The 115343-nt window shown below is 56.7% G+C and carries 106 protein-coding genes (2 of these 106 only partly in view); 60 read left to right on the top strand and 46 right to left on the bottom strand.

What is annotated here, in order from left to right; genetic code table 11:
• The 4 genes from FEM41_RS15350 to FEM41_RS15365 all read left to right on the top strand — a co-directional run.
• Positions 1 to 134 carry the 3' end of a beta-ketoacyl-ACP synthase gene (locus FEM41_RS15350; RefSeq protein ID WP_138096987.1) on the top strand. Its footprint begins 1096 nt before the window's first position, so the window shows 134 of its 1230 coding nt (coding positions 1097-1230); its start codon lies off the left edge, out of view; its stop codon occupies positions 132 to 134.
• Between the two features lie 195 nt (positions 135 to 329).
• Positions 330 to 2516, top strand: a complete 2187-nt coding sequence (locus FEM41_RS15355) for a TonB-dependent receptor (RefSeq protein WP_138096989.1) — start codon at positions 330 to 332, stop codon at positions 2514 to 2516.
• Between the two features lie 65 nt (positions 2517 to 2581).
• A complete protein-coding gene (ymdB, locus tag FEM41_RS15360) occupies positions 2582 to 3115 on the top strand; it encodes an O-acetyl-ADP-ribose deacetylase (protein ID WP_138096991.1) in 534 nt (177 codons plus the stop codon).
• The gene (locus FEM41_RS15365) at positions 3057 to 4547 is read left to right on the top strand and encodes a phospholipase D family protein (RefSeq protein WP_138096993.1); all 1491 of its coding nucleotides are present in this window, start codon (positions 3057 to 3059) and stop codon (positions 4545 to 4547) included. Before ymdB ends, FEM41_RS15365 begins: the two co-directional genes overlap by 59 nt.
• A gap of 37 nt (positions 4548 to 4584) precedes the next feature.
• On the opposite strand, the gene mdoC is transcribed toward FEM41_RS15365, so the two are convergent.
• Positions 4585 to 5733, bottom strand: a complete 1149-nt coding sequence (mdoC, locus tag FEM41_RS15370; RefSeq protein WP_138096995.1) for a glucans biosynthesis protein MdoC — start codon at positions 5731 to 5733, stop codon at positions 4585 to 4587.
• A 274-nt stretch (positions 5734 to 6007) separates the two neighbouring features.
• Here mdoC and mdoG point away from each other — a divergent pair, with 274 nt between their 5' ends.
• From mdoG to FEM41_RS24930, 4 genes are all read left to right on the top strand, one after another.
• Entirely contained in the window at positions 6008 to 7543 is a 1536-nt protein-coding gene (mdoG, locus tag FEM41_RS15375; RefSeq protein ID WP_138099222.1) for a glucans biosynthesis protein MdoG, read from the top strand.
• Positions 7536 to 10067 (top strand): glucans biosynthesis glucosyltransferase MdoH, encoded by a 2532-nt coding sequence (mdoH, locus tag FEM41_RS15380; RefSeq protein ID WP_138096997.1) that lies wholly within the window; start codon positions 7536 to 7538, stop codon positions 10065 to 10067. Before mdoG ends, mdoH begins: the two co-directional genes overlap by 8 nt.
• Before the next feature lie 73 nt (positions 10068 to 10140).
• Positions 10141 to 10368 carry a YceK/YidQ family lipoprotein gene (locus FEM41_RS15385; protein WP_138096999.1) on the top strand — a complete coding sequence of 76 codons (228 nt, stop codon included), beginning with the start codon at positions 10141 to 10143 and terminating at the stop codon, positions 10366 to 10368.
• 819 nt (positions 10369 to 11187) lie between these two features.
• The gene (locus FEM41_RS24930; protein WP_241666646.1) at positions 11188 to 11289 is read left to right on the top strand and encodes a SymE family type I addiction module toxin; all 102 of its coding nucleotides are present in this window, start codon (positions 11188 to 11190) and stop codon (positions 11287 to 11289) included.
• 17 nt (positions 11290 to 11306) lie between these two features.
• On the opposite strand, the gene FEM41_RS15395 is transcribed toward FEM41_RS24930, so the two are convergent.
• The gene (locus FEM41_RS15395) at positions 11307 to 11669 is read right to left on the bottom strand and encodes a MysB family protein (RefSeq protein ID WP_138097001.1); all 363 of its coding nucleotides are present in this window, start codon (positions 11667 to 11669) and stop codon (positions 11307 to 11309) included.
• A 140-nt stretch (positions 11670 to 11809) separates the two neighbouring features.
• Positions 11810 to 12730, bottom strand: coding sequence for a Kdo(2)-lipid IV(A) acyltransferase (locus FEM41_RS15400; protein WP_138097003.1), 921 nt, complete (start codon positions 12728 to 12730; stop codon positions 11810 to 11812).
• A 229-nt stretch (positions 12731 to 12959) separates the two neighbouring features.
• Between FEM41_RS15400 and trhO the strand changes: the two genes are divergently transcribed.
• Positions 12960 to 14009, top strand: coding sequence for an oxygen-dependent tRNA uridine(34) hydroxylase TrhO (trhO, locus tag FEM41_RS15405; protein ID WP_138097005.1), 1050 nt, complete (start codon positions 12960 to 12962; stop codon positions 14007 to 14009).
• Positions 14010 to 14043: 34 nt separating this feature from the next.
• On the opposite strand, the gene FEM41_RS15410 is transcribed toward trhO, so the two are convergent.
• Both FEM41_RS15410 and FEM41_RS15415 read right to left on the bottom strand, forming a co-directional pair.
• The gene (locus tag FEM41_RS15410; RefSeq protein WP_138099223.1) at positions 14044 to 14616 is read right to left on the bottom strand and encodes a YceI family protein; all 573 of its coding nucleotides are present in this window, start codon (positions 14614 to 14616) and stop codon (positions 14044 to 14046) included.
• A gap of 15 nt (positions 14617 to 14631) precedes the next feature.
• The gene (locus tag FEM41_RS15415; RefSeq protein ID WP_138097007.1) at positions 14632 to 15186 is read right to left on the bottom strand and encodes a cytochrome b; all 555 of its coding nucleotides are present in this window, start codon (positions 15184 to 15186) and stop codon (positions 14632 to 14634) included.
• Positions 15187 to 15866: 680 nt separating this feature from the next.
• On the opposite strand from FEM41_RS15415, the gene proP reads away from it, so the two are divergent.
• The gene (gene proP, locus FEM41_RS15420) at positions 15867 to 17333 is read left to right on the top strand and encodes a glycine betaine/L-proline transporter ProP (RefSeq protein WP_138097009.1); all 1467 of its coding nucleotides are present in this window, start codon (positions 15867 to 15869) and stop codon (positions 17331 to 17333) included.
• A 13-nt stretch (positions 17334 to 17346) separates the two neighbouring features.
• Here proP and solA read toward each other — a convergent pair whose 3' ends face one another.
• The 5 genes from solA to FEM41_RS15445 form a co-directional block, all read right to left on the bottom strand.
• Positions 17347 to 18462, bottom strand: a complete 1116-nt coding sequence (solA, locus tag FEM41_RS15425) for an N-methyl-L-tryptophan oxidase (protein ID WP_138097011.1) — start codon at positions 18460 to 18462, stop codon at positions 17347 to 17349.
• Positions 18463 to 18577: 115 nt separating this feature from the next.
• Positions 18578 to 18832 (bottom strand): biofilm formation regulator BssS, encoded by a 255-nt coding sequence (gene bssS, locus FEM41_RS15430; RefSeq protein ID WP_138097013.1) that lies wholly within the window; start codon positions 18830 to 18832, stop codon positions 18578 to 18580.
• A gap of 276 nt (positions 18833 to 19108) precedes the next feature.
• Complete coding sequence (dinI, locus tag FEM41_RS15435; protein WP_138097015.1) at positions 19109 to 19354, bottom strand: DNA damage-inducible protein I; 246 nt, start codon at positions 19352 to 19354, stop codon at positions 19109 to 19111.
• Positions 19355 to 19440: 86 nt separating this feature from the next.
• Positions 19441 to 20487: a dihydroorotase gene (gene pyrC / locus FEM41_RS15440; protein ID WP_138097017.1), complete on the bottom strand. Its 1047-nt coding sequence runs from the start codon at positions 20485 to 20487 to the stop codon at positions 19441 to 19443.
• Between the two features lie 123 nt (positions 20488 to 20610).
• Positions 20611 to 21171: a lipoprotein gene (locus FEM41_RS15445; protein ID WP_138097019.1), complete on the bottom strand. Its 561-nt coding sequence runs from the start codon at positions 21169 to 21171 to the stop codon at positions 20611 to 20613.
• 196 nt (positions 21172 to 21367) lie between these two features.
• On the opposite strand from FEM41_RS15445, the gene FEM41_RS15450 reads away from it, so the two are divergent.
• The 5 genes from FEM41_RS15450 to murJ all read left to right on the top strand — a co-directional run bounded on the left by FEM41_RS15450 (position 21368) and on the right by murJ (position 26195).
• Positions 21368 to 22228: a VOC family protein gene (locus FEM41_RS15450; protein ID WP_168198805.1), complete on the top strand. Its 861-nt coding sequence runs from the start codon at positions 21368 to 21370 to the stop codon at positions 22226 to 22228.
• Between the two features lie 135 nt (positions 22229 to 22363).
• Positions 22364 to 22948 (top strand): ribosomal protein S5-alanine N-acetyltransferase, encoded by a 585-nt coding sequence (rimJ, locus tag FEM41_RS15455; protein ID WP_138097023.1) that lies wholly within the window; start codon positions 22364 to 22366, stop codon positions 22946 to 22948.
• 21 nt (positions 22949 to 22969) lie between these two features.
• Positions 22970 to 23617 carry a YceH family protein gene (locus FEM41_RS15460; RefSeq protein WP_138097025.1) on the top strand — a complete coding sequence of 216 codons (648 nt, stop codon included), beginning with the start codon at positions 22970 to 22972 and terminating at the stop codon, positions 23615 to 23617.
• 3 nt (positions 23618 to 23620) lie between these two features.
• The gene (locus FEM41_RS15465; RefSeq protein ID WP_138097027.1) at positions 23621 to 24544 is read left to right on the top strand and encodes a Gfo/Idh/MocA family protein; all 924 of its coding nucleotides are present in this window, start codon (positions 23621 to 23623) and stop codon (positions 24542 to 24544) included.
• A 115-nt stretch (positions 24545 to 24659) separates the two neighbouring features.
• On the top strand, positions 24660 to 26195 hold the full coding sequence (murJ, locus tag FEM41_RS15470; RefSeq protein WP_138097029.1) for a murein biosynthesis integral membrane protein MurJ: 1536 nt from the start codon (positions 24660 to 24662) through the stop codon (positions 26193 to 26195).
• Between the two features lie 446 nt (positions 26196 to 26641).
• Here the strand turns inward: murJ and rne are convergent, their stop codons facing one another.
• A complete protein-coding gene (gene rne, locus FEM41_RS15475; protein WP_138097031.1) occupies positions 26642 to 29965 on the bottom strand; it encodes a ribonuclease E in 3324 nt (1107 codons plus the stop codon).
• A gap of 575 nt (positions 29966 to 30540) precedes the next feature.
• Between rne and rluC the strand changes: the two genes are divergently transcribed.
• Positions 30541 to 31494: a 23S rRNA pseudouridine(955/2504/2580) synthase RluC gene (rluC, locus tag FEM41_RS15480; protein ID WP_138097033.1), complete on the top strand. Its 954-nt coding sequence runs from the start codon at positions 30541 to 30543 to the stop codon at positions 31492 to 31494.
• 12 nt (positions 31495 to 31506) lie between these two features.
• Here rluC and FEM41_RS15485 read toward each other — a convergent pair whose 3' ends face one another.
• The gene (locus FEM41_RS15485; RefSeq protein WP_138097035.1) at positions 31507 to 32088 is read right to left on the bottom strand and encodes a Maf family protein; all 582 of its coding nucleotides are present in this window, start codon (positions 32086 to 32088) and stop codon (positions 31507 to 31509) included.
• Positions 32089 to 32231: 143 nt separating this feature from the next.
• Between FEM41_RS15485 and yceD the strand changes: the two genes are divergently transcribed.
• The 22 genes from yceD (at position 32232) to FEM41_RS15595 (ending at position 50795) form a co-directional block, all read left to right on the top strand.
• Positions 32232 to 32753 carry a 23S rRNA accumulation protein YceD gene (yceD, locus tag FEM41_RS15490; RefSeq protein WP_138097037.1) on the top strand — a complete coding sequence of 174 codons (522 nt, stop codon included), beginning with the start codon at positions 32232 to 32234 and terminating at the stop codon, positions 32751 to 32753.
• 16 nt (positions 32754 to 32769) lie between these two features.
• Entirely contained in the window at positions 32770 to 32940 is a 171-nt protein-coding gene (gene rpmF / locus FEM41_RS15495) for a 50S ribosomal protein L32 (RefSeq protein ID WP_138097039.1), read from the top strand.
• Positions 32941 to 32952: 12 nt separating this feature from the next.
• Positions 32953 to 33987 carry a phosphate acyltransferase PlsX gene (plsX, locus tag FEM41_RS15500; RefSeq protein WP_138097041.1) on the top strand — a complete coding sequence of 345 codons (1035 nt, stop codon included), beginning with the start codon at positions 32953 to 32955 and terminating at the stop codon, positions 33985 to 33987.
• A 6-nt stretch (positions 33988 to 33993) separates the two neighbouring features.
• Complete coding sequence (locus tag FEM41_RS15505) at positions 33994 to 34947, top strand: beta-ketoacyl-ACP synthase III (RefSeq protein WP_138097043.1); 954 nt, start codon at positions 33994 to 33996, stop codon at positions 34945 to 34947.
• 18 nt (positions 34948 to 34965) lie between these two features.
• On the top strand, positions 34966 to 35895 hold the full coding sequence (fabD, locus tag FEM41_RS15510) for an ACP S-malonyltransferase (protein ID WP_138097045.1): 930 nt from the start codon (positions 34966 to 34968) through the stop codon (positions 35893 to 35895).
• Positions 35896 to 35908: 13 nt separating this feature from the next.
• The gene (gene fabG, locus FEM41_RS15515) at positions 35909 to 36643 is read left to right on the top strand and encodes a 3-oxoacyl-ACP reductase FabG (protein WP_138097047.1); all 735 of its coding nucleotides are present in this window, start codon (positions 35909 to 35911) and stop codon (positions 36641 to 36643) included.
• Positions 36644 to 36797: 154 nt separating this feature from the next.
• A complete protein-coding gene (gene acpP, locus FEM41_RS15520; protein WP_000103754.1) occupies positions 36798 to 37034 on the top strand; it encodes an acyl carrier protein in 237 nt (78 codons plus the stop codon).
• A gap of 90 nt (positions 37035 to 37124) precedes the next feature.
• The gene (gene fabF, locus FEM41_RS15525; RefSeq protein ID WP_138097049.1) at positions 37125 to 38366 is read left to right on the top strand and encodes a beta-ketoacyl-ACP synthase II; all 1242 of its coding nucleotides are present in this window, start codon (positions 37125 to 37127) and stop codon (positions 38364 to 38366) included.
• 134 nt (positions 38367 to 38500) lie between these two features.
• A complete protein-coding gene (gene pabC / locus FEM41_RS15530) occupies positions 38501 to 39301 on the top strand; it encodes an aminodeoxychorismate lyase (RefSeq protein WP_138097051.1) in 801 nt (266 codons plus the stop codon).
• 10 nt (positions 39302 to 39311) lie between these two features.
• A complete protein-coding gene (gene yceG, locus FEM41_RS15535; protein WP_138097053.1) occupies positions 39312 to 40334 on the top strand; it encodes a cell division protein YceG in 1023 nt (340 codons plus the stop codon).
• Positions 40324 to 40962, top strand: coding sequence for a dTMP kinase (gene tmk, locus FEM41_RS15540; RefSeq protein ID WP_138097055.1), 639 nt, complete (start codon positions 40324 to 40326; stop codon positions 40960 to 40962). Before yceG ends, tmk begins: the two co-directional genes overlap by 11 nt.
• Complete coding sequence (gene holB, locus FEM41_RS15545; RefSeq protein ID WP_138097056.1) at positions 40962 to 41969, top strand: DNA polymerase III subunit delta'; 1008 nt, start codon at positions 40962 to 40964, stop codon at positions 41967 to 41969. Before tmk ends, holB begins: the two co-directional genes overlap by 1 nt.
• 10 nt (positions 41970 to 41979) lie before the next feature.
• Positions 41980 to 42774 (top strand): metal-dependent hydrolase, encoded by a 795-nt coding sequence (locus FEM41_RS15550; RefSeq protein ID WP_138097058.1) that lies wholly within the window; start codon positions 41980 to 41982, stop codon positions 42772 to 42774.
• A 294-nt stretch (positions 42775 to 43068) separates the two neighbouring features.
• A complete protein-coding gene (gene ptsG, locus FEM41_RS15555; protein WP_138097060.1) occupies positions 43069 to 44502 on the top strand; it encodes a PTS glucose transporter subunit IIBC in 1434 nt (477 codons plus the stop codon).
• A 148-nt stretch (positions 44503 to 44650) separates the two neighbouring features.
• Complete coding sequence (hinT, locus tag FEM41_RS15560; protein ID WP_138097062.1) at positions 44651 to 45007, top strand: purine nucleoside phosphoramidase; 357 nt, start codon at positions 44651 to 44653, stop codon at positions 45005 to 45007.
• Position 45008: 1 nt separating this feature from the next.
• Positions 45009 to 45383 carry a YcfL family putative periplasmic lipoprotein gene (locus tag FEM41_RS15565; protein WP_138097064.1) on the top strand — a complete coding sequence of 125 codons (375 nt, stop codon included), beginning with the start codon at positions 45009 to 45011 and terminating at the stop codon, positions 45381 to 45383.
• Positions 45384 to 45396: 13 nt separating this feature from the next.
• On the top strand, positions 45397 to 46029 hold the full coding sequence (gene lpoB, locus FEM41_RS15570; RefSeq protein ID WP_421805460.1) for a penicillin-binding protein activator LpoB: 633 nt from the start codon (positions 45397 to 45399) through the stop codon (positions 46027 to 46029).
• Position 46030: 1 nt separating this feature from the next.
• On the top strand, positions 46031 to 46849 hold the full coding sequence (thiK, locus tag FEM41_RS15575) for a thiamine kinase (RefSeq protein WP_138099224.1): 819 nt from the start codon (positions 46031 to 46033) through the stop codon (positions 46847 to 46849).
• Positions 46850 to 46851: 2 nt separating this feature from the next.
• Entirely contained in the window at positions 46852 to 47877 is a 1026-nt protein-coding gene (gene nagZ, locus FEM41_RS15580) for a beta-N-acetylhexosaminidase (protein WP_138099225.1), read from the top strand.
• Positions 47878 to 47953: 76 nt separating this feature from the next.
• On the top strand, positions 47954 to 48496 hold the full coding sequence (gene ycfP, locus FEM41_RS15585) for an alpha/beta hydrolase YcfP (RefSeq protein WP_138097069.1): 543 nt from the start codon (positions 47954 to 47956) through the stop codon (positions 48494 to 48496).
• A gap of 264 nt (positions 48497 to 48760) precedes the next feature.
• Positions 48761 to 50059: an NAD(P)/FAD-dependent oxidoreductase gene (locus FEM41_RS15590; protein ID WP_421804433.1), complete on the top strand. Its 1299-nt coding sequence runs from the start codon at positions 48761 to 48763 to the stop codon at positions 50057 to 50059.
• A gap of 196 nt (positions 50060 to 50255) precedes the next feature.
• Positions 50256 to 50795 (top strand): glycine zipper 2TM domain-containing protein, encoded by a 540-nt coding sequence (locus FEM41_RS15595; RefSeq protein WP_138097073.1) that lies wholly within the window; start codon positions 50256 to 50258, stop codon positions 50793 to 50795.
• Between the two features lie 10 nt (positions 50796 to 50805).
• On the opposite strand, the gene FEM41_RS24565 is transcribed toward FEM41_RS15595, so the two are convergent.
• The 5 genes from FEM41_RS24565 to FEM41_RS15620 all read right to left on the bottom strand — a co-directional run bounded on the left by FEM41_RS24565 (position 50806) and on the right by FEM41_RS15620 (position 58295).
• The gene (locus tag FEM41_RS24565) at positions 50806 to 50955 is read right to left on the bottom strand and encodes a hypothetical protein (protein ID WP_168198806.1); all 150 of its coding nucleotides are present in this window, start codon (positions 50953 to 50955) and stop codon (positions 50806 to 50808) included.
• Between the two features lie 294 nt (positions 50956 to 51249).
• Complete coding sequence (locus FEM41_RS15600; protein WP_138097075.1) at positions 51250 to 51882, bottom strand: TetR/AcrR family transcriptional regulator; 633 nt, start codon at positions 51880 to 51882, stop codon at positions 51250 to 51252.
• A gap of 474 nt (positions 51883 to 52356) precedes the next feature.
• On the bottom strand, positions 52357 to 53328 hold the full coding sequence (ldtC, locus tag FEM41_RS15605; RefSeq protein ID WP_138097077.1) for a L,D-transpeptidase LdtC: 972 nt from the start codon (positions 53326 to 53328) through the stop codon (positions 52357 to 52359).
• A 279-nt stretch (positions 53329 to 53607) separates the two neighbouring features.
• Positions 53608 to 57054: a transcription-repair coupling factor gene (mfd, locus tag FEM41_RS15615; protein WP_138097081.1), complete on the bottom strand. Its 3447-nt coding sequence runs from the start codon at positions 57052 to 57054 to the stop codon at positions 53608 to 53610.
• A 179-nt stretch (positions 57055 to 57233) separates the two neighbouring features.
• Positions 57234 to 58295: an acyltransferase family protein gene (locus FEM41_RS15620; protein WP_138097083.1), complete on the bottom strand. Its 1062-nt coding sequence runs from the start codon at positions 58293 to 58295 to the stop codon at positions 57234 to 57236.
• Positions 58296 to 58602: 307 nt separating this feature from the next.
• Here FEM41_RS15620 and lolC point away from each other — a divergent pair, with 307 nt between their 5' ends.
• The 5 genes from lolC to cobB are packed head-to-tail and all read left to right on the top strand — an operon-like array spanning position 58603 to position 63512.
• Positions 58603 to 59802 (top strand): lipoprotein-releasing ABC transporter permease subunit LolC, encoded by a 1200-nt coding sequence (lolC, locus tag FEM41_RS15625; protein ID WP_168198807.1) that lies wholly within the window; start codon positions 58603 to 58605, stop codon positions 59800 to 59802.
• The gene (gene lolD, locus FEM41_RS15630; RefSeq protein WP_138097087.1) at positions 59795 to 60499 is read left to right on the top strand and encodes a lipoprotein-releasing ABC transporter ATP-binding protein LolD; all 705 of its coding nucleotides are present in this window, start codon (positions 59795 to 59797) and stop codon (positions 60497 to 60499) included. Before lolC ends, lolD begins: the two co-directional genes overlap by 8 nt.
• Before the next feature lies 1 nt (position 60500).
• Complete coding sequence (lolE, locus tag FEM41_RS15635; RefSeq protein ID WP_138097089.1) at positions 60501 to 61748, top strand: lipoprotein-releasing ABC transporter permease subunit LolE; 1248 nt, start codon at positions 60501 to 60503, stop codon at positions 61746 to 61748.
• 15 nt (positions 61749 to 61763) lie between these two features.
• Entirely contained in the window at positions 61764 to 62675 is a 912-nt protein-coding gene (gene nagK / locus FEM41_RS15640; protein WP_138097091.1) for an N-acetylglucosamine kinase, read from the top strand.
• A 15-nt stretch (positions 62676 to 62690) separates the two neighbouring features.
• Positions 62691 to 63512 carry a Sir2 family NAD+-dependent deacetylase gene (gene cobB, locus FEM41_RS15645; RefSeq protein WP_138099226.1) on the top strand — a complete coding sequence of 274 codons (822 nt, stop codon included), beginning with the start codon at positions 62691 to 62693 and terminating at the stop codon, positions 63510 to 63512.
• Positions 63513 to 63568: 56 nt separating this feature from the next.
• Here the strand turns inward: cobB and FEM41_RS25065 are convergent, their stop codons facing one another.
• From FEM41_RS25065 to potA, 5 genes are all read right to left on the bottom strand, one after another.
• The gene (locus tag FEM41_RS25065) at positions 63569 to 65221 is read right to left on the bottom strand and encodes a methyl-accepting chemotaxis protein (protein WP_138097093.1); all 1653 of its coding nucleotides are present in this window, start codon (positions 65219 to 65221) and stop codon (positions 63569 to 63571) included.
• Between the two features lie 257 nt (positions 65222 to 65478).
• Positions 65479 to 66525 (bottom strand): spermidine/putrescine ABC transporter substrate-binding protein PotD, encoded by a 1047-nt coding sequence (gene potD / locus FEM41_RS15655; protein WP_138097095.1) that lies wholly within the window; start codon positions 66523 to 66525, stop codon positions 65479 to 65481.
• A gap of 1 nt (position 66526) precedes the next feature.
• Entirely contained in the window at positions 66527 to 67306 is a 780-nt protein-coding gene (gene potC / locus FEM41_RS15660; RefSeq protein WP_138097097.1) for a spermidine/putrescine ABC transporter permease PotC, read from the bottom strand.
• Complete coding sequence (gene potB / locus FEM41_RS15665) at positions 67303 to 68160, bottom strand: spermidine/putrescine ABC transporter permease PotB (RefSeq protein ID WP_138097099.1); 858 nt, start codon at positions 68158 to 68160, stop codon at positions 67303 to 67305. The genes potC and potB overlap by 4 nt, the downstream gene beginning before the upstream one ends.
• A complete protein-coding gene (gene potA, locus FEM41_RS15670; protein ID WP_138097101.1) occupies positions 68144 to 69280 on the bottom strand; it encodes a spermidine/putrescine ABC transporter ATP-binding protein PotA in 1137 nt (378 codons plus the stop codon). The genes potB and potA overlap by 17 nt, the downstream gene beginning before the upstream one ends.
• Positions 69281 to 69663: 383 nt before the next feature.
• Between potA and pepT the strand changes: the two genes are divergently transcribed.
• Together pepT and FEM41_RS15680 are read left to right on the top strand one after the other, a co-directional pair.
• Positions 69664 to 70893 (top strand): peptidase T, encoded by a 1230-nt coding sequence (pepT, locus tag FEM41_RS15675; RefSeq protein WP_138097103.1) that lies wholly within the window; start codon positions 69664 to 69666, stop codon positions 70891 to 70893.
• 588 nt (positions 70894 to 71481) lie between these two features.
• Positions 71482 to 71715 carry a SymE family type I addiction module toxin gene (locus tag FEM41_RS15680; protein ID WP_138097105.1) on the top strand — a complete coding sequence of 78 codons (234 nt, stop codon included), beginning with the start codon at positions 71482 to 71484 and terminating at the stop codon, positions 71713 to 71715.
• A gap of 67 nt (positions 71716 to 71782) precedes the next feature.
• On the opposite strand, the gene FEM41_RS15685 is transcribed toward FEM41_RS15680, so the two are convergent.
• From FEM41_RS15685 to rluE, 10 genes are all read right to left on the bottom strand, one after another.
• Positions 71783 to 72904 carry a ribosomal protein uL16 3-hydroxylase gene (locus tag FEM41_RS15685; protein WP_138097107.1) on the bottom strand — a complete coding sequence of 374 codons (1122 nt, stop codon included), beginning with the start codon at positions 72902 to 72904 and terminating at the stop codon, positions 71783 to 71785.
• A gap of 65 nt (positions 72905 to 72969) precedes the next feature.
• Positions 72970 to 74430 carry a two-component system sensor histidine kinase PhoQ gene (gene phoQ / locus FEM41_RS15690; protein WP_138097109.1) on the bottom strand — a complete coding sequence of 487 codons (1461 nt, stop codon included), beginning with the start codon at positions 74428 to 74430 and terminating at the stop codon, positions 72970 to 72972.
• A complete protein-coding gene (phoP, locus tag FEM41_RS15695; RefSeq protein WP_138097111.1) occupies positions 74431 to 75102 on the bottom strand; it encodes a two-component system response regulator PhoP in 672 nt (223 codons plus the stop codon).
• Positions 75103 to 75180: 78 nt separating this feature from the next.
• Complete coding sequence (locus FEM41_RS15700) at positions 75181 to 76104, bottom strand: DUF7916 family protein (RefSeq protein ID WP_138097113.1); 924 nt, start codon at positions 76102 to 76104, stop codon at positions 75181 to 75183.
• A gap of 95 nt (positions 76105 to 76199) precedes the next feature.
• Positions 76200 to 77576: an adenylosuccinate lyase gene (gene purB, locus FEM41_RS15705; RefSeq protein ID WP_138097115.1), complete on the bottom strand. Its 1377-nt coding sequence runs from the start codon at positions 77574 to 77576 to the stop codon at positions 76200 to 76202.
• A 17-nt stretch (positions 77577 to 77593) separates the two neighbouring features.
• A complete protein-coding gene (gene hflD / locus FEM41_RS15710) occupies positions 77594 to 78223 on the bottom strand; it encodes a high frequency lysogenization protein HflD (RefSeq protein ID WP_138097117.1) in 630 nt (209 codons plus the stop codon).
• A 26-nt stretch (positions 78224 to 78249) separates the two neighbouring features.
• Entirely contained in the window at positions 78250 to 79350 is a 1101-nt protein-coding gene (mnmA, locus tag FEM41_RS15715; RefSeq protein ID WP_138097119.1) for a tRNA 2-thiouridine(34) synthase MnmA, read from the bottom strand.
• A 56-nt stretch (positions 79351 to 79406) separates the two neighbouring features.
• Positions 79407 to 79865, bottom strand: a complete 459-nt coding sequence (locus tag FEM41_RS15720) for an NUDIX hydrolase (protein ID WP_138097121.1) — start codon at positions 79863 to 79865, stop codon at positions 79407 to 79409.
• 15 nt (positions 79866 to 79880) lie between these two features.
• On the bottom strand, positions 79881 to 80210 hold the full coding sequence (locus FEM41_RS15725; protein WP_138097123.1) for a lysozyme inhibitor LprI family protein: 330 nt from the start codon (positions 80208 to 80210) through the stop codon (positions 79881 to 79883).
• Positions 80207 to 80875, bottom strand: coding sequence for a 23S rRNA pseudouridine(2457) synthase RluE (gene rluE / locus FEM41_RS15730; RefSeq protein WP_138097125.1), 669 nt, complete (start codon positions 80873 to 80875; stop codon positions 80207 to 80209). Before rluE ends, FEM41_RS15725 begins: the two co-directional genes overlap by 4 nt.
• Positions 80876 to 80990: 115 nt before the next feature.
• On the opposite strand from rluE, the gene icd reads away from it, so the two are divergent.
• A complete protein-coding gene (gene icd / locus FEM41_RS15735) occupies positions 80991 to 82241 on the top strand; it encodes an NADP-dependent isocitrate dehydrogenase (protein WP_138097127.1) in 1251 nt (416 codons plus the stop codon).
• 77 nt (positions 82242 to 82318) lie between these two features.
• On the opposite strand, the gene FEM41_RS15740 is transcribed toward icd, so the two are convergent.
• The 5 genes from FEM41_RS15740 to FEM41_RS15760 are packed head-to-tail and all read right to left on the bottom strand — an operon-like array spanning position 82319 to position 88339.
• A complete protein-coding gene (locus FEM41_RS15740) occupies positions 82319 to 82744 on the bottom strand; it encodes a DUF1090 domain-containing protein (RefSeq protein ID WP_138097129.1) in 426 nt (141 codons plus the stop codon).
• An 18-nt stretch (positions 82745 to 82762) separates the two neighbouring features.
• Entirely contained in the window at positions 82763 to 83473 is a 711-nt protein-coding gene (locus tag FEM41_RS15745; protein WP_138097131.1) for a response regulator, read from the bottom strand.
• Between the two features lie 35 nt (positions 83474 to 83508).
• Complete coding sequence (locus FEM41_RS15750) at positions 83509 to 84813, bottom strand: TolC family protein (RefSeq protein ID WP_138097133.1); 1305 nt, start codon at positions 84811 to 84813, stop codon at positions 83509 to 83511.
• A 17-nt stretch (positions 84814 to 84830) separates the two neighbouring features.
• A complete protein-coding gene (locus FEM41_RS15755; protein ID WP_138097135.1) occupies positions 84831 to 86066 on the bottom strand; it encodes an HlyD family type I secretion periplasmic adaptor subunit in 1236 nt (411 codons plus the stop codon).
• On the bottom strand, positions 86066 to 88339 hold the full coding sequence (locus FEM41_RS15760; RefSeq protein WP_138097138.1) for a type I secretion system permease/ATPase: 2274 nt from the start codon (positions 88337 to 88339) through the stop codon (positions 86066 to 86068). The genes FEM41_RS15755 and FEM41_RS15760 overlap by 1 nt, the downstream gene beginning before the upstream one ends.
• A gap of 306 nt (positions 88340 to 88645) precedes the next feature.
• Between FEM41_RS15760 and FEM41_RS15765 the strand changes: the two genes are divergently transcribed.
• The 5 genes from FEM41_RS15765 to FEM41_RS15785 all read left to right on the top strand — a co-directional run bounded on the left by FEM41_RS15765 (position 88646) and on the right by FEM41_RS15785 (position 97786).
• A complete protein-coding gene (locus FEM41_RS15765; protein ID WP_138097140.1) occupies positions 88646 to 92155 on the top strand; it encodes an Ig-like domain-containing protein in 3510 nt (1169 codons plus the stop codon).
• Between the two features lie 177 nt (positions 92156 to 92332).
• Positions 92333 to 93319, top strand: a complete 987-nt coding sequence (locus tag FEM41_RS15770; RefSeq protein WP_138097142.1) for a hypothetical protein — start codon at positions 92333 to 92335, stop codon at positions 93317 to 93319.
• Between the two features lie 113 nt (positions 93320 to 93432).
• Positions 93433 to 93960, top strand: a complete 528-nt coding sequence (locus FEM41_RS15775) for a cytochrome b (RefSeq protein WP_138097144.1) — start codon at positions 93433 to 93435, stop codon at positions 93958 to 93960.
• A gap of 220 nt (positions 93961 to 94180) precedes the next feature.
• Entirely contained in the window at positions 94181 to 97069 is a 2889-nt protein-coding gene (locus FEM41_RS15780) for a response regulator (protein WP_168198808.1), read from the top strand.
• Positions 97070 to 97174: 105 nt separating this feature from the next.
• Complete coding sequence (locus FEM41_RS15785) at positions 97175 to 97786, top strand: response regulator transcription factor (protein WP_138097148.1); 612 nt, start codon at positions 97175 to 97177, stop codon at positions 97784 to 97786.
• On the opposite strand, the gene FEM41_RS15790 is transcribed toward FEM41_RS15785, so the two are convergent.
• Positions 97783 to 101388, bottom strand: a complete 3606-nt coding sequence (locus FEM41_RS15790) for a transporter substrate-binding domain-containing protein (protein WP_241666507.1) — start codon at positions 101386 to 101388, stop codon at positions 97783 to 97785. The two genes, FEM41_RS15785 and FEM41_RS15790, sit on opposite strands and share 4 nt — an antisense overlap.
• Positions 101389 to 101392: 4 nt before the next feature.
• The gene (locus tag FEM41_RS15795; protein ID WP_138097150.1) at positions 101393 to 102022 is read right to left on the bottom strand and encodes a response regulator transcription factor; all 630 of its coding nucleotides are present in this window, start codon (positions 102020 to 102022) and stop codon (positions 101393 to 101395) included.
• A gap of 451 nt (positions 102023 to 102473) precedes the next feature.
• Here FEM41_RS15795 and FEM41_RS15800 point away from each other — a divergent pair, with 451 nt between their 5' ends.
• Positions 102474 to 103268, top strand: a complete 795-nt coding sequence (locus tag FEM41_RS15800; protein WP_138097152.1) for a LecA/PA-IL family lectin — start codon at positions 102474 to 102476, stop codon at positions 103266 to 103268.
• 134 nt (positions 103269 to 103402) lie between these two features.
• Here FEM41_RS15800 and FEM41_RS15805 read toward each other — a convergent pair whose 3' ends face one another.
• Positions 103403 to 104365 (bottom strand): GlxA family transcriptional regulator, encoded by a 963-nt coding sequence (locus FEM41_RS15805; protein ID WP_138097154.1) that lies wholly within the window; start codon positions 104363 to 104365, stop codon positions 103403 to 103405.
• A 154-nt stretch (positions 104366 to 104519) separates the two neighbouring features.
• Here FEM41_RS15805 and FEM41_RS15810 point away from each other — a divergent pair, with 154 nt between their 5' ends.
• Positions 104520 to 105215 (top strand): cysteine hydrolase family protein, encoded by a 696-nt coding sequence (locus FEM41_RS15810; RefSeq protein ID WP_138097156.1) that lies wholly within the window; start codon positions 104520 to 104522, stop codon positions 105213 to 105215.
• Positions 105216 to 105394: 179 nt separating this feature from the next.
• Here FEM41_RS15810 and FEM41_RS24570 read toward each other — a convergent pair whose 3' ends face one another.
• Positions 105395 to 105532: a hypothetical protein gene (locus FEM41_RS24570; protein ID WP_168198809.1), complete on the bottom strand. Its 138-nt coding sequence runs from the start codon at positions 105530 to 105532 to the stop codon at positions 105395 to 105397.
• A 396-nt stretch (positions 105533 to 105928) separates the two neighbouring features.
• Between FEM41_RS24570 and FEM41_RS15815 the strand changes: the two genes are divergently transcribed.
• The 4 genes from FEM41_RS15815 (at position 105929) to FEM41_RS15830 (ending at position 110164) form a co-directional block, all read left to right on the top strand.
• Positions 105929 to 107200 carry an OprD family outer membrane porin gene (locus FEM41_RS15815; RefSeq protein WP_138097158.1) on the top strand — a complete coding sequence of 424 codons (1272 nt, stop codon included), beginning with the start codon at positions 105929 to 105931 and terminating at the stop codon, positions 107198 to 107200.
• A gap of 530 nt (positions 107201 to 107730) precedes the next feature.
• Positions 107731 to 109074, top strand: coding sequence for an MFS transporter (locus FEM41_RS15820; protein WP_168198810.1), 1344 nt, complete (start codon positions 107731 to 107733; stop codon positions 109072 to 109074).
• A 1-nt stretch (position 109075) separates the two neighbouring features.
• Positions 109076 to 109861, top strand: coding sequence for an alpha/beta fold hydrolase (locus tag FEM41_RS15825; RefSeq protein ID WP_138097162.1), 786 nt, complete (start codon positions 109076 to 109078; stop codon positions 109859 to 109861).
• Between the two features lie 60 nt (positions 109862 to 109921).
• Entirely contained in the window at positions 109922 to 110164 is a 243-nt protein-coding gene (locus FEM41_RS15830; RefSeq protein WP_138097164.1) for a putative hemolysin, read from the top strand.
• A 6-nt stretch (positions 110165 to 110170) separates the two neighbouring features.
• Here the strand turns inward: FEM41_RS15830 and FEM41_RS15835 are convergent, their stop codons facing one another.
• Positions 110171 to 110578, bottom strand: coding sequence for a VOC family protein (locus tag FEM41_RS15835; protein WP_138097166.1), 408 nt, complete (start codon positions 110576 to 110578; stop codon positions 110171 to 110173).
• 151 nt (positions 110579 to 110729) lie between these two features.
• Here FEM41_RS15835 and FEM41_RS15840 point away from each other — a divergent pair, with 151 nt between their 5' ends.
• The gene (locus tag FEM41_RS15840; RefSeq protein WP_138097168.1) at positions 110730 to 111032 is read left to right on the top strand and encodes a hypothetical protein; all 303 of its coding nucleotides are present in this window, start codon (positions 110730 to 110732) and stop codon (positions 111030 to 111032) included.
• Here FEM41_RS15840 and FEM41_RS15845 read toward each other — a convergent pair.
• Entirely contained in the window at positions 111029 to 111379 is a 351-nt protein-coding gene (locus FEM41_RS15845) for a DUF488 domain-containing protein (protein ID WP_138097170.1), read from the bottom strand. The genes FEM41_RS15840 and FEM41_RS15845 overlap by 4 nt on opposite strands.
• A 130-nt stretch (positions 111380 to 111509) precedes the next feature.
• Between FEM41_RS15845 and FEM41_RS15850 the strand changes: the two genes are divergently transcribed.
• Positions 111510 to 112205 (top strand): CTP synthase C-terminal region-related (seleno)protein, encoded by a 696-nt coding sequence (locus tag FEM41_RS15850; RefSeq protein ID WP_138097172.1) that lies wholly within the window; start codon positions 111510 to 111512, stop codon positions 112203 to 112205.
• Here FEM41_RS15850 and FEM41_RS15855 read toward each other — a convergent pair.
• Positions 112175 to 113383, bottom strand: coding sequence for an MFS transporter (locus FEM41_RS15855; protein ID WP_277752964.1), 1209 nt, complete (start codon positions 113381 to 113383; stop codon positions 112175 to 112177). The genes FEM41_RS15850 and FEM41_RS15855 overlap by 31 nt on opposite strands.
• 102 nt (positions 113384 to 113485) lie before the next feature.
• Here FEM41_RS15855 and FEM41_RS15860 point away from each other — a divergent pair, with 102 nt between their 5' ends.
• Entirely contained in the window at positions 113486 to 114274 is a 789-nt protein-coding gene (locus FEM41_RS15860; RefSeq protein ID WP_138099229.1) for an AraC family transcriptional regulator, read from the top strand.
• 20 nt (positions 114275 to 114294) lie between these two features.
• Here the strand turns inward: FEM41_RS15860 and FEM41_RS15865 are convergent, their stop codons facing one another.
• Complete coding sequence (locus FEM41_RS15865; RefSeq protein ID WP_138097174.1) at positions 114295 to 114786, bottom strand: Hcp family type VI secretion system effector; 492 nt, start codon at positions 114784 to 114786, stop codon at positions 114295 to 114297.
• A gap of 262 nt (positions 114787 to 115048) precedes the next feature.
• Positions 115049 to 115343, bottom strand: partial view of a DUF2778 domain-containing protein gene (locus tag FEM41_RS15875; RefSeq protein WP_138097175.1) — the 3' portion only. It continues 224 nt past the right edge of the window; 295 of the gene's 519 nt are visible here — the last part of the coding sequence; the start codon falls outside the window, past its right edge; its stop codon occupies positions 115049 to 115051.

Raw genomic sequence — 115343 nt, forward strand, 5'->3', positions numbered from 1 at the left:
AGCCGGACGAAGCCTGCGGCGATCTCGACTACATCATGGGAGCGGGGCGTGCTATCGATACGGAATTTATTCAGTCCAACAACTTCGCTTTCGGCGGTATTAATACCTCGCTCGTTTTCCGCCGCTGGGCGTAACCGGTTCTTTTCCCTGTGTCGCCGTCTCTGCGGCACAGGCTCTTCAGATAATACCCCACATTTTCATCAGGTTATTTAGTCGTCGGTCAGGCACCTGATATGAAAAACCGCTTGCAATGCGTGTCAGCACATCGATAATCGCAGCTATAAATGATAAGCATTATTATTTGATTTCTTGTTCAGGGATATTTCGTTATGCGTCTTGATACTTCGCAGGCTCCGGGCCTGCGCCCCCGCTTGCTGGCGGTGCTGATGAGTGCCGCCCTCTGCCCGGCCATGGCTGCTGAAACCGCACCGGCAAAAACCGACGACACCATTACCGTGACCGCCACGCCGGAAAGCGACTTTACCCCGGGTGGCGACCAGCTGGTACCGGCGTATCTGGATGGTCAGGTGGCCAACGGCGGGCGTCTGGGGATCCTCGGCGAGCAGGATGCGCGTAACGTTCCCTTTAACGTCATTAGCTACACCTCGAAGATGCTGCGCGATAAGCAGGCCCAGACCCTGAGCGATGTGATGGCTAACGATGCCAGCGTTCAGAACGTGGCGGGCTACGGTAACTTCGGCGAATCCTTCCGCATTCGCGGTTTTGATCTCAACAGCGACGATATCGCCTACGGTGGTCTGTACGGCGTACTGCCGCGCCAGGTGATCAGTATGGAGCTGGCGGAGCGGGTCGAGGTTATCAAAGGTTCTACCGCCTTTCTTAACGGCGTGCCGCCGGGCGGCAGCGGGGTGGGGGGCTCCATTAACCTGGAGCCGAAACATGCTGACAGCGAGCCGCTGAACCGGCTGAGCGTGGATTACAGTAGCGACTCCCGGGTGGGCGGCGCAATCGATGCCGGGCGTCGCTTCGGCGATAACGATCAGTACGGCGTGCGGGTTAATGTACTGCACCGGGAAGGGGAGACCGCGGTCGACGACGAAAAATCGCGTATGACCCTGGCCACCGTCGGTCTGGACTATAAAGGCGATCGCTTTCGCAGCTCGCTGGATGCCGGCTGGGAAAAGTCGACCATGCACAATGGTCGCATCGGTGTTGGTATCGGCCAGGCGACCGAAGCGCCCAACGTACCGGATAACCGCACCAACTACAGCCAGCCGTGGGTTTATAGCGATATGGCCTCGCGTTTCGCCATGTGGCGCGGTGAATACGATCTGACGCCGGACTGGACGGTCTATAGCGCCTTTGGCGGCAGCCATACCGACGAACGCGGCGCCTACAGTTCCCCTAAGCTGGTGGATAACGCGGGCAATGCCACCATGTCGCGCCTGAGCACCCGCTATAAGGCGGATACTTTCTCAGGCATGATGGGGGTGCGCGGCAAATTTGAAACCGGCTTTGTAAAGCATAATGTCAACCTGGGCTATTCCGGGGTTTACCGCAAGGCCCGCTCAGCCTGGACCATGTCCGGCGCTTATGACACTAATATTTATGACCCGGTCTCTATCCCGAACCCGGAAACGCTGTATACCGGCGGCGATATGAATCACCCGGCAGTCACCGCCCGCACCCGCAGTACCGGGTTATCTGTCTCCGATACCCTGTCGGTGCTCGACGATCGGCTGCTGCTGACCCTGGGGGCGCGCCGTCAGGATGTGATGGTGCGTAACTATTCGGCGACCGGGGTGGAAGAGAGCGGTGCCGCCTTCGATGCCATGAAGGTGACTCCGGTTTACGGGCTGGTGGTGAAGCCCTGGGAAGCGGTCTCCTTCTATGCCAACCATATCGAGTCGCTACAGCCGGGATCGACGGCGCCGACGACCGCCATCAATTCCGGGCAGGTGTCGGGTATCGTGACCTCAAAGCAGAACGAGGTGGGGGTGAAGCTGGACTATGGCCGTATCGGCGGCAGCCTGGCGCTGTTTGAAATTAAGCAGCCGGTGGGGATGGTCGACAACGACGACTATTACAGCCTGTACGGCGAACAGCGTAACCGCGGGGTGGAGCTGAATGTCTTCGGCGAGCCGGTCTACGGCCTGCGGGTGATGGGCAGCGCGGTGTTTATCGACCCCGAACTGACCAAAACTAAAGATGGCGCTAACAACGGCAACGACGCGGTCGGCACGCCGCGCTGGCAGTGGCGTCTGGGCGGCGAGTGGGACATTCCAGGCGTGGAAAACCTGATCGCTACCGGCACCCTGTATCGCACCGGCGGCCAGTATGCTAATGCCGATAACAGCGTGAAACTTAATGGCTGGACCCGACTCGACCTTGGTATGCGCTACAGTATGAAGGTGAACGAGCAGCGGGTCGTCTGGCGTGCCGGAATGGAAAACGTGACCAACGAAAAATACTGGGCATCGGTGGATAATTCCGGTACCTATATTGTTCAGGGCGAGCCACGAACGGTGAAAGTGTCGATGTCCGTCGACTTCTGATCCCCACACCCCGGCCTGGCCGGGGTTTTTCGTTGTTGGGCATCGCCGAATAAAAGGAGGTCGCAATGCAGCACCGAATTGAAATTATCCAGGGAGATATCACACAGGTTAACGCAGAGGCCATTGTTAATGCGGCTAATTCATCGCTGATGGGCGGTGGCGGCGTGGATGGCGCCATTCACCGAGCAGCCGGACCGGAATTGTTATCCGAGTGTCGCGAGGTGCGTCAGCGTCATGGCGAATGCCCCACCGGGCAGGCGGTGATTACCGGCGCCGGGAAACTGCCAGCCAGCGCCGTGGTCCATGCCGTGGGGCCCGTCTGGCATGGCGGTGAAGCGGGAGAGGCGGAACTGCTGGCCAGCGCTTATCGCAACAGCCTGCAACTGGTGAGTGATAACAGCCTGCGCAGCGTGGCCTTCCCCAATATCAGCACCGGCGTATACGGTTATCCGAAGACCCTGGCGGCAGAGGTGGCATGGCGTGCCGTGAGCGATTTTCTCAGAACACATCCGCTACCGGAGCAGGTATACTTCGTCTGCTATGACGAAGAAAACACCCGACTTTACCAACGTCTGCTGGCAGAAACCGCCAGCGAGTGACGATCACGCCACCCGTCTTGGACGCGCAGTCGCGCCCGAGGCGGCCCGCCATGAAGGGCTGAGCGGTATCCATCCGCTGGATAACAGCCTGGACGCCTTTGCCGCGCGCTACACCCTGGCTGGGGTGGCGGAGCGGACCCTGGATGTCCAGTACTATATCTGGGAGGACGATATGTCCGGGCGCCTGCTGTTCGGGGCGCTGCTGGCGGCGGCGAGCCGCGGCGTGCGGGTGCGTATCCTGCTGGATGACAATAATACCCCAGGGATGGACGGCATTCTGATGCTGCTGGATGCCCACCCGAATATTGACGTCCGGCTGTTTAATCCCTTCTCGTTTCGCAGGCTGCGCTTTTTGGGCTATCTCACCGATTTTGCCCGCCTGAACCGGCGGATGCATAACAAGAGTTTTACGGTGGATGGCGAAGTGAGCATCGTCGGCGGACGCAATATAGGCGACGCCTATTTTGGCGCTGGCGACCAGCCGCTGTTTACCGATCTCGACGTGATGGCCACCGGGCCGGTGGTGGCTGATGTGTGCGACGATTTCCAGCGCTACTGGGAATCGGCCGCGGTAGCGCCGCTTTCCCGGGTGCTGGAGGTGAACGAAGGCGAAATTTCACGCCGCGTGCAACTGCCTCCGGACTGGCTGGAAAACCCGATGGCGCAGCGCTATCTGGAACGGCTGCGCACCAGCCGTTTTGTGGCGCAGCTGGAGTCCGGCGAGTTGAATATGCTGTGGGCGAAGACCCGGCTGCTCAGCGACGATCCGCGTAAAGGCGAAGGGAAAGTACGGCTGCGCGGCCTGCTGGGCGTACGCCTGATGCGGGTGGTGGGAGAACCGCGCGAGCAGTTCGATATTATCTCTCCCTATTTTGTGCCCACCCGCTCCGGGGTGGCGCATCTGCTGACCCTGGTTCGCAAGGGGGTCAGAATCGCTATTCTGACCAATTCGCTGGCGGCCAACGATGTGGCCATGGTGCATGCGGGCTATGCACGCTGGCGCAAAAAGCTGCTGCGCCACGGCGTGGCGCTGTATGAGCTAAAGCCTCAGCAGCATTCCGGGCGCGCCACGCCCCACGACCGGGGGCTGACCGGGAACTCGGGATCCAGCCTGCACGCCAAAACCTTTAGCGTGGATGGCGAAAAGGTGTTTATCGGCTCCTTTAACTTTGATCCGCGCTCGGCGCTGCTCAATACCGAAATGGGATTTGTCATTGAGTGCGAAACCCTGGCGAAACTGGGCCATGAGCGTTTTATCCGCAGCCGCCGCCACAGCGCCTGGGAGCTACGTCTGGACAGGCGCGGGCGTATCAACTGGGTGGAGCAGGAGGGCGAGCGGGAAGTGGTCTGGCGTAAAGAGCCGCAGACCAGCTTCTGGAAGCGTTTGGTGGTGCGGATCACCGCCCGGCTGCCGGTGGAATGGCTGCTGTAATCAAAAACGCCCGGCGCTGAACCGGGCGTTTTGGGTTTTAGCGGGCGCCACTGGTGGCGGGCTCCGCTTTCTTTTTCTGCGGTTTTCCTGAAAACAGGAAGCGCAGCAGCGGCACTCTCAGGTGCAGCTCGTAGAGCAGGGTCGCAATTACCATCACAAAGGCCAGACCCACCACAAACCCCAGAGTATTGGAGCGGATATGCGGCATGATATAAGCGCCGAAAAACAGCGTTAGCGGATGATGCACCAGGTAAATAAACAGCGAGGCGTTAACAAAGTAGGTGACCCGCGGCGAGTGGAAGTTCAGCAGCCGGTGTCCCAGTGAGAACACCACATTGGTCATCCACAGCCCCATCAGCATGGTGATTACCGCTTCTCTTTCATACATCCAGCCTTCGCCGCTGCCGTAGTGCTGGTTAGCCACATAGGCGATAAAGGCCAGCAGTGAACCGACATAGCAGGCCGGGGAGGGGGTGATAAAGCGGGCTTTCAGCGTCGGATACTTAAAGGCGACGGCGCCCAGGATAAAGAACGGCAGATACATCAGCGTCTGCATCACCGCGAAGTTAAACAGCCCGTCGCTGAGGACAGGCGGCCAGAGGATTAGTAGCAAACGGCGTAGCGCCGCCCAGCCGATCCCTAATCCCAGGAAAATAACGCTCAGCGACAGTAGCGAGAAGTTTCTCTCTCTGACTGGCGCCTGTTTCATTTTTTGAAACAGAATAAGACCAATCGTGGTTAATATCGTCAGCACCAGCAAAAACCAAAGGTGCGAAATCAATTCCCAGACCAGCGTATTATATTTTTGGTAACCGCTAAGCTGTGACCAGTTTGGCTCTCTGGCGCCGACAAATTGCAACATCAAAAATTGCGGCAGGGTTAGCAGCGGAATGGCGGTTAACATCGGAATGCCCACACGTTCGACCCGCACTTTCCACCAGTGACCAGGGCTGTAGCGCAGATAGAGCATCCAGGAAAAATAACCCGAGATAACAAAGAAAACTTGCATGCGGAAGGCATGGATAAAATCGTTAAACAGGGTGAGCCAGTCAGAGGCCTCTGCGCTGTTAACATGCCACTGGTGGCTTGAATAGAGGAGGGAGACATGAAACGGAATCCCCAGTAACATCAGCCAGGCCCTGATCGAATCAAGGAAAAATTCGCGTTGTGCCGGTGGGTTGCTCATAACACTCCTGAGTAATATAAGACTTTTCGCCTTATCCTTAAGACGACTACGGATTACATTTGGCTGCTAACCCTACACTAACGCAGCCTGACTGTCTCCAGGAGAAGCACGGAAAGCGTAATCACTTGACTTATATTCGCTTAAACCCTGAACCGCCAGTATGAACCTGATGGGGATATGGTTGTCGGAAAGTTGAAGTATCCATTAGAATGGATTGGATTGACATTAGCACACAAAGGGGGATGTGCTGACTTTTATGAAAAATAAACCAGAAATGAAGAAACTGCGCTGGTTGGGTGCTGCTGTAATGTTGTCCCTGTATGCCAATTCGGTATGGGCTTTTTCTATTGATGACGTTGCGAAACAGGCTAAGTCTCTGGCAGGTAAAAGCTACGAGGCGCCAAAAAGCAACCTGCCTTCCGCGTTCCGCGACATGAAGTATGCGGACTACCAGCAGATCCAGTTCAATCACGATAAAGCGTATTGGAATAAGCTTAAGACCCCATTCAAGCTCGAATTCTATCATCAGGGGATGTACTTCGACACGCCGGTGACGATCAACGAAGTGACCGCCACGGCCGTGAACAAGATCAAGTACAGCCCGGATTACTTCACGTTCGGTAACGTGAAGCACGACAAAGACACCGTTAAGGATCTTGGCTTCGCGGGCTTTAAAGTGCTCTACCCGATCAACAGCAAAGATAAGAACGACGAAATTGTCAGCATGCTCGGGGCCAGCTACTTCCGCGTTATCGGCAAAGGCCAGGTGTATGGTCTTTCCGCCCGCGGCCTGGCCATCGATACCGCTCTGCCTTCCGGCGAAGAGTTCCCGCGTTTCCGCGAATTCTGGATCGAGCGGCCGCAGCCGAAAGCCAACTGGCTGGTGGTCTACGCGCTGCTGGATTCTCCGCGCGCCACCGGCGCCTATCGCTTTATTATTCGTCCGGGCGAAGAGAGTAAAATCGATGTGCAGGCCAAGATCTACCTGCGCGACAAGGTCGGCAAACTGGGCGTAGCGCCGCTGACCAGTATGTTCCTGTTCGGGGCTAACCAGCCATCGCCGACCACCAACTATCGCCCGGAAATGCATGATTCCGACGGTCTGTCGATCCATGCCGGTAATGATGAGTGGATCTGGCGTCCGCTGAACAACCCGAAACGCCTGGCGGTCAGTACCTACAGCACCGAAAACCCGAAAGGCTTCGGCTTGCTGCAGCGCACCCGCGACTTCTCCCGCTATGAGGATCTGGACGATCGTTACGATCTGCGTCCCAGCGCCTGGGTTCAGCCGGAAGGCAACTGGGGTAAAGGTCGGATAGAGCTGGTCGAAATTCCGACCAACGACGAAACCAACGATAACGTTGTCGCCTTCTGGACGCCGGAGCAACTGCCGGAGCCGGGTAAGGAGATGAACTACAAGTACTCCATTCTGATGACCCGCGATGAAGGCAAACTGCACGATCCGAAGATTGCCTGGGTGCAGCAGACCCGCCGCTCTACCGGTGATGTGAAGCAGGCTAATCTGATTCGCCAGCCTGACGGTACCGTGGCCTTCGTGGTGGACTTCACCGGCGAAGAGATGAAGAAAATGGCGGCGGATACCCCGATTACCGCTCAGGCCAGCATTGGCGACAATGGTGAAATCGTCGAAAACAACGTGCGCTACAACCCGGTCACTAAAGGCTGGCGTTTGACGCTGCGCGTGAAGGTAAAAGACGAGAAGAAGACCACCGATATGCGCGCTGCGCTGGTTAACGGTGATAAGACCCTGAGTGAAACCTGGAGCTACCAGCTACCCGCCAATGAATAAACTGACGACACAAGATTATGTGGAGGCGCTTGGTCTGCCTGCGGAGCAGCAGGCCCGGTTGCCCACAACGGACGTGCGTGAGGTGCACCAGGCGCTGGACGCCGAAGCGCATCGCTATCCGCGTGAGGATGATTCTCCCCTGGGCTCGGTCAGAGCCCGTCTGGAGCATCAGTGGCCGGATTCCGTCGGCAACGGACAGCTCGTTGATGATACCGAAGGGCGCGCCGAGCTACAGGCTATGCCGAAGATTCAGCGTTCATCCATGGTGCCCGAACCCTGGCGTACCAACCCGATCGGCCGCTTCTGGGATCGCCTGCTTGGACGTAATCTGTCGCCGCGCCATCATGCAATGTCCAAAGAGGAGCAGGCCAATGAGCAGAAGTGGCGTACCGTCGGCACCATCCGTCGTTACATCCTGCTGCTGCTGACGCTGTCCCAGACCGCCGTTGCCACCTGGTACATGAAGACTATCCTTCCTTATCAGGGCTGGGCGCTGATCAACCCCGCCGATATGGTGGGGCAGGATCTGTGGATCTCCTTTATGCAACTGCTGCCTTACGTCCTGCAGAGCGGCATCCTGATTCTGTTCGCCATTCTGTTCTGTTGGGTTTCGGCCGGGTTCTGGACCGCGCTGATGGGCTTCCTGCAGTTGCTGATTGGCAAGGATAAATACAGTATTTCAGCCTCGACGGTGGGGGACGAAGCGCTTAATCCCGAACACCGCACTGCGCTGGTCATGCCTATCTGTAATGAGGACGTCAGCCGCGTCTTTGCCGGGCTGCGTGCCACCTGGGAGTCGGTTAAGGCGACCGGGCAGCATAAGCATTTCGATATCTACATTCTGAGCGATAGCTACGACCCCGACATCTGCGTGGCCGAACAGAAGGCCTGGATGGAGCTGATTGCCGAAGTGCAGGGTGAAGGGCAGATTTTCTATCGTCGCCGCCGTCGCCGTATGAAGCGCAAGAGCGGCAACATCGACGATTTCTGTCGCCGCTGGGGCAGCCAGTACAGCTATATGGTGGTGCTGGACGCCGACTCGGTGATGACCGGCGAGTGTCTGACGCAGCTGGTGCGTCTGATGGAAGCCAACCCCAACGCCGGGATTATTCAGTCCGCCCCGCGCGCATCCGGGATGGATACTCTCTACGCGCGCTGCCAACAGTTCGCCACCCGGGTTTATGGTCCGCTGTTTACCGCCGGTCTGCACTTCTGGCAGCTCGGTGAGTCCCACTACTGGGGCCATAACGCCATTATCCGCGTCAAACCCTTTATCGAGCACTGCGCGCTGGCGCCGCTGCCGGGCGAGGGTTCTTTTGCAGGATCGATTCTGTCGCACGACTTTGTGGAAGCCGCGCTGATGCGCCGTGCAGGCTGGGGCGTGTGGATAGCCTACGATCTGCCGGGCTCCTATGAGGAGCTACCGCCGAACCTGCTGGACGAACTGAAACGCGATCGCCGCTGGTGTCACGGCAACCTGATGAACTTCCGCCTGTTCCTGGTGAAGGGGATGCACCCGGTGCATCGTGCGGTGTTCCTGACGGGGGTGATGTCCTATCTGTCGGCGCCGCTGTGGTTTATGTTCCTGGCGCTCTCCACCGCGCTTCAGGTGGTGCACGCCCTGACTGAGCCGCAATACTTCCTGCAACCGCGACAGTTGTTCCCGGTCTGGCCCCAGTGGCGTCCGGAACTGGCGATTGCGCTGTTTGCCTCGACTATGGTGTTGCTGTTCCTGCCGAAGCTGCTGAGCGTCATCCTGATCTGGTGCAAGGGCTCGAAGGAGTTTGGCGGCTTTATTCGCGTAACGCTGTCGCTGTTGCTTGAAGTGCTGTTCTCCGTGCTGCTGGCGCCAGTGCGTATGCTGTTCCACACCGTATTCGTGGTCAGCGCCTTCCTGGGCTGGGAAGTGGTCTGGAATTCGCCGCAGCGTGACGACGACTCCACCCCCTGGGGCGAAGCCTTTATGCGTCACGGCTCTCAGTTGCTGCTGGGTCTGGTATGGGCTGCCGGCATGGCGTGGCTCGACCTGCGTTTCCTGTTCTGGTTGGCGCCAATTGTCTTCTCGCTGATTCTGTCGCCGTTTGTATCGGTGCTCTCCAGCCGGGCGACCATCGGACTGCGCACCAAGCGCTGGAAGCTGTTCCTGATCCCGGAAGAGTATTCCCCGCCGCAGGTGTTGGTGGATACCGAAAAGTATCTGGCGCTCAATCGCTCGCGGGTGCTGGATGACGGCTTTATCCACGCGGTGTTTAACCCGGCCCTGAATGCACTCTCCTGCGCCATGGCGACGGCCCGTCACCGTGCCAGCCAGGTACTGGAAATTGCCCGGGATCGCCACGTAGAGCAGGCGCTTAATGAAACGCCTGACAAGCTGAACCGCGACCGTCGCCTGGTGCTGCTGAGCGACCCGGTGACCATGACGCGGATGCACTATCGCGTCTGGGCGAACCCGGATCGCTACTCTTCATGGGTTCAGCAATATCAGTCGGTAACGTTAAATCCTGAGACGCTTAAGGCTCAGTGATAAGGAATATGCCGGCGGTAACGTCGGCTTTTTTTTGCCCGGGACGGGCGCGGACGTCTAAAGAGGATAGCCGTTGAGAATTATCTTTGTCATTATTGCCGCTCTGCTTTTGAGCGGCTGCGGCAGTATTATCAGCCGTACGATACCGGGGCAGGGCAACGGTAATCAGTACTACCCCGGTGTACAGTGGGATTTGCGCGACTCGCCGTGGCGCTATGTGACGGTGCTTGACCTGCCGTTTTCGCTGGTCTTCGATACCCTGTTGCTGCCGATAGATAGCCATCATGGGCCTTACGAGTAATTTCTTTCTCCCTTACGGTGAACGGGTCAGGGGAATACGCCCTCTCCCTTTCAGGGAGAGGGCGGGGTGAGGGTGACAGGCAGCTCCGGCGCCTGGTAGTCAATATCATTGAGGCTCTGTTTCAGAATAAAAGCGGCGGAATATGGGGCGGTAGTGGACTGTTCCGTTCACTTTTCGCGACTGCTTCTCTGTTGATTCACAGCAGGTAGAACGGGTCAGGGGAATACTCCCTCTCCCTTTCAGGGAGAGGGCCGGGGTGAGGGTGACAGGCAGCTCCGGCGCCTGGTAGTCAATATCATTCCTGAGGCTCTGTTTCAGAATAAAAGCGGTGGAATATGGGGCGGTAGTGGACTGGTCCGTTCACCGGTTCCGAAACCGACATATAAAAAATAACCTTAAAGTGAACGGAACCTTCATCAGCGTGACATATTCCGCCTGAAAACAGCACCGCAGTAATAATATTCCCCGTCAATGAAATAACACTGAAAACACACAGGAATATTGCAAGCCAGATTCAGGAAACAGAAATTCAGCCCACCACTGTGATTTATTACAGGTTAAAATACCAATAGCGATTTTTTATTCAAAGGAGGAAGAGAGAAGCAAGACCCACTGATTAATACAGACGCGACCCGCCAGTGCACGAACACTGACAGGCCGCTAACCACAACCAACTAACAAGGAGTTGATTATGGCTGATACCCATCATAAGCCACGCCCCGCTATTTCCAAAACGCAACGCAACCTGACCGTCGGATATATCAGCGTCACGAAAATAGCCTGACCTGCAAAACAACTTGCTACGACCGCCGCCCCAGCCTGCATCTGAAAGGCCGCCGGCTGAGTGAAGCCGGGTTTGAAATCGGCTGTCCGGTTAAGATGACCATTGAGTCGGGCAGAATCATTATCTGCCCCGGCTAAACGCGATAAACCGTCACTCAGCGCTCGTCCCACTCGTCCGCCGCGGCTTCCCCCTCTTCGGTATCCAGCGGCGGTTCGAGCTGGAACTCGCCCTCGTCCCATTCATGCAGGGTGTTCTCTTCCTGCCACTCCTCTTCGATTTCAATATCTTCATAGTCACCATCGAAGACCTCCTGGGCCGCCTCTGCGCTAAACAGCGGCAGGCATTCTCCCTCTTCCTCTTCGGTAGCGAAGAATTCGGCCAGCCACATAACGTCGCCATCCTGCAGAATATATTTCTGCAGGGCCAGTTGCTGGACGGGGGTATCTTCGCCGTTGGTGGCAATAAACTCTTCGCGTGCGGCGTCGATGGCTTCTTCAAGCGTGGTGTACATTGACATAGCGTGCTCCCTGAGTTGACCTGATTTCTGGAAAGAATAGACGAACTGTGGCGCAGCAGAAAATATCGTGGAAAAAAATTAGCAGGTTTAGATCGACGTGGGATTCAGGCGCCCGGGAGTGCCCCGGGCGCAGGATATGACTAATAGCGGGAAGGAACCCCTTCCGGGCGGGTCTTAAAGCGGCGGTGTAACCACATATATTGGTCGGGAGCCATCATAATGCAGCGCTCGACCACCTTGTTCATCCAGGCTGCGGTGGCTTCCGCGCTTTCCAGCGGCGGATCGTTTTCCGGCTCCAGCATAATCAGCTCATAGCCTTTGCCGTTCGGCTTGCGGCGCGGCACAAAGGGGACGATACAGGCCTTAGAGGTGCGGGCCAGCATCCAGGTGCCAGAAGTCGTGGCGGCCTGATCCACCGCGAAGAAAGGCACGAAGACGCTGGTACGCGGGCCGTAGTCATGATCCGGGGCATACCAGACCACCTCACCGCCTTTCAGCGCCCTGATCATCCCTTTCAGGTCTTTTCGGTCGATCATGTCTTTGTTGGAGCGCATTCGCCCCCAGGTCTGTAACCAGTCGAGCACCGGGTTATCGTTGGGACGATAGACGCCAATGCCCGGCTCCTGCATGCCAAACATCCGGGCTCCTAACTCCAGGGTCAGAAAGTGAACCCCGATCAGCAAAATGCCTTTTTTCCGGGCGTGTAGCTCTTTTACTGGCCCCATGCCTGAAACCTCTGACCAGCGGGCGATACGCCAGTCAGGCCAGAACCAGGCCATACCCGTTTCCAGAACCCCCATACCCACGGATTCGAAATTCTGCCGTACCAGGCGCTGGCGCTCTGCTTCCGACATCTCGGGGAAGCACAGCTCAAGGTTACGATGGGCAATCTGCGCCCGACGTTTAATCAACTTCATCGACAGCCAGCCGAGCAGACGGCCGATACGCCAGATAACCGGGTAGGGAAGCAGTACCACCAGCCAGAGTACGCCGATACCCAACCAGGTGAGCCAGTATCGGGGGTGCAGCAGGGCGCGGGAAAATTGTGGTAAATGAGTCATGAAAATTCCATCAACTAATGGCAACGCCACGAAGAGCTATATTGTGACATTTATTTGTGTCACCGCCAAAACCGCGAGCACCGGGTGGCTGAACTCTCGCCATATTTGGCGCAGGCGGCATCATATTGTGTGCAGAATGTAGCGTAAAATGTGTGGATGTAAATTGGCCGCTGTTGCTATATGATGCCGCGCCACAGATAAGCGTTTACCGATTGCAGGAAAAAACACCATGCCAGTGTTACATAACCGAATCAGTAACGAGGAGTTGAAAGCGCGCATGCTGGCTGAAAGCGAACCGCGCATCACCATCTCGTTCTATAAATATTTTACTATCGACGATCCCAAAGCGACCCGTGATGCGCTGTATCAGGCGCTGACGGCCCTTAAGGTCTTTGGTCGGGTCTATCTGGCCCATGAGGGTATCAACGCGCAAATCAGCGTGCCCCAGAGCCGGGTGGAGTCCTTGCGCCAGACGCTGTACGGTTTTCACCCGGCGCTGGACGGCCTGCGTCTGAATATCGCGCTGGACGATGACGGAAAATCGTTCTGGGTGCTGCGCATGAAGGTGCGCGAGCGCATCGTGGCGGATGGTATTGAGGATCCCAACTTCGATCCTTCGAACGTGGGTGAGTACCTGACCGCCGACGGCGTTAACGCCATGCTGGACGATCCCGACGCGCTGTTTATCGATATGCGTAATCACTATGAGTACGAAGTCGGTCACTTTGAGCGGGCGCTGGAGATCCCGGCCGATACTTTCCGCGAACAGCTACCGAAAGCGGTAGAGATGATGGAGCCTCACCGCGAGAAAAAGATTGTGATGTACTGCACCGGCGGTATTCGCTGTGAAAAGGCCAGCGCCTGGATGCGGCATAACGGCTTTAAGCAGGTGTATCATATTGAGGGCGGCATTATTGAATATGCGCGTCGGGCCAGGGAACAGGGGTTGCCGGTGCGTTTTGTGGGTAAGAACTTTGTGTTCGATGAACGTCTTGGTGAGCGGATTACTGAAGATGTTATCGCCCATTGCCACCAGTGTGGTACCCCCTGTGACAGCCACACCAACTGTAAAAACGACGGCTGTCACCTGCTGTTTATTCAGTGTCCTCGCTGTGCGGAGCAGTATCAGGGCTGCTGCAGCGAACTCTGTCGTGATGAACTGCAACTGTCGCCGGAAGAGCAACGCCAGCGTCGGGCAAAGCGTGAAAATGGAATGAAGATCTTTAACAAGTCGCGCGGACGGCTGAATACCCTGACCGGTATTCCCGATCCCGACTAAGGAAATCGCCCCGCCGCCCGGCGGGGCTGGGGAATTATTGACGAACCCCTTCCACGGAGATAATCAGATCCACTTCCTGAGAGGCCGGACCCAGATCTTTGGTGATATTGAAGTCTTTCAGGCGAATTTTCCCTTCCGCTTCAAAGCCTGCGCGATAGCCGCCCCAGGGATCGTCTCCCTGGCCCAGCAGTTTTGCTTCCAGGGTTACCGGCTTAGTGACGCCGTTCAGCGTCAGATTACCGGTGATGTCCAGTTCGTCGCCATCTTTCTTCACTTCCGTTGAGGTGAAAGTGGCCTGCGGGAATTTTCCTGTGTTCAGGAAATCGGCGCTGCGCAGATGCTTATCGCGCTCGGCGTGGTTGGTGTCCAGGCTATTGGTATTGATGGTGACATTCACTTTATCGGCGGCAGGGTTCTTTTCATCGAAGGTAAAGCCGCCGTCGAAGTCTTTAAAGGTTCCGTACAGCCAGCTGTAGCCAAGGTGCTGGATTCGGAAGTTGATAAAGGCGTGCTGCCCCTCTTTATCGATCTTGTACTCCGCGGCCAGCGCCGGGGCGCTGGTGAACATCATGGCGCCAAGGGTCAGTCCCAGCAGGCATTTTTTCATCATTTCACTCCATAGTTAACGTGACGTTTTGCCCAGCATGCGCCAGAGCGTAACGTCTTTATCAATTAAGTGGTGCTTTAATGCGGCCAGCCCATGAGCGAGGGAGAGTAATACCACGCCCCAGGCGAGCCACAGGTGAATATCTCCTGCCAGATCGGCCTGCTCGCCCGCGCCGCTCAGCGTGGCGGGAACCTCAAACCAGCCGAAAACGTTAATGGGTTTACCATCGGCGGTAGAGATCAGATAGCCGGTAAAGATAATGGCGAACAGACCAAAATAGAGTAGCAGGTGCGCCACCGCCGCACTAACGCGGGTAAAGCGCGAATAACTGTCAAGTGGGGGAGGCGGTGGTGATATCCAGCGCCAGACTACGCGGGCCAGCATAACCAGCAGCAGCATAATGCCGATACTTTTATGCAGTTCAGGCGCCTTATGGTACCAGCCGTCGTAATAACCCAGCGTGACCATCCACAGACCTAAGCCAAACATACCATAGACCGTTAACGCCACCAGCCAGTGGAACAGGAGCGCAAGATGCCCGTAGCGCGATGGTGAATTACGCCATTGCATATCAGAATTGCCAAAATAATTATCGGTAGCGCTAAATGTGTCCTGGAAAATTACTATCTGCAACAAAAAAATAACGTCAGGGAATAGTATTTTTATGATATTCAAAAAATATGAAAAAGAAATGCTATTTATTATCAATAATGCAGAATTAATGGTGTGCTATCAATGGTGATGAGATGTACTGCAATGAAAAATAACAATTTATTCTAACTTTTTTAATCATCAAATAATTTTTCTGAAAAAGATGATATGCTATTGTTTGTCAATAAGTGTCAATCTCATACGCTATTTCAGGGTTAAATAAGCAACCCGGGTGATACTCTTTTCCATTATCACCGATGGTAAATCACCTTATGGATAGTTGTATTATTCACCATAGCGCTATCCCGCACTGTAATTTCATTGGTGTTTTTCACTATAAAAACGTCATTTTATTGATGTTTATTGCTGCAATATGTCGCAAATGATAGTGATAAAAGTCGCAAATTTGATTGCAGGTAGATTTTTGTGTAAATTAAAGTTATGTAAGTCGGGCGGCATGCTACAGATAGCCCCCGATTTTTCTCTGCGTTATAGCTTTCACACCCTGCGTGGCGCCTGTTGGCGGAGTACCACGCGCAACAAGGACGAGAAAGCTATGATGCCGTCAGCATAATCAGGTCATTATCTGAGGGATATTCATGAGCAATCATTCGGAAAAACAACAGGCTCAGCGCCATAGTTTCTGGCGCAAGCGTCAGAAGAAAACGCTATCGGTCGATGATATTACGATTGTCGATCAGCAGATGCTTAAGCGCGCCGTTGGCGCCGCTGCCCTGGGTAACGCCATGGAGTGGTTTGATTTTGGCGTTTACAGTTTCCTGGCCGTTACCATCGGTAAGGTCTTCTTTCCCGGCGGCAGCCCGGCGGTTCAGCTTATTGCCACCTTTGGCGCTTTTGCCGCCGCCTTCCTGGTTCGTCCGCTGGGCGGCATGGTATTTGGACCGCTGGGGGATCGTATTGGTCGCCAGAAGGTACTGGCTTTCACCATGATCATGATGGCGATAGGGACCTTCTGTATCGGCCTGATCCCCGGTTACGACCAGATAGGGATTGCGGCACCGCTGCTGTTGCTGGTGGCGCGTCTGGTTCAGGGGTTCTCTACCGGCGGTGAATACGGCGGTGCGGCGACTTTTATTGCGGAATACTCCACCGATAAGCGGCGTGGTTTTATGGGCAGTTGGCTGGAGTTTGGTACGCTGTCTGGCTATCTGCTGGGGGCGATACTGGTCACTGGCATGACCGCGCTGTTGACCCAGCAGCAGCTTATGAGCTGGGGCTGGCGTATTCCGTTCTTTATCGCCGGGCCGTTGGGGCTGTTCGGGCTCTACATCCGTCTGAAGCTTGAAGAGACGCCGGCCTTCCAGAAGCATATGGAAAAACAGGAGGCGCTGGAGCACAGCAAACCGCAGATTGGTCTGTGGGAAATGCTGTCACGTTACCGCATCCAGATGCTGAGATGTGTTGGCCTGGTGCTGGTGTTTAACGTCTCTAACTATATGTTGACGTCATACATGCCCAGCTATCTGACCAGCGTGCTGGGAATGAGCGAGCTGAGCGGCCTGATGCTGGTGATGGTGGTCATGTTTATTATGATGCCGCTGACCCTGGCTTCGGGGTACTGGAATGACAGGCTTGGCCGTCGTCCGGTGATTATGTGTGGCGCCATCGGCCTTATCGTGCTGGCGATTCCGGCGCTGTGGCTGATTGGTAGCGGCTCGATGTCGGCCATCTTCCTGGGGCTGGTGATCCTGGGCGTACTGCACACCTGCTTTAGCGGCACCATGCCGGCCACTCTGCCTGCGCTATTTACCACCGAAGTGCGTTACAGCGCGCTGGCCATTGGCTTTAACCTGTCGGTCTCGCTGTTTGGCGGCACCACGCCGCTGCTGACCAGCTGGCTGGTGGAAAAGACCGGTAACGTGATGATTCCGGCCTGGTATCTGATGGGGGCTGGCGTTATCGGGGTGATCACCGCTTTCTTTATGCGTGAAACCGCGCGTAAGCCGCTGCACGGGTCGGCGCCTGCTGTGGGGAGTGAAGAAGAGGCGCATCGCCTGGTGCAGAAGCTGGAACGTCAGGCAGAGAATCTGCCGGCCAGTCAATAAGCCGGCAGAGGGGTCAGCTAAAGCGGCTAAGTCGGAAAGGGGTGAGATCGAAGGGCGATGGGTTACCGCGGGCAAAATCGCAGGCGATCTCGCCCAGTACGCTGGCGAACTTAAAGCCGTGTCCGCTCAAACCGGTAATCACCATGGCTTCCGGCATATCCGGTAGCCTGTCGATGATAAAATCCTCGTCCGGGGAGTTATCGTAAGTACAGGCTGCGCCGTGCAGACAGACGCCCACGCCGGGAAGAATCTGGCGCAGAAAGCTGAATACCTCGCTGCCGTCGCCGGGCAGGGCACCGAACGGCTGACGCTGGTCAGGCGAGTCGATAAGCTGTCCGCCGTTGTGTTTACCGATTTTCAGTTCGTTATTTTCGGCGGGGAAGCCGTAGAATTGATCGCCATTGGGCAGCTCGCCGGTAAAGGCCGGGAAGTGATTTTCTGCGCTGTAGCGGCCATCGGCCTGGTGCCAGGCGAAGATTTTACGTACTGGCGTGACGGGCAGATTGGGCACCAGACGTTTAACCCAGGTACCAGCGCTAATCAGTATTCTGGGGGCGCTGTAAGTGCCGTCGATAGTTTCCACTTCAACGCCACCCTCACAGCGGCGTATCTCCGTGACCGGGCAGTTAAAGAGTTGAGCACATCCCGCCTCACGGGCAAGGCGGATCCAGGCCGTAATCGCCGTTTCGCAGTACAGCACGCCTGAGTTGGGTTCGAACAGTCCCAGATAGTCGTCCGGTACGGCAACCTGCGGCCAGCGGGTTACTAATGCCTGAGCATCAAGCTTTTCCAGCGGCAGCTTCCACTGTGCTGCGCTCTGCTCGACGTTATGCATAAAATCGGAGCTGGCAGGGCCCAGATTCAGCACCCCGGTACGAGCGAAGATGCGCTCGCCGCTCTCTTTATGTAACTCATCCCACAGCTCCTGGGCCCGCAGGACCAGCGGCAGGTACTTTTCGCCTTCGCCGTAAGCGTGGCGAATCAGGCGGGTGGCGCCGTGATGGCTGCCTTCGTCATGGGGAGGATGGGCGCTGTCCGTCATTAAGACCCGCAGACCGGCACGGGTGGCGTACCAGCCAGCGGCGGCGCCTGTCGAACCGCTCCCGACGATGATTAAATCGTAATCCATGCTGCTCTCTCTATTGTGGTGCTATCACTGCAGGGTAATTAACCTGTTGATAACACACAAGCCCGAAAAATAAAAAAGGCGCCGTGTCGGCGCCTTGCAATGATTTATTTTTGATTTAGTGCTTAAGATGGTCATTCACCGGGTATTCCCCCGATTCGATTTTGGCTATTCCCGCCTCGAGAATAGAAATAAACTGGCGGGCAACATCGGTGGTTAACCAAAGGGTCTGGCCAACTTCAGTTTCGTCCGGCTGAGCTTGATTCGCGGTCAGGTAGTGCAGGCGTAACATCAGAGCATCGTAACTGTCTACGGTGCTGATATCCCATCCGACAAGGGGATGAGTCTGAATTACTTCGTTATTTTTTTCCATGATACCCCCTTAATACGTGTTTGTAGCAACGGACTGTGAGGATCAATGCATATTTTATTCGTGAAGCAGTATCATTATATCAAAAAACAACCAGTACTGCAGTCTGAATAAAAATTAAGATTACTGATTGCGCTTTTTTTGATTAATACGAGCAATAAATCATCGTTTCGATGGGAATGGGATTAAAATTTCAGAGAGTATTCTTAAGAAACGTAACGGAGGGAAAAAAGCCGGGCGGCGAATCCCGGCAAAATAGCACAAAGAAAGAGAGGGGCGTCAGGCGGAGTAAAACCAGTCGTCGGCGCTTTCCCAGGTTTCCTGCAGAATGTCGCGAATGCGTTCTTTATCATCCGACGAACCGCCAATGACGGAGAGATTATTGCTGGCGGCATAGCGCACCAGAATCTGCCCCGGGCTTTCGGGAAAGGCATTTTCAATACGACGCGAGAATTCGCCGCTAAGCGCGTCGAGAGCGCCGGGCGGCAACACCGTGGTCCTGGCAATGGTCACTTCAATACGCATAAAAAAATCCCCTGTTGGTGATGCTGTATATATATACAGTTAAGCCGTGCGACTTGCAACAGGGGAATGACGATTATCGTCAGCCGTTAGCGTTTAACCGACCAGGCCAGAGTCTCACCCGCCAGGAAAGGGATTAAAGCATCATCGCTAAGGGCAATACTTTCCGGCATCTGTTGCGGTTCACGCACCAGTTCAATGGTCTCTTCATTGACCGGCAACCCATAGAAGCGTGGGCCATTGAGCGAACAGAAGGCTTCCAGATGCGCCAGCGCGTCCAGCTCTTCAAACACCGTGGCGTAGGCGCCCATAGCTGCCGGGGCGTTAAAACAGCCTGCGCAGCCGCAGCAGGCCTCTTTACGGTGGCGGGGATGTGGCGCGGAGTCAGTCCCCAGGAAGACGCGATCGCAGCCGCTGGCGACCAGCTCGCGCAGAGCCTGTTGATGCACGTTGCGCTTGAGGATCGGCAGGCAGTAGAGGTGCGGGCGCACGCCGCCGACCAGCATATGATTACGGTTAAACATCAGATGCTGAGGCGTAATGGTGGCCGCCAGCCGCTCGTTGCCGTCGCGTACATACCAGGCTGCTTCCTGGGTAGTGATATGCTCGAACACCACTTTCAGGCCGGGTAGACGCTGGCGCAGCGGTTCCATCACGGTTTCAATAAAGCGCGCTTCACGGTCGAAAATATCGATATCGGCATGGGTGACTTCACCGTGTACCAACAGAGGCATACCGATTTTTTCCATCCGCTCCAGTACCGGCATAATGGCATCAATGCTGGTGACGCCGTGGCTGGAGTTGGTGGTCGCGTTGGCCGGGTAGAGTTTGGCTGCGGTAAAGACGCCCGCTTTCATACCGCGCTCCAGCTCATCCGGATCGAGGGAATCGATCAGATAGCAGGTCATCAGCGGCTCAAAGTGGTGATTGGCGGGAACGGCGTCCAGAATGCGCTGGCGATAGGCCTGGGCGGCTTCTACCGTGGTTACCGGCGGGACCAGGTTGGGCATCACAATCGCCCGGCCAAAGGTGGCGCTGGTCCAGGGAACTACGGTCTGCAGCATTTCGCCATCGCGCAGGTGAAGGTGCCAGTCATCGGGGCGGCGGATTTTTAAAACCTGGATCTGTTCGGTCATGGAGGTGCTCCGGCTAAAGGGAATCGGTCGGGTGGGGCCTGATTATGCCGGGCACTAAGGATAAGCGGAAACGTTTTCCTTTGCACCCCCCGGCGTAAAATTTTCCGGGGGGGCGGGGGAGGATTAATCCGTGAAGGGGATGATTATCTCGCCGGGTTTCACTTCAATGCCTTTGGCGTATTTCTTCGCCATGGCTTCGCCTTTACTGTTGTCTTCGCGCAAAACGTAGGCCGGTTTCTGGTTAAAGTAGCTACGCAGCGACTGATTCAGATAGGGAACGATAGTCTGGAGTACCGACTCCATCTTTTTCGGTTCGATGGTCGTGTCCACTACTTCCATTTCACGCAGGTAAATAGCGCCCTGTTCCGCATTGAAGAAGGGTTGCGCTTTCAGGGTAAGCTTCATGGTGGCTTTCTGATTACCGAACAGCGAACTCATATCCAACTGGGCATCCCCGGTCAGGGTGACCTTATTGGGTTCTTCACGGCCAATCTGGCTGGCCAGGTTGGTCAGTACGATATGGGCATCGGCCACGCCGGGCACACCAATATCTTTGGAGAAATCATTGCGCTTCGCCAGCGCCTGGTTAATCTCCTGTTCGCTGATAGTATAAGACGTGAGCTGGTTACATCCTGCCAGCAGGCCGCCAATCACCAGCGCCGCGGCCATTACAAACTTTTTCATAGCATTCCTCTTTTGCATGCCGGATCCTCAGATCCTGACACAAAGCAGCATCCTGCACCAGCGGGAAGATAACCAGCAGAAAAAACTGAAAACTCCCCGGCGGGCAGAGGACGATGAGGGCTGGCGGATTGATTTGCGTCTGTTTGGCCATCCGCCATGCACTATAGTAATGGTTAGGCTGGCGAGGAGGGGAAAGATGAACAAAATAGTTCCCTGTCTGTGGCTACAGGAACGGGCGCAGGAGGCGGTCAGTTTCTGGCTACAGGCGTTTGAAAACGGCCATGAGCGGATGCGTAACTACTACCCGGACGATCGTCATCTCCCCCGGGGAACGGTGATGACCGTCGATTTTAGTCTCTGGGACTGTGAGCTCCTGGCGCTTAACGGCGATGCGAAAATGCCGTTTTCCCCTGCCCAGTTTCTGCGTGTCGACTGCAGCTCTCGCGAGCGGCTTGAGCGACTGTGGGCGGCGCTAAGCGAAGGCGGAAGCGAACTGATGGCGCTGGACAGCTACCCGTTCAGCGACTGTTTTGGCTGGCTGGCGGATCCCTTCGGCCTTAACTGGCAGCTACGGCTGGCGGATCGTGATGAGATTGCGCCCGGAATGATGTTCTGCGATGCGCTATATGGTCGGGGAAATGAGGCGATTGCCGCCTGGGGAAACGCCCTGGCCCCCTGTGAGAGGGAGGAGGCGATCCTCAATCCGGACGGTACGCTCCAGCAGTCGCGCTTTCTGCTGTGTGGCCAGCCTTTCCTGTTACAGGAAAACGATCATTCCCACGATTTTGTGCTGTCCAGCGCCTTTTCGCTGTGCGTCTGGTGTGACAGCCAGAATGAGATCGACAGGCTGTGGCGGATTCTGGGCGAGGGGGGACAGGAGATCGCCTGCGGTTGGCTGCGCGATGCCTTCGGTCAGTGTTGGCAGATTCTGCCGCGGGAGCTGCCGATGCTGCTGGACGGGCGCCAGCAGCATAAAGCGTATCAGGTGATGCAAGCGCTGTACCCGATGAAGAAGATCGATCTTCAGCAACTGCACGATGCCTGGTTGAACGCCTGAATGACGCAAAGGGAGAGCGAACGCAAAAAAGGGCATGTTGCTGTTTTCACGCGGGTTACCGGACGTTTATAGTAAGAGAATCTGAGCCGGATGACCAAAGCGACGAACATAAGAGATAAGGAGACAGGGAATAAGATGTTTGGCTACCGTAGTCATGTCCCGAAAGCGCGACTCACGACAGAGCGTCTGGTTGTGCGGCTGGTCCATGCCAGAGACGCATGGCGACTGGCCGACTATTACGCGGAAAATCGCCAGTTTCTTAAGCCCTGGGAGCCGGTGCGCGATGAAAGTCACTGTTATCCTTCAGGCTGGCAGCCGCGTTTGGCGATGATCGAAGAGCTGCACCGTCAGGGCAGCGCCTTCTATTTTGCCCTGCTGGATCCCGACGAACATGAGATCCGCGGCGTGGCTAACTTCTCTAATGTGGTGCGCGGCTCGTTCCATGCCTGCTATCTGGGCTATTCGCTGGGTGAGAAATGGCAGGGGCAGGGGATCATGTTCGAGGCGCTGACCTCCGCCATTCGTTATATGCAGCGCACCCAGCATATTCATCGTATTATGGCTAACTACATGCCTCACAATCAGCGCAGTGGCGCGCTGCTCGCCCGGTTGGGATTCAAAAAAGAGGGCTATGCCCACGACTATCTGTTGATTAACGGCGTCTGGCGCGATCACGTGCTAACGGCGCTGACGACCCCATCATGGGTCCCCGGCCGCTAAAGCTTGCTCAAAGGAGAGAAGATGAAGTATCAGTTCAGCCCGCTTCAGGCCCGTCTGATTGGCTGCCTGTTGGAAAAGCAGGTCACCACCCCGGATCAATACCCTATGTCCCTTAATGGCGTTGTCGTTGCCTGTAATCAGAAAACCAACCGCGATCCGGTGATGAACCTTTCCAACATTGACGTCCAGGAGACCCTGGATGAGCTGGTCAAACGCCACTACGTCAGCACCCAAAGCGGTTTCGGCAGTCGGGTGACCAAATATGAGCAGCGTTTTTGCAATTCGGCCTTTGGCGATCTGAAACTTTCCACGGCGGAGGTGGCGCTGGTGACGACGCTGTTGCTGCGCGGCGCTCAGACGCCGGGTGAGCTGCGTAGCCGCTGTGCCCGAATGCATGAGTTCACCGATATGACGGAACTGGAAAATACCCTGGAAAGACTGGCTCAGCGCGATGACGGCCCCTTTGTGGCACGTTTGCCCCGGGAGGCGGGCAAACGCGAAAGCCGCTATATGCATCTGTTCTGCGGTGAAGTGGCGGCAGCGGAGCCGGAAATCGCTGAACCGCAGGCCAGTGCTCCTGGTCTGACGCAGCGTGTGGAACAGCTGGAGCAGGAAGTGGCGGAGCTTAAAGCGCGTCTCGATTCTCTGCTGGCGCACCTGGGAGACTAAGCGATGAGGCAGCTACGTATTGGGGTGGTGGGGCTGGGGAGCATCGCGCAAAAGGCCTGGCTGCCGGTGCTGGCCGCCGCCAGTGACTGGCAACTGGTGGGGGCGTTTTCGCCCACCCGCGAACGGGCGCTACCGGTTTGCCAGACGTATCGTATCGACTATTTCTCATCGCTGGCGGCGCTGGCTGCGCAGTGCGATGCGGTCTTTGTTCACAGCGCTACCGCCAGCCATTACGCGGTGGTCAGCGAACTGCTCAGCGCCGGAGTCCACGTCTGCGTGGATAAACCGCTGGCGGAAAATCTGCGCGATGCCGAAAAGCTGGTGGCGCAGGCCAGCCAGCAGCGGCTGTCGCTGATGGTCGGCTTCAACCGTCGCTTTGCGCCGCGCTACCAGGCGCTGAAGGCGACAACCGGCGAACGGGCCTCGTTGCGCATGGATAAACATCGTGCCGACAGCATCGGCCCCGGCGATCTGCGCTTTACCCTGCTCGATGACTATCTGCATCTGGTGGATACCGCTTTGTGGCTGGCCGGGGGGGATGCCAGGCTATCCAGCGGTGCTATCTGTACCAATGATGAAGGGCAGATGCTGTGGGCCGAGCATCACTTCCAGCGTTCTCAACTCCAGGTCACCACCTGCATGCATCGCCGGGCTGGTAGCCAGCGCGAGCAGGTACAGATGGTGACCGACGGCGGTTGGCTTGAGGTAACCGATATGCGCGAGTGGCGTGAAGAGCGGGGCGCAGGCGTAGTGACCCTGCCGGTGCCTGGCTGGCAGAGTACCCTTGAGCAACGCGGTTTTGCGGGCTGCGCCCGCCATTTTATCGATTGTGTGGCAAATCAGACGGTTCCGGAAACCTCGGGCGAAGAGGCGTTACGTGCCCAGCGCGTGGTGGAGCAGCTGTGGCGCGAGGCCGTCAGCGAATAACCAACGGTAACAACTCCCGGTAGTAATTCATTTTAGCTCGGGTAGACTAAGCGCTTCCTAATCAGACCGGCGCCTGTATTACAGGCGCCCGCGTTGTCTATGGAACAAGGGATCCATGAATTTATTAAAATCGCTGGCGGCAGTCAGCTCTATGACCATGTTTTCACGCGTGCTGGGTTTTGCACGCGATGCCATTGTGGCGCGCGCCTTTGGCGCAGGGATGGCGACAGACGCCTTCTTTGTGGCGTTTAAACTTCCCAACCTGTTACGGCGGATCTTTGCCGAAGGGGCCTTCTCCCAGGCCTTTGTGCCTATCCTTGCGGAATACAAGAGCAAAGAGGGTGAAGAGGCGACCCGGCTGTTTATCGCCTATGTCTCCGGGCTGTTGACCCTGGCGTTGGCGGTGGTCACCATCGCCGGAATGCTGGCGGCGCCCTGGGTGATTATGATTACGGCGCCGGGCTTTGCCGATACGGCGGATAAATTTAACCTCACCAGCCAGCTGCTGCGGATTACCTTTCCTTATATCCTGTTGATCTCGCTGGCATCGCTGGTGGGGGCCATTCTCAATACCTGGAACCGCTTTTCGGTGCCGGCCTTTGCTCCCACGCTGCTGAATATCAGCATGATTGGTTTTGCGCTGTTTGCCGCGCCTTACTTTAATCCTCCGGTACTGGCATTGGGCTGGGCGGTCACCGTCGGCGGTGTGCTACAGCTGTTTTACCAGCTGCCACATCTGAAAAAAATTGGCATGCTGGTGCTGCCGCGCGTGAGCTTTAAAAACGCCGGGGCGCTGCGGGTGGTGAAACAGATGGGGCCCGCAATCCTCGGCGTTTCGGTCAGCCAGATCTCGCTTATTATCAACACCATTTTCGCTTCGTTTCTGGTCTCCGGTTCGGTCTCCTGGATGTACTATGCCGATCGCCTGATGGAGTTTCCTTCCGGCGTGCTGGGCGTGGCATTGGGCACCATTCTGCTGCCGTCGCTCTCGAAAAGCTTCGCCAGCGGTAATCATGATGAATACTGCCGCCTGATGGACTGGGGGCTGCGTCTCTGTTTTCTGCTGGCGCTGCCCAGTGCCGTGGCGCTTGGCGTGCTGGCTAAACCGCTGACCGTATCGCTGTTTCAGTACGGTAAATTCAGCGCCTTCGATGCCGCGATGACCCAGAGGGCGCTGGTGGCCTATGCGGTAGGCTTGATGGGGTTGATCGTGGTGAAGGTGCTGGCGCCGGGCTTCTATTCGCGCCAGGACATTAAAACCCCGGTGAAGATTGCGATTGTGACCCTGATTATGACCCAACTGATGAACCTGGCGTTTATCGGCCCGTTGAAGCATGCCGGTCTGGCGCTCTCTATCGGTCTGGCGGCTTGTCTGAACGCCAGCCTGCTTTACTGGCAGTTGCGTAAACAGGATATTTTCACGCCACAGCCGGGCTGGATGCGTTTCCTGGTGCGTCTGGTGATTGCTGTGGTGGTGATGGCGGCGGCGCTGGTAGGGATGCTGTATGTGATGCCGGAGTGGTCGCAGGGGGGCATGCCGTATCGACTGGCGCGTCTGATGGCGGTGGTGCTGGTGGGGGTTGTGGCTTACTTCGCCACGCTGGCGCTGCTGGGCTTCCGGCCCCGGGATTTTGCCCGCCGTACCGCATAACGCGAATTTCACTAATCGGACCCGGTCAGCTTGTGCTGACCGGGTTTTTTTATCTCTGGCGATCCTGCAGGGAGAAAAATAGTGGAACTGGCGCAGGGTAGGGCTGGGGGAAAAACGAAATGAGGAGCCTGGTGATGCGATAAATAAAGCGATCACACCAGGCTGTTTCTTAGTGCCAATAAAAAAGGTTCATCGCGGATTAGCGGGAAGATGACGTTACCGGCGGTTAGCCCATTTGTCTTGATGAATATGTAGCGCAGGAGAAGGTTCCGTTCACTGGCTGTGAATCACCAGAGAAGTAGTGACTCAAAGTGAACGGAACAGCCCACCACATCATCATATTCTGCCGGTTTTTAGCTTCCGTTTTCAAACATTCCATGCTAAAGCGCGATGAACCATAAAAAAGCCGACCCATAAGGGTCGGCTTTTATCGGCTAAGGCCAGGCTTACTGCTGCGGTTTACCCGCCGGGGCGGTAGCCTGATGGGTAGCGCTATGGCCACCCGCAGAGCCCTTACCGCTAAAGTTAAAGGCTGGACGCACCCAGTCGCTGTGACGCGGCGGCTCTGGCACCCAGGTCGGGGCCGGTGCGCGGCTCATTGGAGCGCTGGCGTGACGGCTTGCCGTCTCCTCTACCGATGTGGCGACAGGCTGTGAGGCTACCTGAACCTCTGGTTCTGCCTGAACTTCCGGCGCCGGCTCGGCGGTTTCCTCAACCTGCGGCTGCGGTTCTGCCTGCGGCTGCTCTTCAACCGGAGACTGCGGTTCGACAACGGCTTCCGGCAGCTCTTCAACCTGAGGCTGCTCTTCAGCCTCGGCCTGAGCGATAACTTCAGACGGCTCGACGATTTCCGGCTGCGGCTCTGCAACCGGCGCAGGCACTTCGTCCTGACGCGGTACGATCTTCGCAGGTTTACCACCCGCCGTCATCGGCGGCTCGTGTTCTTCAGCCGGAATAGCCTCTTCGGCAATCCGCTCAGCGGTCGCTTCATCGCGTTCGGCAATCAGCTGCGGCGCTTCGTCCACCGGGGTAGCGATCGCTTCCGGATGCTCGGTCTTCACGATCGGCTGCTCTGGTACGACAGCCTGCGGCTGCGCATCGGTTTCGCTCTGCGGATGAACCGGCGGGATAATCGGCTGATCGGAATGGGTATGCTGTTCCGGCAGCTCCTGCTCCTGAGCGCGGTTCACCGGATAGCTGATCCATACCTTACCGGATGCCAGCTCCGGAGAAGCGCAGCCTGTGGCGATCGGCATCGGCGACTGGCTCGGGTAACGTTCGTCACGATAACGGCGACGACGCTGGCCGCTAACCCGCAGATGACGCGGAGAACGACGAGAACGACGCGGCATACCTGCGTTATTCTCGTTGCGGCCGTCGGTATTTTCCTCACCCGCCTCACTGCGCTGCTCTTCCGGTTTTTCAGCCGCTTTCGCGGTTTCGCCTTCGACAACGGCCGGCAACGGAATAGTCGCAACTTCGGTGCCAGACTGGGTGTCATTCGCCATGGCGATGTCTTCGGCGCCATCGGTGATACGGACCTTCTGGCTCAGCTGGCGCTGTTTACGACGCGGCATCACCTGCACGCGCTCTTCCTTACGCTCTTCGCTGGTGGCGTCGCTGACCGTTTCGGCCTGCTTTTCCACCTGCTGCTCTACGACTTTGGCTTCCTGCTGGGTCTGACGCTTCTCGTCGTTGTTACGGCGACGGTTGCGTTCGCGACGCGGCTCGCGGTTCTTCTCGCCTTCACCGGCATCTGCCGCAGTCTGCGTCTTCTGGGTATCGGCATTCTGCTGCTGCGCCTGACGGCGATTACGGCGGTTTTCCTCGCGATTTTCACGATTGTCGCGGTTGTCGCGAGCTTCGCGGTTATCACGATCGCGGCTGTCACGATTGCCGCGCTCGTTACGATCGCCCCGGTCGCGGCGATTGTTGTTCTGACGGCGGTTATTGTTACGGCGATCCGGACGGCCTTCGGATTTCTTCGGCGCTTCCTCGACCTGTTGGGCCGGGGTTTCCGCTTCCGGCTCACCGGCGAAGACTTTCTTCAGGGCGCCGAACAGACGGCTAACCAGACCCGGCGTGGCGACAGCGGCGGCAGCCGTGGCCTGAGGCTGGATAGGCGCGGCAGTCGGGGCCGGCTCGCTCGGCAGAGGCGGTACCTCCGGCATCACAAACGCGGCCAGCGCAGGTTGCTCAGGGGCGCGTCGCTCCGGGAAATCATCGGCGGACGGCATGGCCATCTCTTCTTCATGCAGCTTGGGCAGCTTGTAGCTCAGCGTATTGGTCTCTTCGCCGCTGCGTACCCGCAGTACCGAGTAGTGCGGGGTCTGCATCTGATCGCTCGGAACGATGACGCAGCGCACGCCGCCCTGACGTTTTTCGATAGCGTGAACCGCTTCGCGTTTTTCATTAAGCAGATAAGAGGCGATGGGCACCGGAACGATGGCGTGCACCTCTTTCGTGTTCTCCTTCAGCGCCTCTTCTTCGATCAGACGCAGGATGGAGAGCGACAGTGATTCGTTGTCACGGATGGTGCCGGTACCGCTACAGCGTGGGCACACATGGTGACTGGACTCGCCCAGGGAAGGGCTAAGACGCTGACGCGACATCTCCAGCAGACCAAAGCGGGAGATGTGGCTGATCTGAATTCGGGCACGGTCCTGACGCACGGCTTCGCGCAGGCGGTTTTCAACGGCGCGCTGATGGCGTACCGGCGTCATGTCGATAAAGTCGATAACGATCAGGCCGCCAAGGTCACGCAGACGCAGCTGGCGGGCGATCTCGTCGGCCGCTTCCAGGTTGGTGTTGAAGGCGGTCTCTTCGATATCGCCGCCGCGTGTGGCGCGTGCGGAGTTGATATCGATAGCGGTGAGCGCTTCGGTGGTATCGATAACGATAGAGCCGCCGGAAGGCAGACGCACTTCGCGCTGGAAGGCGGACTCAATCTGGGACTCGATCTGATAATGGCTGAACAGCGGGATTTCGCCGGTATACAGCTTGATTTTGCTGCTGAAATCGGGGCGGCCCAGCGCGGCGATATGCTGACGCGCCAGCTCCAGCACTTTCGGGTTATCGATCAGAATCTCGCCAATATCCTGGCGCAGATAGTCGCGGAATGCACGCACGATAACGTTGCTTTCCTGGTGAATCAGGAAGGGAGCAGGGCGGCTTTCGGCGGCCTTTTTAATCGCTTCCCAGTGCTTAAGGCGAAAGCTTAAGTCCCACTGCAGCGCTTCGGCGGATTTGCCGACCCCTGCGGTACGAACGATAAGCCCCATGCCGTCCGGCACTTCCAGAGACGCCAGCGCCTCTTTAAGCTCGGTACGGTCATCGCCTTCGATACGGCGCGAAATGCCGCCAGCGCGAGGGTTGTTCGGCATCAGCACCAGATAGCTGCCCGCCAGGCTGATAAAGGTGGTCAGCGCGGCCCCTTTGTTGCCACGCTCTTCTTTATCAATCTGGACGATCACTTCCTGACCTTCACGCAGTACATCCTTAATGTTGGGACGACCATGTGCAGAGTAGTTGCTGGGGAAGTATTCGCGGGAGATCTCTTTGAGAGGAAGGAAGCCATGACGTTCGGCGCCATAGTCGACGAATGCCGCTTCCAGGCTGGGTTCTATGCGGGTGATCTTGCCTTTGTAGATGTTCGCTTTTTTCTGTTCATGCCCCGGGCTTTCGATGTCCAGGTCGTACAGACGCTGCCCGTCGACCAGGGCAACACGCAACTCTTCCTGCTGAGTTGCGTTAATTAACATTCTTTTCATCGTAACTAACTCATTATTCTTGCATTAGTGACAGAGCTGCGGGCATGGGACGACTCGCCGGATAAGAACCGATGGCCTCGTGACTAGTGAGCATCGCCGTCAACCTCCCGGTTGTCGCGTGCTATGAGGCGCAAAGTATCGGTAGCCTGCTTTTCAACCGGAAAAGCAGCGCAATTAGTCCTTGGGAACAGCCTGGATTGGTTTCGCCAGAGAAGATTCCGTATACCGGTAAGGTCTGCAACCCGCAGCCCGTAACTGTCTGAAAGTTCATAACGTCTTACGCCATTGCTGCGTGGATGAACGCTCAGACAAAATGGGTAATTCCGCAAAACTTCTTGTTATAACAAAGTATCAGAGCGGAAATCTGCGACATTATTCCACTGCTAACCGCGTTATAGCAAGATGACTTTTGCCTTTTATCACCGGCTTTCTCACAGTTTTTTAACCGGGCCATTTTGGTTGCTGTAATAACGTACAAAAACGGCGGTTTCGCTGTTTAAAGCTGGCTTGATGATAAGTATAGGCTGATAAAAATGAGTGGCGCGAATCCCTGACGATAATTAGAATCGCCGACCATGAAAACAGAGACGCCATCCGTAAAAATAGTTGCCATCTCCGCCGATGAAGCGGGGCAACGTATCGATAATTTTTTGCGCACCCAGCTTAAAGGGGTGCCGAAGAGCATGATCTACCGCATTTTGCGTAAAGGTGAGGTGCGGGTAAATAAGAAACGTATTAAGCCGGAATATAAGCTGGCGGCGGGGGATGAGGTTCGCATTCCGCCGGTGCGCGTGGCGGAACGCGAAGAGGCGGCGCTGTCGCCGCATCTGGATAAAGTGGCCGCGCTTAACGACGCCATTATTTATGAAGATGAACATATTCTGGTGTTGAATAAGCCGTCGGGAACTGCGGTGCACGGCGGCAGCGGTTTGAGCTTCGGCGTGATCGAAGGGCTGCGGGCGCTGCGTCCGGAAGCCCGTTTCCTGGAGTTGGTGCACCGCCTTGACAGGGATACCTCCGGCGTACTGCTGGTAGCCAAGAAGCGGTCCGCGCTGCGTTCGCTGCATGAGCAACTGCGCGAAAAGGGGATGCAGAAGGATTACCTGGCGCTGGTTCGCGGCCACTGGCAGTCCCACGTTAAGGCGGTGCGGGCCCCGTTGCTGAAGAACATGCTGCAGAGCGGTGAGCGTATCGTGCGGGTCAGTCAGGAGGGCAAGCCGTCGGAAACTCGCTTTAAGGTGGAAGAGCGCTATGCGTTTGCTACCCTGGTGCGCTGTAGCCCGGTGACCGGACGTACCCACCAGATTCGCGTTCACACGCTGCATGCAGGGCATCCTATTGCCTTTGACGATCGCTATGGCGATCGCGACTTCGACAGGCAGTTAGGGGATACCGGGTTGAATCGTCTGTTTCTGCACGCCGCGGCGCTGCGTTTCACGCATCCGAAGAGCGGTGAAGTGATGCGGGTAGAGGCGCCGATGGATGAGCAACTCCGACATTGCCTGAAGGTGCTGCGGCGCGGCGCCTGACCGATAACGGGGTCAGCCCAGCGGGTTGCGCCCCTCATTAATTAGCATCCGACACAGCGCAATCAGCGGCAGTCCCACCAGGGTATTGGGATCCCGACCGTCCAGTTTTTCGAACAGCGCAATTCCCAGCCCCTCGCTTTTAAAGCTCCCCGCACAGTTCAGGGGCTGCTCCCGTTCCACATAGCGCTGAATCTCCGCTTCCGTCAGATGACGAAAGTGTACGTCGAAAGGCTCGCACTCGATTTGCAACTGGCCGTTAGCGCTGTTATAGAGCGCCAGACCGGTATAGAAGGTCACAATATGGCCGCTGGCCTGCTTCAACTGCGCCATGGCCCGTTCGGTAGTGTGGGGCTTACCGGCGATTTCACCGTCCAGCACGCACACCTGGTCGGAGCCGATAATCAGATGCTCAGGATAGCGTTCCGCCAGCGCCTGAGCCTTGGCCTGCGCCAGTCGGGTCACCAACTGACGGGCCGATTCGCCAGGCACTGGCGTTTCATCGACCTCGGGAGCGGCGCTAATAAAGGGGATGCCCAGTTTTTCCAGCAGCATTCGGCGAAACGGGGAGGTGGAGGCAAGCACGACGGATGACATCTTTTTTACCGTTTATAAATAGCGAATAGATGGCCTTCATTTTAAACTGAGAACTCGCGCTTGCGCGAATTAATAGCAAAAGGAAGGGCCGCTCCGCCTTTTCCTTTGACTCCGTGACGTTACAAAGTTAATATGCGCGCCCTATGCAAAAGGTAAAATTACCCCTGACTCTGGATCCGGTTCGTACCGCTCAGAAACGCCTCGACTATCTTGGCATCTACACGCCTGAACAGGCGGAGCGTGTGGCCGAATCCGTCGTCAGTGTGGACAGTGATGTTGAATGTGCGATGTCGTTTGCTATCGACAGCCAGCGCCTTGCCGTTATCACCGGCCATGCCGATGTTACGGTAACGCTAAGCTGCCAGCGCTGCGGCCAGCCGTTTACGCATCAGGTTCACGCGACCTGGTGTTTCAGCCCGGTTGTTAACGACGAACAGGCCGAAGCACTGCCGGAAGCGTACGATCCGATTGAGGTTAACGAATTCGGTGAAATCGATCTGCGGGCATTGGTAGAAGATGAAATCATCCTCTCCCTGCCGGTGGTTCCGGTGCATGATTCTGAACACTGTGAAGTGTCCGAGGCGGACATGGTCTTTGGTGAACTGCCTGATGAGGCGCAAAAGCCAAACCCATTTGCCGTATTAGCCAGTTTAAAGCGTAAGTAATTGAGGAGTAAGGTCCATGGCCGTACAACAGAATAAACCAACCCGTTCCAAGCGTGGCATGCGTCGTTCTCACGATGCCCTGACCACCGCCACTGTGTCTGTAGACAAGACTTCCGGTGAGACTCACCTGCGTCACCATGTTACTGCCGACGGTTTCTACCGCGGCCGCAAGGTTATCGCTAAGTAATCCGGCGATATCTTGACCGATCTAACGCTGGCGTTAGATGCCATGGGCGGGGATCATGGCCCCGCCGTTACAGTGCCTGCAGCCCTGCAGGCACTGAGTACTAATACTCAACTGCACCTTCTGCTTGTCGGTGACCCCGACGCCATCACGCCATTACTTGCCAGAGCCGATTTCGGGCAGCGTTCGCGTCTGCATATTATTGCGGCGGAATCGGTTGTGGCCAGTGATGCACGCCCTTCGCAGGCTCTGCGCAACAGTCGCGGAACTTCTATGCGAGTGGCGCTGGAACTGGTTAAAGAGGGCAGAGCGCAGGCCTGCGTCAGTGCCGGGAATACCGGTGCGCTGATGGGCCTGGCTAAATTATTGCTTAAGCCGCTGGAGGGGATCGAGCGGCCGGCGTTGATGTCGGTATTGCCGAATCAGCGTAAAGGTAAAACGGTGGTGTTGGATTTGGGCGCGAATGTCGCCTGCGACAGTACCATGCTGGTACAGTTCGCCATCATGGGGTCCGTGATGGCTGAAGAGGTACTGGGGATCCCTGAGCCAAGAGTGGCGTTGCTGAACATCGGTGAAGAAGAGACTAAGGGTCTCGATAGCATTCGCGATGCAGCGGCGCTGTTAAAAACCCTGCCCGGGCTGAACTATATTGGCTATCTTGAAGCTAACGAGCTACTGACGGGAAAGACCGACGTGCTGGTTTGTGACGGCTTTGTCGGAAACGTTACGCTCAAGACGATGGAAGGTGTTGTCAGAATGTTTCTCTCTCTGCTGAAATCGCAGGAAGAGAAGAAAGGGCGGTCGTGGTGGCTGCGTTTGCTTAAGCATTGGTTACAAAAGAAGCTGGCAAGGCGATTCAGTCACCTCAACCCCGACCAGTATAATGGCGCCTGTCTGTTAGGATTGCGCGGCACCGTGATTAAGAGCCATGGTGCGGCCAATCAGCGAGCGTTTGAGGTCGCGATTGAACAGGCAGTGCAGGCGGTGCAGCGGCAGGTTCCTCAGCGAATCGCCGCTTGCCTGGAATCTGTATTACCCGAGAGTGACTGAGCGTACATGTATACAAAGATTATAGGCACCGGCAGCTACCTGCCCGGCCAGGTGCGTACTAACGCCGATCTGGAAAAAATGGTGGAGACTTCCGACGAGTGGATTGTCACCCGTACGGGTATTCGTGAACGTCGTATCGCCGCCGCTGACGAAACCGTGGCGACTATGGGTCATCAGGCCGCATTGCGCGCCCTTGAGATGGCTGGCGTTAACAAAGAAGAGATCGACCTGATTATTGTCGCCACCACCTCTTCCACCCATGCATTTCCCAGCGCGGCCTGCCAGATTCAGGCGATGCTGGAGATTAAAGGCTGCCCGGCTTTTGACGTAGCTGCAGCCTGCGCAGGCTTTACTTATGCGCTGAGCATTGCCGATCAGTATGTGAAAAACGGCGCGGCGAAGCGTGCGCTGGTGATCGGCTCAGACGTGCTGGCGCGTACCTGCGATCCAGCCGATCGCGGCACGATTATTATCTTCGGCGACGGCGCGGGTGCCGTGGTGCTTGGCGCCTCTGAAGAGCCTGGCATCATCTCTACTCACCTGCATGCCGATGGCAGCTACGGTTCACTACTGGCCCTGCCTAACGTCGATCGCGTGAATCCGGAAAACCCGATTTATCTCACCATGGCGGGTAACGAAGTCTTCAAAGTTGCCGTGACCGAGTTGGCCCATATCGTTGATGAGACGCTGAAGGCCAACAATCTTGACCGTAGCGATCTCGACTGGCTGGTTCCGCACCAGGCTAACCTGCGTATTATTGGCGCGACGGCCAAAAAGCTCGGTATGTCGATGGATAACGTGGTGGTTACGCTCGACCGACACGGCAATACCTCTGCGGCATCAGTGCCTGCGGCGCTGGACGAAGCCGTTCGCGACGGGCGAATCAAACCCGGTCAGCTGCTGCTGCTTGAAGCGTTCGGCGGTGGCTTTACCTGGGGCTCGGCACTGGTTCGTTTTTGATTAATAAGGATTAAAAACATGACGCAATTTGCATTTGTCTTTCCGGGACAGGGCTCTCAGACCGTGGGGATGCTGTCTGCCATGGCGGCCGACTACCCGGAGATTGAAGCGACTTTCCGTGAAGCTTCTGACGCTCTGGGCTACGATCTCTGGAAGCTCACTCAGGAAGGTCCTGCAGAAGAGCTGAACAAAACCTGGCAGACCCAGCCGGCGCTGCTGACCGCCTCTGTGGCGCTATGGCGTGTCTGGCAGAAGCAGGGTGGTAAAACGCCTGCGCTGATGGCCGGTCATAGCCTGGGCGAATACTCCGCCCTGGTCTGCGCGGGCGTGATCGCTTTTGCGGACGCGGTGCGTCTGGTGGAACTGCGCGGTAAGCTGATGCAGGAAGCCGTACCGGAAGGCACTGGCGCTATGGCGGCGATTATCGGTCTGGACGATGACGCCATTGCCAAAGCCTGTGAAGAAGCGGCCCTGGGGCAGGTGGTTTCTCCGGTCAACTACAACTCGCCGGGGCAGGTGGTGATTGCCGGCCACAAAGAGGCCGTAGAGCGCGCGGGTGTCGCCTGTAAAGCTGCTGGCGCCAAGCGTGCGCTGCCTCTGCCGGTGAGCGTGCCTTCCCACTGCGCGCTGATGAAGCCCGCAGCGGAAAAAATGGCGCTGGAGCTGACGAAAATAGCGTTCAGTGCGCCTGAAGTCCCGATCGTTAACAACGTGGACGTGAAGTGCGAAACCACGCCCGAGGCGATTCGCGATGCGCTGGTCCGCCAGCTCTACAGCCCGGTTCAGTGGACGAAAAGCGTGGAATTTATGGCGGCGCAGGGCGTTAGCCAGCTGTACGAAGTGGGCCCGGGCAAAGTTCTGACCGGCCTGACGAAACGTATTGTTGATACCCTGACCGCGTCGGCCATTAATGAGCCGCAAGCGCTGTCAGCGGCGTTGGCACAGTAAAACGAGGACAACCATGAGTTTTGAAGGAAAAATCGCCCTGGTGACCGGCGCAAGCCGCGGTATCGGGCGCGCCATTGCTGAAACCCTGGCGGCTCGCGGCGCGACCGTTATCGGTACCGCCACCAGCGAAAGCGGCGCACAGGCGATCAGCGATTATCTTGGCGAGCATGGCAAGGGCATGATGCTGAATGTGACCGATGCTGCATCTATAGAATCTGTTCTGGAAAATATTCGTGCAGGGTTTGGCGAAGTCGATATTCTGGTGAATAATGCCGGTATTACTCGCGATAACCTGCTGATGCGTATGAAAGATGACGAGTGGAACGATATTATCGAAACCAACCTGTCATCTGTTTTCCGTCTGTCAAAAGCGGTAATGCGCGCTATGATGAAGAAACGTCATGGCCGTATTATCACTGTCGGTTCTGTGGTTGGTACCATGGGAAATGCCGGTCAGGCTAACTACGCTGCGGCGAAGGCCGGGCTGATTGGCTTCAGTAAATCGCTGGCGCGTGAAGTTGCGTCGCGCGGTATTACTGTGAACGTTGTTGCTCCGGGTTTTATTGAAACGGACATGACTCGCGCGCTGTCTGACGATCAGCGTGCTGGCACTCTGGCGCAGGTTCCGGCGGGTCGCTTGGGCGACTCAAAAGAAATCGCCAGCGCGGTTGCATTTTTAGCCTCTGACGAGGCAGGGTACATCACTGGTGAGACCCTGCACGTCAATGGCGGAATGTATATGGTTTAATCGACGATATTTTTATTTGCATTATGCGGGCGAAAGCACGCAAAATAGCGTAAAATCGTGGTTCGACCAGCCGGGATTTAGTTGCAACTTTTTCAACATTTTATACACTACGAAAACCATCGCGAAAGCGAGTTTTGATAGGAAATTTAAGAGTATGAGCACTATCGAAGAACGCGTTAAGAAAATCATTGGCGAACAGCTGGGCGTTAAGCAGGAAGAAGTGACTAACAATGCTTCCTTCGTTGAAGATCTGGGCGCTGATTCTCTTGACACCGTTGAGCTGGTAATGGCTCTGGAAGAAGAGTTTGACACTGAGATTCCGGACGAAGAAGCTGAGAAGATCACTACCGTTCAGGCAGCCATTGATTACATCAACGGCCACCAGGCGTAAGTGAACATCTCCAGGCGGTCGCTCGACCGCCTGAGTTTTTTCTGTTTTTTGTCCCACTCGTGTCAATAATTCCCTCCCTGGAGGACAAGCGTGTCTAAGCGTCGTGTAGTTGTGACCGGACTGGGCATGTTGTCTCCTGTCGGCAATACTGTAGAGTCCAACTGGGCAACTCTGCTAGCCGGTCAGAGCGGCATCGGCCCCATCGACTATTTTGATACTAGCGCCTATGCAACCCAATTTGCTGGCTTAGTAAAGGACTTTAACTGTGAAGAGTTCATCTCGCGTAAAGATCAGCGCAAGATGGATGGCTTCATTCAATATGGAATTGTCGCCGGCGTTCAGGCTATGCATGACGCAGGCCTCAACGTGACCGATGAGAACGCGCCACGTATTGGTGCTGCCATCGGTTCGGGCATCGGCGGCTTAGGCCTGATTGAAGAGAACCACACCGCGCTGATGAAAGGCGGTCCGCGCAAAATCAGTCCGTTCTTCGTGCCTTCCACCATCGTGAATATGGTGGCCGGACACCTGAGCATTATGTTTGGTCTGCGCGGTCCGAGCATCTCCATCGCTACGGCCTGTACTTCCGGTGTGCATAACATCGGCCATGCGGCACGAATCATCGCTTACGGCGATGCAGACGTGATGATGGCAGGCGGTGCGGAGAAGGGCAGTACTCAGCTCGGCGTAGGCGGCTTCGGCGCTGCGCGCGCACTCTCTACCCGTAACGATAATCCCCAGGCGGCGAGCCGTCCGTGGGATAAAGATCGCGATGGTTTCGTTCTTGGCGACGGCGCCGGTATCCTGATACTGGAAGAGTATGAGCACGCGAAGCGTCGCGGCGCGAAGATCTACTGCGAACTAGTCGGCTTTGGTATGAGCAGCGATGCTTACCATATGACGTCGCCGCCGGAAAACGGCGCTGGCGCCGCGCTGGCTATGCAGAATGCGCTGCGTGATGCAGGTATTACCCCGGAGCAGATCGGCTATGTTAACGCGCACGGCACTTCCACGCCGGCGGGCGATCTGGCGGAAGCTCAGGCGGTGAAGTCGGTATTCGGCGCGCAGGCTAAGAAGGTGATGGTCAGCTCTACCAAGTCGATGACCGGCCACCTGCTGGGCGCTGCGGGCGCGGTAGAGTCTATCTACTCTATCCTGGCTCTGCGCGACCAGACCGTGCCACCGACCATCAACCTCGATAATCCGGACGAGGGCTGCGATCTGGACTTCGTGCCCCACGAAGCGCGCCAGGTCTCCGGCCTTGAGTACACCCTGTGTAACTCGTTTGGTTTTGGTGGTACTAACGGCTCTCTGATCTTCAAAAAGATCTGATTCCGCTAAGCCCCTGAATTCACGTTCAGGGGCTTTTTTGTTTAAGGCCCGCCCTGCCACTTTCTCAGAACTCCCCCCTTGCCCGATTCCCCTGACCCTGAGACCCTGTTGCCTGGGCGTGTAAAGGAGCACCTATGTGGCTGATTAATGGTGAATGGCAGACGCAGATCGCGGCCAGTGACCGGGCGACTCAGTTCGGTGACGGCTGCTTTACCACTGCACGAATTGTGGATGGGAAGGTCCGTTTTGCTGACGACCATCTGAAGCGTCTGGCGCAGGGTTGTGAACGGCTTGGCATTCCGATGCCCGATGAAGAGATCCTGGCCCGGGAGATGTGCGAGCTGGCGCAGGGAGAGGCGCGAGCGACGCTTAAAGTGATGATCACCCGCGGTGAGGGGGGAAGGGGATATAGCGCGCTCGGCTGCGATCGACCCTCGCGTTTGCTGCATCTGGCGCCCTGGCCCATGCACTATGAGGCATGGCGCAACCGGGGTATCCGCCTGGCGCTCAGTCCGGTGCCGCTGGGCTGCAACCCCTGGCTGGCGGGAATTAAGCATCTTAACCGTCTGGAGCAGGTGTTGATTCGCGCGCATCTTGAACAGACAACGGCCGATGAGGCCCTGGTGCTTGACAGCGACGGGTGGCTTACGGAATGCTGTGCGGCTAATTTGTTCTGGCGTAAGGGAACGTCGGTCTTTACGCCCGTGCTGGATCGCGCCGGGGTGAATGGCACCATGCGTCAGCGAATTATGCGCCTGCTGGAGGCGTCCGGGTGGCAGATTCATGAAGTTCGTGAGCGACCCGAAACCCTGGCCAATGCAGATGAAGTGCTGGTCTGTAACGCGTTGATGCCGGTATTGCCGGTGCAGCAGGCCGAACAGTGGCGCTACAGTTCCCGCGAACTGTATCAGTTTTTACTACCGGGATGTGAGTAATCGGTCATTTATGAAAAAGATGTTGCGTTTTATTCTGCTGCTGGCCGTGGCAATGGGCATGGCGGCGGGCGTGGGGCTGTGGAAGGTACGGCAGCTGGCGCATACGCCGCTGGATCTTAAGGAAGATAAGATCTTCACTCTTAAAGCCGGAACCGGGCGTACGGCGCTGGGCCAGCAGCTCTACGATGAGAAGTTGATAACCCGTCCCAGGGTATTTCAGTGGCTGCTGCGGGTAAAGCCCGAGCTGTCGCATTTCAAGGCGGGAACCTATCGCCTGACGCCGAAAATGACGGTTGCCGATATGTTGGGCCTGCTGGTGAGCGGTAAAGAGGCGCAATTCCCGCTGCGCTTTGTCGAGGGCTCCCGGGTCAGCGATCTGCTGAAACTCCTGCGCGAGTCGCCGTACATTAAACACACCCTGAAGGATGATGATTACGCCACTCTGGCGCAGGCGCTCAAGCTGGAACATCCCGAACAGGTGGAAGGCTGGTTCTATCCCGATACCTGGCTCTATACCGCCGGCACCACGGATGTCGCCTTGCTTAAGCGCTCTCATCAGCGCATGGTGGAGGCGGTCGATCTGGCCTGGAAGGGGCGTAAAGAAGGGCTTCCCTATAAAGATAAGAATCAGTTGGTGACCATGGCTTCGATCATCGAAAAAGAGACGGCGGTCGCGGGCGAGCGTGACCGGGTTGCCTCGGTCTTTATCAACCGTCTGCGTATTGGCATGCGTCTGCAGACCGATCCTACCGTGATTTACGGCATGGGAGAGCGCTATAATGGCAGGCTGACGCGCAGCGACCTGGAGCGGCCCACGCCCTATAATACTTATGTGATTGGCGGCCTGCCGCCGGGCGCTATCGCGCTGCCGGGCGAAGCCTCGCTGAAAGCGGCGGCCCAGCCGGCGAAAACGCCTTATCTCTATTTCGTGGCCGATGGTAAAGGCGGTCACACCTTTAATACCAATCTGCGCGACCACAATAAGTCGGTGCGTGACTATCTGAATGCACTCAGGGACAAAGATGGCCAGTAAATTTATCGTGATTGAGGGGCTGGAAGGCGCCGGTAAGACGACCGCCCGTGACAAAGTGGTGGAGACACTGCGTGCTCAGGGTATCGATGACATAGTGTTTACCCGCGAGCCGGGTGGAACGCCGCTGGCCGAGAAACTGCGTGCTCTGACCCTGGACTGCCAGTCCTCGGGCGATGAAGCGATCACCGATAAAGCCGAAGTCCTGATGTTTTACGCTGCCCGGGTACAGCTGGTGGAGACCGTGATTAAACCGGCGCTGGCGCGCGGCGCCTGGGTCGTTGGCGACCGTCACGATCTCTCAACTCAGGCTTATCAGGGCGGTGGGCGCGGCATTGATGCCGGACTGCTTAACACCCTGCGTGATGCGGTGCTGGGCGACTTCGCCCCGGATCTGACGCTCTATCTCGACGTCACGCCGGAAGTGGGGCTGCAGCGCGCCCGGGCTCGCGGCGAGCTGGATCGCATTGAACAGGAGTCGCTGGATTTCTTTAATCGCACCCGTGACCGCTATCTGGCGCTGGCGCAATCCGACCCGCGGATTATGACGATCGATGCCACTCAGCCGCTGGAGCAGGTCATTCAGCAGATTGGTGACGTTGTCACGAAATGGTTGAAGGAGCAGCAGTAATGCGCTGGTATCCCTGGCTTCGCCCTCATTTCGATCGTCTGGTCGCCCGCTACCAGGCGGGGAAAGGGCATCATGCACTGTTGCTGCATGCGCTGCCGGGGATGGGCGACGATGCCCTGAACTATGCCCTGAGCCGCTGGCTGATGTGCCAGCATCCGGAAGGGAGCAAAAGCTGTGGTCACTGCCACGGCTGCCAGTTAATGCAGGCAGGTACGCATCCCGACTATCGGGTGCTGGAGCCGGAAAAGGGCAAAAGCGCGCTGGGTATCGAGCCGGTTCGCGCCCTGTGCGAAAAGCTGTACGATCGCGCACGTATGGGCGGCGCCAGAGTGGTCTGGCTACCCAACGCCGATGCCCTGACTGAAGCCGCGGCCAATGCGCTACTGAAAACCCTGGAGGAGCCGCCGGAAAACTGCTGGTTCCTGATGAGTAGCCGGGAGCCGGAGCGGCTGCCCGCCACGTTGCGTAGTCGCTGTCTGTACTGGCACCTGGCTCCCCCGGATGAGGCTTTCGCCATCGCCTGGCTGGGACGGGAGCATCCATTACCGCAGGAGCCGCTGCGGGCGGCTTTGCGGCTGAGCGCCGGGGCGCCTGGCGCGGCGTTGACCCTGCTGGAATCCGACCAGTGGAAGGATCGAGATACGCTGAACAGCGCGCTCGATGGCGTATTACAAAGCGGTAACTGGCTCAGCCTGCTCGCGGCGCTGAATCACGAAAGTGCGGCGGTGCGTCTGCACTGGCTGAGCGCGCTGCTGCTGGATGCCCTGAAATGGCATCAGGGGGTCACTCATGTGCTGGTCAATGACGACAGGCGTCAGCAGGTGGCGGCAATCGCGGCTGCGGTGCCGGTCGTCCGTTTGCAGTCCATGCTCTGGACGCTCTGTCGCGCCCGCGAACAGCTGATAACCGTTACCGGCGTTAACCGCGAATTAATTCTTACCGGGCTGCTGTTGGGTTGGGAGCATCTGATGCAACCCGGCACGCCGCTGCCCGCACCACACCTCTGAGAGAGACGTTATGTTTTTAGTCGACTCACACTGCCATCTCGATGGCCTGGATTATCAGACCCTGCATAAGGACGTAGACGACGTACTGGCGAAAGCCCGGGCTCGTGACGTGAAATTCTGCCTGGCGGTTGCCACCACGCTTCCCGGTTACCGGGCGATGCGCAAACTGATTGGCGAGCGCGAGGATGTGGCATTCTCCTGCGGGGTTCACCCGCTCAATCAGGATGAAAGTTACGAGCCGGAAGAGTTACTGCGCCTGGCGGCAGAGCCGGGAGTGGTCGCGATGGGAGAAACCGGTCTGGATTATTACTATACGCCGGAAACCAAAGCGCGCCAGCAGCTCTCATTCCGCCAGCACATTCAGGTGGGACGCGAGCTGAAAAAACCGGTTATCGTTCACACCCGCGATGCCCGTGCAGATACTCTGGCGATACTTCGCGAAGAGAAAGTGACAGACTGCGGTGGGGTACTACACTGTTTCACTGAGGATCGAGAGACCGCGGGCAAACTTCTGGATCTGGGCTTCTATATCTCCTTCTCCGGTATTGTGACCTTTCGCAATGCGGAGTCGTTGCGCGATGCCGCCCGCTATGTGCCGTTGGACAGGCTGCTGGTGGAGACTGACTCGCCTTATCTGGCGCCGGTGCCACACAGAGGCAAAGAGAATCAGCCGGCGCTGGTGCGCGATGTCGCGGAATATATGGCCGTCCTGAAGGGGATCTCCGTGGAAGAGCTGGCAGAAATCACCACGCAAAACTTTGCTAATCTCTTCCCCGTAGAGCCCGCCCGCCTGAATCTTCCTTGAGCGAGAGTTATTTTAAGACTCGTAATTAATCAGTGAAAAGCGTAAAGTGCACCGCCATTAACGGCGGTGTCATGCTGTTATGGTTCGTTTTTGCAGCATTTTTTGCTAACTAACGTCAGGATTTACCGTTGGATTTTGCTGAAACGTGACAACCATCAAATAACGGAAAGGTTATTTATTTTACTCTTCGTAATAAATAAAAGGGCACTCAGATACCCTGCACCGGTCCCGCTTCTCCCCGCGGGGCACGCGTAAGCGAAAAAAGAGCACTACTACTCAGGAGCACTCACAATTATGTTTAAAAATGCATTTGCTAACCTGCAAAAGGTGGGTAAATCGCTGATGCTGCCGGTATCCGTACTGCCCGTTGCAGGTATCCTGCTGGGCGTCGGTTCCGCAAACTTCAGCTGGTTGCCGGCAGTTGTTTCCCACGTTATGGCGGAAGCGGGCGGTTCCGTATTCGCCAACATGCCTCTGATCTTTGCTATTGGTGTCGCACTGGGCTTTACCAATAACGATGGCGTATCCGGCCTGGCAGCCGTTGTAGCCTATGGCATCATGGTGAAAACCATGGCCGTCGTGGCGCCGCTGGTTCTGCACCAGTCAGCGGAAGAGATTGCCAGCCAGCATCTGGCCGATACCGGGGTTCTTGGCGGTATTATCGCCGGCGCCATCGCGGCCTATATGTTTAACCGCTTTTATCGCATCAAGCTCCCTGAGTATCTGGGCTTCTTCGCGGGCAAGCGCTTTGTGCCGATTATCTCGGGTCTGACCGCCATTGTCTTCGGCGTGATCCTCTCCTTTATCTGGCCGCCGATCGGTAGCGCGATTCAGACCTTCTCGCAGTGGGCCGCTTATCAGAACCCGGTAGTGGCGTTCGGTATCTACGGCTTTATTGAACGCTGCCTGGTGCCGTTCGGTCTGCACCATATCTGGAACGTTCCTTTCCAGATGCAGATTGGCGAATACGTCAACAGCGCAGGTCAGGTGTTCCACGGAGACATCCCGCGTTATATGGCGGGTGACCCGACTGCCGGTAAACTCTCTGGCGGCTTCCTGTTCAAAATGTACGGCCTGCCGGCTGCGGCGATTGCTATCTGGCACTCCGCGAAACCGGAAAACCGCGCTAAAGTGGGCGGTATCATGATCTCTGCCGCACTGACCGCGTTCCTGACCGGGATTACCGAGCCGATCGAGTTCTCCTTCATGTTCGTGGCGCCGGTGCTTTACATCATTCACGCGATTCTGGCTGGCCTGGCTTTCCCGATCTGTATTCTGCTGGGAATGCGCGATGGCACCAGCTTCTCGCACGGTCTGATCGACTTTATCGTTCTGAGCGGCAACGGCAGCAAGCTGTGGCTGTTCCCGATTATCGGTCTGGGCTACGCGGCGGTGTACTACACCATCTTCCGCGTGTTGATTAAAGCGCTGGACCTGAAAACTCCGGGTCGCGAAGACAATAGCACCGAAACCCAGACCGCAGCGGAAGGCACCATGGCACCCGCGCTGGTTAAGGCTTTCGGCGGTAAAGACAACATCACTAACCTGGATGCCTGTATTACCCGTCTGCGCGTCAGCGTGGCCGATGTGGCTAAAGTTGACCAGGCGGGCCTGAAGCAGCTTGGCGCCGCTGGCGTGGTGGTGGCAGGCTCCGGCGTTCAGGCTATCTTCGGCACCAAGTCCGATAACCTGAAAACCGAAATGGATGACTACATCCGTAATAGTTAACCCCGGTTTGGGGAGACACGAAGAGGCCCTCAGGGGCCTCTTTTTGTTTTAAAGCGCAGCAAATGGTCAGTGAAAAGTGGCGTAGAGGTTGAAAGAAAAGGATTAACTCGCTCATACTCCAGTCAGGTTCATATAAAAGGAAACCGTCATGGCTGAAGAAACCATTTTCAGTAAAATCATTCGCCGCGAAATTCCCGCGGATGTTGTCTGGCAGGACGACCTGGTTACCGCGTTTCGCGATATCTCTCCTCAGGCCCCGAGCCACATCTTAATTATCCCCAATGTGCTGATTCCGACCGTTAACGATGTAAAGGAAGAGCATGAACTGGCGCTGGGGCGGATGATGACGGTGGCGGCGAAGATCGCCGAACAGGAAGGGATTGCTGAAGACGGCTATCGACTGATTGTTAACTGTAATCGCCATGCCGGACAGGAGGTCTATCATATTCATATGCACCTGCTTGGTGGCCGCCCGCTGGGACCGCTGCTGACGAAAGGGCAGTAAGATGACGCTGCGTGCGGTGTCTGTTGCTGCGCTGTTGCTCGCGCTGACGGGATGCTCCTCCGATCCCGGCATTCCGGTTAACGATCGCCAGACGCTGGTGATGGAATCCACCGTGCTGGCGGCGGGAATTACTGCCGATAAACCGGATTTTTCCAGCAGGGATATTCAACCGGTTGCCGTATCGCGTCTGTACAATGAGCGCGGCAAAGCGATAAAAGTTAACTACCGTTTCTACTGGTATGACGCCAAGGGACTGGAGATGCACCCGCTGGAACAGCCGCGCAGCATTATGGTGCCGCCGCACTCCAGCGTGTCCATCGGCTCCAGCGGCAACTTTATGGGCGCTCACAAGGTGCGCCTTAATATCTGGCTCTGAGGGGTGAATTTTGATTAAGGGAATCCATCGTTATCTGATTGTGGTTTCAACGGCACTGGTCCTGGTGGGCTGTGGTATCCGCGATACCGGGCAACCGGCACCGGTTGAAGAGGCGAAGCCAACGCCTGAACAACCTGCGCCGCAGCCGCAGGTTCCTCAAGTGCCTGAGGTACCGGAACAGCCGGGCCCGGTGACGCAGCCGGAAACGCCGCCGCCTGCGCCGGAGCGTACCTGGAACTGGGAGCAGGCCGCGCAGCCAATGGTGGCGAAGATGCTACAGGCGGATGGCGTTACCCCAGGCAGCGTGCTGCTGGTGGATAGCGTTAATAACCGCACCAATGGCAGCCTGCCGTCGGCGAAAGCCACCGAGGCGCTGCGCAATGCGCTGGCCAACAACGGGAAATTCACCCTGGTGGGCGCTCAGCAGTTGGCCATGGCCAAACAGCAGTTGGGGCTTTCAGCACAGGACAGCCTGGGCAGCCGTAGTAAGGCGATTGGCATTGCGCGTAACGTGGGGGCTCAGTATGTGCTCTACACCAGCGCCACAGGTAATGTGAATACGCCGACGCTGGCGATGCAGCTGATGTTGGTGCAGACCGGTGAAATTATCTGGTCAGGCAAAGGTAGCGTTGAACGCACGCAGTAATATGACGCTGGATGTGTTACTTGCCAGACATTTTCCGGCGGCTGATGCCGCCGGTGTTATTTCTGTCGCCGGGCTAAGCAGCGGCAGTATGCGAATCCGGCTACCGGACGGCCTGCTGGCGGCGCGGCAGGCGCCGGTACCGGCGATGCCCGGGGTGACACTGAGCCGCCAGTACCGGGCGCTGAAGCGGCTACAGCCAGCCGCTATTGGGCCGCGCCCCAGACTGTTGGCCGACGGCTGGCTGTTGAGCGAATGGATCGCGGGAGAACAGAGCGATGCCTTTCCGCCGCTCCCGGCCCTGGCGCGTCTGCTGTATGATTTGCACCATCAGCCGCTGTACGGCTGGCCTGTTTCGGTCTCCGGGCTGCTGGAGCATTACTGGCTGGCGGCGCATCCGTCGCGGCGTTCGCCCGGCTGGCTGCGTAAGTTAAAGCGGCTACAGCGCCGCGGGGAGCCCAGGCCGCTCAGGCTGGCTCCGCTGCATATGGATGTTCACCCCGGTAATCTGATTCGCCAGGGGCAGCGTTTGCGGTTGATCGACTGGGAGTACGCTGGTGACGGCGACGTGGCTCTGGAGCTGGCGGCGCTAATTTCCGGTATGAGTGCCGGCGAGGCTCAGCGGCTGGTAACGCATTATGGCGTACAGGCGCGGCTCGATTCGCAGAATCTGGCGCGCCAGGTGGCCCGATGGCGCCCCTGGGTTGGTCTGTTAATGGCCAGCTGGTATGAGTGCCGCTGGCGGCAGACGGGGCAACAACAATTTATTCAACTGGCGGATGACGCATGGCGCCATCTGCAGACAGAGGAGCAAAAGTGGTGAGCGTGGGCCCGGTAATGTTGGACGTGGCTGGCTTTGAGCTGGACGCGGAAGAACGTGAGATTCTGCAGCACCCGCTGGTCGGCGGGCTGATTATTTTTACCCGTAACTATCATGACCCTGAGCAGCTTCGTGAGCTGGTACGCCAGATTCGCGCCGCATCCCGTAACCGACTGGTGGTGGCGGTGGATCAGGAAGGGGGGCGGGTACAGCGCTTTCGCGACGGCTTCACCGCGCTACCGGCGGCGCAGTCCTATGCGGCGCTGCTGGGCATGGAGCAGGGGGCGGAACTGGCCCGCGAGGCGGGTTGGCTGATGGCCAGCGAAATGATTGCCATGGATATCGACATCAGCTTTGCGCCGGTGCTTGATGTCGGGCATGTCAGCGCCGCTATTGGTGAACGGGCGTGGGGTGACGAGCCGCATCAGGTACAGGTGATGGCGGAAAACGCTATCGATGGGATGCGTGAAGCGGGCATGAAGAGCACCGGTAAACACTTTCCGGGCCACGGCGCGGTCAGCGCCGACTCCCATAAGGAAACCCCGTGCGATCCCCGTAGCGAATCCGAAATCCGCGCCCGCGATATGAGGGTGTTCTGCGAACTGATCGCGCGTAACAAGCTGGATGCGGTCATGCCTGCCCATGTGATCTACAGCGCAGTCGATCAACGTCCCGCCAGCGGTTCGCCGGTGTGGCTTAAACAGATCCTGCGCGGCGAGCTGGGCTTCGATGGCGTGATCTTCTCTGACGATCTATCGATGGAAGGCGCGGCGATCATGGGCGATTACGCTCAGCGCGGCCAGGCGGCGCTGGACGCGGGTTGCGATATGATTCTGGTCTGTAATAATCGTAAAGGGGCGACTTCCGTACTGGACAATCTCGCTCCGGTAACGGCGCCACGCGTCACCGCGCTGTATCACTCCGGTTCTGTGACGCGCGAGACGCTGATGGCCTCCGGGCGCTGGAAGCGGGTGTCGGCGCAGCTGACGGCGCTCCATGAACGCTGGCAGGCGGAAAAAGCGGCACGCTAAGCGGCTTATGGCGCTGGAGAGGCGGGCCGCACTGCGGCCCGAAACGACAAGGGAATAAGGAAGTGGTGAGGATGCAATGATTATTTACTTACACGGTTTTGATTCCAACAGCCCCGGCAACCACGAGAAAGTGCTGCAGCTGCAGTTTATCGACCCGGATGTCCGGTTAATCAGTTACAGCACGCTGCACCCCAAACACGATATGCAGCACCTGCTGCGCGAAGTGGACAAAATGCTACAGCTCAACGTCGATGAGCGGCCGCTGATCTGCGGGGTGGGGCTGGGTGGTTACTGGGCGGAGCGCATTGGTTTTCTGTGCGATATTCGCCAGGTGATTTTCAACCCCAATCTTTATCCGCATGAAAATATGGAAGGTAAGATTGACCGGCCCGAAGAGTATGAAGATATCGCCACCAAATGCGTGGAAAACTTTCGGGAAAAGAACCGCGATCGCTGCCTGACTATCCTGTCGCGTAACGATGAAGCGCTGGACAGCCAGCGTACGGCGGAACTATTACACCATTACTACGAAATTGTCTGGGACGAAGAGCAGACCCATAAGTTCAAAAGCATCTCGCCCCATCTGCAGCGTATTCAGGCCTTTAAAACCCTGGGCTGAGGCCCGTTCCTTCACGGGGCTGACGCAACGGCTGGCCCCGAATTCCTCGCTGATATTCTCTCTGTAGATCGCCTTTCCGGAAGCCTGTCTATCTTTTAAGCGGAAAACTTTGATGTATATCAAAGTTGGTATGACCAATGGGCCAGCCATGCTATGATGCGAACAGCTTGTATCGATTCAGTTAGCGTCCTGTCGTTAATTAAGCGCTCCTTCTGGTCACGTTTAGTTAACGATTGGTAATGATTTTGAGAGGTCACGTTGTCTATGACTGTAAAACGCATTGTGATCGTCGGCGGTGGCGCCGGTGGTCTGGAACTGGCGACGCAGCTGGGTAAAAAGCTGGGGCGTAGCAAGAAAGCAAAAATCACGCTGGTGGATCGCAATCACAGCCACCTGTGGAAGCCGCTGCTGCATGAAGTGGCGACCGGCTCTCTGGATGAAGGGGTGGATGCCCTGAGCTATCTGGCCCACGCCCGTCACCATCACTTCCAGTTCCAGATGGGATCGGTGATGGATATCGACCGGGAAGCGAAAACCGTCGCTCTGGCGGCGCTGCACGACGAGAAGGGTGAGCTGCTGGTACCCGAGCGTCGTATTCCCTACGACACCCTGGTGATGGCGCTGGGCAGCACCTCTAACGACTTCAATACCCCGGGGGTTCGGGAAAACTGCATCTTCCTGGATAACCCTTCCCAGGCGCGGCGTTTCCACCAGGAGATGCTTAACCTGTTCCTGAAATACTCGGTCAACTTTGGCGCCAGCGGCAAAGTGAATATCGCTATCGTTGGCGGCGGGGCGACCGGCGTTGAACTCTCTGCAGAACTGTATAATGCGGTGCAGCAGCTGCATAGCTACGGCTTTAAGGGACTGACCGGCGAGGCGCTGAATGTGACGCTGGTGGAAGCGGGTGAACGTATTCTACCGGCGCTGCCGCCTCGTATCTCCTCTGCCGCTGCCAGCGAGCTGACCAAACTCGGGGTTAATGTCAGAACCCAGACCATGGTCACCAGCGCCACACCGGATGGCCTGCACACCAAAGACGGCGACTTTATTCAGGCCGATCTGATGGTATGGGCCGCGGGCATCAAAGCGCCGGACTTTATGAAAGAGATTGGCGGTCTGGAAACCAACCGTATCAACCAACTGGTGGTCGAGCCGACGCTTCAAACCACGCGCGATCCGGATATCTATGCCATTGGCGACTGCGCCTCCTGCGCGCGCACGGAAGGCGGATTTGTACCGCCGCGCGCTCAGGCGGCGCATCAGATGGCGAGCTGCGCGCTGAAAAACATTCTGGCGCAGATGAAAGGCAAGCCGCTGCATGACTATGTCTATAAGGATCACGGCTCGCTGGTGTCGCTGTCGAAATTCTCTACCGTGGGTAGCCTGATGGGTAACCTGATGCGCGGCTCCATGATGGTGGAAGGGCGCATGGCGCGTATGGTGTACATTTCGCTCTATCGCATGCATCAGATTGCGCTGCACGGCTACTTTAAGACCGGCCTGATGATGCTGGTGGGCAGTATTAACCGGGTGATTCGCCCGCGTCTTAAACTGCACTGATCGACCTGCCGTCCGCTCCCTCCGAACCCGGAGGGAGCAGCATAATCTTCTGTTTTATCGGCCGTTATTTTCTGGGATAACTCCTAAATAGCCGCTAAATCAATATAATCTCGCATTTTTGATCCGCTTTCTGATTTGTTAAACCGGCCTTCACGTTGCAAAATTGTTAGCATTAACGCAGCAAGAAGGAGGTCCTGTGAATAAATCAATGCTAGCGGGGATAGGGATTGGCGTAGTGGGCGCGCTGGGCGTTGCCGCGGTCGCCAGCATGGATGTTTTTAACCGTGGGCCTCAGTATGCCCAGGTAGTTTCCGCCACGCCGATCAAAGAGACGGTAAAAACGCCACGCAAAGTATGCCAGAACGTTAACGTCACCCATCGCCGTCCGGTACAGGATGAAAATCGCCTGATCGGTTCAGCGCTTGGCGCCGTAGCCGGGGGGGTGATTGGTCATCAGTTTGGCGGCGGTCGTGGTAAAGATGTGGCGACAGTTGCCGGCGCGCTGGGTGGCGGTTATGCCGGTCACCAGATCCAGGGTGCCATGCAGGATAATGATACCTACACCACCACCCAGCAGCGCTGTAAGACCGTTTATGACAAATCAGAGAAGATGATTGGCTACGACGTGACTTACAAAATCGGCGATCGCCAGGGGAAAGTGCGTACTGAGCACGAGCCTGGTAGCCAGATCCCCCTGGATGAAAACGGGCAACTGGTGCTTAATCAGAAGAGCTGAGCCCGTTTATCTATAGCTGGTTATTCTGGCGCACCAGCAGCGCCAGAGTAACCGCCACCGACAGCACCACAAAAATAAGTGAGCTGCCACACACCAGCCACAGTCCACAGAGCACAACGATTCCAACCAGTACCCAAATCAGGGGCAGCAGTAAAAACATTTTGTATTCCTTCTTATTTTGAGCGCACGATGCCGTCGCACCGAACGAAGGGCGATTAAGAATGCTTATTATTTTTGCCGTCAGAGACATCGTGCATTTGGCGCTATATCGATGAATCCACCGAAGAAACAGCGCCTGATGAGGTATTGTTGCGAATGCGAATACCTTACCCTTAATTGACTATCAATGTAAAAGGTAAGGTTAATTAATGAGATTTTCCTTATGAAAGGAGAGGGTAATGGCAAAAATGTGCGATATAGCGAAATGATGGGGGCGGCGGGGCACCGCACCCGTTTAGTTTTTGATAAGTTCTGGTAATATGCGCAGCGTAGTTTCAACCACCCGCATCAGTGAGGTGAGGTTAATACCTTCCCGGGCGCTGACCGACATCCCCTGCAAAACACAGCACAAATAGTCGGACAGATGATGAATGTTACACTGTAATGGTATCTCACCCTGCTGCTGACGCTGCTGTAAAAAGCGCGTTATTGTTTGGGCCTGGCGGGCATGCCGTGCTTTGATAGTGTGGGCAATGTCTTCTGAAGAGGCCGCCAGCGCTGACGAAGTGCTGATAATAAAGCAGCCGTTGGGCGTCTCTTTGCTGGTGAAGAAGCGAGCGATAGCGCCAAAATAGTCGCCCAGCGCCTGTTCCAGCGACTTATCGGTGGCGAACAGCAGGGCTTCGTTTGTTTCAATAAAGCGGGCGATGTAGTGGTCCAGCGCCGCGCGGAACAACCCTTCTTTATTGGTGAACTCTGCGTACAGCGTAGGTGCCTTGGCCCCGGTCGCCTCCACCAGGTGCGCCATGGAAGTGGCTTCATAACCATGTTGCCAGAAGAGGGCCATAGCCTTATCAAGCGCAGCGTCCCTGTCGAAAACTTTTGGCCGGCCGCGGCTCCGTCTGGCATAGCCTGTTGCTGATGTCATAGTGCCGTCTAACCTTATTGTTGTGTGGCCCGCTATTATAAAAAGATTCGCCAGTCGCTACCAGCGTATGGCGGGTCGGATAAATCCCTTTAAAGACACTTTTTGATAACAATTAGTTCGATATTCATTAATGGCCAGGTTGACTGTGATTATGATCACCCTTATTATTAAGTTATCGATCGTTAACTTAATAGAGATTAACTGCTTTCATCGCCTTTGCTTCCGGGATTTTTGTCAGTCCCTCCTGACTGAATCCATATCAGAAGCAGGGGATGTTGAAACGGGCGCCAGACTGGTCTGAACACGGTCAAACGTCCGGGCGGCTGTCGTGTTAAACCCACCGCGATACGCCGTTAACCCTATAAGCGTTTTCCCTCAAAACGCTTAACCCTTATATATGCCACTAAAAAAGGCCTTGTTTTAACGCAAGGCCTTTCATTAAGTTAGCCGCCCCTCCCTGGGGGTGGCTTTTTTTTAGATTTTATGGGGCTGAGTCGGTTGCATATCATGACCGACCTCAATCGGCATACCGGAACGAATATTCAGTGCTTTATCGAATACGGCACGCTCGGTGACCGGGCTGTCACGGAACGCCTTCATGGCACTATTCAGCGGAATCGGTAGGGTCTGGGGATCGTCCTCCAGGCGTTTCGATAGCGGTTGATGCACCTCCACCAGATGGCGGCCGTCCGGCTCCAGCGATGCTTTAATCGGCGTATTGATGATATTGACTGGCGTACCGACCGGCAGGGTATTAAACAGCCATTTGATATCGTTATCGCGCAGGCGAATACAGCCAGAGCTGACGCGCATCCCGATACCGAAGTCGGCATTAGTGCCGTGCAGCAGATAAACCCCGCCGTAAGCGGCCAGACGGATAGCGTGATGGCCCATCGGATTGTCCGGACCCGCGGGGACGACCGCCGGTAGCTCGATGCCTTTTGCTTTATAGCGGGCGCGAATATTGGCCGTGGGCGTCCAGGTTGGGTTGGCGCGCTTCTGCGACACCACGGTCTTCATGGTGGGCGTGACGGTGTTACCATCGAGCTGGCCGATACCAATCGGATAAATCACCACCTCGTTTTTACCGGGCGGATAATAGTAGAGCCGGAGCTCTGCCAGATTGATAACGATCCCCTTACGTGGCTCGTCCGGCAGTAGCACCTGGCGCGGAATGGTCAGAATGCTGCCGGGGCGCGGTACCCAGGGATCGACCCCAGGGTTGGCCTGCATCAGGGCCAGAAAGCCGACATTATATTTCCTGGCGATCTCTTCCAGCGAGCCGCCGCCGGGCTCTACCTGATGGTAGAGATTTTCCCCCACCAGTCGGCTACCTGATGCAGGGAGCGGGTAAGTATTGGCGCTGGCGGGCAGGGCGCTGAGCGCCATGGCGGCGCACAGGGTAAGCCCGCTTAGCCAGCGGGAAAGGCGTGCAGGTACCATCATTGCGCGAAACTCCGTTAGATTTCCTGTGTGCGAATTATCTGTAATGCGCTGTCGGGAAATCCAGGCGATGTGCAATGTTTTGTAAAAAGAAGACGGGCGCCGTAGCGCCCGTCAGGTTGATGACAAAGAGGGAAAAAATGGTTTTTTTCCCTCTTTGTGGTTATCGGACGAAAATCAATGAGTTGATTTTCCTCGTTTATTTTTCTGGTGATTCCAGGGCCGAACGCGTTCGGCCCTGGTTTATCATCAGTCTCACGGGCACCGTAACATCCGTGTACGTCAGGGAATGGCGTGCTCTTCAAGCTGACGCACAAAGCCGCGGATCCACTCCATCCGTGCGGTGCGCTCTTCCAGCTCGCGCATAAAGCGCAGGCGGGTCGGGCCGTCCAGCCGGTAATGCTGGGGCTCTTTCTGGAGAAGGCCGATAAGCCAGCCGGGGTCGACGTGGTTCTTTTCGTTGAACTCCATCACGCCGCCTTTTTCATTAGCCTCCAGCTTGCGGATCCCCAGCTTGCGAGCCTGCTGGCGCAGTGCAGCGATATCCAGCAGATTGCGGGCGGGATCCGGCAACAGCCCGAAGCGATCGATAAGCTCTACTTTGATTTCGTTCAGTTCGTCGCTGTCGGTGGCGCTGGCGATACGCTTGTAGAGCGAAAGCCGGGTATTGACGTCCGGGATAAAGTCGTCCGGCAGCAGCGACGGCATGCGCAGCTCCACTTCGGTTTGCTGGCTGGTCAGATCCTCCAGCGACGGCTCGCGTCCCGCTTTTAGCGCATCGACGGCATTTTCCAGTAGCTCCATATAGAGTGAGAAGCCGATGGTCTCCATCTGACCGCTCTGATCCTCGCCCAGCAGCTCACCGGCGCCGCGAATCTCCAGATCGTGGGTCGCCAGCGCGAATCCGGCGCCCAGATCTTCCAGTGAGGCGATTGCCTCCAGCCGCTTCTGGGCATCGGCGGTCATCGCCTTTGGATGCGGCGTCAGCAGCCAGGCGTAGGCCTGGTGGTGGGAGCGGCCTACGCGGCCGCGTAGCTGGTGGAGCTGGGCCAGGCCGAAGTGATCGGCCCGCTCGATAATAATGGTGTTGGCGCTGGGGATATCGATGCCGGTCTCGATAATGGTGGTGCAGACCAGCACGTTGAAGCGCTGATGATGGAAGTCGTTCATCACCCGCTCCAGTTCGCGTTCGCGCATCTGCCCGTGGCCCACGGCGATACGCGCTTCGGGAACCAGCTCTGCAAGACGCTGGGCCGCCTTCTGAATATTTTCTACATCGTTATACAGGTAGTAGACCTGGCCGCCGCGCAGCACCTCACGCAGGATAGCTTCGCGCACCACCAGACTGTCGTACTCGCGCACAAAGGTTTTGACCGCCAGCCGGCGAGCCGGTGGGGTGGCGATAATCGACAGATCGCGCATGCCGCTCATGGCCATATTCAGGGTACGCGGGATCGGCGTGGCAGTCAGGGTCAGGATATCGACGTCGGCGCGCATTGCCTTAATGCGCTCCTTATGACGTACGCCGAAGCGGTGCTCTTCGTCGACGATAAGCAGCCCCAGATCGCGCCATTTCAGCTCGCTGCCCAGCAGCTTGTGGGTGCCGATCAGAATATCGACCTTACCCTCGGCGGTCTGCTCCAGCACCTGGGCCTGCTCTTTGGCGCTACGAAAGCGCGACAGCATTTCGATGCGTACCGGCCAGTTGGCGAAGCGGTCGCGGAAGTTGTCGAAGTGCTGCTGGGCCAGCAGGGTGGTGGGCACCAGCACCGCCACCTGCTTGTGGTTTTCCACGGCGAGGAAGGCGGCGCGCATGGCGACTTCGGTCTTACCGAAGCCCACATCGCCGCATACCAGCCGGTCCATCGCCAGCGGTTGGCACATATCGCTCAATACGGCATTGATGGCCTGGGCCTGATCCGGCGTGGTCTCGAACGGGAAACTGTCGCAGAACAGCTGATACTGTTCGCGGTCATGCTTAAAGCCGAAGCCGGGTTTGGCGGCGCGCTGAGCGTAGATATCCAGCAGTTCCGCCGCCACGTCGCGCACTTTTTCCGCCGCTTTCTGGCGCGCCCGGGACCAGGCGTCGCTGCCCAGTTTGTGCAGCGGGGCATTCTCCTCGGCGCCGCCGGCGTAGCGGCTAATCAGATGCAGTGACGAAACAGGGACATAGAGTTTGGCATCCCCGGCGTAGCTGAGCATCAGGTATTCACCAGTGATGCCGCCCGCTTCCAGGGTGATCATTCCCACATAGCGGCCAACTCCGTGTTCCAGATGCACTACCGGCTGGCCGGGATGCAGCTCCGCCAGGTTGCGGATCAGGGTATCGGGGTTGATGGTACGCCGGTTTTCCTGGCGACGGCGGCTGACTCGCTCGCCCAGCAGATCGCTTTCGCAAATCAGCGCCTGATGACGCAGGGTATCGATAAACCCGTGCTCGCTGGCGCCCTGGATAAGCCACGCGGCACCAGGCCGGGCTTCGTCCAGGCGCCAGATGCGCTTCGGCGCCACTTTAATGCGCCCGAGCAGTTCACCCAGCGCCTCGCGTCGGCCTTCGCTCTCTACCGAGAAAATCACCGTACCATCAAAGCCTTCCAGGAAGCGGCGCAGATTATCGAGCGGCGCTTTATTCTGGGGCTGAACCGAGAGATCCGGCAGCGGCTGGTAGCCCAGGTTTACGCAGGCCGCTTTATCGGGCAGGGTGTCGGTTTTTAGCTGTACCCGCGGCCACTGTTTCAACCCGCCAAACAGGTCATCCGGCCGCAGCCACAGGCGTTCCGGAGGAAGCAGAGGGCGCATCGGATCCACGCGGCGGCTTTCATAGCGGGCGTTAACCTCCTGCCAGAAGCGTTCGGCGCTGCCCTGCAGATCGCCGGTATTCACCAGCAGGGTATTGGCAGGCAGATAGCTGAACAGATCCCGCAGCGGTTCGTTAAAGAACAGCGGCTGCCAGTATTCGATACCAGCCGGAAGCGTCCCCTTGCTGACCTGCTGATACACGTGTTCGGGATCGCGCCGTACTTCGAAGTTGTCGCGCCACTGGCTTCGGAACAGTTCGATGGCTGTTTTATCGGTGGGGAATTCGTGGGCCGGCAGCAGGTTTATCTGCTCCACCTCCTCCTGGGTGCGCTGGCTGTCGGGATCAAACAGACGCAGGCTGTCGATTTCGTCATCGAAGAAGTCGAGCCGATAGGGGAGTTCGCTACCCATCGGCCACAGATCCAGCAGAGCACCGCGAGTGGCATATTCGCCATGCTCCATCACCTGGTCGACATGGCGATATCCCGCCTGCTCCAGCCTGTCGCGCAGGCCGTCACGCGACAGCCGTTCGCCTTTGCGCATCAGCAGGGCGTGACCGTTCAGATAGCTATGGGGGCAGACCCGCTGCATCAGGGTGTTAACCGGTAAAATTAGCACGCCACGACTCATCGAAGGGAGCTGCCACAGGGTGGTCAGACGGGCCGAAACGATCTCCTGGTGGGGCGAGAAGCTGTCGTAGGGCAGGGTCTCCCAGTCCGCGAGGTTCATTACCAGTGCATCGGTAAACTGCCGGACCTCATCCTGCAGGCGCAGGGCGTTTTGCATATCGGGGGCAATCAGGACCACCGGGCCGGGATGGCGTTCGGCAATACTGGCTACTTCACGGCCACAGGCCGCGCCGGTGAGTTCGCCCAACTGGCGCTGGTCACCTGCTTTCAGAGGCAGGCTGTATCGATTCTTTTCAGACATAGAGGAGGCTGCAATCTCTCTGCTTGCGCCGCGCGTCGTCCAGGCGGCCCGGCCAGCGTGCGGAAAAGGGTTCATTTGTCAGGGCGTTATTATCCGCGAACGGCTGCGGTTGGCAACCGTTGCACTGATTACAGTATAAAACAGGAATGACGCCCCCAAAATTTGGGGGCGCAGGCGGGTTAACGTTCGGCCACCAGACCGCGGGGGGGTGTAAACAGCAGATCGCCGGTGGCGATTTTGGACAGGCGGCGCATCACCAGCCCCAGTAGGGTACAAAGACCTAAGCTGAACAGTGGATAGCACAACAGTATCGCTATCTCGACGCCGGATGACAGACGATGCTGGTTAAACATTCCGATCACCACCAGACTTAACGCTTCCACCAGAATCCGGTGGGTGGTGTAGATAGCGATGGTGTTGGAGCCGATAACGTTGAACAGCGAGTTAGGGCTGCTGCCAAACTTTTGCTCCATAGTGAAAAAGCACTTCATGATCAGCAGAATAGACAGCATCGACAGCGGCAGATTGACGTTCTTAAAGTAGAGCGCCAGCGCGACCACCAGGGCGGCGATCAGCGGCAGAGGCCGTTTCATGACCTGCCACAGCTTCATCATTTCCACCAGTTGTGATCCGAACCAGGCGCCCATGGCGTAATAGGGCATATTGCGGATCACGCTGTTCATGCCCCAGAACGGGGTAGGCAGGAAGTTTATCCCCACGCTCACCAGAATCAGCAGCGGGAAGACCAGGTTCTTATAGCGATGCAGCAGCTTACAGCCGATAAAGTAGACCACCAGCGCATACAGATACCACAGGCTGGTTCCGGCGGTCAGCATGCTGAAGGCAAACTGGCCCAGGGTTTCAGCATAGGCGGCGTTGGAGGCCGGGTTATGCTCAACCCCTGGGATCCACTGATTGATATGGCTAATCAGCAGCCACTGGATCACGCCCCACAGCACCAGTACCCAGGCGATATTCCACACCCGTTTATTGATGCAGCCGCGCCACGGCACCTGATCGGTATAGCGGGTGATCAGAAAACCAGAGATAAAAAAGAACACCGGCATGCGGAACGGCGCCAGATAGAGGTTGCCATAGACCCACAGCTTAGCGAGGTAAGTCGCGTTCCCCGTAAGCTGCGGCAAAATGTGCGGATAAAAGGTGATGACGGAGTGATAGATCACCACCAGGCAGATACACATGCCCTTGATCTGATTTATCCAAAGTTGTTTGTTTTTCATACTTACCAGGCCGTATTTGCTTTTGCTCGAAGCGCCCATCCTGAAAGTACTATGGACACATCTCTACCTCGAATTGTCTGTTTTTCGCGGTTTTTGCCAAAATTCGGAAAAGGATCAGGGTGGTTTTAACCGCAAGTTGCGGAAATCACGGAATCGGGGCTCTGCCTGTATGCCATGGTTATCAGATTGATTCAGTAGTGATTTTCTGTAACAGCCGGGCATTATGCCGCGCTATCTTTCATTTACCCGCTACCGTATCGCTTATATACTGCCTGTTCATTTGCCAAATCGCGGTTACACGGACTTCATGTATCAACCTGTCGCGTTATTTATTGGCCTGCGCTATATGCGTGGGCGAGCAGCGGATCGCTTCGGTCGCTTCGTCTCCTGGCTCTCCACCATCGGCATTACCCTGGGGGTGATGGCGCTGGTCACTGTGCTGTCGGTGATGAACGGCTTTGAACGCGAGCTGCAGAACAACATCCTGGGGCTAATGCCTCAGGCGCTGATCACCGCCGACAAAGGCTCGGTAAATCCTGAACAGCTACCCGCGGACCAGTTAAAGTTACAGGGTGTCACGCGCACATCGCCGCTGACCACCGGCGATGTGGTGCTGCAAAGCCCCCATAACGTGGCCGTTGGCGTAATGCTGGGCATCGACCCGCAGCAAAAAGATCCGCTGACGCCCTGGCTGGTGAATGTAAAGCAGCAGCAGCTGGAAAAAGGGCGCTATAACGTGATTCTCGGCGAGCAGCTTGCCGGGCAGCTCGCCGTGCGTCCCGGCGACAGTATCCGCCTGATGGTGCCTTCCGCCAGCCAGTTCACTCCTATGGGGCGGGTGCCTAGCCAGCGACTGTTTACCGTGATTGGCACCTTCGCCGCCAATAGCGAGGTGGACGGTTATCAGATGCTGGTCAATATTCAGGACGCTTCGCGCCTGATGCGCTATCCAACGGGTAACATCACCGGCTGGCGCCTTTACCTTGAGAATCCGCTGGCGGTGGACAGCCTCAGCCGACAGAGACTGCCGGAAGGGACCCACTGGCAGGACTGGCGCGATCGGAAGGGTGAACTGTTTCAGGCCGTCCGTATGGAAAAGAATATGATGGGGCTGCTGCTGAGCCTGATCGTGGCGGTGGCTGCCTTTAATATCATCACCTCGCTGGGACTGATGGTAATGGAAAAACAGGGCGAGGTGGCGATCCTCCAGACCCAGGGGCTGACCCGCAGCCAGATTATGGCGGTGTTTATGGTCCAGGGGGCCAGCGCTGGCGTGATCGGCGCGCTGCTGGGCGCCGCGTTAGGAACGCTGCTGGCCAGCCAGCTGAATAATCTGATGCCGGTTATTGGCGCTGTGCTTGATGGCGCGGCGCTACCGGTGGCGATTGTTCCCCTGCAGGTGGTGGGTATCGCGCTGGTGGCGATGGCCGTCGCGCTGCTGTCCACGCTGTATCCGTCCTGGCGCGCCGCCGCCACTCAACCCGCCGAGGCTTTACGTTATGAGTAATTCTGTCCTGTTGCAGTGCGACAAACTGTGCAAACGCTACCAGGAGGGGAAAGTGCAGACGGACGTGCTGCACGATGTCAGCTTCAGCATTGGCAGCGGCGAAATGATGGCGATTGTCGGTAGCTCCGGCTCCGGCAAGAGTACCCTGTTGCACCTGCTGGGCGGCCTGGATTCGCCGACCTCCGGCGATGTGATTTTTGACGGCCGCTCTCTGTCTTCCATGTCTTCGGCGGCCAAAGCTGAACTGCGTAACCGCGAGCTGGGCTTTATCTATCAGTTCCACCATCTGCTGCCGGATTTCTCCGCGCTGGAAAACGTGGCGATGCCGTTGCTGATTGGCCATAAAAAAGGCGATGAGCCGCAAAATCGCGCTCGCGAAATGCTGGCGGCGGTGGGGCTGGAACATCGCGCCAGTCATCGGCCTTCTGAACTGTCCGGCGGGGAGCGTCAGCGCGTCGCTATCGCCCGGGCCCTGGTGAATCAGCCGCGTCTGGTACTGGCGGATGAACCGACCGGTAACCTGGACGCCCGCAACGCCGACGCCATTTTTGAGCTGCTGGGCGAGCTGAATGTCCGTCAGGGCACCGCCTTCCTGGTAGTGACTCACGACCTGCAACTGGCCGGGCGTATGACCCGCAGGCTGGAGATGCGCGACGGTCATTTGAGCGATCGGCTGACGCTGATGGGGGCGGAGTAAAATGGCTTCACCTCTCTCGTTACTGATTGGGCTGCGTTTTAGCCGCGGTCGGCGGCGCAGCGGCATGGTATCGCTGATTTCGGTGATCTCCACCGTGGGTATCGCGCTGGGGGTGGCGGTGCTGATCGTAGGCCTTAGCGCCATGAACGGCTTTGAGCGCGAGCTGAATAACCGCATTCTGGCGGTGGTGCCCCATGGTGAAATCGAGCCGGTACACCAGCCGTTTAACGGTTGGAACGATGTGCTGGGACGGGTGGAAAAGGTGAAAGGTATCGTTGCCGCCGCGCCTTATATCAATTTTACCGGGCTAGTGGAAAGCGGAGCCAATCTGCGCGCCATCCAGGTGAAGGGGGTTAACCCTCAGCAGGAACAGCGCCTGAGCGCGCTGCCGTCCTTTGTCCAGAACAACGCCTGGCGCAATTTCCGCGCCGGTGCCCAGCAGATTATCCTGGGTAAAGGGGTGGCCGATGCCCTGAAGGTGAAGCAGGGGGACTGGATCTCGATCATGATCCCCGACAATTCCGACGGCGGTAAGAAGCTGCTGCAGCCCAAACGGGTGCGCCTGCAGATAGCCGGTATCCTGCAGCTTAGCGGCCAACTAGACCACAGCTTCGCCATGGTGCCGATGCAGGACGCCCAGAATTATCTCGATATGGGGGACAGCGTCACCGGTATCGCCATCAAGGTTAACGATGTCTTTAACGCCAATAAGCTGGTGCGTGATGCCGGGGAAGTGACCAATGCCTACGTCTATATTAAGAGCTGGATTGGCACCTACGGCTATATGTACCGCGACATCCAGATGATTCGCGCCATTATGTATCTGGCGATGGTGCTGGTGATTGGCGTGGCCTGTTTCAATATTGTCTCCACCCTGGTGATGGCGGTGAAGGATAAGAGCGGCGATATCGCGGTATTGCGCACCCTGGGGGCGAAGGATGGGCTGATTCGCGCCATTTTCGTCTGGTACGGACTGCTGGCAGGGCTGCTGGGCAGCGTGGTGGGCGTGATTATCGGTGTACTGGCCGCCTGGCGCCTGACCGATATTATCCGCTTTATTGAAACGATTACCGGGCATCACTTCCTGTCCGGCGATATCTACTTTATCGACTTCCTGCCGTCCGAGCTGCACGCCATGGATGTGGTCTGGGTGCTGTTAACTGCGCTGGTGCTGAGCCTGCTTGCCAGCTGGTATCCGGCGCGGCGCGCCAGCAATCTCGACCCGGCCCGGGTGCTGAGCGGTCAGTAACGGCGAGGAGAGGCCATGTTTTACGGCTTTGATATCGGGGGCAGTAAAATCGCGCTGGGCGTCTACGATTCTGAGCGGCGTCTGGTGCGTGAAACCCGTGTGCCGACGCCGCATGACGACTATTCACGCTTTCTGAATACCCTGGCTGGGATGGTCCGGGAAGCCGATGCGCTGTACGGCGAGCCGGGCAGCGTCGGCATCGGTATTCCGGGGCTGCCGGCCAGCGCCGACGGCACGCTCTATGCCGCCAATCTTCCCGCCGCCAGCGGTCGCCCGCTGGGCCGCGATCTGAGTGCGCTGCTGGAGCGCGAAGTGCGGATTGAAAACGACGCCAATTGCTTCACCCTGTCCGAGGCCTGGGACGATGAGTTTCGTCGCTACCCTCTGGTGATGGGGCTGATTCTGGGCACCGGCGTGGGCGGCGGGCTGGTAATGAATGGCCGCGTGATTAGCGGTCAGACCGGGCTTAGCGGCGAATTCGGTCATACCCGACTGCCGGTGGATGCCCTGACGGTGCTGGGGCGCGATATTCCGCTGCTGCGCTGCGGCTGCGGCCAGTCCGGCTGTATCGAAAACTATCTTTCCGGCGGCGGCTTCGCCTGGCTGTGGCAGCATCACTATGGCAGTCGGCTGACGGCGCCGGAAATTGTTGAACGCTGGCAGGCGGGGGATAGCCAGGCCCGGGAGCATGTCGCGCGCTATCTTGACTTGCTGGCGGTCTGTATGGCTAATCTGTTAACTGTTGTGGATCCGCATCTGGTGGTGATTGGCGGCGGCCTGTCCGGCTTTAGCGAGCTGATAGAGGCGCTACCCGCCCGACTGCCGCGCCACCTGCTGCCTGCCGCCCGGGTGCCGCCTATCGAGCGCGCGCGTCACGGCGCCGCGGGCGGTATGCGCGGCGCCGCTTTTTTGCATCTGAAGGAGTAACCGCAGAGGATGATGATACAATCGCGCCGTCTGAACAGGCTTAGCCGTTTCCGAAGAAGCAAGCGTCGTTTGCGCGAACGCCAGCGCCAGCGGGCATTTTTCAACGACAGAATGGGATCGGACGCTATGGATAAACCCAGAGTAGTGGTATTGACCGGCGCGGGGATCTCCGCCGAATCCGGTATCCGTACCTTTCGCGCCGCCGATGGTCTGTGGGAAGAGCATCGGGTTGAGGATGTTGCCACCCCGGAAGGCTTTGCTCGTGACTCAGAGCTGGTGCAGAACTTCTATAATCAACGCCGCCGTCAGCTATCCCAGCCGGAGATCGCACCCAACGCCGCGCATCTGGCGCTGGCCGAACTGGAACAGGCGCTGGGCGATCGCTTTCTGCTGGTGACTCAGAATATCGATAACCTGCACGAGCGGGCAGGGAATCACAATATCATCCATATGCACGGTGAATTGCTGAAGGTGCGCTGCGAACGCAGCGGCCAGGTGCTGGAATGGGCAGGGGATGTCCAACCCGGCGAGCGTTGCCACTGCTGCCAGTTTCCGGCGCTGCTGCGTCCCCACGTGGTCTGGTTTGGCGAAATGCCGCTGCAGATGGATGAAATTTACCAGGCACTGGCCAGCGCCGATCTATTTATCGCCATCGGTACTTCGGGTCATGTCTATCCGGCGGCGGGCTTTGTACACGAAGCAAAGTTACAGGGCGCTCATACCGTGGAGCTGAACCTGGAGCCGAGCCAGGTCGGCAGCGAATTTGAAGAGAAGCACTATGGTATGGCGAGCGAAGTGGTGCCAGCGTATATCGAAGAACTGCTGAAAGAGATGTGATTTTAGATTTCACGCAAATCCCCTTCCTGTATCAGGAAGGGGAAAGAACGATGCCGTCAGAAGGTTTCCCATGAGCTGTTTGTGTTTTCGGCAACAGGAAGAGGGGAGATTGTGGCAGGCGGCGTTTTTTTATTCATTGTATGCGCGCCGGATTGATCGATTTTAAATGCGGCGACCGAACTTATCAGGTTGTTGGCTTCTTTTTCCAGCGTATGCGCCGCAGTCGCAGATTCTTCAACCAGACCGGTATTTTGTTGCGTCACAACATCCATTTCGGAAATGGCTATGCTGATTTGGCTGATACCCCGGCTTTGCTCCTCGGAAGCCAGCGCAATTTCTCCCATGATATCGGTGACGCGAGCTACGGCTTTCTCAACCTCTTGCATGGTGTTACCCGCATTTTTGGCCAGTACTGAACCATGAGCGACCTGGCTGGAGGAGTCATCAATAAGCTGTTTAATTTCACCCGCCGCTTTCGAGCTACGCTGTGCAAGGTTGCGGACTTCGCCTGCGACGACCGCAAAACTTCTGCCTTGTTCCCCGGCTCGGGCTGCTTCAACAGCCGCATTCAGCGCCAGTATGTTGGTCTGAAAAGCAATGGCATCGATGGTGTTGGTGATTTCGGCAATTTTTTGGGAGCTGGAAACGATCGTATCCATGGTCGTCACGACCTTATTAACGACTTCGCCACCCTGGCGGGCGATCTCTGAGGCCTCCTGGGCAAAGTTGTTTGCATGAGTGGCATTTTCAGAGTTTTGTTTTACGGTTGCGGTTAACTCTTCCATGCTGGCAGCGGTTTCTTCCAGTGAAGCGGCTTGTTGTTCGGTTCGGGAAGAGAGATCGGTATTGCGGGCGGAGATTTCCATCGCCCTTGTATGTATTGCGTTGGCACTGACCCGGACTTCACCAACGGTGCTTGCCAGCGCCGTCTGCATATCGCGAAAGTTAGCTGCCAGTGTCCCCATTTCATTGGTGCCTGTGATATCAATTTCCCTGGTCAGGTCGCTGGCGGCCATATGATGAATCGCTTCCATCAGCGTTCTGAGCGGTCGCAGCAGAATATGATGAAAGCCCCGCCAGACCACTATCGTGATGATAGCCATGATGATTAAGCTGGCTATCAGGCTCCAGATTGCAGATTGATATCCGTGGTGCGACTCTTCGAATGCCGACTGATAGAATCGCTGGCTACTCTGTTGGAAGGTATCATAGTGATGCCTTAACTCTTCCTGATGATCCTGCCAGCGGGTGGTTAATATGCCTTGAAAATTACGCCCCTGTATCATAGACATGAAATTATGCAGGACGGTGTCATAGTTATGGAATGCCTCAATAACGTTTTTTCTAACGTCTGGCGCCATCTGGTCCTGTGGCATTTTGCTAAATTCTATGATTTTTTGTTGCGTCGTTCTGAGTAGCTGTTCTGCAGATTTCAGGCTTTTCTCTTTTTCCCGGGTTTCATTTACGTCAATGTTGTCATCGCCTATAACACGCAGGGCTGCGCGATTAAGTTCAATTCGCGCCTGTAGCATATTACTCCAGCTACTTTCAAGGATAGTCAGTTGGTGAGAAAGGTGATTTAACTCCTGAATATTCTTTTGATTGGTTCTCATAGCGTTATAAGACAGCCCCCCGGAAACTAACTGGAGAATAACGAACAAACCAATTGCAGTCAGTATTCCATTGATGATTTTTATTTTGCTTAGCATGCTTTCCATTCCTTAGAGAACAAAGATTAAAGATATTATCGGAATTCTGACAGAAATCTTTATTTGCGGTATGCAGGCGACTGTGGCAAAGGGATTGGCTGTAACAGATTGTTTTGTCGATATTTTTCCACACCATTAGCGGTGCGAAATAGGGTGGCCAGAGGGAGAAAAGTGACTGGATAACTCTTAAAAAGAAAAGTGAAAGCCCCTTATTCAATATAACGAGCAAGGGGCGATTGCGGGGGAGATAGGGGTATTTAACGCCCCGCCTTCAGCTTCTGATAATAAGACTCGTAGATGGCGCTGGCCTGGCCGACGTCATTCTGCCACTCGCCTTTTTCGATGGTCGCCTTGTCCGGATAGAGCGATTTGTCGTTGGCGACGGATGGGTCCAGCAGCTTACGCGCCGCCAGGTTCGGGGTCGGATAGCCGATGGTTTCCGCCACCTGCTTCGCGATTTCCGGGCGCAGCAGGAAGTTAATCAACTTAAGCGCGCCGTCGACGTTTTTGGCATTAGCCGGAATTGAGAGGCTGTCCATCCAGAAGATACCGCCTTCCTTCGGCCACACCACCTCCAGCGGCGTACCGCCCTGAGTCCGCGCCACCCAGGCGGAACCGTTCCATACCATCCCCAGATTCACTTCGCCTTCCATATAGGGGTTGGCCGGGTTGTCTGAGTTAAAGGCCGCCACGTTCGGCATCAGCTTCTGCAGCTCTTTATAGGCCGCTTCAATCTGTTTGGGATCGGTGGTATTGCCCGAATAGCCCAGCTTCAGCAGCGCCATCTGGAACACTTCCCGGGCGTCATCGGTCAGCAGCAGGCTGTTCTTATACTCCGGCTTCCACAGATCGGCCCAACTGGTCACGCTCTTCGGATCCATCACGTCGCCGTTAACGCCAATGGCGGTGGCGCCCCAGATATAGGGGATGGAGTAGTCATTGTTGGGGTCGAACGGCTTGTTCAGCATATCCGGATCCAGATTATGGAAGTTGCTGAGCTTGCTCTTATCGATCTTCTGAATCATCCCTTCTTTGCGCATCTTATCGACAAAGTAGGTGGAGGGCACGATAAGATCATAAGCCCCTTCTCTGTATGTCTTGAGCCTGGCATACATGGTCTCATTGGACTCATAGGTAGAGTAGATCACCTTAATGCCCGTCTCTTTAGTGAACTGTTCCAGCAGGCCGGGGGGCACATACTCGGTCCAGTTATAGAAGTAGAGCGTTTTATCATCTGCGTGGGCGGCGCTCATACCCAGAACAAGAGCGCCTGCCGCCAGGAGGTGGTGTGACCATTTTTTCATTTTACTTCCCCTGTGTTTTATCTCGCGCAATGAGCTGGCTGGCAATCACCAGAACCAGTGACAGCACCAGCAGGATAGTGGCCAGAGCGTTCACCTCGGGCGAAACGCCGACCTTCACCATTGAATAGATCTTCAACGGCAGAATTTCATACCCCGGCCCGGTGACGAACGAAGAGACCACCACGTCGTCCATGGACAGAGTAAAGCTTAGCAGCCAGCCGGCCGCTACCGCAGGCATGGCCAGCGGCAGAATGATTTTACGCAGGATAGTGAATTCACTGGCGCCCAGATCCTTCGCCGCCTCCAGCATCCGCACATCAAAACCCTTAAGACGCGAGTAGACCGACACCACCACAAAGGGCAGGCAGAAGGTGATATGGGAAAACAGCAGCGACCAGAAACCGAGCTGAATCCCCAGCAGGATAAACAGCACCAGCAGCGAGATAGCCATCACGATGTCCGGCGACATCATCACCACAAACAGCATGCCATTAACGAAGGGCTTGCCGCGAAAGCGGTAGCGATAGAGCGCCACTGCGGTCAGGGAGCCGATCACGGTGGCAAAGCTGGCAGAGAGCACCGCCATGGTCAGCGAGTGCTGGGCCGCCTGCAGCAGACTGTCGTTATTGGACAGCAGTTCATACCATTGGGTGGTGAACCCCTGCCAGTTAATACCGAAGCGTGAACGGTTAAAGGAGTTAACGATCAGAATCACGATCGGAATATATAAAAAGGCGTAGATGACGGCCATAAAGCCGCCACGCAGGCAACGTCCCATCATTCCAGGTCCACCTTCTTATTCAGCAGGCGCGAGGCGCGCCAGTACACCAGCAGCATCAGCCCCATCACCACGGTCAGCGTAATGCTGGTGGCTGCGCCGAACGGCCAGTCGCGGATGTTCAGGAACTGGCTCTTAATCACATTACCGATCAGCAGATTTTTGGCGCCGCCCATCAGATCCGAGACATAGAACAGCCCCATTGCTGGCAGCATCACCAGCAGGCTACCGGCGATAATGCCTGGCATGGTTAGTGGAATAATGATGCGGATAAAGGTCTGCAACTTGCTGGCGCCCAGATCCCGGGCCGCTTCCAACAGCGGCTTATCGAGCTTTTCGATGCTGGAATAGAGCGGCATCACCATAAAGGGCAGCAGAATGTAGACCAGGCCGATAATCACCGCCGATGGGGTGTACATAATGCGGATCGGCGTGTCGATCACTCCAAGCCACAGCAGGAACTCATTCAGATAGCCGCGGGTGCTCAGGAAGATCTTCAGCCCGTAGATGCGAATCAGGGAGTTGGTCCAGAACGGGACTATCAACAAAAACAGCATCAGCGGACGGATCCGTTCGGGCAGTCGCGCCAGAAACCAGGCGAAGGGATAGCCCAGCACCAGGCAGGCGAGGGTGGCGATCAGCGCCATATTCAGCGAATGCAGCAGTACTTCGAAGTAGAGCGGATCCATCAGCCGGGCGTAGTTGTCCAGCGTAAAGGCCATCTTTACGAAGTTGGCGTCGTCCCGGGTCAGGAAACTGGTACCGATGATCATCAGATTGGGTAAAAAGACGAACAGCAGCAGCCAGCCGACGATGGTGGCGATTACCACATTCTGGAATTTATTCGAGTTCTTCATCAGCCAGTACAACCTCCCAGCTTTCTACCCAGGTGATAGCCACTTTCTGATCCAGCGAATGGTCGACGTCGGGGTCGTCCTCGTTAAAGAATTCGCTGACCATCACCATCTTGCCGTTTTCCAGCTCGACGCTGGATTCCAGGGTCATGCCCTTGTAGTTGCGCTCGCGTACATAGCCGATAAACCCTTCGGCCTCGCCTTCGTGGTTGATTTCGACCACTCGCAGATCCTCGGGACGCAGCAGCACTTTCAGACGCTGGCCCTGGGTGACCGGGAAGGTGACATAGATATGGCACTCGCGGCCTTCTACGCTTGCCCGCACCCGCTGTTCATCTACCCGCTCGATCACGGTGGCGTCGAAGATATTGATTTCGCCGATAAAGCGCGCCACAAACAGGTTCTTCGGCTCTTCGTAGATTTCACGCGGCGAGCCGTCCTGCTCGATTATACCGTTACGCATCACTACGATACGGTCCGACATGGTCAGCGCCTCTTCCTGATCGTGAGTCACGAACACGAAGGTGATGCCCAGCTTACGCTGCAGCGCTTTCAGCTCGTTCTGCATCTGCTTACGCAGTTTGTAATCCAGGGCTGAGAGCGACTCATCCAGCAGCAGGATCTTAGGCCGATTGACCACGGCGCGCGCGATAGCCACCCGCTGCTGCTGGCCGCCGGAAAGCTGATGTGGTTTACGCCGGGCAAACTCTTCCAGCTGCACCATTTTCAGCGCTTCGGTGACCCGGGGCGCGATTTCGGCGTTGGGGCACTTCTGCATTCGCAGGCCGAAGGCCACATTGTCGAATACCGACATATGGGGAAATAGCGCGTAGCTTTGAAAGACGGTATTGACGTAGCGGCTTTCCGCCGGAACTTCGGTAATATCCTGGTCATTAAGGGAGATGGTGCCGGTATCGACGTTTTCCAGACCAGCGATAAGCCGTAATACCGTGGTCTTTCCGCAACCGGAAGGGCCAAGCAGCGTTAAGAATTCGCCATTATTGATAGTCAGGGAGAGGTTGGAAATAACGGTTTTGCCATCGAAACTCTTACCGATTCCCGACAGTTGCACCAGCGGTGAAAGTGAACGAGTCTGTGTATTCAATTTCTTACTCTGTCCCATATTAACGCGCCAGTTGGCAATACGGCGCTGGGTGTGTGGTATACCCCCTCAGGGTGCGGTACATAACAAATCGGTACCCCGACGGACATAACGCGCGACGGTACTGACCGGAATACCCCGCCAGTATCGGTGTATCAGGCCGGGGTACTGTCTGAGGGCAGGCATTCTACGGCAAACCGCAAAAATCGCCAATGCTTTGAGGACTATAGGTGCAAGATTCATGGCGATTTAGTTAATAATCTAATAGAAGGATAGACAAATAGTACGCCATTCACGCAGCGCTGAAGAATAATCTCGGCGATACAGGGCTAATAGTGACCTGACTCAATATTTATTCCCGGGCTCTTCCGGATAATGACCAGTACTAACATGAGGGCGGATAGATGGATAAATTACTCGAGCGTTTTCTGCATTATGTCTCTCTGGATACCCAGTCGAAGCCGGGCGTGAAGCATGTGCCGAGCAGCGAGGGGCAGTGGAAGCTGCTGCGGTTGTTGAAAACGCAATTGGAAGAGCTGAAGCTTACCGACGTCACGCTCAGCGATCGCGGCACGCTAATGGCGACGCTACCGGCCAATGTCGCAGGCGATGTGCCGCCTGTCGGGTTTATCTCTCATGTCGATACCTCTCCCGATTTTAGCGGTAAGAACGTGAATCCGCAGATCGTGGAAAACTACCGCGGCGGCGATATCGCGCTGGGAATTGGCGACGAGGTGCTGTCGCCGGTGATGTTTCCGGTGCTGCATCAATTGCTGGGGCAGACGCTGATTACCACAGACGGTAAAACGCTGCTGGGGGCGGATGATAAAGCGGGCGTCGCCGAGATTATGACCGCACTGGCAATCCTCAAGCAGCAGAACATTCCGCACGGTGATATCCGTATCGCTTTCACCCCGGATGAAGAGGTGGGTAAAGGGGCTAAATACTTCGATGTGGAGGCCTTTAATGCCCGCTGGGCCTATACCGTGGACGGCGGCGGCGTGGGCGAGCTGGAATATGAGAATTTTAACGCAGCTTCGGTCAGCATTCGCATTGTGGGTAATAACGTTCACCCTGGTTCGGCGAAGGGGGTGATGGTGAATGCGCTGTCGCTGGCGGCGCGTATTCAGGCCGCGCTACCGGGCGATGAAACCCCGGAGTGTACCGACGGCTATGACGGCTTTTATCACCTGCACAGCATGAAGGGCAGCGTTGAGCGAGCCGAGATGCACTACATCATTCGCGACTTCGATCGCGAGCGTTTTGAAGCCCGTAAACGCACCATGATGGAGATTGCCAAAAAGGTTGGGAAGGGGCTGCATCCCGACTGTTATATCGAACTGACTATTGAGGACAGCTACTACAATATGCGCGATAAGGTGGCTGCTCATCCGCATATTCTGGATCTGGCCCGTCAGGCGATGGTGGATTGCGGTATCGAACCGCAGATGAAGCCGATTCGCGGCGGTACCGATGGCGCGCAGCTCTCCTTTAAAGGGCTGCCCTGTCCGAACCTGTTTACCGGCGGCTATAACTACCACGGTAAGCATGAGTTTGTGACGCTGGAGGGGATGGAGAAAGCGGTGGCGGTGATTGTGCGTATCGCTGAGCTGACGGCTCAGCGGGCGGGTTGAGAGTGGTTGGTAGCTTCGGCGCAGAATAACAGCGGCAGAATATAATGACGCGGTGGGCTGTTCCGTTCACTTTGCGTGACTGCTTCTCTGTTGATTCACAGCCGGTGAACGGGTCAGGGGAATACTCCCTCTCCCTTCCAGGGAGAGGGCCGGGGTGAGGGTGACAGGCAGCTCCGGCGCCTGGTAGTCAATATCATTCCTGAGGCTCTGTTTCAGAATAAAAGCGGTGGAATATGGGGCGGTAGTGGACTGTTCCGTTCACCGGTTCCGGAACTGATATAAGAAAAATCACCTTAAAGTGAACGGAACCTTCTCCGGCGTGGCATGTTCTCCCCGCACACAGCACCGTCGCGAAAATATCCCCCCAATGAAACAAAGCTGAAAACCCATTTAAATATTGCGAATAAGGTTCAGGAATAAAATATAAAGGCCACTACTGTAAGTTATTACAGGTTAAAATAACGATAGCCAGTATTTTATTAAGCAAGGAGCACAGCAGCAAAACACCTTTATTAACCCAGACGCGACCCGCCAGTGCTGATAACACTGACAGGCCGCTCACCACAACCAACTAACACGGAGTTGATTATGGCTGACACCCATCATAATCCACACCCCGCTATTTCCAAAACCCAACGCAACCTGACCGTCGGATATATCATCCCGCGTCACGAAAATAGCCTGACCTGCAAAACAACTTACTACGACCGCAGCCCCAGTCTGCATCTGAAAGGCCACTGGCTGGGTGAAGCCGGATTCGAAACCGGCGGTTTGGTGAAGGTGCACATTGAGCCGGGCAGAATAATGATTTGCCCGGTGTAGAGGCGATAAAACTGAAAAATCCCGGCGCCATCACTGACCCCGGGATTTTTATCGCTGCCTGCAAGGCTTATTCGGCAAAGTACCAGTAACCGCTATTCACCAGCGCCGCCAGCATCGCCAGGAACGAAGGATCGTCCAGCGCTTCGCCAAAGTGGCGGGCTTCGAGCGTGATGCTCTCCGCCAGGGCATTAAGCGCCGGGCGGTGCGGGCTTTCCACCCGCTCGCCGTTCACATAAATCTCTTCGCCGATACGAACCACCCTCAGCCCGCCCAGGCGGCGCAGGGCGTCTCCCTGCTGGAGCGCGTCGTAGATTTCGTCCGGCTGATAAGGGGGCTCCGGCGGCGTAACGTCCAGCTCATGGCGCGACTGGCTGATAAATTCGCCGAACCACTCGCGGAAGTTATCGCGATCGTCGATCAGCTCCAGCATCATGGCCCGCACTTTATCCAGCTCTTCCGGCAGAATATCCGCTGCGTGTTGGCGCTGAGGAATCTCCGGGTCGCCATAGCGGCGGCTGCCCAGCTCATGCTCCAGCACGTGATCGGCGAAGCCGCTGATCAGCTCCCGGCCGCTGGGGGCGCGGAAGCCCACCGAATAGTTCATCGAATTTTCCAGCGAGTAGCCTTCGTGCGGGAAGCCGGGCGGAATATAGAGAATATCCCCGGGCTCCAGCTCTTCATCGATAATGGCGTTAAAGGGGGAGACCTGCAGCAGGTCGGGATGCGGACAGTGCTGCTTCATGGGGGTCTTTTCGCCCACCCGCCAGCGGCGGCGGCCAATACCCTGAATAATAAAGACGTCGTACTGGTCCAGATGGGGCCCCACGCCGCCGCCGGGCACTGAAAAGGAGATCATCAGATCGTCGATGCGCCAGTCGGGCAGGGCGCGGAACGGTTGCATCAGCGCCGCCGCAGGCTCGTGCCAGTGATCCACCGCCTGTACCAGCAGCGACCAGTTGGTCTCGCCAAGGTGATCGTAGCTTTCAAAGGGGCCGTGGCCGACCTGCCATTTACCGTCCTGGTGGCTGACCAGTCGGCTGTCCACTTCGCTTTCCATCGCCAGCCCGGCCAGTTCGTCAGGGCTAAGGGGATCGACGAAACTCTGAAAGCCGCGCTTTAACACCACCGGGCGCTTCTGCCAGTAGCGTTGAATAAAGTCGGGCCAGTTTAACTCTAAGCGGTAATCCATATATTTTCCGTTGCGGCGTGAGGTTTCGGACTTGTACCAAGTATACATGAAGGCCGGGGCGGGCTTCAGCTTTCGGCTTCACCCGGACGCTGGCGACCAAAAATCGCCTCCATGCGCGCGCCGCCCAGCGGGCTTTCTCCGGCGACAATTTGCCCCTGATATTGCGACGCCGCCTCGCGGGCCACCGCCAGTCCCACCCCCTGGCCGGGGCGCAGGGTATCGGCGCGCTGGCCGCGATCGAACACCCGACCGCGCAGGGTTTCCGGTATGCCCGGTCCGTCGTCTTCGACAATCAGGTGCAGCGTCTCTTCCTGCTGACGGGCGGAGACTTCGACAAACTCAAGGCAGTACTTACAGGCGTTATCCAGCAGGTTGCCCATCACTTCCATAAAGTCATTCCGCTCACCGATAAAGACAATCTCCGGCGAGATATCCAGCGAAATAGAGACGCCCTTACGCTGATACACCTTGTTCAGGGCCGAGGTCAGGTTATCCAGCAGCGGCCCCACCGGGTGCACCTCGCGGCTGATCAGGGCGCTGCCGCTGCGCATACTGGCGCGATGCAGGTAGTAGCCGATCTGTTGGGAGATACGGCTAATCTGCTCCAGCATCTGGGGCTCCGCCTGCTCCAACGCCAGCTTACCGGTACGCAGCGAACGCAGGGTACTCTGGAGCACCGCCAGCGGCGTTTTCAGACTGTGGGTCAGATCGGTCAGGGTGGTGCGGTACTTGTCGTAACGCTCGCGCTCGCTCTTTAGCAGCTGGTTAAGGTTGTTGACCAGGCTGGTCAGCTCGCGGGTGGTTTCCGGGTTCAGGGTTTCGCGATCGTGTTTTTCCAGTTCGCGCACCTCCCGGGCCAGGGCTTCGATAGGGCGCAGACTCCACCAGGCGGCGACCCACAGTAGCGGGAGCACCAGCAGCAGGTTGGCGACCATCACGTAGAAAAACCAGTTCCAGACGATATAAGAGTGCTTCAGTTCGCTGGGAATGGTGTCCACTACCACAATGGTCAGGGCGGGCATGGTGGCGGTGGCGGGATAGCGGTTAATGGCGATGGAGTGGGTGGTTTCGTCGTCTTTATCGTCGTCGCTCAGTTCATTGAGCTGATTTTGCAGCAGCGCATTGGCCCCCAGCAGCTCCCGGCTGGTGGTGTAGTCGGCCTCCAGCTCCTGGAAGCCGTCGGCGTGCAGCCACTCCTTGCGGATCTGGGCGATCAGGTGCGGCACCTGGCGCTGTTGCCACAGCAGCTTACCGCGCTCATCGTAGATCAGCGCCAGGCTGGGGCTTTGCCTGTCGAGATTTTCCGGCATTTCGACGTTGATTTTGCCGTTTTCCCACTTCGCCAGGGTGTAGAACAGATTGCTCTCGCCGCGCAGCAGCCGGAAGGCGGTTTTGTCGAAACTGACGCTGTAGCCCACCAGCGCTACCACGCCGTAGGCCAGCGACAGCACCAGCACCACGGCGGCGGTGGCCAGCAGGAAGCGGACCCGCAGCGAAAGCGGCAGAAAATGGCGCAGAATTTTCATTTAGTTGAGATCGAACCGGTAGCCCTGGCCGCGCACGGTGGTGATGACATCGCCGTTGTGCTCTGCCTGAATCTTCTTGCGCAGTCGCCCCATCAGAACGTCAATGGTGTGGCTTTCACGCAGCTCGGCGTCGGGATAAAGCTGTAGCATCAGGGAATCCTTGCTGACCACCTTACCGGCGTTGCGGATAAGCGTTTCCATAATGGTGTATTCGAACGCGGTCAGTTTGATCAGGTTACCGTTAATTGAAAGCTCGCGGCGTGACAGATCCACCTGGAACGGCGGCATCGAAATAAGCTGCGAGGCCAGACCGCTGTTGCGGCGCATCAGCGCCTGCATGCGTGCCATCACCTCTTCCAGATGGAACGGCTTGGTCACGTAGTCGTCGGCACCGGCGCTTAACACTTCCACTTTGTCCTGCCAGCCTTCGCGGGCGGTCAGCACCAGAATGGGCAGGGTGACATCATGGCCGCGCCAGCGGCGAATCAGCGACATGCCGTCTTCGCCCGGCAGCCCCAGATCGACAATGGCGATATCGGGCATATGCTCATTCAGAAAATAGTCCGCCTCTTTGGCATCTTCCGCGGCATCTACCTGGTGGCCCAGCTCACGCAACTGAACCTGCAGGTGATGGCGTAACAGCGCATTATCTTCCACGACCAGGACGCGCATGTTCACTCCTTAAATAATGTTAACGACAAAACCGTTTTACGCGGCCGGGGGTAAACCCCGGCTCAACGCGACGCGGGCTCAGCGATTTATTGAACGGGCAATGCGCGCATAGGTATGGCGCACTCCGCGGATGGCGACGCTAAGGGTAAAAATATTCTCCGGCAGCGCCAGGCCCATCCAGCCGGTATCGCCGATGTGCTGTAGGTCGGCCCCGGCCATTTTGCTCATTAGCGCTATCTGGCGGATGGTTTCGCGATCGGCGCCCTCCTGAGAGGTGCCGATGGCGGTCATCGCCAGCGCGCCGCGGCGCTGGATCTCCTCAATCAGTTCGCTGACCCGCTGCTGGCTCATGCCCGGCACGGTCCCGGGGGCGGGCACCAGCACGATATCGGCGCCGTTATCAATAAAGCGGGCGATATCCCGGGAGGTAATTAGCTGGCGGCCGCTCTCATCCACCACGCCTGCGCCGTGCATCTTGCCGGTGACCAGCACCATGCGATCGCCCACCGCATCACGAATCTGCTTAAGGGCGTCGGCCAGCGCCTGGTTACTGATGCCGTTACCGGGATTGCCGGTCAGCACCAGAATGCGCGCCCCCATCTGCCACAGCTTTTCGGCATTTTCCGCCGTGGCGGCCCGACCGCGGGTCATGCCCCACAGTTCGCGGTTATCGCTGGCGTAAGCGGGGTCTACCGCCTCCAGGTTAACGCCAATCACCCGGCCGGTCAGGCGTTGCAGCTCGCGCAGGCAGTCGTCGGCGGCAACGCCTTGCGGCAGACCGGCAATCTGCGGCTGTTCGGCATCGAGCAGATTCAGCAGCAGAATATCGGCGCCCTGGCTGGCGGCCAGTTCGGCGTTGGTAATTCCGTTCAGCAGCGGTGCGGTGGCGCCGATGGTTTCACTGACCACAATCCGACCTTCGCTGGCGCGCAGGGCGAATAGTAGTTGGGATTTGGTGATGTCGCGCAGCTCAGAGGCGCTGCAATCAAGAAAGCGTTTCATGACGGGCTCCCTGCTAAGGTGTGCTACATACTGTAGCGCGCCCCAGGGCGGAGTGAAAGTGGAGTGCGATAGCGCCGCCCGCAGGCGGCGCTAATTCAAACCTGGTTCAGGTCATCGACCATCTGGGTAGCGCGACCCAGGTAGTTGGCCGGGGTCATGGCCTTAAGGCGGGTTTTCTCGTGCTCCGGCAGCGCCAGACCATCAATAAACTGCTTCATCCCTTCGGCATCCACCCGCTTGCCGCGGGTCAGCTCTTTCAGCTTTTCGTAGGGTTTTTCGATACCGTAGCGGCGCATCACGGTCTGGATCGGCTCGGCCAGCACTTCCCAGTTGTGATCCAGTTCGTCCAGCAGGCGATCGCGGTTGACCTCCAGCTTGCTGACCCCTTTCAGGGTGGACTGATAAGCGATCAGCGCATAACCCACTCCCACGCCCAGGTTACGCAGTACCGTGGAGTCGGTCAGATCGCGCTGCCAGCGGGAGACCGGCAGCTTGCTGGCCAGATGCTGGAAGACGGCGTTCGCCAGCCCCAGGTTGCCTTCGGAGTTTTCGAAGTCGATGGGGTTGACCTTATGGGGCATGGTGGAAGAGCCGATTTCACCGGCGATGGTCTTCTGTTTGAAGTGGTTAAGGGCGATATAACCCCAGACATCGCGATCGAAGTCGATCAGGATGGTATTAAAGCGCGCCACGCAGTCAAACAGTTCGGCGATATAGTCGTGGGGCTCGATCTGGGTGGTGTAGGGGTTCCACTGAATCCCCAGCGAGGTCACAAAGGCTTCGCTAAAGGCGTGCCAGTCCACTTCCGGGTAGGCCGCCAGGTGGGCGTTATAGTTGCCCACGGCGCCGTTGATTTTGCCCAGAATCTCAACCTGCTCCAGCTGGCGGTACTGACGCTCCATGCGGTAAGCCACGTTGGCCATCTCTTTACCCATGGTGGACGGCGTGGCGGGCTGGCCGTGGGTGCGGGAGAGCAGGGGGATATCGCGGTACTGGTTGGCAAGACTCTTAACGGCATCGATAGTCTTACGCCACCAGGGCAGCAGTACTTCCTGACGGGCGGTCTGCAGCATCAGGGCGTGAGAGAGGTTATTGATATCCTCAGAGGTGCAGGCGAAGTGGATAAATTCAGACACCGCGTGCAGCGCAGGAACCTGTGCCACTTTCTCTTTCAGGAAATACTCTACCGCCTTCACATCGTGGTTGGTGGTGCGCTCAATGGTCTTGATGCACGCGGCGTCCTCTTCATTGAAGTTCGCGACTATGGCATCAAGGAAATCGTTTGCGCTGCTGTCAAAGGCAGGAACCTCCTGGATGCCCGGGTGCGCGGCCAGTTGCTGCAGCCAGCGGACTTCGACCTGAACGCGGAACTTCAGCAGGCCATATTCGCTGAAGATGGCGCGCAGCGGACTGACTTTATCGCCGTAGCGTCCATCGATAGGGGAAACGGCCGTCAGTGAGGATAATTCCATCGGTTACTCCTGAGAGATTAACAGTGTGCAAGAAGTTGTCTGGCCTGCGTACACAGGCGATTACGGGAAAACATAAGCTGCAGGCGACCGCCGCCCACCTGGTGCCAGAGCACTGCGGAGCGAATACCGGCCAGCAGGGCGGCACGGACTTTGGCCTGCACCTGGGGGCTTTGCAGCACGGCCGGCGAGCCGGTCACCTGGATACGCGGGCCCAGCGGGCTGATCACGTCGACGTAGATGCCCGCCATAGCGTTCATCAGCGTCTCTGACTCCAGGTCGAAATGGTCGAGCTGGCGCTGCAGGCCGTTAATTCGCTCGCCCAGGGTATTCATGGCCTGGCGATTATTGTGGAGCTTGCGTTCCAGCACCATCAGGCTCAGGGTATAACGCGTCAGTTCGGCGTTCAGCCCCTGTCGCTGGCTGGCATTCAGCACCCCCAGCAGGGTTTCCAGCCCCATCTTCAGCCCGGACTCGCTACCGCCGTAAACCGCGAGGGTAGAGCCGGGATTCAGATCGATAACGCTGCTCAGCATGACGCGCAGCGCGTCTGAGTCGCAGTGGCCCTGATGCGCCAGTTGCTGTACCAGTCGGGCGGACTGGCAGATGCCAGCCAGCGCCAGCGTGATGTCATAATAATTTTTCGCCACGCAAACTCCTTTGTGCTGTCGCTGAATCAGAGCGGCATACGCTGCTCAATAACGCCACCGCCGAGGCAGACCTCGCCCAGGTAAAAGACCGCTGACTGGCCCGGGGTAACTGCGGCTACCGGTTCATCGAAGCGCACTTCGATGCAGTCATCATCCACCGGCGTGATGGTGCAGGGGATATCCTCCTGGCGATAGCGGGTTTTCACCGTGCAGCGCAGCGAGGCGCGTAGCGGTTCGCGATTCACCCAATGTAGCTGGCGGGCAACCAGCCCCACCGACATCAGACGCGGATGTTCGTGGCCCTGAGCCACCACCAGAATATTGTTGGCGACGTCTTTATCCACCACGTACCAGGGATCTTCGTTACCCTCTTTGGTACCGCCAATGCCCAGACCTTTACGCTGGCCCAGGGTGTGGTACATCAGCCCCTGATGCTTGCCCAGAGTTTCGCCATCGACCGAGACGATTTTCCCCGGCTGGGCCGGCAGATAACGCCCCAGGAAGTCGCGGAACTTGCGCTCGCCAATAAAGCAGATACCGGTGGAATCTTTCTTCTTCGCGGTCACCAGCTCCAGCTGTTCGGCGATGCGTCTGACTTCCGGTTTTTCCAGCTCGCCTACCGGAAACAGGCTTTTAGCGACCTGCTGGTGGCTGAGGGTATACAGGAAGTAGCTCTGGTCTTTGTTGCCGTCCAGACCGCGCAGCAGGCGGCTCTTACCGTCCACGTCCTGGCGGCGCACGTAGTGACCGGTGGCGATATAGTCGGCGCCCAGATCTTCGGCGGCGAACTCCAGGAAGGCCTTAAATTTGATCTCTTTATTGCACAGAATATCGGGATTGGGGGTACGCCCGGCCTGATATTCGGCCAGGAAGTGTTCGAACACGTTATCCCAGTATTCGGCAGCGAAATTAATGGTATGCAGCTCAATGCCGAGTTTGTCGCACACGGCCTGGGCGTCCGCCAGGTCGGAAGCGGCGGTGCAATAATCTTCGCCGTCGTCCTCTTCCCAGTTCTTCATAAATAACCCTTCCACCTGATAACCCTGCTGCTGGAGCAGCCAGGCAGAAACGGAGGAGTCAACGCCGCCGGACATGCCGACGATCACTTTTTTATTACTGGCAGACATGGAAACACTCACGCATTGAACTTCAAAGGCGGCGTATTCTAGCACGCGTCGCGGCCTCAGGCACCCCCCGTGAAAGGCCAGTGAAAGGCGGTCAGCACCGACAGCGGATAACGCTCGCCCTGCTGGTAGCAGCGCACGCTTTCCGCCACCAGCGGAGAGCGCAGATTCCCGGCGTTAAGAATCGCCTCAGGCTCCAGCCAGTGGCAGCAGTCGATATCGCTGTCGTGGGGCTCGGTGGCCAGGGGAGTCGGCAGATCGATGGCGAACAGAAAACGCAGAAACGGCGTATTATCGGGGGCTATCCACTGATGCATGCGCAGCAGGCTCTGGGGCCCGGAGCGAATGCCGGTCTCTTCCCACAGCTCGCGGCTGGCCGCCTGAAGCAGCGTTTCATTGGCTTCCAGATGCCCGGCGGGCTGATTCCACAGCGCTTTGCCGTTAATCGTCTCCTCCACCACCAGAAACTGGCCCTGAGCCTGCACCACGCAGGCGACGGTAACATGGGGTTTAAACATCCTCACTCCTCTGGTTTACAGCGGCTTGTCGATGCGCTGCCAGGTGGCGTCCAGCTGCTTCAGACGTTGGTCGTAACGCTGATTGAGGCAGGCGACATCGCCGCCGCAGGCCTGGCGCGATTTCAGCCATGCCTGCTGTTGACCCTGCATGGCGCCCTGGCCGCCCATGGCGAACAGCCCTTTCAGCAGACGGTACTGGGTCGCCATGGTGACATCTTTATCGTTCAGCTCGCGGCTGGCGCAGATGGCTTTTTCATCCGCGGCGCTGGCTTTCGCGCAGTCAAAGCTGGCGGCCTGAGCGCCCAGGGCGCAGCTCATCAACAGTAGCGCTAACGTGAGTTTCATTTTGGCTCCTCGCGTGGCAGTTCGCGCCATTCGCCGCTGGCCAGATTATCCAGGCTCCAGTCGCCCATGGCGTAGCGGATCAGGCGCAGGGTAGGGTGGCCGACATGGGCGGTCATTCTTCTGACCTGGCGATTGCGCCCTTCGTACAGGGTGATGCGCAGCCAGGCGGTAGGGATGCTCTTGCGTTCGCGTACCGGCGGGGTACGCGGCCACAGCCAGGCGGGCTCTTCTACCTGCTCCACCCCGGCGGGCAGGGTGGGGCCATCCTTTAGCGTCACGCCGTGGCGCAGCGCGGCCATGGCCGCCTCGTCCGGCTCGCCTTCCACCTGAACATAGTAGACCTTGCCGGTACGCTTGCCAGGCTGGGTCAGCCGGGCCTGCAGGGCGCCATCGTTGGTTAACACCAGCAGGCCTTCGCTATCTCTGTCCAGACGCCCGGCGGCGTAGATATCGGCCACCGGAATATAGTCCTTCAGGGTGGCGCGCCCCGCTTCGTCGGTAAACTGCGGCAGCACATCGAAGGGTTTGTTAAACAAAATGACCCGCCGTGGTCCACGCGCTCTTTTACTGTCCCGTGCGCTATTTTTATGGCTGAATCGTTTAGTTTCGTGATTTCTAACAGAAGTTTTGTGCATAGTATTTTCAGGCGTTGGCGATTGCCGCATTATAGCGGAATCACGGCAGCCTTTCATGGTGCCCGACATTCAGGTAGTATTGACACATCGATCACAAATCATTAACAAAAATCAGTAACAACAGAAGCGCTCGAAGGAGAGGTGAATGGAAAGCAAAGTAGTTGTTCCGGCGGAAGGCCAAAAAATCACCCTTGATAACGGCAAACTGAACGTGCCGAACAATCCGATTATCCCTTACATCGAAGGGGATGGCATTGGCGTTGACGTCACGCCTGCCATGCTGAAAGTGGTGAATGCCGCCGTGGAAAAAGCCTACAAGGGCGAGCGGAAAATTTCCTGGATGGAAATCTACACCGGTGAAAAATCCACCCAGATCTACGGTAAAGATACCTGGCTGCCGGATGAAACCCTGGATCTGATTCGCGACTACCGCGTTGCGATCAAAGGCCCTCTGACTACCCCGGTTGGTGGCGGTATCCGTTCCCTGAACGTGGCGCTGCGTCAGAAGCTGGATCTCTACATCTGTCTGCGTCCGGTTCGCTACTACCAGGGCACCCCGAGCCCGGTGAAACACCCTGAGCTGACCGATATGGTTATCTTCCGTGAAAACTCTGAAGACATCTATGCCGGTATCGAATGGAAAGCCGACAGCGCAGACGCAGACAAAGTGATCAAATTCCTGCGTGAAGAGATGGGCGTGAAGAACATCCGCTTCCCGGAACACTGCGGTATCGGCGTTAAGCCCTGCTCCGAAGAGGGCACCAAGCGTCTGGTACGCGCGGCCATCGAATATGCCATCACCAACGATCGCGAATCCGTGACCCTGGTGCACAAAGGCAACATCATGAAGTTCACCGAAGGCGCTTTCAAAGACTGGGGCTACCAGTTGGCGAAAGAAGAGTTCGGCGGCGAGCTGATCGATGGCGGCCCGTGGATGAAGATCAAAAATCCGAACAACGGCAAAGAGATCGTGGTTAAAGATGTGATTGCCGACGCCTTCCTGCAGCAGATCCTGCTGCGCCCGGCCGAGTATGATGTTATCGCCTGTATGAACCTGAACGGCGACTACATCTCCGACGCCCTGGCAGCTCAGGTTGGTGGTATCGGTATCGCGCCTGGCGCCAACATCGGCGATGAGTGCGCGCTGTTCGAAGCCACCCACGGCACCGCGCCGAAGTATGCGGGCCAGGACAAAGTAAACCCGGGCTCCGTTATCCTCTCCGCTGAGATGATGTTGCGCCACATGCAGTGGTTCGAAGCTGCAGACCTGATCGTTAAAGGCATGGAAGGCGCTATCGCCAACAAGACCGTGACCTACGATTTCGAACGTCTGATGGAAGGCGCTAAACTGCTGAAATGTTCAGAGTTTGGTGACGCGATTATCGCGAATATGTAATCAGCATTGCTGGTTGATAAAAGCGGGAGCCTGAGGGCTCCCGTTTTTTCTACGCAGTATTTACAAGTTGCTTATCGTCACTCCCACCAACCCCGATCCCCACGCGCCTCCCCTAATCGCATCTGCGCCTCGCGCAGCTCACCGCGCTTTTCCGCCAGCTTGCGGCGATATTTCACGATTTTCTCGCCGTCGCCTTTATGCCGGGCTTCAGCAAGGTCCTCTTCAGTTTCACGAAGAGCGCGCTGTTTATCTTCGACTTTACGTTTCAGTTTGCGGATCTCAGCGCGGTTTTCCGCCGTCACGCTTTCGGGCGTGCAGTGGGCTTTCACTTCGGCTAATGCCTGGCGCAGTCCGGCAGCTTTGCGGTGATGGTTGTACTGTTCGGCGATGTGGAGTTCCCGCTCCAGTGCGACGCGTCGGGTCGCGCAATCTTCCGCGGCAAGCGCCGTGTTCAGAGAACCGGTGGCGATCGCCAGGCCCAGTAACAGGGAATATTTTTTCATGATGCTTTCCTTGAAGGCTTATTTAAACAGGTCGCTACGGTACTTGAAGAGTTCCAGGTCGGAGGCGATACCCAGCTTTTTCATACCCGCCTGCTTATGGCCGCTAATGGTTTTACGGCTGCGCTTCAGCTTGGCGGCGATATCTATAATCTGCATACCGTCCAGGAAGCAGCGAATCACTTCAGCTTCCCGCGGGCTCAGCAGTTTGGTCAGTTGAGCAAAATCGCTGCCTTCATTGCCGCTATTGGCGCCCGGATTGAGGCTCAGCACATCGCCGTGGCGTTTCTGTACCGGCAGCCGGGTCAGCTCCATAGCGATAGTGGCCGGAATAAAGCGCTGACCGCTGGCGATCATGCGAACCGCCTTAAAGTAGCTTTGAGTCTCTTCGCGCTTGCTCATATAGCCGCGGATGCCCGAAATAAAGGCGGCGCGAATCACCGCCAGGCTCTCCATTGAAGAAGAGAGCAGGATTTTCAGTTTTGGGTGGCGGGCCAGAATATGTTTGATAAGCGACAGCCCATCCATTTCATCGCTGCCGAGGATGTAGTCGAGCACCAGCACATCGGCGTGATTTTTCTGTAGCCAGTTCAGCAGCTCCCGGCTGTGGCCGAAGCTGCCGGTCAGATCGATATCGCGCTCTTTAGCGGCCGCCATTTCAAAGGCGTGGCGGATCATCGGGTGGTCGTCGAGTAACGCAACGGTGATTTTTTTATTGGATAACAGCGTCATATCGGGCCTCATTATCAGAAACAGGTACCAGGTTGTCAGGAAGAGGGGTTAAGCCAGTGGGTTAACTCCCCTGCGCCCGCGTAGCCGCGTAAAATGGCGCTGTAGCCGTCATAGCGGTTGGTCACTTCGGCCACCCGGTTGTTGTAGTAGTCCGACTCGGCGCTCAGCACATCCAGCAGCGTGCGTTTCCCCAGGTGGTACCACTGATCGAAGAAATCTTTACGGATGCGGTCCGACTCGAAGGTCAGGCTATGGTAGAGCCCGGCGCGCTGCAGCATTGAGTGGGCGTCCTGGTCGGCGGTTTTTACCCGCTGTTGCAGATCGTCCAGTTGATTTTCCGCCTCTTCGCTCTGGGCCCAGGCGCGCTGCACTGCGGCACGCTCCGCGGCCTGGGATGAACCGCCGCGGAACACGCCCCAACTGACGTTAACGCCAGTCTGCCAGGCTTCCCGACGGCCGTAGTAGTCTTTCGCCGTGCTCTTGCTGATTACCCAGTTCACCTTCGGCAGGTTGGAGGATTTCAGGGCCTCTGCTTCGGCCAGCGCCGCCTGCGCCCGGGAGCGGGCCTGGGCCAGCGTCGGGTGCGCATGTAGCTGCTGCAGCAGGCGGGTGAGCTCCCCGGGCTTCAGTTGCCAGCGGCGGGCAGGGGGCAGGGCGACTTTGACGCCGCCGGTCAGGCGCTGCAGCTTAATTTCGCTGTCGCGCAGGCGCGCGGTGGCGTTATCCAGCGCCGACTGGGCCTGCAGAAAGCGGCCCCGGGCCTGAGTCAGTTCGCTGCGTCGGCCGGGATCCTGTTCGACAATGCCGCTCAGCATGGTCACCAGCTCCTGCATCCGCGCCACGTACTGCTGGCTCATCTCGATAATCAGCCGCTGCTTGGTCAGTTCGATCATCTCGCTGCTCACCTGCCAGGCCAGATCTTCATATTGCGCCGCCAGTTGGTGATCCGCGGCGTTAACGGAATGCTCGCGGCTGTCGATGGTATGGCGGGTCTGGCCAAAGTCATACAGGGTGGTGGAGACCGTGACGCCAAAGGCGGGAACATTATCCCGGCTGGCGTTTCGGTCTCCGTCGCCAAACTGCCAGCTACGGGAGTCGGTCGTGACGTCTACCTGGGGCAGGCGGGCGCCTTTGGCGTTGTTGACATCCTCGCGCGCGGCTTCGGCAGAGAATTGCGCGCCCCGCACCTGGGGGCTGCGCTGAATGGCGGTATGGGTAGCCCGGCTAAACAGGGTGCGTAATTCGCTTTCACTCACGCTGTCTGTTGAGGTCGAAGCTTTTGCCGACAGGCTCAGGGCAAGCCCTGCCAACAACGGAAATATAAACAGTAACGGGTTCATTGGGTTATCTCCGGCAATTAACGCTCACGGAAGGCTTCGCGGGCTTTAAATACCGGCTTCAGCAGATAATCGAGAATCGTTTTTTCACCGGTACGGATCTCCACGGTGGCAACCATTCCCGGAATAATCGGCAGTTGTTTATTGCCGACGTTAAGGGTGCTGTTTTCGGTCAGCACCATCACCCGGTAGTAGGTGTCGTCCGGCCGTCCGGAGGCGGCTTTGGTTTCATCCTTCAGGGTGTCGGGGCTTATCATCTCCACGTTGCCCTTCAGGCCGCCGTAAATGCCGTAGTCATAGGCGGTAATCTTGACCGTGGCCGGTAGCCCAGGGCGCAGAAAGGCCACATCGGAGGGGCGGATTTTGGTCTCTACCAGTAGCTGATCTTCGGAGGGAATAATCTCCAGAATCCGCTCCCCCGGCTGGATAACCCCGCCGATGGTATTGACCCGGATGTTTTTCACCGTGCCGTTAACCGGTGCCACAATGGTGGTGCGATCCACCACGTCGGCCTTACCGACCAGATTTTCCGTGGTCTGGGCCAGCTCCAGTTCCAGCTTATTCAGCTCGGCGTTGGCATCGGCCTGGTAGCGGTTGCGGCGTTCGACAATCTGCGACTGCAGTTCGTTGGCCTGTCGGCGCATACGCAGCAGCTCCACTTCGGAAAGCAGGCCCCGGGCAGCCAGCGGCTCGGCCAGGCGAATCTCGCGTATCGACAGTTGATAGCTGCGCTGCAGCGCTTCTACCGAATCCTGCAGCGCCTTTTTACGCGCCTGATAAGCGCGGGTCTCCTGTTCGATAATGGCGCTGTCCTTGTGCACCTGCGGGTCAAAGGTCAGCGGCAGGTCGTAGGCTTCGGCGCGCAGACGCGAAATGGTGCCCTTCAGGCCCAGCACTTTATTCAGGATCTCCCGGTAGCTGGCCTGGGCGCGGGTGGGGTCGATCTTCAGCAGAATCTCGCCCTTTTTCACCTGCTGACCCTCTTTCACCTCCATGGCAGCCAGGATGCCGCCCTCCAGGCTCTGGATCACCTGTTCGTGGCTGCGGGAGACGATTTTGGCTTCGCCTTTGGTAATCTCCTCTACCCGGGCGAAGTGCGCCCAGGTGACAAAGCAGACGGCCACGGCAATAAACAGCAGCATCACCAGATGCGAACCCGGCGTTTTCTGGCTAAGCAGCGAGGCCTGAATATCGTTCATAAACGCGGCGTCGACGGCGCTCAGGGCGGGTTTACGACGCAATGCGAATTTCGCCATTATGCTGTCTCCTCGGTAGGCGATTTCTGTTCGACAGCGCCGTTTGCCGCAGGGGCTGTCGCCGCCGGGCGGGGCGTTTTCTCACCCCGCAGGCGCGCCAGCACCTGCTCTTTGGGGCCGTCCATCGCTACCTTTCCGCTGTCGATAACGATAATGCGATCCACCAGCGCCAGCAGTGAGGGGCGGTGGGTGACCACCACCAGGGTTTGCTGGCGGGTGGCAATCTGCAGATGACGCAGGAACTGCTGTTCGGTCTGGGCATCCATGGCGCTGGTGGGTTCGTCGAGCAGCAGCAGCTTAGGGCGGGTCAGCAGGGTGCGGGCCAGCGCCACCAGTTGACGCTGACCACCAGAAAGGTTGCCGCCGTGCTCGCCCACCTGCAGGTGGATCCCCTGGGGATGACGCGCGGCAATCTGGTCGAGTCCGGTCAGTTGCAGTACCCGCATAAATTCACCGGCGCAGGCGTCCGGCATCCCCAGCATGATGTTTTCACGCAGCGAGCCGTAGAACAGGCGCGCGTCCTGGCTGACGAAGCCCACGGCGTGACGCCAGTCGGCGGGGTCTATCTGGTTCACGTCCAGACCGGCGGCGAACAGTTGCCCGTCGGTGGGGGAATAGAGCCGCGCCATAATGCGCAGCAGGGTCGATTTTCCGCTGCCGATGGCGCCGAGAATCGCGACCCGCTCACCGGCATGAATCTCCAGGTTGACGTTATCCAGCACCTTAGGATTAGGGCGCATCGGCGGCGCCGGATAGCTGAAACCCACCTTTTTCAGGCTGATATTGCCCTCCAGTTCCGGCTCGGCGATATAGGCCTGCTCGTCGTCGCGGTCGGTGGGCATCGCCATCAGCGTGTTCAGCGAGGTCAGCGCCGCTTTAGCCGCCTGGTAACGGGTCGCCAGGCCAATCACCTGGCCCAGCGGAGCGGTGGCGCGGCTGGCCAGCATGACAGTACCGATCAGCGCTCCCATGGTGAGATCGCCGGCATCGATCAGATAAACGCCGATCACAATCAGCATCACGGTCTGAAACTGCTGCAAAAAGGTGACGGTGCTGGTAGCCAGGGTCGAATAGCGTTTGGATTTCGAGGAACTGTCGGCCTGCATGGCGCTAAAGTTCTGCCAGCGGCGCTGCATCCAGGCATGACCGTTCACCGCTTTCAGCGTCTCCATACCTTCGACGGATTCAATCAGCACCCCCTGCTTAAGCGAGGCTTCCTGCAGGTTGGCCTTCATGATTTTGGCCAGCGGCCACTGAATCGCCACGCTGACCAGCAGAATGGCGGGCAGCAGCAGCAGGGGCACCCAGCCAAGGGCTCCGCCGATGGTAAAGATAACGGCGACAAACAGCAGTACAAACGGCAGGTCGGCCAGCGCCGCCAGGGTGGCGGAAGAGACGAACTCGCGCACCGATTCGAATTCGCGCAGTTGGTTGGCAAAGGTGCCGGATGATGCAGGCTTATGCTCCATACGCACCGACAGCGCCTGGCGGAACAGAATACTGCCGACGATCAGATCGGCCTTTTTCCCGGCGCTATCCAGCAGATGGGCGCGGATAAAGCGGGTGCTGGCTTCAAACAGCATCGCCACGGTAACGCCGATAGCCAGCGACCATAGAGTGGTAAAGGCCTGGTTAGGAATGACCCTGTCATAAACGTTCATGGTGAAGAAGATACTGGCCAGTGCCAGCACGTTAATCAGTACCGAGGCTACCGCCGCGCTGCGATAGTAGCGGCGATAGCGCCACAGGGTGCTGAACAGCCAGTGCTTCTGGTTTTCCGGCAGACCTTCCACCACCCGGCGATCCACCTTCGCTTCTGGCTTGGCCATAATGGCGTAGCCGCTGTACCAGGTGTTGATCTCCTGCTGGCTGAGCTCCACCGGCTCCGGTCCCACTTCCGGCATAATCAACTGATAGCACCAGTCGCTTCTGCCTTCAGCGCCTTCTTTACGGACCCTGTCCAGCAGAATGCAGCCGCCGGAGCCGTTACGTACCAGAATCAACGGGGTCACCTGCAGCGGCAGCTCCCATAACTGGCGTTCGACCAGCCCGGCGCTAAAACCGGCATTTTCCAGCGCGCTTAGCGCAAGAGAAGGGGAGAGCAGCACATCTTTTGGCAGCCCCGCCACCAGCGCCTCCTGGGTACGACCGGCGCCGTAGTGGCGGCACAGCCAGGCCGCGCTCTGTAGCAGGGTATCGTCAATGCGGGTGCGCGCGTCGACGGGCGGCTGCTGCGCATCCTGTTCACTGTCTGTCGATAGAGTGGCGTTCATTCAGGGCGTCTCTGTTAAACGAAGGGGCGTCAGACCGGATGCAAAACGGCTATTCGCGGACCATCAAGATGGCGCTACGCAATAAATCAATAAGCGCTCTCAGCCTGGCGATTTTTTATTTCGGGGGGGATGGTAAAAAACGGCGAGACATTTCTGAATCATCGACTGCTTAGCGAGTTGTAGGGGAATGCTTACGCATTTTATCCAGGACGCGGCCTGGCTTTTTTTTCTGCAAATATCGACATACTCGTTTACGCATACTGGCAAAACGACTTGCCTCACCTTTAATGATTCAGGAAGCGAATTATGAACAGCACACCACTCAATATTATGGTCGTTAACGGTAATGAAATAATTAGCAGCAGCGAATTACCGGCTCAGGGCCAGGCGATATATATTAAAGCAGCTAAAGATCAGAAATATTTAATTACCCAGGGAAAGGATGGCGCGGCCCCCGAACATATTACAGTGAAGCGCGTCGGTGACGATCTGCAGGTATTCACTCAGGAAGGCGCAGAGCAGCCGGATCTGATTATTGAAGATTTCTACACCCAGCAGGGTGAACTGGCCGGAATGGCCGAAGACGGCACCTACCACACCTATGCGGCGGCCGGGGACGGCGAAGCCTTCTCTATGCTGGAAGATGGCGCCAGCGCCACCCTGCTGCTGAGCAATACCGCCACCACTGGCCTGGTAGGCTTAGGCGCCGCTGGCGGTCTGCTGGCGGGAATGTCTGCCGGAATGCTGGCTGCTGGCGCGCTGGCGGCGGTGGCGGCTATTACCGGCGTGGCGGTGGCGGTTAAAAACAGTAACGATAAGGGTTCCGACCACCACGACAATACGCCGCCGCAGCCGGGCGATCTGAGCATTCGTGACGGTAACGGTAAGGATATGAGTCAGGGCGGCGATTTTAATACCTCGCCGCTGGTATTCAGCGGTACCGGTCGCCCCGGGGATACCGCCATTGTTTATGATGGCGATAAGCCGATTGCTGAGGCGATTATCGGTGAAGACGGTAAGTGGACCATTCCGGTCACCCTGCCGGAGGACGGCCAGGATCACGATTTGAGCGTGGGCTATAAGGGCCCGGGCGGTCAGGAAGGCCCCCGGACCGATCCGGTTAGTGTCGGTTATGACTCCACCCCGCCGGCCACCCCGAACCCGGATGATATGACTATCGTCGATGGCGACGGTAAGGATCTCTCTAACGGGGGCAGCAGCAAAGCCAACCCGATCGACTTTCGCGGTGAGAACGCCACCCCGGGCGATACCGTGATTGTTTACGATGGCGATAAGCCCATTGGCAGCGTGATTGTCGGCGAAGATGGCCGCTGGCATATCCCGGTGACCCTGCCGGAAGACGGTCAGGAACACGATCTGAGCGTAGGTATTAAAGATCCGGCGGGCAATGAGAGCGGCCGTACCCCGGGAGTGGGGATTGGTTACGATGGCACACCGCCGACCACCCCGAACCCGGATGATATGACTATCGTCGATGGCGACGGTAAGGATCTCTCTAACGGGGGCAGCAGCAAAGCCAACCCTATCGACTTCCGTGGCGAGAACGCCACCCCGGGCGATACCGTGATTGTCTATGATGGTGATACGCCTGTCGGCAGCGTGATTGTCGGTGAAGACGGTAGTTGGCATATTCCTGTTACCCTGCCGGAAGACGGTCAGGAACACGATCTGAGCGTGGGAGTAACCGATCCCGCCGGTAACCAGAGCGCTCGTACTCCAGGGGTGGGGATTGGCTATGATACTACTCCGCCTGCTGCGCCGAATCCGGCGGATATGACCGTGACCGACGGTACTGGTCAGGACCTTTCTGCGGGTGGTAACACCAAAACTAACCCGATTGATTTCCGTGGTGAGAATGCTGAGCCGGGCGCTACCGTCATTGTCTATGACGGCGATAAGCCGGTGGGGAGCGTGATTGTCGGTGATGATGGAACCTGGCATATTCCGGTAGATCTTGATACCGATGGCAGACACGATCTGAGCGTGGGTTTTACCGATCCGGCAGGCAATGAAAGCGATCGTTCACCGGCCTATGATGTGGGTTTTTATGAAAATCCGCCGCTGGCGCCAAATGCGGACGATATCTCGATAGTTGATGGTAACGGCAAAGAGCTGAATCCGGGTGATGATACTAATAGCAACCCCGTGACTGTTAGCGGCTCTGGTGGGCGCCCTGGAGATGCGGTAATCATCTATGATGGAGCCAATGAGATTGGTCGTGGCGTGGTCGGCGATAACGGCGAGTGGCGTGTACCGGTCACCTTATCGGATGAACGAGACTACGATCTGAGCGTGGGTTATGAAGACCCGATGAATACCGCCGGTCCTGCCACTTCGCCGGTGGTGATTGGCTACGATGTCACACCGCCGGCTGACCCCACCAACGTGATGATTGAGGATGCTAACGGCAAAGATCTGAGCGCCGGCGGCTATACCAATGCCAATCCGGTTAGTTTCAGCGGTAGCGGGGAAGAGGGAGATATCGTTATTATTCGCGATGCCAGTGGCAATGAGCTTGGGCGTGGCGTGGTGGATGATAAAGGGCAGTGGCAGGTGCCGGTCACGATGCCGTCTACGGGCGATATCAATGTTAATGTGGGATTTGAAGACAGCGCGGGTAATCAGAGCGGAACCACGCCGCCGGTCGATCTTGGTTATAACAGCACGCCGCCTTCAACGCCGGTGGTAACGCTGGACAATAACGATCCGACCCTGTCTGGTGCTCCTGGCAGCCTGCAGCCGGGTGATAACGTTGAGATTTTTGACGGTACCACCTCACTGGGCAATGCCACGATTAATCCGGATGGTAGCTGGAGCTGGACGCCGCCTGCGACTATAGCCGATGGTGACTATCAGTTTATTGCTAAAGTTACCGATAAATACGGTAATACCAGTGCGGATTCCAAAGTGGTGGCATATAGCTCTGATACTACCGTCTGGGATTTTGACGACTCCAGCAATCCTGGCTGGACGATATCAGATGCTTATAGTCAGGCAGGTATGGGAAATGCCTTTCAAAGTGGGGCGTTCTTTGCCAATACGTTATATCATGATGGTCAATATGCTGATGATGTCCTTTATAAAGAAATTAATCTTGTAAAAGGGCAAACTTATACATTCTCTTTTGACGCATGGAGTAATAGCCCTGGCATTAATGACTCTGCACTTGGAATAATGCTCGATGGGAAAATTTTGCTGAATGCCGAAATTATTTCTGAAACGACCCCTAAGACTATTACTGTGACATTTGTTGCTCAAAACGATGGGCCAGCCAAATTGTCCATTTTTAATGGACAGGAAAAAGAATATGGCAACGACTTCTGGATTGATAACCCGACGATTAATCAGAAAGGTCCAACATCAGGTAATGTGATTAGTGGTGGACTTGGAATTAACTCGCAGGATGACGAAGCCTTCACCCAAACTGGCCACAAACTGCTGTTAAACCAGGATGAAGCAGTCCTGGATCTGTCCAAAGTGGCTGACCAGGTGCAGGACGTGAATAGCGTCTCGCTGGAAGGGCATGGGGCCAATACCCTGAATATCAGTATTAACGATGTGCTGACCCTGGGGAAAGAGGATCTCTATTTCCAGGATGGCAGTAAGCAGATGATGATTAATGGTGATAAGGAAGATACCGTTAATCTTGAATCTATTAATGGCGACAGGGGCATCGAAAACTGGAACTCATTGGGTGAAGTGAACGTTAACGGTACCGTCTATAACGTTTACCAGAGCGATAATCACGATGTAGAGCTGCTGATTCAACAGGGAATTCAGATTCAGCAGCAGTAATTCGTCGCACGCATTTCCTCTCTTTATGCAAAGCCCCCGTATTGATGGGGGCTTTTTTTGCGTTCTGGTCCTGAAAACAAGACCCGGCCTGGCTTCCTTTCCTTAATGTTGGTTCAGAATTTGCGGGCATGGCCGGTTGCCGGTGTGCAGACTTTATCTGATTAGGAGCATCTTTAAATGCAATACTATGGGTTCGAGGATTCGACTCACCAGGAGTCCCGGCCATTCACCGCCGCCTGGGGGGGGCATGAATGGCTAAGCCGTGACGGCGAATTCATTGATGAAGAAGAGCGTGCCAGCCGTATGGCGGGCGCTAACAGCCACTCACGGGCAATCTATACCGGTACTGATGTCAGCCACGAGTTGGTTTACCTGGTGAATGAGGAGCCGCTGATTTGGGGTTATGAAGCGCTATCCGATACCAGTGACGCGACGATGCCGGCTACCGCCAGCGACGAATGGCCTGATGCACCGGCCAGTATCATTACCGGAATTTCGCTATCCACCCCGAGCGTCGCCGAACCGATAAACCACTGGCAAAACGATGACACTACCCAATCCTCCGATGGTAATACCGGGGCCGAAGGTAAGCCACAAATCATCGTTCAGGATCCCGGTCAGGATATGGCTGAACTCACCAGTGATCTGATGTCGTTTCAGGTTGAAATGTTGAACGGAAACATCCCGGATGAGCAGCAGGAGCCAACCGCAGCAGGCGACGATAAGACCGAATACGAAGGCATGACCCGATCGAACAGCGATCCTGAACCGGGGGAAGATGCCTTGCACGACGAATCGCGAACTTTCCATGGACAGTCGATAGATGATGCCGTTACGACGCAGCAGGACGACGGCCATAGCCCGAACACCCCGTTTGCGGTGTCCGGCCTGAACGATATCGCTTCGCCGCTTATCGATGAGCTGCTGTTGAGCGCTGAGCCTGGGCTATTCGCGACAGGGGTTCAGCAGGAAATCGTGCCGGAATCCGGTCTACGTTTTACCCTGGCGGAGCTGGTGGGCGCACAGGGGGAAAGCAGTTGGAACACTTTTAGCGATACTGCGATCAGTGGTGTTGAGATGAGCGTGTACGACCTGGCACCGGTAGCGCTGGACCATGAACTATTTTGCGCTGCCGGTGAATATCACCATTCCTCCCCGGGGTGAGGACGATGAAGCCTGTCGACATTCACGTCAGGCGAATACCGGGCTCCTGATTCCCCTGTGGCTCCGCAAGAGGCCACATTCTTTAGATTTTCATGTTTACAGAGTTAAAGAGAATGCAAACTTATTCTACGGCGGCGATACGCTACGATTTGTTTTCACGTGTTTTACACTGGCTGGTGGCAGGCATCATTATTTACGCAATGTGTATGGGATATATTCTGCATGCGCTGGAAGGAACCCGCTGGTTTAATATTTTTTCGGTTTTTAATATGTCTCTCGGTACCATAGCGACGCCAATTATGCTGGTGCGCTTTACCTGGCGTTTCTTCCGTCCGTCGGTTCCTTATCCGGCAAGTTTCTCTCCACGCAAAAAACAACTGGTGGTATTTATCCATGAGATATTTTACCTGACCATTCTGGTGGTGCTGGTTAGCGGTTTTTTGATGCTGGAGAAAGATTATCATCTGTTTGGACTGCTTCATATTTCCCAGCCGATAAATGTCAGTGAAATTAATGCGTTTTTCTTTCAGGTACATCGCTACAGTTGCATTCTGCTCGGCGCAATTCTGCTGGGGCATGTGGCCGCCGTCATTAAATATATGCTCGGCGGTCAGCGTGACGTTGTAAAACGGATGCTGTGAGGCTTTTTGATACCGACTGAGCCCACCGATTAATCGTGTCTTATCGCGGGTGAGCTGTACAGACAGCAGGCAGTTCACCCGTCCACCATTTAGCCGCTGCAGGGAAATATCCCGTTTAAAACCGGAGGGATTCTGATGGTGATATCACGCCGGAATGGCGCTGCTGCTGGCCTGTTTATTTCGCCGCTTAATGACCAGACGGCTGATCGGGGAAGGTGAAATGAAACGCGGTAGTGCAATAAGTATTACGCTGCTTGCACTGTGGGTGCTGCTGCTCTCAGGCGCGACGGCACGGGCAGCGGGTCTGCCGCTACAGCTGGCGCCGCGTATGGTGGTGAATCCGCCCGCGCTGTTTCTGTCGCCCCCGGTCAGTCGCTGGTTACAAAACCATTCTCGTATTAATGTCGGGATATGGGGGCCTTCACAACCGCCGGTCACCCTGTGGATGGAGCGGGGCCAACTGGCGGGTATTGATGCTGATTATCTGGCGGTGATTGAATCCGCGCTTAACCTGCATTTTAATTTGCGCTATTTCGCCACCCGGGAGCAGGCCATCGCGGCCCTGAATCGCGGCGATATCGCCATGCTGGCAGTCTGGCGACCGGAGCTGGAAAGCGATGGGCGGGTCGCGGCCTCGGCGGCGTGGCTACAGGACAGCGCCGTGATCGTCAGCGCCTCCGCCGCCCACGTTCGGCTGCGGGATATCGATATGGGGTTGTTTGCGCTAATGCGGGGTCAGGATCCGAACCCTGATCCTGACGGACCTTCGCCCCGGGCGTTTCAGGATTACTATCACGCTATTCAGTCGGTGTCATCGGGGCAGGCGCAGGCCGTGGCGCTTAATCATATTACCGCTCGCTACCTGACCCGCGACGGTCAGGCGGATAACGTCTGGTTGATTCCGGAACGGGATCTGGGCGCCATCAATTTCAGCTTTGGCGTTAATCGCGACGCGCCGCATTTGCTGACCGCGATTGATGAGGTATTGCGGCGGCTGTCGCTGGTCAGCCGCCTGCGCATTATTCACGGCTGGGGCGTGGACAGCGACGAAGAGCAGACAGCCCGGCGCCTGAGTCTGACCGCGGCGGAGCGCCGCTGGTTGCAGCAGCACCAGCCGATAACGGTGATCCTCGATGCGCGCCGCGCGCCGTTCAGTTTTATCAATCCCCAGGGGCAGCCGGACGGGCTGGCCGTCCGGCTGCTGGAGCTACTGAACGACCAGTTCGGGATGGTATTGCAGTACCAAATCGCCAGCGATGACGAGGCGCTGGAGCAGCTTAAAAGGCGTTATCCCCAGGCGATGCTCAGCCATGCCCTGAGCGTGCCCGGCGAAGGCGAAGCGGCTCAGGCGACGCTGCGAACCGGTGCGCCCTGGCTGATTACCCCGGCAGTGCTGATGATGGCGCGTGACTATGAAAAACCGCTGTCGCTACACGATCTGGACGGCGAAAAGATCGCCATTGAGCAGCATAATCCGCTGTTGCCGTGGCTGGAGACCTGGTACCCGCTGTTACAACTGGTGCCGGTACCCAGCCTGAGTGTTGCCATGGAGCAGTTGCGCGCCCGCCAGGTGCGCGGCGCCATCGCCTCGCAGTTTACCGCCCGTTACTACCTGCAGCGGGAGGGCGAAGGGGGGCTTTACCAGGCGCTGTCGCTGCCTGTTAAGCCGCTAAATGTCGGTTTCGCCTTTCCCCAGGGGGAAGCCGAAGCCCGGTCGATAATGGATAAGGCGCTGCAGCAGATTTCCCCCCAGCGCCTGCTAACGCTGGCGGGTGCCTGGCGCGAAGCCCCTGCGGCGGCCCCGTCGCCGATACTGCCGCTGCCCTCTTCAGAAGCGGTGTTCGCGACTCTGGCGGGCATTGTTCTGCTGGTGGCTCTGTTTGCCTTGTGGATTAAACAGTTACGCCACCGGGTGCGGGCGTTCGCCGAACGCCTGCAAACCACCCAGACCCTGATGGCGCAACTGGAAGCAGCGAAATCGGAAAACGAACAGACCCTGCGAGCCCATAACGCTTTTATGAAGAGCATGGGCCATGAAGTGCGTACGCCGCTTAATGCCGTGATCGGGCTGCTGGAACTGGAGCTGGCGGCGCTGCGTCGCCGGGGCGGGGGTAACGGCAATATCCAGACAGCATGGGAGTCAGCCTGTGCGCTACTCTCAAGGGTCGAGGATGTGTTCGATATTTTTCGCGCCGAGGCACGCGACGACCAAAGTAGTATGCGGACAGTGGATATGCCCTCTCTGCTGCACAGTATCGTGGCGCTCTACCAGCAGCAGGCGGAAGAGAAGGGGCGCCAGATTCGGGTGGATAACGCGCTACCGTCGCCGCTATTCGAATGCGACCCGCTGCTGCTGATTCGTATTGTCTCCAGCCTGTTGCGTAATGCCATTCGCCATACCGGGCGGGGCGATATCACTGTGGCGGTTTACCAGGGGCAGCGTCTGGAAGACGGGCGCCTGCCGCTGGTGATTGAGGTGGGCGATAGCGGTGAGGGCATCGCCGCACCGGAGCGGGTGCTGAACGGTACCGAAGCGCAGGCGCATCTCCAGGCGCAAACCGGGTTCAGCCTGGCGGTCTGCCGCCGTATGGCCCGGAGTGCCGACGGCGATCTGACTCTTGAAAGCACCGTCGGGAAAGGCACTACGGTCTGCCTGCATCTTAGCCTGCACCCGGCCCGGGTCGCTCAGCCGCAGCCTGCTTCCGATGGCGCCTGCGTATTGATTGTCGAAGATTATCCGCCCGCCCGCTGGCTGTTGCGCCAGCAGCTAAACGATTTACGGCGTGAAGTGTTGATCGCCAGCAACGGCCAGGAGGGGCTGACGCTGTGGCAGCAGCGACGTCAGGAGATTGGTCTGGTGATTACCGACTGCACCATGCCGGTGATGGATGGCTTCGCCATGACCCGGCGGATTCGCGAACAGGAAAGGGCACAACGGCTGGCGCCGGTACCCATTCTTGGGCTGACGGCGATGAGCCGCTATGACGCTGCCCGGGATTGCTTTGCTGCTGGAATGAACGAATGTCTGACCAAGCCCATTGCCCCCGATACCCTGGCGCGATGTCTGGCGCGCTACCCAGGGCCGGGCAGTGATGTGTCCCCTGGCTGATCACGCATGATTCACAGACCCGGCCTGGATATTTATCACTCAATTTTATGAGAGAGTGCGTCTGCTCTGCGGCCCGTACTTTTATGACATAAGGAATTAAGGTTTATGCGTGTCATTCTTTTCGATAGCCATCCGTTAATGCTGGCTGGCTTAACCAGTGTGATGACCGGGAGAAAACATCAGGTTGTTTCCGCCACCGCGTCGGCGCAGGATTTTATTTTTAATATTATTCGCTACAAACCCGATCTGGCGATATTCGATCCTATGTCCCTGACTCACAGCGATCTCGATAAATTGTGTCAGTTGAAAGCGATCCTGGGTTCGTTAAAACTGTTTGCCTATGCCGGAAGCGATAGCGCTTTTTTTATATTGCGCAGTTTGCAAATGGATATTCAGGGCTATCTGAGCAAGGCCTGTAATCTCAATGTGCTCCAGTTTGTAATGAGTAAAATCGAAGACGATGACGCGGTGGTGATTCGCTCCTCGCCGGAGAATCACTCCCGGGTTTACCGGGATATGGCGCTGATTGAATCCTTAACCGGCCGGGAAATGCAGGTGCTGCGTTACCTGGCGGCGGGCAAGAACAATAATGCGATCGCACGGGAGTTATTACTCAGTAATAAAACGGTCAGTACCTACCGCCGTAATATTATGAATAAGATGGTGACCCGTAATGTCAGCGATGTGGTGGATTTTGCGGTACGTAATGGCTTTTAAAGGTCGGCATCCTCTCCCGGGCTAAAGAGAGGAGATGCTTTGAGTTCGGTTAAATAGCGCCGGAGATCCTGATACAGACTGTCCACCTGTGGCTGCTGCGCCAGATCCGGCGTTTCCCGGCACTGCTTTTCCAGTAGCAGACAGGCTTCGGCCAGATCGTGGCGCCGGGCAATGCGCAGGCTACCGGCAATGCGGTGCGCCAGATCGGCGATATCGAGCCTGTCGTCCGGTAGCCGCAGTTCGGCCAGCCGGTTGAGATCCTCATCCAGGGTGGCGATCATCAGTGCGCGCAGGGAGTCTTCCATCTGCTGGTCAATATCGCTCTCTTCGGCTGCGACGGGCAGGGGAATTGGTGCGGCGCTGGCATTACTCAGGGCAGCGGAAAGGCTGTTTATGGAGCAGGGTTTGAACAGGCAACTGTTCATCCCTTCGGCCAGGCAGCGTTCCAGAACCTGCCGGGTGGCATTGGCGGTAAAGCCGATAATCCATGCTGGCTCCCGATTTTGCTCCTGTTCCGCTTCGCGCAGAATCTGGGTCAGTTGATAGCCGTTCAGCCCTGGCATATTGCAATCGGTGATAATGATATCGAAGCGCTGCTGCTGCCACAGGCGCAGCGCCTCGTAGCCGTCCGCCGCCAGTTGCGCTTTCTGGCCCAGCCAGGCTAACTGCTTAGCCAGCAGAATGCGGTTGGCGGCGTTATCGTCCACTACCAGCACTTTGCGCTCCGGCAGCTCCTGAAGGCTGTCGGCGTGGGCCGGGGCTTCTTCCTCGCTGTGCCGGACCCGCGGCAGGCGCATCACCGCTTTCACGCAGGTGCCAACCCCTTTCTGGCTGGTCAGAGTCAGGGTGCCGTCCATCTTTTCGCAGATGGTGCGGCTGATATACAGCCCCAGCCCGGTGCCCGCCCGACGGTTATCCGCCTGGCTGAAGGGCTGGAATAGCGCTGTCTGCTGGGCGTCATCAATTCCTATCCCGGTGTCCTGCACCTCGATGATCCAGGTCAGCGTATCGTCGCCCGGCTCGCTGCGCGTAAGTACCGTCAATGAAACGCCGCCCCGATCGGTAAATTTGATCGCGTTACTGAGCAGATTGGAGATTACCTGCTTGATGCGCAGCGGGTCGGCCAGCACCCGGGGCTGCGGTTCGCCAGGGAAGTGTTTGCTCAGGGTGATATTTTTATCGATGGCCAGTCCCTGGAATACCCTGAGCAGACTATCGATAAGTGCGACCGGTTCGACCGGCTGCGGATGGTAATCCAGTTGCCCGCCCTCGATGCGTGAGATATCAAGGATATCGCCAATCAGTCCCACCAGACTTTCGGCAGATTCGTACGCTACCTCCAGGGCCTGCAGATCCTGTTCGCCGCTGCGCCCCTTTTTTAGCGCCATATCGAGCATGCCGATAATGGCGTTCATCGGGGTGCGGATTTCGTGACTCATGGTAGAGAGAAATACCGATTTGGCGCGGCTGGAATCCTCGGCGCGCTCTTTGGCTTCGCGCAGTTCGGCAAACAGCGCCTCACGTTCGGAGATATCCATCCAGCCGCCAATCACCCCCAGTACGTTGCCTTCGCTGTCGTGCCAGGGTTCGATCCACTGATAGACGGTAATCCCGATGGCCGAGTCGGGGTTATCCCACAGGTCGTAGCGCCGGTCTTCCAGCACCGGCTGGCCGGTGGCGATCACTTCCATCACCTGGCGATGATAAAACGCCGCCTGTTCCGGCGTGCGCAGACCGGGCAGTTCGACCATGGTTTTGCCGACCACCTCTTCATAGAGCACGCCCGTTTCCACCAGATAGCGCTGATTGCAAAAAGTGAGCCTGCCGTCGCGATCCCGTAGCGAAACCGGGAACGGCATACTGCTGACCACTGCCCGCAACTGGAACAGTTGATCGTTAAGCTGACGGCGCAGCGCCGCTTTGCGCTTAATTTGCTGACGCAGATAGAGCGCCCAGCCCACCGACAGCAGAATCATCAGCCCGCTAAAAATAGCGCTGGCGATCAGCACATCGCGGTAGCGGCTCCAGAAGCTGTCCACCACCACAAAATCGCTGGGCCGCCAGCGGTTGGCGAGGCTTTCGATCTCGGCGGGTGGAATGCTGAGCAGCACTTTATCCAGAATCGACTGTAGCTGCGGGTCGGAGCGGCCGACGCCAAATGAGAGCCAGGCCGGGTTATCGCCTACCGTCGCTACTATTCTTAGTTTGCCCGGATAGTGGGTTTTTATCTGGTAATCGGCCATCACCAGAATGCTGACGGCTGCGTCGGTCTTGCCCTGTAGCACGCTGTTCATTAATTCGGTGGCGTTTTCATAAGGCACGATAGTGATTTCCGGATAGCGGGCGCGTACCTGGTTTTCCACGCCGGTATCCCTGACCATCGCCAGCCGTTTGCCGCGCAGATCCGGCAATGAGTGAATATCGTTGCGGTCCGCCCGGGTGGTCAGTGCGAAGGCGCTGCGCAGATAGGGGCGGGTAAACAGAATCTGTTGGGCGCGCTGCATACTGGGCGTCATAGAGGCGAACATATCGGCTTCGGCGGTTCTGACCTTATGCAGCAACTCAGAGGTAGTATCGACGGGACTAAACTGAAAGCGCAGGCCGGTTTTCAGGCTGACCACCGACAGCAGATCCCCTGCCATCCCGCGTAGTCTGCCATCGTTGTCGATTATGGTGACCGGCGCCGCTTTATCCCCGCTGTACAACACTACGCTGACGGTAGGGTGGGCCGCTATCCAGCGCTGCTCTTCCGGGGTGAAATTGAGAGGAGGGGCCGATTGGGAGATATTCAGCCTATCCGGCTGCCAGAATCGAGCTATCTCCTGTTGTTGGGTATCCGGAATACTGGTCAGCGCCTTATTGAATACTGACAGCAACAGAGGGTTATTACGGCTAATGGCAAATCCCGTTTCGCGATCGGGCAATGTGCTAAAGCGTATCAGACGCAGATTATTTAAAAAGTTACGGCTAAGGGTGTAGCTATTGCCCAGATAAACGTCCGCCCGGCCAAAGGCCACGGCGCTGAGCGCATCCCTGTCGTTATCGTAGAGTCGAAAGTGGGCCCGGGGATAGTAATGACGCAGCAGCGGCAGCGGCAGATAGTCCCGAACCATGGCGATATTCCGGCCCGTCAGATCGTCTGGCAGGGTGATCGGACGGGTAAAATCGGCGCCCAGTACCGGTTTTTCGCGAGCGTAGCTGTCGGTCAGCGTAAAGTGTTCAGTATTAATAAAATTATCGACTGAGGGAACCGCGTCAATTTTTCCTTGCGCCAGCGCGGCCCATAGCGCTTCGTGGGTCGGGAAACGCTGAATCTGAACTGTCACTCCCAACTGACGGGCAATCTGGCTGATGTAATCGATGCTGAGTCCTTCGCATTCGTCACGGATATTGCACATATACTGAGGCGGCAGCTCATTGGGCGGTATGCCGACCGTCAGTTCGCGCTTATGCTGTAAAAATGCGTGTTCCCGGCCCGTAAGTGCCAGCGGTGGCGCCTTCTGAGCTGAAACCCGGGGCAGCAGGCGTAAATTATGGTCCTGCGCCAGCGTGCTGAATAGCGGCAACATCACCATAACCAGGCAGAGCAGGGCGCGACGCATGGGGTTATCCGATCAACTGATTGCGGCGGGCGAAGTCGATGAGCTCAATAACCGTCTGGGCGTTGAGTTTGGTCTTCAGACGGTGCTTATAAGTGCTGATGGTCTTTTCGCTCAGCAGCAGCCGGTCACCAATCTGCTTGTTGCCCAGCCCCTCGGCGATAAAGATCAGCACACTCAGCTCGCGATCGGACAGTTGGCTAAGCAACTGGCCGTCATCGGTGGCGATGATCTGGGCGGAACTCGTGGCGTATGCGGTCTGAGGGAAAAAGCTGTAATCGCGCATCACAATGCGGATGGCATCCAGCAGTTCGCTCAGATCGTCGGATTTGGTAACAAAACCGTCGGCCCCGGCCTTCTGACAGCGCTGGGCGAAGTGGGCGCTCTGCTGAGAGGTCAGAATCAGGATCTTCAGCGGCATATCCAGCGCCCGCAGGCGTTGCAGCACCTGGAAACCGTCGACTTTGGGCAGACCGATATCCAGTAGCACCAGATCCGGCGCCAGATCGCGGGTTTTTTGCAAAGCATCGACGCCGTTATCCGTTTCAGCGATCACCTCCATACCGCTACGCTCCAGTAGCATTTTTACCGCAAAACGGATAACGGGATGGTCATCAACAATGATCACTTTCTTCATGTAACCGTGGTGTCCTTAAAACGCATTAACGTACAGGGCGGCTACCATAGCGGCTTCTGTACAGAATGATCTGTAGGTAATTACTTATTGTGCAATAACGGACACGTTTACTGTAGTTGTGCTATGGATTTTTTACGAGAATTTTCTGTGTTTTATGGGCTATTGGTAACAGGATTTTTCGCGCCAAAATAATATTCTGATATAAGTAAAATCTTATTTGCGGTTATGAAGATGATTTCTATCCATTATGGTCTATGATTTTGTGGTCTGGTTTATTCACAGAGAGATTATCGGGTGGTTATTTCCATTTTTCATGGAGGAATAAATCAGCAACCTGAGTAACCAAATGGTTAATGTGGCGTAATTTTTATTTATTCACAGCCAGAAACTTTCTGGCGATTAAAAAATACTCGCCATCCAGAATTAAAACTGACAATACGGGAGCTATATTATGGCTATTTCACCTGCATGGGCCGGAGATATTGACGCGAAAAAACCTGAAGGTAGCAATACCGGGCTGGTTATTAAAAAAGGACAGAAAATAACCATTGGCGCCAGCGGATGGGTTAAACGCGGTAAAGAGGATTATACCCTGGCGGGGCCCCAGGGTGTGGCGGGAAAAAACGATGGTGTTGCCGTGCTTAAAGGCAGAATTGGCGGCGTGGAGTTTATTGTCGGTAATTATCTTATCGATTTTGAGGCGCCTGCCGATGGTGAATTATTACTGTATATCGCCGATGGCCCGACGAAATATGCGGATAATAGCGGCAGCTTTAAGGCAGAAGTGTTTCTGCCTGCCGGCAATGACGGTAGCGGCTTTGAAGATCTGACCAACTTTATCGGCAATGACTGGAATAACTGGAAAACTGGCGATGCCACCACCCGCGCCACGCTGGAAAACAGCCAGTGCCCGAGTCGGGTTCTGCAACTGATGACCTACCCGGGCGAAAAAAATGCCGGAACGGTGGTTCACAAGACGCTGACCGGGTTACAGGCCGGGAAAGAGTATCATTTCTCCATTGTGACCAAACGGATTATCGGACTTTATAAAGAGCCGCGCCTGTCGCTGGAAGCAGACGGTGCGACAATCGTTCCGGTGACCAATCTGAAAGAGAAAGATGTGTGGGTCACGCTGACCGGGAAATTTATCGCAAAAAGCGACAAGGCCGAATTGAAAGTGATCAGCCATGAAAGCGACAGTAATGGCAACGACTATCAAATCAGCCAGTTGAAAATTACTGGTTAATATTTAACAACCACCGGAATCACTTGCCGGTGGTTGCTTTCTTTCTCGTTCTCTGGCTATTCAGAACATTCAGATAAAATCCCCGCATTATTATTCCTGTTAATTGTCAGAGCGGCAGACGTTCGTCGGTGAGGCTATTTCCCCTGTATTCGGAACTCGCGCCGGTATTTAGCTGGCGTGGTGCTTAATTGCTGATGAAAATGGCGGCGCAGAGAGACATCCGAACTGAACCCCGAAGCCCGGGCAACTTGCTCAATTCCATGGTCGGTGGTTTCCAGAAAACGCTGGGCCAGCGCCAGACGCTGGTTTAACAGCCAACGGGTGAAGGTGGTGCCGGTCGTCTGTTGAAAGCGACGGGTAAAGGTTCGGCGGCTCATACAGGCTTTGTCGAGCAGCATTTCCAGGGTGAGCGGATGATGCAGATTGCCGGAAGCCCAGTTGAGCGCTTCTGTGAATCGATCCCCGCTGCGGCTGTTATAGACCGGCTGTTCAATAAACTGCGCCTGTCCTCCCTGGCGGTGCGGCGGCACCACTAATTGCCTGGCGACACTATTCGCCACTTGCGCGCCGCACTGCTGACGGACAAGGTGCAGACAGCAATCAATGCTGGCCGCGGTCCCCGCGGAGGTGACGATATCGCCATCATCTACGTACAGAACGTCGTTATCCAGAATAACCGACGGATAACGTCGGGCAAAAGCCGGTATCCAGCGCCAGTGCGTGGTGGCCGGTCGGCCATCAAGCAATCCACAGGCCGCCAGCACAAAGGCCCCCATACATAGCCCTACGATGCGCGCGCCCCGTAAATGGGCCCGCTGTAGCGCCTGAATCAGCGCTTCCTGCGGTGGCACTTCGGGGTTGGGCCAACTGGGGACGATAACCAAATCACGATCGTCCAGCGCCGACAAACTGTGCTCAGCCATGATGGAAAAACCCGCGTTGGTGCGCAGCATGCCCGGCTCCGTTGCACAGACCTTAATGTGATACAGCGGTTGATTCCGACTATCGAGCGCTTTTTCGAATACGGCGCAGGGCACGGAAAGATGGAAGGGAATGATGTCATTAAAAACGACGATGCCCACCCTGATAACTGACATTTTGTTACTCCATAAATCCCCGGCCCTATTTTGGCCTAAAAGTACCGTTTTTCGTCATATCGCATTCTGTTTCGCCTAACGGGATGGGGGCACTATTTATCCCGCACACCGGCAGATTAACCTGCCGCCACCGACATGACGAAGGAAAATCAAAATGAGAAAAACTATCGCCTGTAGCGCGCTGGCGCTCTCTATGGCTACCTTGGCTATCAGCCTGGATGCCGTGGCTAAAACCGCCGAACTGGCCCCGACTATCAGAACAATGAGTCAGATCCCACAAACCCGGGAGCTGGAAGGAAATTCAACGGCATTAGTCGTTATCGATTTCCAGAATGAATATTTTAGCGGCAGGATGCCGATACCGGATGGTATTAAGGCGCTGAATAAGGCCAGGCAATTGGTCGATTTCGCTCATCGCCATCAGATGCCGGTATTTTACGTGCGTCATGTCGGTCCGGGCGATGGCCCGCTGTTCGCCCAGGGGAGCCCGTTTGCCGAATTTCATAAAGATCTGCGGCCAGGCAAGGGAGACAGCGTTATTACCAAAGCGACGCCGAGCTCTTTTGTGGGGACCGATCTTCACCAGCAGCTTCAGCACAAAGGTATTAAAACGCTGCTGGTGGCCGGGCTGATGACCCATATGTGCGTCTCTTCGACGGCGCGCGATGCCGTTCCGCTGGGCTATAGCGTGATTATTCCGGAAGATGCCACCGCAACCCGCGATCTGGCGACCTGGGATAATCGGGTCATTGACCATCGCGTATTGCAGCGTTCGGCTCTTGCGGGGGTCGCCGACGTCTTTGCCGAAATAAAAACCACGCAGGCGGTTCTGGCGATGCCGGTGAAATAAATGATTTATTGATGATCAAGGTTTCAGGGGAAAAGCTGGTTTTCTGAATCAGGCTTTGCATCAGGAAAAGTTGGGTGTTCCATTGTAGGATTTTACTGGCTGTGGGGTATGAGAAGCGCGTTATTTGGCTAAAGTGGATAACCCTTTCCCGCCTCAATATAACCACCTAATGAGTATGGTTAAACGCAGCCGTTGTCGATACGCTCGAAGGATAACAGGGCGGTGACAAAACGGCCCGAACGACGCGACACATGCACGTGGGTTTGCGGCGCCATTGCTACCTGGTGCCGCTTTTTTTTGCCTGGATTTCTGCGCACTAATAACATCCCCTACAAAACCTTCCTTACTTTGTTTTTACTTACTCCTCAGTTATGGATTTATATTCCATTATTAGTTTTTAAGGTGGAATTACATTCTGCAATTATCGAATTTAATATCATTACCGACTATTTCAGTTAGCGTCGGTTGGTCGCAGCACGCGCTCTGCCTGACCAGAACAGGCAGCGGGGCGGTTGAGCAGGCGGAAAAATAGTTACCAGGTTCGCCGAATTATTAAGCAAAATCCTAAATGAGTGGTTGCACCTGAAATGTCTATATGTCACAAATTGTTAAGGCGCTGATATTTGCATTCAGGCTACTATCGCCCTTCAGGCTCTGACCTGGATAAGAACCGGTCCGCGGTTCGAAATAATAATAGAGTGGGATTTTGTACAGTGAAAAAAAGATTATCAGCGATCGCGCTGGGGTTATTGAGTGCGACCCAGGCAGTGGCAAACGATCAGGCACAGAGCAAAGGTTTTATCGACGACAGCCATATGGATGTGCTGTTACGCAACGCATACATTAAACGCGACTATAAAGAGCCGGGTATGCGCGATCGCGCCGAATGGGGGCAGGGGATTATTGCCAATTTCGAGTCCGGCTATACTCAGGGGCCAGTGGGCTTTGGGGTGGACGGTATCGCCCAGTACGCGGTGCGCCTTGACGGCGGTCGTGGCCGTAGCGGCGCTGGCGGCATCGATTTCTTTGCCCAGGATAACGACGGTAAGGCGCGTTCGCAGCTCGCCAAATTTGGCGCCCGGGTGAAGATGCGTTTTTCCAATACCGAACTGAGCTACGGTACCCAGCTGCCGCAACTGCCGGTTCTGAGCGCCGATACTTCCCGACTGCTGTATGAAACCTATACCGGCTTTATGCTGACGTCGCGCGAGATCGACGGTCTGGAAGTGAGCGCCGGTTACTTTACCGATGAACAGCGTAAGAGCGACGATCGCCACGACAGCGGGCTGAGCAGCATCAGCTTCGGCGGCGCCAGCTATCAGTTTAACGACCGCTTCGGCGCGGCCTTCTACGCCTCGGACGTGGAAGATGTGCTGAACCGCCAGTATCTGAATCTTAACTTTAACCAGCCGTTCGCCAGCGATCAGAAGCTGGTACTGGACTTTAACGGCTATAATTCCCGCCTGGATCGGGGTTATGCCGAAAGCCTGGATACCGGTCGCAGCAACACCATCTGGAGCCTGGCGGCCAGCTATACCTGGTACGTCCATACCTTTAAGCTGGCATACCAGCAGAGCAGCGGCAGCACCGGCTATAACTACGGCGGCTACCGCGATCAGGGCGGCGTGGGCGACGGCGGCAACAGTATCTGGCTGGCTAACTCCTACTGGTCTGACTTTAACGCCGAAGACGAACGTTCCTGGCAGGCGGCTTACTCTCTGGACTTCGCCGGTCTGGGCGTGCCGGGTCTGACCTGGGATATCGCTTATGTGCGCGGGGATAACATCCACACCGCCGCCAGCAGCAACGGTAAAGAGCGTGAACTGTTCAACCAGTTGCAGTATAAGGTGCAGAGCGGTCCGGCGAAGGATCTGTCGCTTAAGGTTCGCTACTCGGTACTGCGGGTATCGAACAGCGCCAGCGACTATAACTCCAGCGGTAATGAGATCCGCGTCTTTGTCGACTACCCGTTTAACGTCTTCTGATGTCGGGAATAGCGTAAAATGCATATACGTGCGCGTTAATGGCGCTCGTTTAAGGCCCGGCGACGGGTGTCAAAGGGCCCCATGTATTGACATGGGGCCCTTTGCTTTCGCTGGCATTGTCAGTCTTACCTCGCAGAAAAAGGTCTGAACCTTATAAAACCCCTGGCACTCTGCCTCAGTTCCACATTATGAACATTGACCAGAATGGTTGCCCTTTCACTGTTTCCCGGTACTGCCACTAAACCCCGGCCAGGGATGCAATATGCTATAGGGGAGTCTGTTTCCCAAAACTGGTGGGGGGCGATAGCCAGAATAGCGTTCAATATGAAAGGCGTTTATCCCGCTTATCCCGAAGTGTTCACACTCCTTATCTGACTAAGTTACATGTCATGGCCATGATGGCGTGGGCATTGTCGGTATCGCTCTTTTTGAAGGTGATCTAAATCGTAAATGTTCAAACCTGCGCCTGGCCGTTTATCAATGTCTGGTCAACACTCTTTATTTGCCCTGAAAAAGATAGTGAGGCTATCGTGACAGTTAGAGCCGAACACCGTGCTGACCATCCTCTCGTTTCGGGGAAAACGCTTTTTGCCGTGGTGTTGGGTAATGGTCTGGAGATTTTTGATTTCACGGTTTATAGCTTCTTTGCTATCTGGATTGGTCAGGCATTTTTCCCGGGTGATGATGCATTAACGGAGCTGCTGTATGCGGTCGGTGTGTTTGGCGTAGGTTTTTTGGCCCGCCCGATTGGCGCACTGGTTCTTGGTCGCTATGCCGATCGGGCGGGGCGACGAGCAGCAATGTCGCTCAGTATTTTGTTAATGGCGGTGAGTACTGCTGCCATTGCTTTGTGTCCAACGTGGGAGTCTATCGGCTGGTTTGCGCCGCTGCTGATTGTCTGCGCCAGGCTTATTCAGGGATTTGCCGCGGGTGGGGAGGTGGGAGCCGCAACGGCCTGGTTACTTGAGAGTGCGCCATCGACCCGGTTGGGGCGCCGTGTTCGCTGGCAAATGGTAAGTCAGGGTGGGGCATCAATGTCTGGCGCACTGTGTGGCTTTGGCGTCAGCCACGCTTTCGACTCCGCCACCTTGACGGAGTGGGGATGGCGGGTGCCTTTTGTTATTGGCGCGCTTATTGCCCCGCTGGGCTACTATTTGCGTCGGAGCCTGCCCGAAACGCTGCCGCGACAGTTGCGGCCAAAACCCCTGGCGAAACAGCTACTGCGCCGTTACGCGCTGCCAGTTGTTGTGGGAAGCTGTCTGACTGTCGGGCAGTCAGTCACGATGTATATTATGGTTTTTTATATGCCGGGTTACCTTATTCATTTGCTCTCTTATCCTGCCGAATTAAGTTTTATTATTGCGGTGCTGGCTTCATTCGCCTTTGCGGTGTGTGCATTTTTAGGGGGCTGGATTGTGGATCGGTACGCCAAATTAAGAACCATTTCTCTGGCTGCTTTTACATTAACTGCGTTGTGTTGTTTACCTGCCTTTAGCATCATTATTCACGCAAGTAATAGCATCATGATAGTTGTCGTTCCGATGATTATGGCCGGGGTGCTGGGGATGGGGGTGGTTGCAACCCTGATTTTGATTCTGATGCTTTTTCCGACACAAATGCGAGCCACCGGATTCGCTATTTCATATGCGTTAGCTAATACGCTGTTTGGTGGAACGGCGCAATTTATCGCTACGGCCCTGATTGCCGAAACCGGAAATGTTTTTGCACCCGCGTGGTATTTGCTGGCCTGTAATTTAATAGCGATAGCCGCGCTGCTGATACTACATAAATATCGACCTTCACATCAGGATTCGGCTGAATTTAATAAAATGACCTGTCCTGTTTTTTATCGCCGACCCAACACTGGAGAATAATATGCCTTTTATTCAAAAAGAAGATGCAACGATTTATTATGAAGTGCATGGGGAAGGGTTTCCTGTTATTTTTGTTCATGGTGGAGGTGGCAATACGCTGTGCTGGTTTCAGCAGGTGCCGTATTTTTCGCGTCGCTATAAAGTGATTACTGTTGATCTGCGCGGTTTTAAAAATTCACGCTGTGATCCACAATATGCGCATCCCCGTTATTACCCTGATGATATTCGCGCCATTATGGATGCGGAAGGTATTACGCGTGCGGCGTTTGTCTGCCAGTCACTTGGCGCGTGGGCCGGTTTGCCGCTGGCGGTCAGAGAGCCGCAATGCGTTGCCTGCCTGTTTATTACCGGATCGCCAACGCCAGCCTGGTCAGAGCAAAACTGGCAGGTTTTACGTAGAGGAGGGGATACCTTTAATAGTGGGAAGTTTGGGAGCGGCGGTGTCGGCTGGAATCGGGAATTTATGGAGAAAAATCCGCAACGATTTTTTTTATATTCGCAAATCAGGTTACTGAACGGACCTTTTGATGCCAGGACGATGCAGGATGATGAGCTCAAGCTTTATCCGGAGGATTTTAAAGCCTATCGCGTGCCGACGCTGGTTGGCGGTGGTTTACATGATGATTTTCTGACACCGGACAGCCACCTGCATGTGGTGACTCTGATTCCTGGTGCGCAAAGCTACACATTTGAGCGTGCAGGCCATTCCCCCTATTTTGAAGTGCCTGATGAGTTTAACCACGTGCTGGAGACATTTTTAAGTGGCAACATTGATGGACAGGCATAGAAGCGTATTGATCCCGCCGGGCGGGATCATTAGGATGAAGATATTACGGAGAAAAATAGCATGAAATATTGTTTTGCCGCCCTTGCTGCGGTGTTGCTGGCAGGATGTACCACCGAGTCGAATTCCCCGCAGGGCAATGGGCCACAGGCAGGAATGGCGAACCCCGCCTCCGTGTGGTGTAAAGAGAAAGGCGGCGTTCAGGTGCCGATTCAGAGCCCGCAGGGGGTACGCACCGACTGTAAACTGCCCAACGGTGAAGTGCTGGACGAATGGGCGCTGTGGCGCCGCGATCATCCCCAGTAATTTTCCCTAATCATAAACCGGCTGCGCGGCCAGTGCCGCCGCCACCTCCCGGTAATCCCAGGTGGTGATCTCCCAGGGATTGCCCCAGGGATCGCTCAGGTACAGCGACCAGGTCAGCCGGTGATCCGTTTCGGTAAACGGGACTTTCTGCTGTTGCAGATGGGCCATGGCCTGAATAAAACCGGCTCCGGTCACCTGAAAGGCAACGGTGTGCCCCTGGCCCTTATCCGGTCGTTCAAACAGCGCCAGCGCCACACCACCGTTGCTTATTGTCATCGGCCCCCCTTCGTCGTACCAGTGACGCAGTTTTTCAACCGGGGTGAATCCCAGGGCGTTCTGATACCACCCCAGCGCGAGTGCCATATCTGGCACGTAGACATGAATGTGATCAACACCTGTCAGAGAAAGAGACATAGAGGCTCTCCGTCTGTTAACGGTAATTTAACTATAGCTGCCAGTTTGCAACTTGTGTTTGAGGAATTGTGGTTGAGATAAATCTTAAATATTTACTTTTCGCCGTAAAAATGGTCAGATCGCTGCCGTCAAAATTCAATGGGTAGCAAAGATGTATCAGTTAAAACCCGGTGCGCTGGCGCTGATTGTCGGTGCGAAAACGGCGGTCGGTCGCAAGAATATTGGAAAGTCGGTGGAGCTGTTCGGTTTGTGTCGGGCCGGAGAGCGCTTTATTAACCCGGTTAACGGCGTGGTGACTGAGCTCCCGCCCGGCGCCCGTCCGCTGTGGCTGGTCACCGGGGATGTGGTCGCTTTCGACGGCCAGCCCGGTTTTGCTTTTGTGCGCCCCGAGTTTCTGATGCCGTTGGATGGCGAGCCGGCTCCGTCGCAGTCACTGGCCGACGCCCTGAATTAATCGGGCAGACCGCGCAGATAGTCGGCCAGCACCAGGGCGTGATTCTGCGCCGTATCCTTTGCGGCATAGAGCAGGGTGAGCGGCCCCTTGCGGGCGATTTCCGCCAGCCGCCGGGTATCTTCTGGCTCCTGCGCCAGCTCGGTGCGGTAGCGCTGGCTAAAGGTCGCGAAGTCGATCACCTCGCTATGGAACGCCTTACGCAGCTCCGGCGAGGGCGTAATGGCTTTACACCACTCATCGTATTGCAGTTCGCTTTTTTTCACGCCCCGTGGCCAGAGTCTGTCTACCAGCACCCGATACCCGTCACTCTTGCTGACATCTTCATAGACTCGTTTACACTGAATCATACTCCCTCCAGTCATGGCTTCCGGTATTTACCCTACACCCGCGCTGGCCGTCTGGCAAAGCCGGGGGCGCGTGAGTTGATCTTCGCGCACGGCCGGTCCATGCTATGGCGCTTTGCACACAGGAGGCTCTATGCCACAACGCGTTTTTCGTATTGCACTGGTCGGCGATCGCAACCCGGATATTCCCGCTCATCAGGCGATTCCACTGGCGCTGGATGATGCGGCGGCGGTCCTGGATTTGACGCTGGAATATCGCTGGCTGGCTACCACGGCGATTGCCGAAGGGGAAAGCCTGGAGTCGTTCGACGCCATTTGGGCGGTGCCTCACAGCCCGTACCAGAATATGCAGGGAGCGCTGATGGCTATCCGTTACGCCCGGGAGAATGCGCTGCCGTTTTTGGGAACCTGTGCCGGTTTTCAGTATGCGGTACTGGAGTATGCCCGCCATGTTCTGGAATGGCCGGATGCGGCCCATGCGGAGGTTTCTGACCAGGGGAGGGTGGTTATTGCGCCTGCGGTCTGCCCGTTAAATAATGTGGAGCAGGTGGTGGAGCTTCGGCCCCATACTGTTGCCGCCAGAGCCTGGGGGAAAACGGAGATCGTGGCTCTCTATAACTGCAGCTATCAGATTGCGCCTTCATTTATCGATGCGTTGGCGGACCAACCGCTGAAGGTCAGCGGCTGGGATGAAGAGGGGGCGCCGAGGATTCTGGAGATCCCCGAACATCCCTTCTTCGTCGCCACGCTGTTCCAGCCGGAGCGGGCAGCGTTATCGGGTCGCCCGGTACCGCTGGTTCATGAACTACTGCGGGCGGTTGCGCGCTGAGGCAGTTCGTCGATTTCGCGATCGCGCCCTGCGCACAAACCGAACAGCGCCATAGTGCTGGCCAGCAGGGTACAGACCAGTAACGGCAGTGCCCAACTGGCGGAGATATCGTGCAGTTTCCCCATCAGCGGCGGCCCGCAGGCCGCCAGCAGGTAACCGACGCTCTGAGCCATACCCGACAGGGCGGCGGCCTGATGGGCGGAGCTGGCGCGCAGGCCGATAAAGCTCAGGCCAAGAATCATGGTAGCGCCAGAGCCGAAGCCGAACAGCACCACCCACAGCGAGGCCAGAGTCGGCACCAGCCACAGGCCGAGGCTACTGAGCGCGCACAGCAGGGCCACCAGCAGAGCGATAATGCGCTGATCTTTCATCCGCGCCAGCACCAGACCGATAAACAGCCCCGGTGCTGCGGTAGCCAGTTGCATCAGGCCATGTAGGGAGCCCGCCTGGCGAGGGCTAAAGCCGTGACTCACCAGAATCGCCGGTAGCCACCCCACCACCACATAGTAGATCAGCGAATTTAGCCCCAGGAACAGGGTCACCTGCCAGGCCAGCGGCGAGCGCCACAGGCTACGCGCCATGGAACCTGGCCCGCTGCTTACGTTTGCGCTCTGGTGCTGGCGCAGATGCGGCAACCACAGCAGTACAGCCAGCAGGGGGAACAGCGCCAGCGCCAGCAGCGCGCCCTGCCAGCCCCAGCCCATAAGCGCCACCGGCACCACCAGCGCCGAGCCGCAGGCTGCCGCCACGCCCATGGTCAGCGAATAGGCGCCGGTCAGCTTAGCAACCTTGCCCGGAAAATCGCGCTTGATAAGCCCCGGCAGCAGCACATTACCCAGCGCTATACCGCCACCGATAATCAGGGTGCCCAGCCATAACAGGCTTTCAGCGCCGGACGATCGCAGTGCAATGCCCAGGGTGATAATCAGCATCGCGAGTCCCAGGCTGCGCTCCATACCCAGCCGACGCGCCAGGCTGGCAGCCAGCGGCGAGACCACGGCAAAGGCCAGCAGAGGCAGGGTCGTTAACAACCCTCCGGCGGTGGTAGAAAGCTGGAAGCTGTCGCCGATTGGGCCAAGCAGCGGAGCCACGGCGGTGAAGCTAACGCGCAGCGTCATCGCGGTCACCAGAATGGTCAGCAAAAGCCGCCAGTTTCCGGAGGTGCGGGAGGATGTCATTATTCGAATCTCAGATAATTTACCGGTTGCACAGGGTACGCCGTACTTCACAGTGATGAAACAGGCTAAAATGACAGATTATCGCTAAATTCGGACAAAATGATGGAAAGAGACCTGGGGCTGGTAGGATATAACCCGGACAGTCGCCGCGATCCCGCTGTGGCGTTTCATATTCGGGTACAGGAGAGCGATCGCGAGATTCCGTTCCACCACCACCGTAAGGGCCAGCTGATTCTGGCGCTGCACGGCGGTATTACCTGCGAAGTGGCGCAGGCGATGTGGATGGTGCCGCCGACTTCCGCCGTGTGGATCCCGGGGGGCATGCCCCACAGCAACCGGGCCACCGCCAGTGCCCGTCTCTGCTTTCTGTTTATCGAGCCCGGTGCGGTGCTCATGCCGGATCGTTGCTGTACGCTGCGCATTTCTCCGCTGGTGCGGGAGCTTATCCTGGCGCTGGCTCGCCGTCCGATGGAGCAACTGGAGGAGGAGGCCACCCGACGTTTGATCCAGGTGCTGTTCGATGAGCTACCGGGACAGCCGGAGCAGCAGTTTTGTCTGCCGGTCTCTGAGCATCCCCGGATTCGTTTGATGGTGGCGTCTATGGTGCAGGAGCCGGGCTCGCGCCGCACGCTGGCGGAATGGGCGACGGAGCTTGCCATGAGCGAACGCAGCCTGGCGCGCCTGGTGTTGCGGGAAACCGGGCTCAGCTTCCGGCGCTGGCGTCAGCAGCTGCAGCTGATCCAGGCATTGCGCCTGCTGATTGGCGGCCAGACGGTACAGCAGGTGGCGGGTGCGCTGGGCTATGACTCCACGACCGCCTTTATCACCATGTTTAAAAAGGGGCTGGGGCAGACGCCGGGGCGTTATCTGGCGTCGATGTATCCTGAATAAGGCTACAGGGGCGTTTTTTATTATGCTGTCGCTCTTTCATTCCATGCATCGGTGTACTGGATGTTTCCGTCAACAATACGCCAGGTGATTTTTTCGTATTGCAGGCTGACACTCTCGATATGGTTCATTTTATCGTTACCCGTCAGTTTCACATTGGGCACTCCGCAGTTAACACCTGTGATTTTCACATTTTCCATTAACACGGTATAATAGCAGACTTCCTGCCCTGCATCGTTTATGTGGTAGAAGCGAATTTCGGCGCTTTTTAACGTTTGTCCGGTAGCAGCAGCTTTATAAAGATAAGGTGTGGAACTATCTACTTCTTTCTCAATCATCATGGATGAATGCTGGCGGGTGCCGGTAATCTTCCCGTTGGCGCTGTCTACAGGTAGGTTAATCCCATGACTCATTCCGATAATTTCAACGCTTCCTTCGCGGTCCTGTACATCAACAGACCCTTTAATATCTGCGCCACCGTCGTCTTTAAGCCACATGTAGGGAGGGATTGGCATTTATTGGTTCCTTATCTTATTGAATAACTTCACAGTTAACAGGTAGATTGTTGTGGTGAGTGTCAATACAACAATGACATCCATATAGAAATATGTGTCGTAAATCGTTTCTGCATTTATATCATCGAACAGGAAACCACACACTTTATCTGCCAGAGTGTAGTTTATATAAACATCCGGAGGACCAAGGCTACGGCCTATGGCTGCTCCAATGAGCAGGAAGTAGGCTACTTTAAATAACCTAACACCCCAGACAGTCAGCTTATGGACAAGTACTTGAGCCACTGGCTACCACCTCCACCCAGCCACGGGCCATCAGAGAACGCATGCAAGGTACTGGTATAAGCTGTGTGTTTATCAAGGCATTACGAATAATTGCGTAATCTGAGTTATGGGGGATGGTGATACAACCTTCTGAAATTGTACCAGGATGAAGCCGGAATAAGCCTCGATGAACATTTTTTATCCATGTGCCGTCATCAATACCAAGATCATCCTTGTATAGGGCAAACCACTCATCCCTACCGAATGCTGCGCCATGCCTGTATTTATTCCAT

Source organism: Jejubacter calystegiae (assembly GCF_005671395.1).
GTDB lineage: Bacteria > Pseudomonadota > Gammaproteobacteria > Enterobacterales > Enterobacteriaceae > Jejubacter > Jejubacter calystegiae.

What these genes read in the sequence shown, in the direction of transcription:
- FEM41_RS15355 (WP_138096989.1), top strand. Translation starts at nt 330, where the DNA reads ATGCGTCTTGATACTTCGCAGGCTCCGGGCCTGCGCCCCCGCTTGCTG.
- ymdB (WP_138096991.1), top strand. Translation starts at nt 2,582, where the DNA reads ATGCAGCACCGAATTGAAATTATCCAGGGAGATATCACACAGGTTAAC.
- FEM41_RS15365 (WP_138096993.1), top strand. Translation starts at nt 3,057, where the DNA reads ATGACGAAGAAAACACCCGACTTTACCAACGTCTGCTGGCAGAAACCG.
- mdoC (WP_138096995.1), bottom strand. Translation starts at nt 5,733, where the DNA reads ATGAGCAACCCACCGGCACAACGCGAATTTTTCCTTGATTCGATCAGG.
- mdoG (WP_138099222.1), top strand. Translation starts at nt 6,008, where the DNA reads ATGAAGAAACTGCGCTGGTTGGGTGCTGCTGTAATGTTGTCCCTGTAT.
- mdoH (WP_138096997.1), top strand. Translation starts at nt 7,536, where the DNA reads ATGAATAAACTGACGACACAAGATTATGTGGAGGCGCTTGGTCTGCCT.
- FEM41_RS15395 (WP_138097001.1), bottom strand. Translation starts at nt 11,669, where the DNA reads ATGTCAATGTACACCACGCTTGAAGAAGCCATCGACGCCGCACGCGAA.
- FEM41_RS15400 (WP_138097003.1), bottom strand. Translation starts at nt 12,730, where the DNA reads ATGACTCATTTACCACAATTTTCCCGCGCCCTGCTGCACCCCCGATAC.
- trhO (WP_138097005.1), top strand. Translation starts at nt 12,960, where the DNA reads ATGCCAGTGTTACATAACCGAATCAGTAACGAGGAGTTGAAAGCGCGC.
- FEM41_RS15410 (WP_138099223.1), bottom strand. Translation starts at nt 14,616, where the DNA reads ATGAAAAAATGCCTGCTGGGACTGACCCTTGGCGCCATGATGTTCACC.
- FEM41_RS15415 (WP_138097007.1), bottom strand. Translation starts at nt 15,186, where the DNA reads ATGCAATGGCGTAATTCACCATCGCGCTACGGGCATCTTGCGCTCCTG.
- proP (WP_138097009.1), top strand. Translation starts at nt 15,867, where the DNA reads ATGAGCAATCATTCGGAAAAACAACAGGCTCAGCGCCATAGTTTCTGG.
- solA (WP_138097011.1), bottom strand. Translation starts at nt 18,462, where the DNA reads ATGGATTACGATTTAATCATCGTCGGGAGCGGTTCGACAGGCGCCGCC.
- bssS (WP_138097013.1), bottom strand. Translation starts at nt 18,832, where the DNA reads ATGGAAAAAAATAACGAAGTAATTCAGACTCATCCCCTTGTCGGATGG.
- dinI (WP_138097015.1), bottom strand. Translation starts at nt 19,354, where the DNA reads ATGCGTATTGAAGTGACCATTGCCAGGACCACGGTGTTGCCGCCCGGC.
- pyrC (WP_138097017.1), bottom strand. Translation starts at nt 20,487, where the DNA reads ATGACCGAACAGATCCAGGTTTTAAAAATCCGCCGCCCCGATGACTGG.
- FEM41_RS15445 (WP_138097019.1), bottom strand. Translation starts at nt 21,171, where the DNA reads ATGAAAAAGTTTGTAATGGCCGCGGCGCTGGTGATTGGCGGCCTGCTG.
- FEM41_RS15450 (WP_168198805.1), top strand. Translation starts at nt 21,368, where the DNA reads ATGAACAAAATAGTTCCCTGTCTGTGGCTACAGGAACGGGCGCAGGAG.
- rimJ (WP_138097023.1), top strand. Translation starts at nt 22,364, where the DNA reads ATGTTTGGCTACCGTAGTCATGTCCCGAAAGCGCGACTCACGACAGAG.
- FEM41_RS15460 (WP_138097025.1), top strand. Translation starts at nt 22,970, where the DNA reads ATGAAGTATCAGTTCAGCCCGCTTCAGGCCCGTCTGATTGGCTGCCTG.
- FEM41_RS15465 (WP_138097027.1), top strand. Translation starts at nt 23,621, where the DNA reads ATGAGGCAGCTACGTATTGGGGTGGTGGGGCTGGGGAGCATCGCGCAA.
- murJ (WP_138097029.1), top strand. Translation starts at nt 24,660, where the DNA reads ATGAATTTATTAAAATCGCTGGCGGCAGTCAGCTCTATGACCATGTTT.
- rne (WP_138097031.1), bottom strand. Translation starts at nt 29,965, where the DNA reads ATGAAAAGAATGTTAATTAACGCAACTCAGCAGGAAGAGTTGCGTGTT.
- rluC (WP_138097033.1), top strand. Translation starts at nt 30,541, where the DNA reads ATGAAAACAGAGACGCCATCCGTAAAAATAGTTGCCATCTCCGCCGAT.
- FEM41_RS15485 (WP_138097035.1), bottom strand. Translation starts at nt 32,088, where the DNA reads ATGTCATCCGTCGTGCTTGCCTCCACCTCCCCGTTTCGCCGAATGCTG.
- yceD (WP_138097037.1), top strand. Translation starts at nt 32,232, where the DNA reads ATGCAAAAGGTAAAATTACCCCTGACTCTGGATCCGGTTCGTACCGCT.
- rpmF (WP_138097039.1), top strand. Translation starts at nt 32,770, where the DNA reads ATGGCCGTACAACAGAATAAACCAACCCGTTCCAAGCGTGGCATGCGT.
- FEM41_RS15505 (WP_138097043.1), top strand. Translation starts at nt 33,994, where the DNA reads ATGTATACAAAGATTATAGGCACCGGCAGCTACCTGCCCGGCCAGGTG.
- fabD (WP_138097045.1), top strand. Translation starts at nt 34,966, where the DNA reads ATGACGCAATTTGCATTTGTCTTTCCGGGACAGGGCTCTCAGACCGTG.
- fabG (WP_138097047.1), top strand. Translation starts at nt 35,909, where the DNA reads ATGAGTTTTGAAGGAAAAATCGCCCTGGTGACCGGCGCAAGCCGCGGT.
- acpP (WP_000103754.1), top strand. Translation starts at nt 36,798, where the DNA reads ATGAGCACTATCGAAGAACGCGTTAAGAAAATCATTGGCGAACAGCTG.
- pabC (WP_138097051.1), top strand. Translation starts at nt 38,501, where the DNA reads ATGTGGCTGATTAATGGTGAATGGCAGACGCAGATCGCGGCCAGTGAC.
- yceG (WP_138097053.1), top strand. Translation starts at nt 39,312, where the DNA reads ATGAAAAAGATGTTGCGTTTTATTCTGCTGCTGGCCGTGGCAATGGGC.
- tmk (WP_138097055.1), top strand. Translation starts at nt 40,324, where the DNA reads ATGGCCAGTAAATTTATCGTGATTGAGGGGCTGGAAGGCGCCGGTAAG.
- holB (WP_138097056.1), top strand. Translation starts at nt 40,962, where the DNA reads ATGCGCTGGTATCCCTGGCTTCGCCCTCATTTCGATCGTCTGGTCGCC.
- FEM41_RS15550 (WP_138097058.1), top strand. Translation starts at nt 41,980, where the DNA reads ATGTTTTTAGTCGACTCACACTGCCATCTCGATGGCCTGGATTATCAG.
- ptsG (WP_138097060.1), top strand. Translation starts at nt 43,069, where the DNA reads ATGTTTAAAAATGCATTTGCTAACCTGCAAAAGGTGGGTAAATCGCTG.
- hinT (WP_138097062.1), top strand. Translation starts at nt 44,651, where the DNA reads ATGGCTGAAGAAACCATTTTCAGTAAAATCATTCGCCGCGAAATTCCC.
- FEM41_RS15565 (WP_138097064.1), top strand. Translation starts at nt 45,009, where the DNA reads ATGACGCTGCGTGCGGTGTCTGTTGCTGCGCTGTTGCTCGCGCTGACG.
- thiK (WP_138099224.1), top strand. Translation starts at nt 46,031, where the DNA reads ATGACGCTGGATGTGTTACTTGCCAGACATTTTCCGGCGGCTGATGCC.
- ycfP (WP_138097069.1), top strand. Translation starts at nt 47,954, where the DNA reads ATGATTATTTACTTACACGGTTTTGATTCCAACAGCCCCGGCAACCAC.
- FEM41_RS15590 (WP_421804433.1), top strand. Translation starts at nt 48,761, where the DNA reads ATGACTGTAAAACGCATTGTGATCGTCGGCGGTGGCGCCGGTGGTCTG.
- FEM41_RS24565 (WP_168198806.1), bottom strand. Translation starts at nt 50,955, where the DNA reads ATGTTTTTACTGCTGCCCCTGATTTGGGTACTGGTTGGAATCGTTGTG.
- FEM41_RS15600 (WP_138097075.1), bottom strand. Translation starts at nt 51,882, where the DNA reads ATGACATCAGCAACAGGCTATGCCAGACGGAGCCGCGGCCGGCCAAAA.
- ldtC (WP_138097077.1), bottom strand. Translation starts at nt 53,328, where the DNA reads ATGATGGTACCTGCACGCCTTTCCCGCTGGCTAAGCGGGCTTACCCTG.
- mfd (WP_138097081.1), bottom strand. Translation starts at nt 57,054, where the DNA reads ATGTCTGAAAAGAATCGATACAGCCTGCCTCTGAAAGCAGGTGACCAG.
- FEM41_RS15620 (WP_138097083.1), bottom strand. Translation starts at nt 58,295, where the DNA reads ATGAAAAACAAACAACTTTGGATAAATCAGATCAAGGGCATGTGTATC.
- lolC (WP_168198807.1), top strand. Translation starts at nt 58,603, where the DNA reads ATGTATCAACCTGTCGCGTTATTTATTGGCCTGCGCTATATGCGTGGG.
- lolD (WP_138097087.1), top strand. Translation starts at nt 59,795, where the DNA reads ATGAGTAATTCTGTCCTGTTGCAGTGCGACAAACTGTGCAAACGCTAC.
- lolE (WP_138097089.1), top strand. Translation starts at nt 60,501, where the DNA reads ATGGCTTCACCTCTCTCGTTACTGATTGGGCTGCGTTTTAGCCGCGGT.
- nagK (WP_138097091.1), top strand. Translation starts at nt 61,764, where the DNA reads ATGTTTTACGGCTTTGATATCGGGGGCAGTAAAATCGCGCTGGGCGTC.
- FEM41_RS25065 (WP_138097093.1), bottom strand. Translation starts at nt 65,221, where the DNA reads ATGCTAAGCAAAATAAAAATCATCAATGGAATACTGACTGCAATTGGT.
- potD (WP_138097095.1), bottom strand. Translation starts at nt 66,525, where the DNA reads ATGAAAAAATGGTCACACCACCTCCTGGCGGCAGGCGCTCTTGTTCTG.
- potC (WP_138097097.1), bottom strand. Translation starts at nt 67,306, where the DNA reads ATGATGGGACGTTGCCTGCGTGGCGGCTTTATGGCCGTCATCTACGCC.
- potB (WP_138097099.1), bottom strand. Translation starts at nt 68,160, where the DNA reads ATGAAGAACTCGAATAAATTCCAGAATGTGGTAATCGCCACCATCGTC.
- potA (WP_138097101.1), bottom strand. Translation starts at nt 69,280, where the DNA reads ATGGGACAGAGTAAGAAATTGAATACACAGACTCGTTCACTTTCACCG.
- pepT (WP_138097103.1), top strand. Translation starts at nt 69,664, where the DNA reads ATGGATAAATTACTCGAGCGTTTTCTGCATTATGTCTCTCTGGATACC.
- FEM41_RS15680 (WP_138097105.1), top strand. Translation starts at nt 71,482, where the DNA reads ATGGCTGACACCCATCATAATCCACACCCCGCTATTTCCAAAACCCAA.
- FEM41_RS15685 (WP_138097107.1), bottom strand. Translation starts at nt 72,904, where the DNA reads ATGGATTACCGCTTAGAGTTAAACTGGCCCGACTTTATTCAACGCTAC.
- phoQ (WP_138097109.1), bottom strand. Translation starts at nt 74,430, where the DNA reads ATGAAAATTCTGCGCCATTTTCTGCCGCTTTCGCTGCGGGTCCGCTTC.
- phoP (WP_138097111.1), bottom strand. Translation starts at nt 75,102, where the DNA reads ATGCGCGTCCTGGTCGTGGAAGATAATGCGCTGTTACGCCATCACCTG.
- FEM41_RS15700 (WP_138097113.1), bottom strand. Translation starts at nt 76,104, where the DNA reads ATGAAACGCTTTCTTGATTGCAGCGCCTCTGAGCTGCGCGACATCACC.
- purB (WP_138097115.1), bottom strand. Translation starts at nt 77,576, where the DNA reads ATGGAATTATCCTCACTGACGGCCGTTTCCCCTATCGATGGACGCTAC.
- mnmA (WP_138097119.1), bottom strand. Translation starts at nt 79,350, where the DNA reads ATGTCTGCCAGTAATAAAAAAGTGATCGTCGGCATGTCCGGCGGCGTT.
- FEM41_RS15720 (WP_138097121.1), bottom strand. Translation starts at nt 79,865, where the DNA reads ATGTTTAAACCCCATGTTACCGTCGCCTGCGTGGTGCAGGCTCAGGGC.
- FEM41_RS15725 (WP_138097123.1), bottom strand. Translation starts at nt 80,210, where the DNA reads ATGAAACTCACGTTAGCGCTACTGTTGATGAGCTGCGCCCTGGGCGCT.
- rluE (WP_138097125.1), bottom strand. Translation starts at nt 80,875, where the DNA reads ATGCGGCAATCGCCAACGCCTGAAAATACTATGCACAAAACTTCTGTT.
- icd (WP_138097127.1), top strand. Translation starts at nt 80,991, where the DNA reads ATGGAAAGCAAAGTAGTTGTTCCGGCGGAAGGCCAAAAAATCACCCTT.
- FEM41_RS15740 (WP_138097129.1), bottom strand. Translation starts at nt 82,744, where the DNA reads ATGAAAAAATATTCCCTGTTACTGGGCCTGGCGATCGCCACCGGTTCT.
- FEM41_RS15745 (WP_138097131.1), bottom strand. Translation starts at nt 83,473, where the DNA reads ATGACGCTGTTATCCAATAAAAAAATCACCGTTGCGTTACTCGACGAC.
- FEM41_RS15750 (WP_138097133.1), bottom strand. Translation starts at nt 84,813, where the DNA reads ATGAACCCGTTACTGTTTATATTTCCGTTGTTGGCAGGGCTTGCCCTG.
- FEM41_RS15755 (WP_138097135.1), bottom strand. Translation starts at nt 86,066, where the DNA reads ATGGCGAAATTCGCATTGCGTCGTAAACCCGCCCTGAGCGCCGTCGAC.
- FEM41_RS15760 (WP_138097138.1), bottom strand. Translation starts at nt 88,339, where the DNA reads ATGAACGCCACTCTATCGACAGACAGTGAACAGGATGCGCAGCAGCCG.
- FEM41_RS15765 (WP_138097140.1), top strand. Translation starts at nt 88,646, where the DNA reads ATGAACAGCACACCACTCAATATTATGGTCGTTAACGGTAATGAAATA.
- FEM41_RS15770 (WP_138097142.1), top strand. Translation starts at nt 92,333, where the DNA reads ATGCAATACTATGGGTTCGAGGATTCGACTCACCAGGAGTCCCGGCCA.
- FEM41_RS15775 (WP_138097144.1), top strand. Translation starts at nt 93,433, where the DNA reads ATGCAAACTTATTCTACGGCGGCGATACGCTACGATTTGTTTTCACGT.
- FEM41_RS15780 (WP_168198808.1), top strand. Translation starts at nt 94,181, where the DNA reads ATGAAACGCGGTAGTGCAATAAGTATTACGCTGCTTGCACTGTGGGTG.
- FEM41_RS15785 (WP_138097148.1), top strand. Translation starts at nt 97,175, where the DNA reads ATGCGTGTCATTCTTTTCGATAGCCATCCGTTAATGCTGGCTGGCTTA.
- FEM41_RS15790 (WP_241666507.1), bottom strand. Translation starts at nt 101,388, where the DNA reads ATGCGTCGCGCCCTGCTCTGCCTGGTTATGGTGATGTTGCCGCTATTC.
- FEM41_RS15795 (WP_138097150.1), bottom strand. Translation starts at nt 102,022, where the DNA reads ATGAAGAAAGTGATCATTGTTGATGACCATCCCGTTATCCGTTTTGCG.
- FEM41_RS15800 (WP_138097152.1), top strand. Translation starts at nt 102,474, where the DNA reads ATGGCTATTTCACCTGCATGGGCCGGAGATATTGACGCGAAAAAACCT.
- FEM41_RS15805 (WP_138097154.1), bottom strand. Translation starts at nt 104,365, where the DNA reads ATGTCAGTTATCAGGGTGGGCATCGTCGTTTTTAATGACATCATTCCC.
- FEM41_RS15810 (WP_138097156.1), top strand. Translation starts at nt 104,520, where the DNA reads ATGAGAAAAACTATCGCCTGTAGCGCGCTGGCGCTCTCTATGGCTACC.
- FEM41_RS15825 (WP_138097162.1), top strand. Translation starts at nt 109,076, where the DNA reads ATGCCTTTTATTCAAAAAGAAGATGCAACGATTTATTATGAAGTGCAT.
- FEM41_RS15830 (WP_138097164.1), top strand. Translation starts at nt 109,922, where the DNA reads ATGAAATATTGTTTTGCCGCCCTTGCTGCGGTGTTGCTGGCAGGATGT.
- FEM41_RS15835 (WP_138097166.1), bottom strand. Translation starts at nt 110,578, where the DNA reads ATGTCTCTTTCTCTGACAGGTGTTGATCACATTCATGTCTACGTGCCA.
- FEM41_RS15840 (WP_138097168.1), top strand. Translation starts at nt 110,730, where the DNA reads ATGTATCAGTTAAAACCCGGTGCGCTGGCGCTGATTGTCGGTGCGAAA.
- FEM41_RS15845 (WP_138097170.1), bottom strand. Translation starts at nt 111,379, where the DNA reads ATGATTCAGTGTAAACGAGTCTATGAAGATGTCAGCAAGAGTGACGGG.
- FEM41_RS15850 (WP_138097172.1), top strand. Translation starts at nt 111,510, where the DNA reads ATGCCACAACGCGTTTTTCGTATTGCACTGGTCGGCGATCGCAACCCG.
- FEM41_RS15855 (WP_277752964.1), bottom strand. Translation starts at nt 113,383, where the DNA reads ATGACATCCTCCCGCACCTCCGGAAACTGGCGGCTTTTGCTGACCATT.
- FEM41_RS15860 (WP_138099229.1), top strand. Translation starts at nt 113,486, where the DNA reads ATGGAAAGAGACCTGGGGCTGGTAGGATATAACCCGGACAGTCGCCGC.
- FEM41_RS15865 (WP_138097174.1), bottom strand. Translation starts at nt 114,786, where the DNA reads ATGCCAATCCCTCCCTACATGTGGCTTAAAGACGACGGTGGCGCAGAT.